Raw genomic sequence first — 111732 nt, forward strand, 5'->3', positions numbered from 1 at the left:
ACGAAGCCGACCTCGGCCTCGATGTCGAGGCGGCGGCACGGCCCGACGACGCCGGGGGAGAGCAGGCCGGACGGCCGGATGATCTCAGTACCCGACACCACTACGGTGCCGGCTCGTCCGTGGTAACCGATCGGCAGGTGACGCCAGTTCGGCAACACCGGCGGTTGGCCCGGCCGGAAGATTCGGCCGACGTTCGACGCGTGGTGTTCGGAGGAGTAGAAGTCGACGTAGTCGGCCACCTCGAACGGCAACACCAGCTCGACCTCGCTCAACGGGACCAGGAGTTCTGCGAGCGCAGGGCTGCTGACCAGATCCAGCAGCTCTCGGCGTACCCGTTGCCAGACGTCTGGGCCCGCGGCCAGGAACTTCTGGAGGGTGGGCGCGAGCAGTGCGCCGCCGGCGGAGATCGACCCGCGCGTCTCCGCCGCGTGAAGGTCGATCAGGTGATCGCCCCAGCGGGCCGCGCACCGGGTCTCCCCGATACGTCGAAAGACGCCATACGGCAGGTGATCGAGCACTGACCCTCCCGGGTTACAAGCCGAGCAGACCGAGCTGGATCAGGTCTTCCAGCGGCTCGGCGATCGAACAGGTGCCGTAGCCGACCCAGAGCGGGCGCTCGGCATGACGGCGAGTACGCGCCGCCTCCATCAAGGTCAGCGGCTGGGTCGTCCCGATCACGGCCGCGACGTCGGCGACCTCGGCGCCTTCCGCGGCGGCGCAGGCGCCCGCGAGCACGTTGAGGAAACCGTGGTGGACGAAGCCGGTCTCCGGATCGGTGTGGCGCACGGCGTGGTGCAACCCGGCGGTGAGCTTGAACGGCAGCGCGCGGTCGCGGCAGGCGCAGATCACCGCGGCGAGTTCCATCGGAGTGGGGAACAGCTCTGCGGCCAGGCCCCCGGTGCGGAACTTCGCCGCGACCGGCTGGCCGGCGGCGCGTGCTTCGGCGACGGTGTCCAGAGCGCCCAGCAATCCCCAGGTCAGCGGAATCTCGGCGTATCCCATGAGGTCGTGCTCGGCGAGCATCGAGAGCAGCGCTCGCAAGCCCGGCTGGGGATCCTCGCCGCGTTTGGCGACGGCCGTCTCCACCTGTTGCACCGATATCCGGGGATCGCCCCCCGAGAGCGCGGTGGACAACTGGGATAAGGGGAGGTCGCCGATGACGCCGACCTCGATCCGCTCGTCCGCGCGTACCTGCGCGGCGGCTTCCTTCAAACCGGACGCCGGCAGCAGGAGCACTCCGACGAGAGCGGCGTACCAGGCGGAGCGGTGCTCTCTATGCCCGGTGACGGCCTGCGGCAGCGTCGCGTTGCCCGGCGGGAACACGGCGGCATCGTCGAGCAACCGCTTCAGGAGCGGTGGGACTGATGCGCTCGCCGCCGTTGACATGATCAGGCAATCTAGCGGATGCATTGCGGAGCGGACAAGTCTGTCCGATAATCGGACGATCGAGTATGCACAGCGGGCAATCTTGGGAGGTCACGATGCCGTACTACCGGAGCGTCGGGGAGATCCCGCGGAAGCGACATACCCAGTTCCGCCAGCCGGACGGCACGCTGTACGCCGAGGAGCTGATGGGCCAGGAGGGGTTCTCCTCCGACTCCTCGCTGCTCTACCACCGGTACCTCCCGACGGCGATCGTGGCGGCCGAGGCGTACGACCCGCCGGCCTGGAGCCGCGTGCCCAACCGCCCGCTGAAGCCCCGCCACCTGCAGACGCACAAGCTGGAAGTCGGCGGCGCCGACGCGGTCACCGGCCGGCAGCACCTGCTCGCCAACGACGACGTACGCATCTCCTACGTGGTCGCCGATACCCCGTCTCCGCTCTACCGGAACGCCGTCGGCGACGAGTGCCTCTACCTGGAATCCGGCCGAGCCGTCTTCGAGACCTCGTTCGGGCTGCTCGAAGCGGGCGAAGGCGACTACGTGATCATCCCGACTTCGGTGATCTACCGCGTGGTGCCGATCGGCGCGCCGGTCCGGATCCTGGCGATCGAAGCGACCGGGCACATCGGCCCGCCCAAGCGCTACCTCTCCGTCCGCGGCCAGTTCCTGGAGCACTCGCCGTACTGCGAACGAGATGTCCGAGGCCCGTCCGCGCCGCTGCTCGTCGACGAGACCGAGGTCGACGTCCTGGTCCAGCATCGGCGCGGATGGACGAAGTTCACCTACGCGCACCATCCGTTCGACGTGGTGGGCTGGGACGGGCACCTCTACCCGTGGGCGTTCTCCATCCACGACTTCGAGCCCATCACCGGCCGGATCCACCAGCCGCCGCCCGTACACCAGACCTTCCAAGGCCCGAACTTCGTGATCTGCTCGTTCGTCCCGCGCAAGGTCGACTACCACCCGCTGGCGATCCCGGTGCCGTACAACCACCACAACGTCGACTCCGACGAGATGCTCTTCTACACCGGCGGGAACTACGAGGCTCGGCGCGGCTCCGGCATCGAACAGGGTTCCATCTCGCTGCACCCGTCCGGCTTCACCCACGGGCCCCAGCCCGGTGCGGCCGAACGCGCGATCGGCGCGGACTACTTCGACGAACTGGCCGTCATGGTCGACACGTTCCGGCCCCTCGACCTGTGCGACGCCGGACTCGCTTGCGAAGACGACGCGTACGCGTGGACGTGGGCTCGGCCGGGGGCTGCTCGGCCGGACGGCGCCGGCTGACGCTCGTCGCTCTTGCCGGATCGCTGTGCCCGCTGCGGATCGCTGTGCCCGCTGCGGATCACAGTTATGCATGCTTCCCGAGCGGTTCTTAGCCTGCGTAACCGTGATCCGCAGGTAACTCCGCGCGGCTCGCGGGAGCGGGAGTCAGGAGGGCGACCGCAACCGCCGCCAGCCCTTCGGCCCGGCCGGTGAAACCGAGCCCGTCCGTGGTCGCGCCGGACAGGGTGATCGGTGCGCCCGCCGCTTCGGAGAGCACTTTCTCCGCTTCCGCCCGGCGCTTGCCGATCCGCGGGGCCACTCCGATGACCTGCACGGAGACGTTGCCGATCTCGAATCCGGCGGCTCGGACCAGCCGGGCTGCCTCGGCCAGGAGTGTCACGCCGGCCGCGCCCCGGAACTCGGGCCGGTCGACGCCGAAGTTCGCGCCGAGATCGCCCAGCCCGGCCGCGGTGAACAGCGCGTTGCAGGCCGCGTGGGCGGCGACGTCGCCGTCGGAGTGCCCGTCGAGGCCACGCTCGCCGGGCCAGTGCAACCCGGCGACCCAGCACTCGCGGTCTTCGCCGAACGCGTGGATGTCAGTGCCGATGCCGACCCTCACGGGGCCACCTCCGCCGTCAGTAGTGCTTCGGCGATGATCAGATCGACCGGCCGGGTGATCTTGAGGGCCAGCTCCGACCCCGGTACGCAGTGCACCGGCAGGCCGAGCCGCTCCACCATCCCGGCGTCGTCGGTATGCTCACCGCCCGCTTCCGCGTGTGCCTTGACCAGCACCTCACGCCGGAAGCCCTGCGGAGTCTGCACGGCTCGCAGCTCGCTGCGGTCGACGGTCGCGGCGACGTCTCCGTTCGAGTCGACGCGCTTGATCGTGTCGACCACCGGAAGCACCGGGATGACAGCGCCGTGCCCTGCGCGTACCGCTGAGGCGACGGCGTCGACCAGCTCCGGCGGGGTGAGCGCCCGAGCGGCGTCGTGGACGAGCACGATGTCGATCCCCTCAGGGACCACGGCCAGGGCCCGGGCGACGGAGTCCTGACGGCTGGCTCCCCCGGCCACCACGACCAGGTCCGCGTCGACCCCCGTCAGCAGTTCTCGGACCTCGCTGACGAGGTGCGGGGGAGCGGCGACGACGATCAACCGAACCGACGCCGCGGCGGCCGCCCGCTTGACCGCGTGTACGAGCAATGATTCGCCGCGCAGTTCACGTAGCGCCTTGGGAACGTCGCCACCGAGCCGTACACCGGCCCCCGCGGCGGGAACGAGAACCGCGGCATCACCACTTGATGTGGTGATGCCGCGGTCTGCGAGTTTTTCGATCACGGGGGTGTTATGCCTCGTGCAGCACCTTGTCGAGCAGAACCTCAGCCTCGTCCTTGGTGCTCCGCTCGGCGAGAGCCACCTCGCCGACGAGGATGTCGCGAGCCTTCGCGAGCATGCGCTTCTCTCCGGCCGAGAGGCCACGCTCGCGCTCGCGCCGCCAGAGGTCTCGCACGACCTCGGCGACCTTGAGCGGATTGCCGGAGGCCAGCTTCTCCAGGTTCGCCTTGTAACGCCGCGACCAGTTGGTCGGCTCCTCGGTGTGCGGAGCTCGCAGGACATCGAAGACCTTGGTCAGGCCCTCTTCTCCAACGACCTCGCGCACGCCGACGATCTCGGCGTTCTCAGCGGGGACGCGCACCGTCAGATCGCCTTGAGCGACACGAAGGACGAGGTACTGCTTTTCCTCACCCTTGATGATGCGAGTCTCGATAGCCTCGATGAGTGCGGCCCCGTGGTGGGGGTAGACAACGGTCTCGCCGACACTGAAAACCATAGGTACGAAACCCCTTTCGCTGTGTCTAGGGTAACACGGCTCCGCACTGATGTCCCACCCTGCGTCTCACCGTTAGCGCAGCTCACAGTGCCTGTAATAGTGAGCACTCCGGCTTGCGGGATCCGCGAAGAAGAGGCATGACGACCGGTTTAGGTGGGTATCCCAAGGATGCCAGAGGAGCCGTTGGTGACGGAGAGTGCCCGGTAGTTGACTGAAAGTCCCGAACGTCGAGGCGAAGAACGTCTGGCGCTCGGCCGCCCGCAGCGGCACACTGAAAGCCACCATGCAGGAGGAGTCCGGGGCGATGGGCACGCTGGGGAACGGGCTTCCCGACCTTCCACCCGAATGGGGCGAGGTCGTGATCCCGGACGATCCGGCAGAGCTCGATGAAGAGGCCGAGATCGTCCGTCGCGAACTGCGCCGGGCCGCCCGCCGGGCCCGCCGGGCCGAGCGGATGCGAGTCTGGCGCCGCCGCCTGCACCTGCCTGAGCAGATCGACGATCCGGACGAGCCGTCCGCGCTTCTCCCGCTGCTGATCCTGGCCATCGCCGTGCTGATCACCCTGGTCGGTCTCATCGCGGTCACCTGGAGCGGGGTGATGTCGCCCCGGGACAACCCGACCCCGATGCCGGCCAAGAGCGTGCCGCCGACCGGTAACACCGTCGTCACAGCCTCCGCCACGGCCTCGACGTCCACGGGCGCCAGTCCGTCGGTCGCCGACGTTTCGGCCACGGCGAGCGCCTCGGTGATCGCCACCTCGGCGAGCGCCGCCTCGGTCAGCCCCCCACCGAGCACTTCATGAGCGCGGGGAGCACCGGGAGCGCGCTATGGCCCGTCTCGGCGTTGCTGCGCTGCTGCCATCCCGCTCCCGTCGCTGCCGTCACCATCCTGAGCGGCCTCATCGCGTACGCGGTGGGGCACCGCACGGCCGGGGTGCTTCTCGTCGCCGGGGTGGTCGGGACGAGTCAACTGGCCGTGGGCTGGGCCAACGACGCGATCGACGCCGACCGGGACCGGGCCGTACGCCGTGCCGACAAGCCGCTGGCCCTCGAATGGCCCCAGGGCCGGCCGTGGGTCGCCACCGCCGCCCTGATCGCCTCACTCGCCATGATCGCCTTGGCCGTCTCGTCCACACGTCCCCTGGCGGCCGGCGCGGCCGTCGTCGGGCTGGTCAGCGCCCAGCTCTACAACTGGCCGCTCAAGGGCACCGTCTTCTCGATCGTCCCGTACCTGGTGTCGTTCGCCGCGATCCCGATGTTCATCATCGCCGCCGTCCCAGCCACCCCGCCGGGACAGCTGGTGGTAGCCGCGGCCTGCTTCGGCGGGGCGGCTCATCTGCTCAACGCCGTCCCCGATCTGGAGATGGATGACGCGACCGGCGTACGCGGGCTGCCGCAGCGCCTCGGCGAGTCCCGCTCCCGTGCCGTCGGCGCCATCCTTACTGGCCTGGCCGTATTTGCACTCCTCTAACTCCGCCTGAGCGGATGGGCGGGTCGGCGAAGGCAGCGGATCTCCGCCAACTAGTCTGTCGAAGGAATTGCGCCCGTAGACCGGCCGTCGCCGGCCCCCCTGAGCGCACAGCCTTCATGGGTCTGAGGAGGACCGACGTGACGCGCGTGACTGAGCTCCCCGCCCGGTTCGCCCGGAAGAGCACGGGCCGGGCCATCGCGCTCGCCGCCCTGGCCGCGGCGACCACCGCCCTGGGCGCGTGCAGCGCCGGACAGGTCACGCAGACGGCGTACATGGCGCCCGCGGTGCCTGGCGTGAACCAGACGTTCTACGTGAACAGCAGCAACCCCGCGACGCAGGGCGGCAGCATCGCGCTCCGCGATCTCGCGGTCGTCTACGACACCAACAAGGGGTACGCCAAGGGCGGCTCGGCCCAGCTGCAGGTCGGCATCTTCAACGACACCCCGCAGCCGCTGAAGGTCGCCGTCACCGCGCCCGGTGCAGCCGCCTCGGTGACCGTGGGCAAGGGCGGCGCGTCCGCTCAGCCCACCGAGTCCCCGTCCCCCACGGCCACCGCAAGCCCGACGGCCACCGGCACGGCCAGCCCGACCGCGACCGGGTCGGCCAGCCCGAAGGCGAGCCCGTCGGCGACCAGTGCCGCACCCAGCGGCCCGGCCACCTTCACGATCCCGTCGGGCGGCTTCGTCTCCTTCGGCCAGGGCGAGGGCCAGTCGCTCGTCCTGCAGGGCCTGACCGAGGCACTCAAGCCCGGCGACCTGGTCCGCAGCGTCGCCTTCCAGTTCACGGTGGGCACCGACCTGCAGCTCAACCAGACGCCCGCCTCGCCGGCGGCCGACGCGGCCCCGACGGCGCGCCCGAACGACTCCTGCGTCTTCGCCAATGGCCAGGCCATCTGCCGGGTGCCGCTGTCGAACCCGCTCTCGCCGCAGCCCCGCGGGTCGATCGAGGTCAAGCACGAGTAGCACCTTTCGCTGAAACGAGGGCGGGCCCGGTCGGGTCCGCCCTCGTTTGTCGTAAGGGGACGCTACGGTTCTCGACGTGACCCGACCGACCAAGGCGCCGGCGAAGGCTCCCCGGCCCGCGTTCCTCTGCGACGCCTGCGGCTACCAGCCGCCGAAATGGGTGGGCCGCTGCCCGGAGTGCGGCGAGTGGGGCTCGGTCGTGGAGTCGGCCCCGGCCGCGGCCGCCCCGATGGCGTTGCGCCAGATCTCGCCGCGCATGCCCGGCGAGCCCGCCCGGCCGATCGCTGAGATCAGCCCTGTTCCGGCCCGAGCCGTCCCGACCCATGTCAGCGAGCTGGATCGCGTACTGGGTGGAGGTCTGGTGCCGGGCGGCGTCGTGCTGCTCGCCGGCGAGCCTGGGGTCGGCAAGTCCACGCTGCTCCTCGACGTGGCCCAGCAATGGGCCGTCCACTCCGGGAGCAATTCGCTGGTCGTCAGCGGCGAAGAGTCGGTCAGCCAGGTCCGGCTGCGGGCCGAACGGATGCAGACCCTCCACGAGCGCCTCTACCTGGCGGCCGAGACCGATCTCGCGGCGCTGCTCGGCCACGTCGACGCGGTCCGGCCCGGCCTGCTCATCGTCGACAGTGTCCAGACCTTCTCCTCGCCCACCTCCGACGGCGTACCGGGCGGCGTCACCCAGGTCCGGGCGGTGACCGCAGCGCTGATCGCGACGGCGAAGGAGCGCGGCATCGCGACGATCCTCGTGGGCCACGTCACCAAGGACGGCAACGTCGCCGGACCGCGCGTCCTGGAGCACCTGGTCGACGTCGTGCTGCAGTTCGAGGGGGACAAGCACTCCTCGCTCCGGCTCATCCGGGGGCTCAAGAACCGGTTCGGCAGCGTGGACGAGGTCGGCTGCTTCGAGATGCACGAGACCGGCATCGCCTCGCTGCCCGATCCCTCAGGGCTGTTCATGACCAGGCATGCCGAGCCCGTGCCCGGCACTTGCTGCACCGTGGTGATGGAGGGCCGCCGCGCGCTGGTCACCGAGGTCCAGGCGCTGATCGGCGCGAGCCCGGCCAACGGCTCACCCCGGCGGACCGTCTCCGGCCTCGACTCGGCCCGGCTGGCCATGCTGCTTGCCGTGCTGGAACGCCGAGGCCCGGGCAAGGGTCTGCACGAACGCGAGGTGTTCGCCTCGACCGTGGGCGGCATCAAAGTCACCGAGCCTTCGGTCGACCTCGCCATGGCGCTGGCCATCGCGTCGGCCAAGGTGAACCTCGCCACCGTCCCCAACCTCGTGGCCGTCGGCGAGGTCGGCCTGACCGGGGAGATCCGGCGGATCGGCAACGTCTCGCAGCGCCTCGCCGAGGCCGCCCGCCTGGGTTTCACCGTGGCTTTGGTGCCGGCCGGCTGCGCGCCCGCCAAGGGAACGGGCCCGGCCGGTCTGAAGGTGCACGAGGTCGCGGATCTACCGGAAGCCCTCAAGATGTCGGCGCTGCTCGCCGCCGAGCGAACCCCGTAGACTGTGGCCGTGCCGAGCGAACGCGAACCGAGCTGGAACGCCATGGGTGGCGATCCGATCCGGGCCACCCTCGCCCGGATGGCCCCGGGCACCCCGCTGCGCGACAGCCTCGAACGCATCCTCCGGGGGCGGACCGGTGCGCTGATCGTGCTCGGTCACGACAAGACGGTCGAGTCCATCTGCACCGGCGGTTTCCCGCTCGACGTGGAGTTCTCCGCGACGCGGCTCCGCGAGCTGTGCAAGATGGACGGTGCCGTCGTCCTGTCGACGGACGGCACCCGCATCCTGCGCGCCGCGGTCCACCTGATGCCCGACCCCTCCATCCCGTCCGAGGAGTCCGGCACCCGGCACCGCACCGCCGAGCGGGTGGCCAAGCAGACCGGCTTCCCGGTCATCTCGGTCAGCCAGTCCATGCGCATCATCGGGCTCTACATCAACAGCACCCGACACGTCCTCGACGACTCGGCCGCCATCCTCTCCCGGGCCAACCAGGCCCTGGCCACGCTGGAGCGCTACAAGCTCCGGCTCGACGAGGTCAGCGGCACGCTGTCCGCGCTCGAGATCGAGGATCTCGTGACGGTACGCGACGCGTTGGCCGTCGTGCAGCGCCTGGAGATGGTCCGCCGGATCTCCGACGAGATCGCGGGTTACGTGGTGGAACTGGGCACCGACGGCCGGCTGCTGTCGCTCCAGCTCGACGAGCTGATGGCGGGCGTCGACGCCGACCGCACCCTCGTGATCCGCGACTACCTGCCGACCGGCCGCAAGGCGCGTACGGCGGATGAGGCGCTGGTGGAGTTGGACATGCTCAGCGCCACCGAGCTGATCGACCTCGTGGCGGTCGCCCGCGCGATGGGCTACCCGGCTTCCACCGAGGCGCTCGACGCCGCCGTCAGCCCGCGCGGCTTCCGGCTGCTCGCCAAGGTCCCCCGGCTGCCCGGGGCGGTCGTCGACCGGCTCGTCGACCATTTCGGCAGCCTGCAGCGGCTGCTCGGGGCGACGGTCGAGGATCTCCAGGCGGTCGACGGGGTGGGCGACGCCCGCGCCCGAGGCGTACGCGAAGGGCTGTCCCGCCTCGCGGAGGCGTCCATCCTGGAGCGTTACGTCTGACGCCTCACTTGATGGTGAGGGTGACCCCGTCGCTCAGCTTCGTGCCGACCCGGCCGACGACCTGATACTTACCCGGATCGGGCGCCGGCCCGGTCGGCGTACGCTTCGCCGTCGTGCTGCACGAGGTGCTGAGCTTGCCGTTCCACTCGACGTTGAACGACACCTCCAGCCCCTGCTGGAAGGTGTGCACGTTCGTGCCCCGGGGCGGGTCGCAGTCGTCCGAGGACCAGATCTTCTCCGCGCCCTGAACCACCCGCAGCTCCTGCAGGTCCGGGCCGATGTCACGGGTGCAGGTCCGGTTGGACACGTTCTTGATGTACAGGTAGATCAAGACGCTGGCGCCCCGGTTGACGCTGGTCTGAACCGGCTTCGCGGTCACCTTCAGCTCGGCGTCCGTGCACGCGCGCGGGTCCACGGGTTCGTCGCTGGCCAGCGCGGTCTGGGTCGGCGCGGCCGAGGCGGACGGGCTCGCCGTCGGGGAGACCTCGTTGGCGGGGACGTTGTTCCCCGTCGCCGCGGCGCTGGGGCTCCTCGTCGAACTGGGATTGCCCGACGCCGAGGTTTTAGGGCCCGACGTGCACGCGTATGAGACGAGGAGTGCGACGATCAGCACGCCTCCGAGCACTACCGCGCGCCGACGCCAATAGACAGCGGCCGGCAACGGACCCACCGTGAGTCTCATAATGCCCACACGCTAATGCCAGGGCGCTCCTGCGCAAAGCGCCGACACACCACCGGACGGCCGACAGTCACAAGTAGACCTTGCGCTGATAGAGGGCGTGCGCGCCGCTGACCCGGTCCAGGAACAGCAGGCCGGCACAGTGGTCGATCTCGTGCTGGAGCGCGCGAGCCTCGAAGGCGTCGGTCGTGAGCGTGATCTTCGCGCCGGTACCGGGCGCCTCCCCCACCACGACGACGCGGCTGGCTCGTTTGACGTCCCCGGTCAGATCGGGCACCGACATGCAGCCCTCGCGGCCGGGCCGCCAGCGGGTGGACTCGACGATCTCGGCGTTGGCCAGGGCGTACGCCCCGTGCACCGTGTTGCTCTTCGGATGCCCGGTCACGTCCACGACGAACAGCCGGGCCGAGACGCCTACCTGCGGCGCGGCCAGCCCGACACACCCGGGGGAGACCCGCATCGTCGCGAACAGGTCGGCGGCGAGGCGTACCACCTCGGGATCGGTCGGGTCGACCAGCTCACCCGGTCGCGCCAGCGCCGGATGAGGTGCGGTCAGCACCGGCCGGACGGCGCCCTCGACGCCCAGCGACTCGTAGCGGGCCAGTTCGTTGTCGGAGGTCACAGCAGGTCCGCCTCGGTCCGCCGGAGCGTCACCTCGACGCCCAGTTCCTCGCTGACCTCGGCCAGCCGGGCGGCGACCGCCTCGGTGCTGTCCTTCGGTAGCTCGACCTCGGCCACCAGCACGTAGAGCGGCCCGACCAGCCGGGTCGACAGATCGGTGATGTTGCCGCCGGCCTCGGCCAGCGCCCGGGTCACCGCCGCCACGATGCCGAGCCGGTCGGCGCCGTGCACGCTCACCAGGTGGGGAACGCCGGCACTCGGGCTGTCCTCGTCCGCGCCGACCTCGCGTACGCCGACGAGCAGGCGACCGTCGGCGGTCAGCGGGCGCAGCGCCTCCTCGACCTGCCCGACGGACAGTTCTCCGGCGCAGATCAGAGTCATCGCGAAGTGCCCACGCAACCGGGTCATGGTCGAGTCGGTGAGGTTCGCCCCGAGCGTCGAGAGGACTCCGGCGACGTCGGCGACGATGCCCGGACGGTCGTGTCCGAGCACGGTGACGGCGAGTTCGGTCATCGGTGCATTGTGCTCCGTCCACCCTCCGGGACGGCACGTAGGGTGGGGGACATGCCGATCGCCGAGGTCGCTCTGGACTGGTTCGAGCGCAACGCCCGTGACCTGCCGTGGCGCGTACCCGGTGTGGGGGCGTGGCCGATCCTCGTCAGCGAGGTGATGCTCCAGCAGACGCCGGTCAGCCGCGTCCTGCCGGTCTGGACCGACTGGGTACGCCGCTGGCCCACCCCGGCTCATCTCGCCGCGGACACCGCCGCCGACGCCATCCGCGCCTGGGGCCGGCTCGGCTACCCGCGCCGGGCGATGCGGTTGCACGCCTGTGCGGCGGCGATCGTCGAACGCCACGACGGCGAGGTGCCCTCCCGGCTGGAGCAGTTGTTGGCGCTGCCCGGCATCGGGGACTACACCGCTCGGGCGGTCGCCGCGTTCGCGTACGGGCAGCGGCACCCGGTGGTCGACGTGAACGTGCGACGACTGGCCGCCCGCGCGGTCAGCGGGGCCGCCGAGCCCGGTCCCGCGACCACACCGGCCGATCTCGCCTTGGTCGAGGGGTTGCTGCCGGCCGAACCAGCGGTCGCCGCCCGCGTCAGTGCGGCGTACATGGAGCTGGGGGCAGTGATCTGCACGGCCCGTAACCAGAACTGCGCGGACTGCCCACTGACCAGCTCGTGTGCCTGGCTGGCCGCGGGGCGGCCGGCGAGCACCGGACCCTCGCGCCGACCCCAGGGGTACGCGGGCACCGACCGGCAGGTTCGGGGGTTGATCATGGCCGAGCTGCGGGGGAGCAGTGAACCGGTGCCGGGCGACCGCATCGCGGTGCTCTGGCATCTGCCGGAGCAACGCGACCGAGCCTTGGCCAGCCTGCTCGCCGACGGCCTGGTGACCAGGTCGGGCCGGGACCGCTTCGCACTTGCGGGCGAGACGCGGCAAGATTCGGTGATGAACACGGCGCGACTCGGTGATTAAAGTCGTCGCCTGATTGGTGGCGCTCAGCGCGCTACCAGCTTACGCTTCGCCCGTGAGCCCCCGCCGCAACCGTCCTATGTCGCACACCGGCCTCCGGCTGAGCATCGCCGCGTCCTTGGCGCTGCTCACCGCCGTCGTGGCCGCCTGCGGCAGCGGACCGTCGAAGCAGCCCACCTTCGTCCCGCCGCCGACCTCGGCGCCCGCCGGCGACGAGCCGACGCTCGATCCGACGCTGGAGGCTTCACCGTCGCCGTCGGACAGCCCGTCGGGCAAGCCGTCGTCCTCGCCGACCAAGCGGCCCAGCCCGTCGGCGAGCACGGTGAAGGATCTGGCCTGGTACACGAGCCGACTCCCGCAGTTCGGCCCACTGCCGCCGCCGGCGTCGGTCAACGTGGACGCCGGGACCAGTTCGCCGCTGTGGTTCAAGGTGCCGACGACGCAGAAGGTGGCCTTCCTGACCATCGACGACGGCGCGACGCGGCACCCGATGGCGTTGCAGCTGCTCAAGGCGTCCGGCGTACGCATCACCCTGTTCCTGACCCTGCAGTACGTCGAGGGGCACACCGACTACTTCAAGGCGCTCCAGGCGTCCGGGGCGGTGATCGAGAACCACACGATCACGCACACCTCCCTGAAGGGCAAGACGTACGCCTTCCAGCACCACGAGATCTGCGATGCGGCCGACCGGCTCGGCAAGCTCTTCGGCCGGCGCCCGACGCTGTTCCGCCCGCCGTACGGCAACTACGACGACACCACCCTCCAGGTCGCCCGGGAATGCGGGCAGAAGGTGGTCTTCTACTGGACCGAGACGGTCGACAAGGGCAAGGTCCGGTACCAGACCAGCAACCACACCATCCAGCCCGGGCACATCGTGCTGATGCATTTCCGGCCGGCGTACCCGGACGACTTCCTGGCGGTGCTGACCAAGATGAAGCAGTCCGGCGTTCAGCCCGCCCTGCTCGAGCAGTACGTCCAGGGATCGTGCGCCGGAGCGTGCGACGGCTGATCGAATCATGCAGAAAGGGCGGGCCCGCGGGCCCGCCCTTTCTTGTTTCGCGATCTATCAGGCAGCCGACTCGGTCGGCGCCGCGGCGACCGGAGTCGCCTCGGCATCCGCCTCGTGCTCGGTCTCCCGCGTCGATCCGAGGAAGACGAGCTTGGAGTTCTCGATGTCGGACGGGTCGCCTTCGCAGTCGACGACGACCTTCTGCCCGGACTTGAGCTCGTTGAACAGGATCCGCTCCGACAGCGAGTCCTCGATCTCCCGCTGAATGGTCCGGCGCAGCGGACGGGCACCCATCACCGGGTCCCAACCCTTCTTGGCCAGCCACCGCTTCGCGTTCCCGGTCAACTCCAGCGTCATGTCCTTGTTACGCAGCTGAGCCTCGATCCGCTTGATCATGATGTCCACGATCTCAAGGATGTTGTCCTCACTGAGCTGGTGGAACACGATCGTGTCATCAATACGGTTCAAGAACTCCGGCCGGAAATGGTTCTTCAGCTCGTCGTTGACCTTCTGCTTCATCCGCTCATAGTTCGAGTCCAGATCATTACTGGCCGCGAACCCCAACGACACCGCCTTGGCCACATCCCGCGTACCCAAGTTCGTCGTCAAGATGATCACCGTGTTCTTGAAGTCCACGATGCGCCCCTGACCATCGGTCAGCCGACCGTCCTCCAGAATCTGCAGCAACGTGTTGAACACATCCGGATGAGCCTTCTCGATCTCATCGAACAACACCACCGAGAACGGCCGCCGGCGCACCTTCTCCGTCAGCTGACCACCCTCGTCATAGCCCACATATCCGGGCGGGGCGCCAACCAGACGCGACACCGTGTACCGGTCATGGAACTCCGACATGTCCAGCTGGATCAGCGCATCCTCAGACCCGAACAGGAACTCCGCCAGAGCCTTCGACAGCTCCGTCTTACCGATACCCGACGGACCGGCGAAAATGAACGAGCCGCTGGGCCGCTTGGGGTCCTTCAAACCCGCCCGCGTACGCCGGATCGCCTTGGACACCGCCTTGACCGCGTCGATCTGACCGACGACCCGCTTATGCAGCTCGTCTTCCATCCGCAGCAGCCGAGCGGTCTCCTCCTCGGTCAGCTTGTACACCGGAATACCGGTCCAGTTCGCCAACACCTCAGCGATCTGCTCGTCGTCGACCTCACTCACCACATCGAGGTCGCCGGCCTTCCACTCCTTCTCCCGCTGAGCCTTCTGCTGCAGCAGCGTCTTCTCCTTGTCCCGCAGCTGCGCGGCCCGCTCGAAGTCCTGCGCGTCGATCGCCGACTCCTTGTCCCGACGCACCTGAGCGATCTTCTCATCGAAGTCCCGCAGGTCCGGCGGAGCAGTCATCCGACGGATACGCATCCGCGCCCCCGCCTCATCGATCAAATCGATCGCCTTGTCCGGCAGATACCGGTCAGAGATATACCGATCGGCCAGATTCGCCGCCGCCACCAACGCCGCATCGGTGATCGTCACCCGATGATGCGCCTCATACCGATCCCGCAACCCCTTCAGCATCTCGATGGTGTGGGCCACCGAGGGCTCGCCGACCTGGATCGGCTGGAAGCGCCGCTCCAGCGCCGCGTCCTTCTCCAGGTGCTTGCGGTACTCGTCCAGCGTGGTCGCGCCGATGGTCTGCAGCTCACCCCGGGCCAGCATCGGCTTGAGGATGCTCGCCGCGTCGATCGCGCCCTCGGCGGCGCCCGCGCCGACCAAGGTGTGGATCTCGTCGATGAACAGGATGATGTCGCCGCGCGTGCGGATCTCCTTGAGGACCTTCTTCAGGCGCTCCTCGAAGTCACCGCGATACCGGGAACCGGCCACCAGAGCGCCCAGGTCCAGCGTGTACAGCTGCTTGTCCTTGAGCGTCTCCGGCACCTCGCCCTTGACGATCTTCTGCGCCAGACCCTCGACCACCGTCGTCTTACCGACGCCCGGCTCACCGATCAGCACAGGATTGTTCTTCGTCCGGCGGGACAACACCTGCATGACCCGCTCGATCTCCTTCTCCCGACCGATCACGGGGTCGAGCTTGCCCTCCCGCGCCGACTGGGTCAGGTTACGACCGAACTGGTCCAGCACCAGGCTCGTCGACGGCGCGGTCTCGCCCGTCGCGCTGGTTCCGGCGGCCGCCGGCTCCTTGCCCTGGTAGCCCGAGAGCAGCTGAATGACCTGCTGCCGGACCCGGTTGAGGTCGGCACCGAGCTTCACGAGCACCTGGGCGGCGACGCCCTCGCCCTCGCGGATCAGCCCGAGCAGGATGTGCTCCGTGCCGATGTAGTTGTGGCCGAGCTGCAGCGCCTCCCGCAGGCTCAGCTCCAGCACCTTCTTGGCGCGGGGGGTGAAGGGGATGTGGCCGCTCGGGGCCTGCTGGCCCTGACCGATGATCTCCTCCACCTGCTGGCGGACACCCTCCAGCGAGATGCCGAGACTCTCCAGCGCCTTCGCCGCGACGCCCTCGCCCTCGTGGATCAGGCCGAGCAGGATGTGCTCGGTTCCGATGTAGTTGTGGTTGAGCATCCTGGCCTCTTCCTGGGCCAGAACCACCACCCGACGCGCTCGGTCGGTGAACCGCTCAAACATCTCCGAGCTCCTCACGTTTACCGCGCTTCGCGGCTTTCTCATCACTCTATCGCTGACCGCCGACACCGCTGGGGTCCGCTGACCGTCGGTCTGGTCACCGTTGTGTATCCGGTTGGTCACTTTCCGTCTATGACAAAGCGGCCTGGACAGGGGTATTACCCCCGCCGGCCGCCGTTGCCACCGACGTATGAGCCAACCTCACTCAACACTGCGGTGTTCCATGCCCGCACCCTTGTACGCGGACAGCGAAATTCGCAGCTGAGTTCCGCGCGTCGCCCGCCCCGCCAGGCGGTCTGCCTGGGTTACTTGCCGCCCGCCTCGTGGTAGGCGTCGATGACCTTCTCCGGAACCCGGCCACGCGGCTTGACCTTGTGACCGTTCTTCGCCGCCCAGTCGCGTACGCGAGCGTTGAACTCCTTCTGCTCGGCCGCTGCCGCCGCCCGGCGCGCCGGAGCCACCCGCCCGGTCGGGGCGCGTCCGCTGACCTTGGACCCCGCCTCGATGTACGGCTCGAGGATCTCCTTCAGCTTCGCGTAGTTGGAGGGCCCGAGGTCGATCTCGTAGTTCGCGCCGTCCAGGCCGAACTTCACCGGACGCACGCCCTCTTCGGTCCCGTCCAGATCATCCTTGTAGACGACGATCTGCTGCCTCGCCATTACTTGCCTCCATCGCCGGGATTCCCGTGTCCAATGTACGTTGGAAGCAGCATAGCGATAATGCGTCGGAAATGGCCAAGGCCCGCTGTCGTTTCGTGATTTTCGCGTACCGCGAGAAATGCGATCCGGATCAAACGATTCGGCGATCGCCGTCGCAGTTGGTATTCGGCCGCTCGCTCCTGGTTCGCTGACCTGGTCAACACGGATCAGGCTGCCGTTCCAGCGCTCACAGGCGTACGCCGCCCGCCCGAACGGGCTCCGGGCGTACTCGTGGGATAGCCGTTCGACGGCCGGTCGACACTCGCCATTCACCGAAGGCGGCGCGGTTACGCTCATTCGAATCCGACGGTGGCGTACGCCGGTCGCCGCGCCGGTCGCCCGTTCGGCCCGGCGGATTCTTGTCGACGAGAATCGGCGATGCCCTCGGGAAAAGGGAGCCAATAACGCAGTACGCCCACCGGCGAATTCCCAGGCCAACCAATTTCGGCGACTTTGGGACCGGAGCTAGAGGTTGCGGTCGAAGATCATTCGGAGGCCGATCAGGGTGATCATCGGCTCGTGGTGGGTGATCGTCCGGCATTCGCCCACGACGACTGGGGCCAGTCCGCCGGTCGCTATGACGGCCGTCACCGGCCCGAGTTCGCCGATCATCCGCTCCACGATTCCGTCGACCTGTCCGGCGAAGCCGTAGACCACCCCGGACTGGAGGCATTCCACGGTGTTCTTGCCGATGACCTTGGGCGGCTTGATCAGCTCGACCTTGCGGAGCTGGGCGGCCCGGGCGGCGAGCGCCTCGACGGAGATCTCGATCCCGGGGGCCAGTACGCCGCCCAGGAACTCCCCCCGTTCGCTCACCGCGTCGAAGTTGGTCGAGGTGCCGAAGTCGACGACGATGGCCGGCCCGCCGTAGAGGGTGTGGGCGGCCAGCGTGTTGACCACCCGGTCGCTGCCGACCTCTTTGGGGTTGTCGATGGCCAGTTGGACGCCGGTTTTCACACCGGGCTCGACGATCACGGTCGGGATGCCGCCGTAGTACCGCGTGAGCATGGTCCGCAGCGACCGCAGCGCCGCCGGGACGGTCGAGCATGCGGCCACGCCGGTGATCTCGACGTTGTCCCCGGCGAGCAGCCCGCGGAACATCAGACCGAGTTCGTCGGCGGTGTTGCGGGCGTCGGTCTTCACCCGCCAGGAGTGGACGATCTTGTCGCCCTCGAAAGTGGCGAGCACCGTATTGGTGTTACCGATGTCGATACACAGCAGCAAGGTCAGCCCCGAGGTCGCAGATCCAACGCGATGTCCACGATAGGGGACGAGTGGGTCAGGCCACCGACGCTGAGGTAGTCGACGCCGGTCTCGGCGTACTTGCGGGCCACCTCCAGCGTCAGGCCGCCGGTCGCCTCCAGCTCCACCCGCTCGCCCACCGCCACCACGACCTGCCGGAGCAGGTCGGGCGCCATGTTGTCCAGCAGCAGGAAGTCGGCCCCGGCGTCGGTCGCCTCGACCGCCTCGGCCAGCGTCGTGACCTCCACCTGCACCGGAACGTCTGGGGAGGTCTCGCGTACCCGCTGGTAGGCCGCGGTGATCGAACCCGCCGCGAGCTTGTGGTTGTCCTTGATCATCGCGACGTCGTAGAGGCCCATGCGCTTGTTCGTGCCGCCGCCCGCGCGGACCGCGTACTTCTCCAGGACGCGCAGGCCCGGCGTGGTCTTGCGGGTGTCGAGCACGGTCGCGGTGGTCCCGGTCAGCTCGTCGGCCCAGGCCCGCGTGTGGGTCGCCACCCCGGACATCCGGCACAGCAGGTTGAGCGCGGTCCGCTCGGCCATCAACAGCACGCGGGTGGGACCGCTCACCGTGGCCAGCACGTCGTCGCGGGTCACTCGCGCGCCGTCTCGCGCGATCAATTCCACACTTGTACGCACACCGCCCGAATCCTCGATCACCAGTGCTTCGACCTCTTCGAAGACGGCGGCGGCGACGTGCAGTCCGGCGACCACGCCGACTGCTCGGGCGACGACGTCCCCGGTGTCGGTCTGGTCGGCCGGGATGGTGGCGAAACTGGTGACGTCCGTCCAGGTGGGACCGAGATCCTCCAGGAGCGCGGTCTGGACGATGCGCTGGACCTCACCCGGGTCCATGCCTTCGGCGCGGAGCGCCCGCGCGGTCTGTTCCCTCATCGCATGGGCTCCCAATCGTCGGTGACGCCGCCGTCGGCCAGCCGGGCCAGCAGATGTCCGCGCCAGCTCTCCTCGGCCTGGGGGTGGTCTTCGCGCCAGTGGCAGCCGCGCGTCTCCTCCCGCAGCGAGGCCGCCCGGACCAGGGCGGACGCCACGGTGAGAAGGTTGGTCAGCTCCCAGCCGTCGGTGCCGCGCCGGGGCGTACGCGTGGCGAGTTCGGCGAGCACCGCCTGGGCCTCGGCCAACCCCGCCGCCGTACGCAGGACGCCGGCGCCCCGGGACATGGCCAGCTGCAGGTTGGCCCGCCAGGTCGCCTCGCCCTCGGACGACGGCGGTTCCCCGCCGGGCACCTCGTGCGCGTTGACCGGATCGGCGAAGTCCGGCTTCTCGGCCGCGATGTCGGCGGCGATCCGGCGGCTGAAGACGAGCCCTTCGAGCAGGGAGTTCGAGGCGAGCCGGTTGGCACCGTGCACCCCGGTGCAGGCGACCTCGCCACAGGCGTACAGGCCGGGGATGGAGGTGCGCCCGTGCAGGTCGGTCCGGACCCCGCCGCTGGCGTAGTGCGCCGCCGGGGCGACCGGGATCAGGTCCTGCGCCGGGTCGACGCCGGCCGCCCGGCAGTACGCCGTGATCGTCGGGAACCGCTCGGTCACCCGCTCGACGTGCCGGGCGTCGAGGTAGACGTGCTCGGCGCCGCTCGCCAGCAGTTGCCGATGGATGCCCTTGGCGACGATGTCGCGGGGGGCGAGTTCGGCCAGTTCGTGCTGCCCGACCATGAACCGCTTGCCGTCGCCGTCGACCAGGTACGCCCCTTCGCCGCGCAACGCCTCAGAGACCAGCGGCTGCTGGGCCGAGCCGCTGCCGCGCAGGTAGAGCGCGGTCGGGTGGAACTGGACGAACTCCAGATCGGTGACCGTCGCCCCGGCCCGCAGCGCGAGCGCGACGCCGTCACCGGTGGACACGACCGGATTCGTGGTGGCGGCGAAGATCTGGCCCATGCCGCCGGTGGCCAGCACGACCGCGCGAGCGTGGATGGCGCCGACGCCGTCGGGCCGGCCCTCGCCGAGGACGTGCAAGGTGATGCCGCAGGCCCGGCCGGTCGAGTCGCGCAGCAGGTCGAGGACGAGCGCGTGCTCGACGAGGCGGATCCAGGGATCACGGTGCACCGCCGTGTGCAGTGCTCGCTGGACCTCGGCCCCGGTGGCGTCGCCGCCCGCGTGGACGATCCGGTTCGCGTGGTGGCCGCCTTCGCGGGTCAACATCAGCGAGCCGTCCGGGTTGCGGTCGAACTGGGTACCCCAGCGGATCAGTTCGCGTACGCGATCGGGGCCCTCGGTGACCAGCACCTCGACGGCGGCCGGGTCGCACAGGCCGACCCCGGCGACCTTGGTGTCCTCCGCGTGGGCGGCCGGACTGTCGAACGGGTCGAGGACCGCCGCGATCCCGCCTTGGGCCCAGCGCGTCGACCCGTCGTCGATGTTGACCTTGGTCACGACGGTGACGTGCAGGCCCGCCTCACGCAGGTGCAGGGCGGTGGTGAGCCCGGCGACGCCCGATCCGATCACGACGACGTCGGTCGACTCGGCCCAACCGGGCTCGGGAGCGGGCAACCTCGCGGGGAGCCCGACAGTGTCTGGCATAAGGACAGTCAACCGTTCCCCGGACGTTTCCACCACGGAAACGTAAGCGCGGTCACTGACCGCACTTCTGGCCGCTCGCCCGAGAGCTCCCGGGCGTGTCCGTTGACATGCTGCGGCCTAGGCGTAGTGGATGGGCAGGGCCTTCGCGCCCGCACCCTTGATCGACTTCGTCTTGGTGTCCGGGGAGAACCAGGCGTAGCAGCGGACCTTGTGGTCGCCGTCGGCGAATTCGGCCGCCGTCATCGGGTCCCAGAACACGCCGGTGCGGTACTTCATGTCGCTGGAGTACTTCATCCCCACGTACGCGGCGATCCGCTGGTGGCACGCCTTGATCATCTTCGTCCGATCGTTGGCGGCGGCGAAGCCGGCCACCACGATCGAACCGACGTACTCCGCGTTGTGCTTCGCGGTGCAGGCCACCGGGGTGACGCTCTTGCCGCTGGCGTAGCTGAAGCAGCCGAGACGGATCGGCGACCCCGGCTTGGTCAGCTCGCCCTTCAACGACCCGGTGTGGGTGGTCTCCTCACCGAAGACCTGCTCCAGGGTGATCAACTCGCAGCGGTACCAGTGCGCGCCGCCGGTCCAGGCGGCGGCGGTCGGCAGGGTCAGCCCGAACCAGAGCTTGCCGTCGTGCCAGTCGCCGCCGACGAACTCGTTGACCTTGGTCTCGCAGGTCCGCGCCAGCTTGAGGTACTCGGCGGTCCCGCTCTTCGGCGGCGAGGTCAGGGCGTCGTCGGTGCCGACGTAGACCGTCTCGGTCATGTGCGACTGCGCGCAGTCGACCGGCTGGTAGCTGCTGCGATAGCCGGTGGCGGCGTACGCCGAGTGGCAGGTGTCCGCACTGGGAGTGAAGCCGTCCGGGGCGGGGAGCGCCGCCCACTGGTCGGTCAGGTTCCCGTCGACCCCGTCCGGCAGACCGCAGCCGGTCAGCCCCAGGACAGCGGCGCCCGCCAGCGCCACGGTCGCGATCCAGCGCCGCATCGTCATCTCCCCAAGTCCCCGTTCCGATGTCTCGGAGTGCGGAGCTTACGACATGACAGCGCTTCACGTTGCCCTTGACAGGAGCGAGCTTTTGAGAGTTACTCTCAAAACATGGCTACTCTCACTTCGGTGCGCCGATCGCGCTGGTGGATTCTGGCGGTCCTGGCGTTGTCCGTCCTGGTCATCGGCCTGGACGGCACGGTGCTCAACGTGGCGCTGCCGACGCTGGCCGACGATCTCGACGCCGGCACCGACGATCTGCAGTGGATCGTGGACTCCTACATCGTGGTTTTCGCCGTAGCGCTGCTCCCGGCCGGGCTGCTCGGCGATCGGCACGGCCGCAAACGGTGGCTCATCGCCGGGCTGCTGCTGTTCGGCGCGGCCTCCGCCGTCGCCGCGTACGCCGAGAACGTGCCGCAACTGGTCGCGGCGCGGGCGGTCATGGGCCTCGGCGCCGCCCTGATCATGCCGCTGACCATGTCGGTGCTGCCCGTCGTCTTCGACCGGGCGGAACAGCCCCGGGCCATCGCCACCTGGTCGATCGCGGTCGCCCTCGGTGTACCGATCGGTCCGGTCCTCGGCGGCTATCTCCTCGATCATTTCCACTGGGGGTCGATCTTCCTGATCAACATCCCGGTCGTGGTGGTCGCCGTGCTCGCGGCCGCGGTCCTGCTCCCGGAGTCGCGGGATCCCCACGCACAACGGGTGGATCTCCCCGGAGCGGTGCTCTCGGTGGCCGGCCTCGGCGCCTTCGTCTACGGCGTCATCCTCGCGCCGGTCGACGGCTGGGCCACCGCCTTCCCGTGGGTCGCCGCCGGGGTGGTGGTCCTGGGGATCTTCTGGATCCGGCTCGGGCGGTCGGCGTACCCGTTGATCGACCGCAGGCTGTTCGCGGACCGGAACTTCCTGTGGGGTTCGCTGGCCGCCACGGCGGCGAGCTTCGCGATGATGGGCGTGCTGTTCGTGGTGCCGCAGTACCTCGCGGCGAGGATGCGATACGACGCGCTGGGCGTGGGTGTGCGGCTGCTGCCGATGATCGGGGGCCTGATCGTGGCCGCGCGCCTCGGGACCCGAGTGGCGGCTCGACTCGGCGCGCGAGTGGTGGTGTCGGCGGGCCTCGCGGTGGCGGCGGCCGGGCTCGGCCTGGGCGCGCTGACCGGGCGCGCCGACGGGTACGCCTGGACCGCGCTGTGGTTGACGGTGCTGGGCTTCGGCCTGGGGCTGTGCATGCCGTCGGCGATGGACGCGGTGCTGGCCAGCCTGCCCGAGGGCAAGAGCGGGGTCGGCTCGGGCGCGGTACAGGCGATGCGGCAGGTCGGCGGTGCGCTGGGGGTAGCGGCGCTCGGCAGTCTGCTCGCGGCGGTCTACACCGCGCGGCTGGACACCTCGGGACTGCCCCCGGCGGTCGCCTCCGCCGCCAAGGAATCGGTCCTGGCCGCGATCCGTGTGCCGAACCTCGACGCCGTGCCGGCCTTCCTGGCCGGGATGTCCGCGGTCCTCGCCGTCAGCGGTGCGGTCGCCCTGCTCGGAGCAGTGCTCTCCGCGCTGTTCCTGCCCGGCCGCCCCGTCACGACGGCCGTCCCTGGCGCAGAATCAGCACATGCCCGACTCGAGGTCTGACGTCCAACCGGGATTGCGCGAGCGGAAGAAGGCCAAGACGCGCAAGGCGATCCAGGAAGCGGCCATGCGACTGATCCGCGAACAGGGCTACGACGCCACCACCGTGGATCAGATCGCGGCCGCCGCCGAGGTCTCGCCGGCGACCTTCTTCCGATACTTCCCGACCAAGGAAGACGTGATCATCCAGGACGAGTACGACCCGATGTTCGTCGAGCGCTGGCACGAGCTGACCCCGGCCGGCTCGCCGATCGGTCGCATCCGGGAAGTCATCCGCAGCACGTTCACCGGCCTGCCCCGGCGCGACGTCGACGCCATCCGCGAGCGTACGGTGCTCATGTTCACGACGCCGCAGGTCAAGGCCCGGGTCTGGGACAACTGGCTCAACACCCAGCACGTGTTCGACGAACTCATCGGCGAGCACCTGGGGCTGCCGGTCTCGCATCCCCGCGTACGCGCGACGACCGGCGCGATGATGGGAGCCATCCTCGCGGTCTTCGAGACGTGGATCGCCGATCCGGAGAAGGACCTCGCCGAACTCGTCGACGAGGCCCTGTCCTATCTCGAAACCGGTCTCTGACCGTCGCTGATCACCGCGTCAGGCGCGGCCGCTCACGAGGTCGCCGACCATTCCGGGGACGGCCTCGGCCGGGTCGGCGCCCAGCTCGATGATCTTGTTGTCGGCGTCCACGTGGACCACCCGAGGCCGATACGTCCGCGCCTCGGCGTCGTCGAACTGGGCGTACGCGATCATGATCACCAGGTCGCCGGGGTGGACGAGATGCGCCGCTGCGCCATTGATGCCGATCACGCCCGAGCCCGGCGCGCCCTCGATCACGTACGTCTCGAGCCGGGCGCCGTTGGTGACGTCGACGATCGCGACCTTCTCGCCGGGCAGCAGGTCGGCCGCGGCCATCAGCTCGGAGTCGACCGTGACGGAGCCGACGTAGTGCAGGTCGGCCTGGGTCACCGTGGCCCGGTGGATCTTGGACTTGAGCATCGTGCGGATCATCGGTCACTCCCCAGGTGGATGTGCGTGTTGTCGATCAGGCGAGTGGTCCCGACGCGGGCCGCCACCAGCAGCCGCGCCTCGCCGGTCTCCGGGGCCGGGCCGAGGTCGGGGGCTCTCAGTTCCAGGTAGTCCGGCTGGACGCCGGTCAGCTCCGCACCCGCCGTGGCGAGCACGTCGCCGCCGGCGAGCGCCGCCTCCGCCCCGGCACGCAGTGCGCGGGACAGGGCCCGGGCCAGCGTCCGCTCGTCGGCGGAGAGGTAGCGATTGCGGCTGGACATCGCCAGGCCGTCCGCCTCGCGTACGGTCGGCACGCCGACGATCTCGACATCCAGATCCAGCGTCCGTGCCATCGCCTTGATCAGGGTGAGCTGCTGGTAGTCCTTCTCCCCGAAGAACGCCGCGTCCGCGCCGGTCAGGTGGAGGAGCTTGCAGACGACGGTCAGCACACCGGCGAAGTGGCCGGGGCGTACCGCGCCTTCCAGCTCGACGCCGAGCGGACCCGGGTCGATCAGGATCGACGGCTCGCCGTCTGGGTACATCACGTCGGGCGTGGGGGCGAAGACCAGGTCGACGCCCTCGGCGCGGCAGATCTCCAGGTCGGCGTCCAACGTCCGGGGGTAGCGCTGGAAGTCCTCGTTCGGCCCGAACTGCAGCGGGTTCACGAAGATCGTCGCGATGAGGAAGTCCGCGTGCTTGCGGGCCTCCCGCATCAGGGTGGCGTGCCCGTCGTGGAGCGCGCCCATGGTCATCACGACCGCGACCCGGCCGTCAGCGCGGCCGCGCGCGACCTCGAGGTCCGCGCGACTCGTCACGAGATTCATGAATGCACCGTCTCCGGCTTGCCGGCCAGCACGTCGAGCAGTGGCTCCGCGTCGGTGGGGCGCAGCCGTCCGACCGCGATCGCCCGGTCGGCGGTACGCCGAGCCAGCGCCAGGTACGCGGGGACCGAATCGGGGGCGACGGCGCCCATCGCGGCGACGTGCTTGGCGACCGTCCCCGCGTCACCCCGCGAGACCGGGCCGGTCAACGCGGCATCGCCGCTGGCCAGGGCGTTCTCCAAGGCCGCGCGCAGCAACGGTGCGAGCACCTTCTCGGGATGCGTGACGCCCGCGTCGCGGAGCCGATCGGCTGCCTCGTTGACCAGCGTCACCAGGTGGTTGGCCCCGTGCGCGAGGGCGGCGTGATAGAGCGGGCGATCCTGCTCGTCGATCCATTCGAGCTGCCCCTGCAGGTCGTCGACGAGATCGTGGGCGATGACGGCCAGCTCCGGCGGAGCGGTCACGCCGAAGGAGACGCCGTCGTCGAGCCGGGCCAGGTCGGCCGGCGTACCGGTGAAGGTCATCGCGGGGTGCAGCGCCAGCGGACGGGCGCCGACAGCGCGCGCCGGCTCCAGTACGCCCAGCCCGTGCGCGCCGGAGGTGTGCGCCACGACCTGACCGGGGTGCAAGGCGCCGATCCCGGCGAGCCCGGCCACCACGGCGGCCAGCGCGTCATCCGGTACGGCGATGATGAGCAGGTCATGAGCCTCGCGCGCGACCTGATCGGCCGGGAGGTTGCGAGCCTGCGGGAGAAGGGTGGCGATCCGGTGCTTGGCAGCGGCGGATACGCCCGAGGCAGCCACCACGTGGTGACCCGCGGCGGCCAGCGCCGCGCCCAGGATGGCGCCGACCCGTCCGGCGCCGATGACGCCGACGGTCAAACTGCGCGACTGTGCGCTCATAGACGATCCAGTCCTCGAAGGTGGGTACCGGTCGCCACCAGTATCACTGCTTGTCCCGGATGCTGGACAAGAGCTTGTGAACACTTTCACGGCCGGGCGGTACACCGGGTAAAACGCCCGATATGCCACTCCCGCATCCCGGATGAGACCGACACCACCCGGCCGCCCATCGGCGCTGGATCAGGGATCCGAGTCGAATCTTGCCCCAGGATTCGACCGAGATCCGTGATCCAGCGCCAAAGGACGACGCGAGGCCGCGCCGCGAAGGACGCGAGGCCGCGTCACCAGAGGGTCAGGCGTCGTAGTCGACGACGAGCTCCGCGGAGGTCGGGTGGGACTGGCAGGTCAGCACGTATCCGGCGGCCGTCTCGGCCGGGTCCAGGGCCCAGTTGGCCGCCATCTCGACCGTCCCGGAGACGACCCGAGCCCGGCAGGTCGAACAGACTCCGCCGCGGCAGGCGTACGGGAGTTCCGAGCGGTGCCGCAGGGCGGCGTCCAGCACCCGTTCGCCGCTGCCCATGGTGAACGACGTGGCGCGCCCGTCCAGCCGGATCTCCACCTGGACGTCTCCCGCGCCGGAGGGCGCTTCCGGCGGGGTGGGCACCGGGCCGACGTGGAACAGCTCCACATGCACCTGCGCCCCGGTCGCGGCGACCGTCGACCGCGCGCTCTCGACCAGGCCGAGTGGACCACACAGGAACCATTCGTCGACCGGCCCGACCACGGGCAACAGCTCGGTCACGAGGTCGGCGGTGATCCGGCCGTGCAGCGGCGCGCCCGGCTCCCGGGACAGCACGTGCAGCACTTGCAGCCGATCCGGGTAGCGGTCCTTGAGGTCGGCCAGCTCGTCGACGGCGAACGCGCTGCCCGACGTCCGGTTGGCGCAGATCACCGCGAAGGTGCTGCGCGGTTCGAGGTCGAGCGCGGCCCCGGCCAGGGAGAGCACGGGCGTGATCCCGGAACCGCCGACGATCGCACCGTACCGCCGCTTCCGGGCGGCCTCGAACGGGCTGGTGAACCGGCCCAACGGGGCGGAGACCGCCACTTGCATACCCGGTGCCAGGGACGCCGCGATCGCGGAGAACTCGCCGTCCGGCAGCAGGCGTACGCCGACCGACAACGAGCCCCGGGCGGCCAGGTCAGCCGGGGTCGAGCAGATCGAGTACGACCGCCGCAGCTTCTCGTCCAGCGTCACGTGCTGGCCGGCTTGGAACGCGAAGGCCGCACGCAGTTCAGCCGGGACGGCGAAGGTGATGACCACCCCGTCCGCGCAGGCCGGTTCGACGGCGCCGACGGTCAGCGTCTCGAATCTCACCTAAAACCGCCTTACATGGTCGAACGGCTCCAGACAGGACGTGCACCGCCAGATCGACTGGCATGCGGTCGGCCCGAACCGGCTGATCTCCTCGGTCCGCCCGGAACCGCAGCGCGGGCACACCGGCGCCAGGGTAAGCGCGACCGGTCCGGCCGTCGGCGGTGCGATGCCCGCTCGTTCGAGCGCCGCCCGCCCCGACGCCGTGATCATGTCGGTGCTCCACGGCGGGCTCAGCACCGTCACGACCTCCACCTCCGGGTGGCCGACCCCGGCCAGGGCGCTGCGGATGTCGTCCCGGATCGCGTCCATCGCCGGGCAGCCCGCGTACGTCGGGGTGATCTCCACGCGTACCGTCTGGTCCGGCTCGACCCGCACGGACCGCAGGATGCCCAGCTCGGCGATGGTGACCACGCGCAGCTCGGGGTCCAGCACCGCGCCCGCGACGGCCCGCAGGTCTACCATTTCGCGCCGGGATGTGCGCGATGCAGGACCTGCATCTCGGCCAGCAGGTAGCTCAGGTGCTCGGTGTGCTGCCCGGCGCGGCCGCCGAGCTTGGGCTCGGGCTCCGCGGGCCGCTCGAGCCCGGCCTCCGCGAGCACCGGCTCGATCACGGCCAGCCAGGCCGCGCGATCCTGGGCCAGGTCGAACGTGTACGCCCAAAGGCGCTGGACGGCGCCGGTCATCCGATGGTGGGACTCCGGCGTTCCGTCACCGAGCCGCCGCGTCCACAGGCTCGCGTGGTCGAAGTGGTAGGCGGATTCTTTGACCGTCTTCGCCGCGATCTCCCCCAGCGGCCCGCCTTCGGCCGCGAGCACCTCGTAGGTCTGGCGTTGCGCCGCCGACAGGAACAGCAGCTTGGCGATAGTCCAGCCGAAGTCGAGGTCGCCGCGGGCAGGTCCGTTGGGCAGTTCGACGAGCAGACAGTTGCGGAACTCGCGATCGTCCCGCCGGTAGGCCAGTTCGTCCTCGTCACCGGCCAGCGACAGGAACAGCCGGGCCGCCCCGAGTTGGTCGAGCGCGATGTTGGCGAGCGCGACGTCTTCCTCCATCGTCGGCGCGCGCGAGGCCCACTCGGCGAGCCGCTGCGCCGCGAGCAGCGCGTCGTCGCCGAGCATGATCGGATCGTGCGCCAGCTCGGTCACAGGTGCGGCGCTCCTTCGGGGACCTCGTAGAACGTGGGGTAGCGGTAGATCTTGTCGGCGGCCGGGGCGAAGAACGGGTCCTTCTCCTCCGGGCTGCTCGCCGTGATGTCGGCGGCCCGGACGACCCAGATCGACACGCCCTCCTGCCGGCGGGTGTAGACGTCGCGCGCGTTGCGCAGCGCGGTTTCCGCGTCGTCGGCGTGCACGCTGCCGGCGTGGGTGTGCGACAGCCCGCGCCGAGGCCGGATGAACACCTCCCAAAGGGTCATCGATCTCCCGCTTTCTTCCTTGAGGCCGCCTTCTCGGCATACTCTGCTGCGGCCTCCCGCACCCAGGCCCCTTCATCGTGGGCCCGGCGACGGTGCGCCATCCGTTCGGCGTTGCACGGGCCGTCCCCGGCGACCACCCGCATCAGCTCGGCGTAGTCCGGCTCGGTGAAGTCGTGGTGCCCGCGTTCGTCGTTCCAGCGCAGGTCCGGGTCCGGGATCGTCAGCCCGAGCACCTTGGCCTGCGGTACGCACATGTCGACGAACCGCTGCCGCAACTCGTCGTTGGAATGCCGCTTGATCTTCCAGCCCATCGACTTCGCGCTGTGCGTCGACTGGGTGTCCGGCGGGCCGAACATCGCGAGGGACGGATACCACCAGCGGTCCAGCGAGTCCTGCGCCATCGCCCGCTGTTCCGGGGTGCCGTGACTGAGAGTGTGCAGGATCTCATAGCCCTGCCGCTGGTGGAAGGATTCCTCCTTGCAGATGCGGATCATCGCGCGGGCGTACGGCCCGTAGGAGCAGCGGCACAGCGGCACCTGGTTGACGATCGCCGCGCCGTCCACGAGCCAGCCGATCGCGCCGACGTCGGCCCAGGTCAACGTCGGATAGTTGAAGATCGAGCTGTACTTCTGACGGCCTTCGATGAGGGCGTCGACGAGTTCCTCCCGGGTGACGCCGAGCGTCTCCGCCGCGGCGTAGAGGTAGAGCCCGTGCCCGGCCTCGTCCTGCACCTTCGCGAGCAGGATCGCCTTACGTTTCAGGGTCGGCGCGCGGCTGATCCAGTTGCCCTCGGGTTGCATGCCGATGATCTCGGAGTGCGCGTGCTGGGCGATCTGCCGGACGAGTCCCTTGCGGTAGTCGTCGGGCATCCAGTCGCGGGGCTCGACCTTCTGGTCGGCCTCGATCACGGCATCGAACCATGCCTGCACGTCGTCGCCTCGCGCGAGCCGCTGATGGCCCGCCGCGAGCAGCTCGGCCTCGGCCTCCGCGACCTGGTCCAGCAGTCCCTCACCCATCCGTCCAGTGTTACAGCTCGCGCCGGTTTCGGGCAAGCTCTGTCACACCTTCCCGGCCGCCGCCCAGCACCGGCGTAGCCGCTTCCGATGCTGATGGCCTAGGGTGGGGTGCTCCAGAAGGACCCCCGACCACCCCTGATTCACCACCCCCGGAGTAGCCCCCTCATGCCCACCCGCCGAGCCCTGCTCGTCGTGGCCTGCCTGAGCGTCGTCGCAGGTCTCGGCCTGTTGCTGGGCACCACCCTGTATCCGTCGCACGCGGCCGGCCTACCGTTCGTGCCCACGTCGCCGTCGGCCTCGAAGTCGCCGGAGCCGCCTCCGCCACCGACCCTGCGCGAGACCACTCCGGTGCAGGTGAAGCCGGCCACCGGCGCGGCGTACGCCTGGTCGCTGCTGGACCGGACGACCGGGACCACCACCGGCTCGGCGAACTCGACGAGCTACCACAACACCACCGAGTCGATGGTGAAGGCGTGGTTGGTCGCCGACTTCCTCAAGCGCCTGGGCGACCGGGATCCGACCGCCGCCGAGAAGCAGAAGATGTCGACGGCGATCCGGGACAGCAACGACGACTCGGCGCAGTGGCTGTATCTCAAGGACGGCGGCAACTCCTCGATCAAGCGGCTGTTCAGCACCTGCGACCTCACCGACCAGCCCGTGCTCAAGAGCGGCTGGTGGAGCATGACGCAGCTGACCGCCCGCGACGCGGCCCGGATGGGCGACTGCATCGCCGACGGCACGGCGGCCGGCGACAAGTGGACGTCCTACCTGCTGAACGAGATGGAGCACGTACGCGGCACCGTCGCCACCGCCGACCAGCACGCCACCTGGGGCGGCGGTCACTGGGGCATCGTCGACGGCCTGCCCGCCCAGCTTCAATCCGACACCGCGATCAAGAACGGCTGGACGTTGATCAATGCGGACGGCAAGTGGCACGTGAACTGCCTCGCCGTCCACAGTGACTGGACGCTCGCCGTGCAGGTGAAGTACCCGGGCAAACTCGGTCTGGCGTACGGGGCGAACGTCTGCAAGTCCGTGGCAGAGCAACTCGTCTACCAACCGGCCTCCGCGGAGGGTTGATGTCCAAGGCATCCTGCTGGCTCCTGGCCTTCGCAGTCGCCGCCATCCTGCTCGGCGGCGCCGCCGTGTACGCGGCGTTCCCCCACTCGACACCGAGCCCCACCTCGCACGAGCCGACCGGGAGTCCGTCGGCGGAGGCGACCGGGGAGCCGTCGGCCGACCCGGCCCCGACCGGGGCGACGGTGCCGGCGAACATGTCGGATCTGCTCGTCGGCCCGCACACCGTGAAGGTCAAGATGACCGGGAAGTACTCCTGGGCGCTGATGGACCTGCGGACGGGCAAGATCTACGGCTCGGACAACATGCACGACACGCAGAAGACGGCGTCGATGATCAAGGCTTGGATCGCCGCGGACTATCTGCGCCGCCAGGCCGAGAACGGCAAGACGCCGAGTTCCACCTATCTGGACCTCGCGGCGAAAGCCGTCCAGCGCAGTGACAACAACGCGGCCAGCACGCTGTTCAGCGCGGTCGGCAACTCGGCCTCGACCAAGCGCATGATCTCGATGTGCAAACTCGAGGACTCGAAGTCTGACGACAACTGGAGCAACACCCTGCTCTCGGCGTACGACACGGCGAAGCTCGGCGCGTGCATCTCGTCCGGCACGGCGGCCGGCGAGAAGTGGACGCCTTGGTTGCTGACGAAGATGCGGACAACCATCCTCGGCACTTGGGGCATCAAGAAAGCGTTCACCGACGACATCGCGAAGAACATCGCGATCAAGAACGGCTGGGTCGACCGGCAGGCCACGCAGACCTACACCGTGAACTGTCTGGCCATCGGCGACAAATGGTCGATGGGTGTGATGACCTCATACCCGTTGAGTTTCTCCAATGGCGAGGCCTACGGTGCGGGCATCTGCAAACAGGTCGCCGCGGCACTGAAGAACTGAACACCCCTCTACCCCTCCACCCTCGGAGTCTCCCTTGGCGCGCAGGAACTTCCCCCTGGTCCTCGCCACGTGCGCGGTGATCGTCGGCGTCGGCCTGGTCGGCACTGCCGTGTACGCCAAGCTCTCCCCGACCGCCAAGCACACCGGCGGCTCGGGTGGTGGGGTGTCCGCGTCGGCTTCCCCGACCAAGTCGCCCGAGCCGCCCCCACCTCCGACCCTCAACGGGGACCTGCCGGTCACCGTCACGACGCCGCCTGGCGGCTTCTTCGCCTGGGCGTTCTACGACCGGCGGACGAACAAGATGACGGGGTCGGCCAACAGCGCCACCAAGACGAACTCCACCGAGTCGATGATCAAGACGTGGCTGGTCTCGGACTACCTGCGCCGCCTGGGCGCGAAGGAGCCGACCACGACCGCCCTCAACTACGTCAAGACGGCGATCATCAACAGCAACGACAACTCCGCGACTTGGCTGTACAAACAGGACGGCGGGTCGGCGGCGATCGGCCGCATGGTCAAGACCTGCGGCCTCAAGGGCACCAAGGCGAACAGCCAGGGCTGGGCGTACACGACGATGACGGCCCAGGACGCCGTGCGGCTGGGCCTGTGCGTCGGCGACGGCCGGGCCGCCGGGGAGAAATGGACCGACCACGTCCTGTCGCTGATGAAACAGGTGCAGGGCACCACCGCCGCCAAGGACCAGCAGAAGACCACCGGCGGCGGCCACTGGGGCATCATCGACGGCCTGCCGAAGAACCTCGTCCCCGAGACGAGCATCAAGAACGGCTGGACGATGCTGTACAAGGACGTGCTCTGGCACGTCAACTGCCTGGCCGTTCACGACGACTGGGTGCTGGCCGTACAGGTCCGGATCAAACCGGTGAAGTCCGCCTCCGGGCAGAAGGACTCGGCCGGTCTCGCGGCGGCGGCGAAGGTCTGCGCGACGGTGGCGAAACAGTTGACCTACCAGGCTCCCGCGGCCTGACCGGTCGGCTCTTGCACAGCTCCCAGTGAATCGTCAGGATCTCCTCGACCAACGGGGAGGTTTAGATGTACGCACGTGAGGCAGCGGCCGGCGTACTGGCCGTAACCCTGCTCGTCACGGGGTCCACCACCCCGGCGCAGACGCCAGTACGGGTGCCGACGAAGGTCACCACCACCCCCACCAAGCCACGGCCGATCCTTCCCGGCGCGCGTACGCCGGACCCGAAGCTGGCGTCGGCGACCGCGCTGCCACGGCGCGACTATTCGCGGCTCGACGAGATCTACAAGCTCAACGACTACGACCTCACCGCGCGGCGGACGCCGTCCGGCCTGGTACGCCCGGCGCCGGCAACCGATCCGACCGGCCCGACGAAGGCCGATTTCGACGGGGACGGCCTCGACGACCTGGTCGTGACGATGCTCGTCCGGGGCGTCGTCGTGGACTACTCGAAGTCGCACACCGCCGACGTGCTGCTGGCACCGCCTAAAGCGACCTTCCAGGCGAACGTCGCCGCCGGGGACTTCGACGGCGACGGTTACGACGATCTCGTCGTCGCCAACGCCTACGACTACGTCACCCTGCCGGTGTTGCACCGGAAGACCGGTCGGACGAACCGAAGCGGGGCCGTCCTGCCCGGACAGTTGCGGATCTTCCGCGGCGGCCCGGACGGGCTGCGAACCGACACCGTCACCCGAATCCGCGCCACCGATCTCGGCCTGTCGCCCCGCGACTACGACGCATGGTTCGGCACCGCCCTGGCGACCGGGGACCTCAACGGCGACGGCCGCGACGACCTGGCCGTCGGCGCGCCGCTGAAGACCGTGGGCACGGCCGAGAACGCCGGCGAGGTGATCACCCTGCTCGGCGGCCCCACCGGCCTCACGACCGCAGGGGCCAAGACGGTGCGCCGGGGGATGCCCGGCGTTCCCGAGGCGGTGGCCGCTGGGGACGAGTTCGGCTACTCGCTGGCGATCGGCAAGATCACCGGCGACCAGTACGCCGACCTCGTGGTGGGCGTACCCGGCGACTGGTGGCCCGGCGGCTATTCGCCGGGGTGGCCGGCTGCCAACGGAAGCGTGACGCTGTTCCGCGGTTCGGCGAACGGCGTCGCGCTGAGCGGGGTCACCGAGGCGTTGGGCTGGGACACCCGGTACATCGACTGGGCCGACGTCGGCGGGGTCAACGCCTTCGGCTTCGACGTCAAGGTGGCCGATCTCAACAACGACGGCCGGGCCGAGGTCTTCATCCTGTGGATCGGCGGCGTCGTGATCGTCGCCGGTTCGGCGTCCGGGCTGACCCCGACCGGCCGCAAGAACCTGCTTCAGCACACCGCCGGGATGCCGGCGTACGTCCAGAAGGTCGACTGCACCCGGATCTCCGTCGGGGACATGAGCGGCGATGGGCATCCAGATCTGCTGTGGACCTGCCCGTCGGGTTCGGAGTGGAACGGCACGGAGTGGGTCCGGATCCCGGGGGCAGCGGTCTACCTTCCCGGCACGGCGTCCGGTTTCTTCACCTTGACCGGGGTGAAGCAGTTCACCCGGGAGTCGCTCAATGTGACCGGCAACGTCGGGGATGAACCCGCGATGCTCAATCTGGACGGCACCGGTCCGTTGGAAGCGATCCTCGTGTGCTCGGACTTCTACAACGACCGGCACGGCTCCATCGCCGTCCTCAAGAGCGGAACATCGCCCACTCTCCTGGGCAACGTCACCGGAGAGATCTACGGGATGGAGTCCCCCTGGCAGTTCGACTGGGCCACGATCGACTGATCGTCAGCTCGCCTCCTGGCCCCTGTGGATCGGCGCACCCGGTCTGCGGGGGTCAGGCCGCGAAGAAGGCGGGCCCGTCCGGCCCCAACGCGGGCGCCGCCCCGACCTCGGCGGCCCGGCGGGCGAACTCGCGTGCCCCGGCGACCTGGCGCTCCCCGAGGGAGAAGTCGAGCGTACGGAAGTAGCCGGCGAGGGTGGCCGCGTCGAACGGCTCCCACCGCGCCGCCGCCTCGGCGACCTCGTCGATCTCGGCCAGCGACAGGTCCCGCGAGCGCAGGAACGCCTCGTGGACGTCCTTGACCAGGCCCGGATGGGCGACGGCGAACTCCCGGCGGACCGCCCAGACGGCGAAGACCATCGGCAGCCCGGTCCACTCTCGCCAGGCCGCGCCGAGGTCGGTGACGGTCAGCCCGCGCTGGGGCGCTTCGTAGAGCGCGCGCAGGGCCACATCGCCGATCAGCACCCCGGCCGGGGCCTCCAGCATCATCTCGGTGAGGTCGGGCGGGCAGCGGAAGTAGGTCGGCTTGACCTCGTGCCGCTGCTCCAGCAGCAGCTGGGCCAGCAGCACCCCGGTACGCGACGTCGACCCGAGCGCGACCCGGGCGCCGTCCAGCTGATCGAGCGGCAGGGTCGAGACGAGATTGACGCTGAGCACCGGCCCGTCCGAGCCGACCGCGATGTCCGGCAGGACGAGCAGCTCGTCGGCGTGCCGCAGGTACTCGACCAGCGAGATCGGGCCGATGTCCAGATCACCGGCGACCAGGGCGGAGTTCAGCCGATCGGGGGAGTCCTTGACGAGGTCGACATCGATCAGCGAGCCGGTACGCATCAAGCCCCAGTACAGGGGCAGGCAGTTCAGGAACTGGATGTGCCCCACCCGGGGCCGGCGTACCGCTGCTGAGCTCACGGAACCGAAGGCTACTCCTGCGGCTGGGGCACCCGATCGCCGAGGACGGGCGAGGTGACCAGTTCCGACGACCGCGCCGCCGCGCGTACCCAAGGAGAAATGAACGCGACGGTGACCACGGCGATGACTCCGCAGCCCAGGATGATCATGCGCGGCGTGAGGTTCGCGGTGAGCGCCAGACCCGCGAAGAGGTAGCCGGCCAGCAGCGAGGCCTGGACCGCGGCCTGCATGATCGCGGCGACGTGGCCGCGGTTCGCGACCGGCGACCGGCGTGCGACCAGGGTCGTGACGAGCACATTGGCCGCACCGTTGAGCAGGCCGCCGGCGAGCCAGATCGGCACCATCCACGGCGCGGAGCCGACCGCCGCGAGCAGCACCACGCCGGTCGCGGTGATCGCGAGCGAGCCGAACAGCCAGCCGCTGAGCCGCGCGTCGGGTGCCTTCTCCGCGAGTTTCGCCTGGCCCCACGCCCCTGCGACCATGCCGATCGGCCAGGTCGCCATGATCAGACCGTAGGTCTGGGCCGACGACTCCAGCGTCTCGCGCACGAAGAACACGGCCACGACGTCGACCGCGCTGATCGCGCCGACAACCGCCGCGAGTCCGATGAAGACCACCTTGAGCAGCCGGTCCATGGGCGGTCGCGCCGCGCCGGCCGCCGCCGGATGCTCCTCGCCCATTCTCGTGCCCCGACGGGTACGCACAAGGAGCCCGCCGACGACGGTCGCGAGGAATCCCACCGCCGCCCAGCGCAGCGTGCCCGGGGCCGACCCGACCGCGTGGTACGCGAAGCCGGCGATCGGCGGGCCGAACATCGAGCCGATGACGGTGGCGGACTGGTTGATCGCGCCCGCCCGGGGCAGGTCCTCTTCGGTCACCATGACCGGGAGGAGCGCCGCGCGCACGGGCAGGCCGAGCGCGGTTCCTGAGTAGATCAGCAGGACGCAGGCGATCCGCAGCACGGTGGACCCGGCGAACGACAGCAGCAGACAGCCGGCGATCTGCACGACACCGGCGACCACCATCAGCAGCCGCGAGTCGAACCGGTCGGCGAGCCGTCCCGTGACCGGCGCGAGCGCCACGACCGGCAGCGACGCCGCCACCGTGACGCCGGCCACCGCGAGTCCGGTCGCGCCCGTGTCCTGCAAGGTCAGGATGAGCGTGGTGAGCGCGAGGTACGCTCCCGAACCCGAGATGATCTGCGAAACGGCGATGATCCAGACGTCGAGCCAGGCGGACTTTCGCATCCGGTGACCCTAACTTTCCTGGCCGCACGCCCGCTGTCCGCTATTTGGCTGAGGCCCCCCGCGCCCTGGCAACGGCGGTCGCTCCGTCAAGCGCTGGTTCAGGGTCCTCCGTCGAATCTTGGGCCGAGATCCCACTCGGATCCGTGATCCGGTGCGTCTCCTGGCGTTCCCGGCGGACGGCGGTACGGATCCAGGGCGCGACCGCCAGCACGGCCAGCACCCCGAGTACGCCGCCGACGGCCAGCACGGTCCGGGGCTGCCACCATTCGAGGACGAGCCCGCCCATCGCGTACCCGAACAGGGCGGCGCCTTGGACGGCGGCGTTGAGCCGGGCGGACAACCGGCCGCGGGCGTGGTCCGGGGCGCGGCGACCGAAGACGGTGAACACCTGTACGTTCTCCGCTCCGTTGAGGCCGCCGCCGAGCAGCCACAGCGGCACGATCCAGGCGACCGCCGGGGCCAGCGACGACACCGCCAGGACCGCGCAGGTCAACGCGAGGGCGGCGAATGCTCCGGCGACGACCGAGGTGTCGCCCGCTCGCCGGATCAGCCGGGCGGTGATCCACGTCCCGGCGATCATCCCGACCGTCCACATGCTATTGATCACCCCGTACGCGCTGCTCGAAGCGCCCAGCGTCTCCTTGACGTAGAAGACCTCGACGACGTTCGCGGCCGCGATGCAGCCGACCACCACGGCGAACCCGATGGTGACCACCCGCAGCAGGCCGTCCATGCGTACTGGGGCGGTCTCCGCGCGTGCGTCGGCTGGGCGCTGATCGCCCCCCCGTCGCGTCTGGAGCGACAGCCCCGCGATGATCGTCGCGGAGAAGGCGAGTGCCGCCACTCGCAGCGTGGCCGACGTACCCAGGCCGTCCTGGGCGAACCCGGCGACGGCGGGCCCGGCGATCGCGCCGATCGAGCCGGCGGTCTGGGCGATGCCGCTCACCTTGGGCAGGTCCTCCCGGCTCGCCATGGTCATCATCAGCGCCTGCCGCACCGGCTGCGCGATCGCCGTGCCGACGAAGATCAGGGTGAGCAGCGCGACCCGGGGCGCCATGCCGTCCACAGCCGACAGGGCGAGACACGCCCCGACCTGTACGCCACCGGCCACGAGCAGCAGCAGCCGTGAGTCGACCCGGTCGGCGAGCCGGCCCGTGATCGCCGCCAGCAGCACGATCGGCAGCGCCTCGGCGATGATCACGGCCGCGACGGCGGGTCCGCCCTGGCCCTCCTCCTGGAGCGTCAGCATCAGCGTGGTGAGCACCAGGAACGAGCCCATGTTCGTCACGGCGTTGGAGCCCGCCGCGATCCAGACGTCGCGCCACCGCGTTGATGTGAAAGACATATTGCGAAAATACATTTTCACATCCGGGTGCACAAGTCCCCCGGCACGAGCACGGTGTCGGCTTACTGGGGGAGCGCGCGGACGAGCATCGAGACGATCCGGGCGTCCGTCGGCGCGTCGTCCTGCCGCACACTGCGGCGGTACCGCCCGACGAGCTGGGCGATCTGCTCAGTCAGCTCGGTCAGCTCATCGGCGGTGACCATGATCATGGTCTCGTTGATCACGGTCGCCTCGCGCCAGTTGTCCGGTTCGGCCTCGTACTGATGCCGCCACCGGGTCAGCCGCTCCTGGCTTCGGGCGAGCAGAAGATCCAGCAGCTGCTCCTTGAGCGCCTTCATCTCCAGGTCGTCACCGGCGTCGGTGTCGACCTCGATGTGCGTCTCGCCAGGCCCTCGATAGACCCGTTCCCGGCCGTCGCCCCGGCTGGGCGCGTCGTGGATGATCCCGGCCTTCGCCAGGGCGCGCAGGTGATAGCTCGTGGCGCTCGGACTGAGCCCGGCGACCTCGGCCGCCTCGGTCGCGGTGATCTCTCGCGACGTGGACCCGAGGTACTCCAGAATCGCCAGCCGGGCCGGATGCGCCAGCGCCCGGATCACCGACGGATCGGTGATCTTGTGAGAGGTGTCCCCGGGCACGCTCGAATAATAGGTTGCCGAGCGGCGAATATGCGCGAGTAGCATGGTCGGCTCATCCCGATGAATGGCACAGCCGACACCGCCCGGCGGGTCCCACGCGGCCCGCGGCGGAGCGCCGGGCGGCCCGAACTGCCTTCAGGGAGTAGCAGTGACGCCCGAGCTCGACCACGAACTAGCCGCCGAGCGTACGCACCTCACCGTCAGCCGAGCCGCCTTGCAGGCGATGCGCGAGCACGTCGAGGTCCTGTTCGCCACCGGAGACAAAGTCGCCGGCGACCCCTTCTCCGCCGAGACCCTCGGCCGCGCCCTGGCCAAGCGGATCAAGGAGCTGGCCGACGACCCGAACACGCCCCTGTTCTTCGGCAAACTCACCTTCGGGGCGGACGCCGCCGACGCCGAGAGCGCCGGTCACGCCTTCCACATCGGCCGCCGGCACGTCACCGACGCCGCCGGGGAGCCGATGGTCCTGGACTGGCGCGCACCCGTCTCCCGCTCGTTCTACCGGGCGAGCGCGTCCGACCCGCAGGACATCGCGGTCCGCCGCCGGTTCGGCTTCAACGCCGGCGAGCTGACCAGCTTCGAAGACGAGCACCTGACCCTCGGCGAGGAACTCGGCACGAAGAGCGCGATCCTCACCGCCGAAATCGAACGGCCCCGCGTCGGCCCGATGCGCGACATCGTCGCCACCATCCAGCCGGAGCAGGACGAACTCGTCCGGGCAGCACTGGAGGAGTCGATCTGCGTACAGGGGGCACCGGGCACCGGGAAGACGGCCGTCGGCCTGCACCGCGCGGCGTACCTGCTCTATCTGCACCGCGAACGGCTGCGGCGGGCGGGCGTACTGATCCTGGGACCCAACCGGGCCTTCCTGCGCTACATCGCCGCCGTCCTCCCGGCGCTCGGCGAGATCGAGGTCAGCCAGTCCACGGTCGACGATCTGATCGCGACCGTCGAGGTCCGGGCGGCGGACACGCCCGAGGCCGAGGCGCTCAAGCACGACCCGCGGCTCGCCCAGGTGCTCCACGATCTGCTGTGGCGACGCGTACGCCGGCCGCAGGAGCCGTTGACGGTGCCGGACGATTCCTATCGCTGGCGGGTCGACGCCGGGGTACTGGCCCGGATCGTCGACGACGTACGCCGCGGCGAACCCCCGTACGCCCTGGGCCGGGAACACGTCCGGGCCCGGGTCGTCGACCTGTTGCTGCGACAGTCGGAGGCTCGGCGGGGCGACTCGCCCGGTGAGGCGTGGCGCCGCCGGATGACCAAGGCGAAACCCGTCGTGGCGCTCCTCGACCAGGTGTGGCCCGCGGTCACCCCGGCCGAGCTGGTCTTCGAGTTCCTCACCGCCCCCGAACACGAACTGCTCACCGAGTCCGAGGCCGAGGAACTGCGCTGGACGAAGCCGTCGAAGACCGCGAAGTCGGCGAAGTGGACCGCCGCCGACCTGGTCCTCCTCGACGAGGCGGCCGGGCTGATCGAGCGACCGGGCGGCTTCGGCCACATCATCGTCGACGAGGCCCAGGACCTGTCCCCCATGCAGGCCCGCGCCATCGCCCGACGCAGTACGCACGGCTCCGTGACGCTGCTCGGGGACCTCGCGCAGGGCACCGCGCCCTGGGCGGCGAAGCAGTGGCAGGACACCCTGGGCCACCTCGGCAAGCCCGATGCCGTGGTGACGCCGCTGACCACCGGTTTCCGCGTACCGGAGCAGGTCGTCGAGCTGGCGAACCGGCTGCTCCCGGCGCTGGGCGTGGACGTCCCGCCGGCCCAGTCGCTGCGCCCGGACGGGTGGCTCGCCATCCGCCCGACCGCCGCCCCAGAAGCGCTGGCCGAGGCGGTCGAGGCAGCGCTGGCCCAACCCGGCTCAGTCGGCGTGATCAGCGCACAGGACGCGGTCGACTCCGTGGCACGCTCGCTCGCGAAGTACTCGCCCACCTCGTTGGACGACGACGATCCCGACTCCCGCCTGACCGTGGTCCCAGCCACGCTGGCCAAGGGTCTGGAGTACGACCACGTCATCGTGGTGGAACCGGCCGCCATCGTCGAAGCCGAGGCCCGTGGGCTGCACCGGCTCTACGTCGTCCTGACCCGGGCGGTCACGACGCTGACCGTCCTGCACGACCGCCCCCTCCCCACCCCCCTCGCCTGACAGCCCCTGTTGATCATGCGCGGCTCGCCAGTCGATCATGCCCGCGCGGAGTTGATCAGGATGTCCGGGACACGCCACGCCGCGCGATCACGACCGTTAGTTCATGATCGCGCGGGTGGGGGTGGGGGTGGGGGTGGGGTAGCGGCGCGGGTGGGGACTACTAAGGGGCCGTGGTCGCCGGGGATGATCCGGACTCGCGCGCGATAGTGCTTCGCGAGCAGGTCCTCGGTCAGCACCAGCTCCGGCCGGCCGTCGGCGACGATCCGGCCGCCGTCCATGAGGACGAGACGGTCGGCGTACTCCCCGGCGACGGACAGGTCGTGCATCGTCGCGAGCACGGTCAGCCCGGCCTCCCGCCGCAGCGCGTCGATCAGTTCGAGGACCTCCTGCTGGTGCCCGATGTCCAGGGCACTAGTCGGCTCGTCGAGCAACAACAGCGGGGCCTGCTGCGCCAGGGCACGGGCGAGGAACACCCGCTGCCGCTCACCGCCGGACAGCGTCGGCAACTCCCGGCCCGCGAACCGGTCCAGGTCCAGCCGGGTCAGCACGTCCCGCACCACGGCCAGGTCCGCGCCGGACTCCCGGCCCAAGGTCGGGATATGCGGCGTACGCCCAAGGAGGACGTAGTCGAGGACGGTCATCCCGGCGGGGACGACGGGGTACTGCGCGACGGCCGCCATCCGCCGAGCCCGTTCCCGCCGGTTCAACTCCGTGAGCGGGGTCTCGCCGAGGACCGCTTCGCCCGCGTAGGCGTACTCGCCGAGGACCGCCCGGAGCAGGGTGGACTTCCCGGCGCCGTTCGGCCCGATGATCGTGACCCATTCCCCGGCGGCGACCCCGAGGTCCACATCGTCCACGATGGTCGCCTTGTCGAGGACGACGCCGAAGCCGCGCAGCCGAAGCATCTACAGCCTCGCCGACCGCGTCGTACGCAGGACGAGGATGAAGAAGGGCGCCCCCACGAAGGCGGTGACCACGCCGATCGGCAGCTCGGTCGGGGCCGCCACGGTCCGGGCGATCAGATCGGCTCCCACCAGGAAGGCTCCGCCGTAGATCATCGACAGCGGCAGAATCGCCCGGTACGACGCTCCGGTGAGCAGCCGCACGATGTGCGGGACCACGATGCCGACGAAACCGATGAGCCCTGAGACGGCCACCGCGGCGGCGGTCGCCAGGCTGGCCGCCGCGACCAGGATCAGCCGGGATCGCGCGGGATGCAGCCCCAGACTCGCCGCCTCCGCGTCGCCCACGCTCAACACGTCCAGCTCCCGGCGCAGGGCCAGGACGACCAGTGCGCTGACCACGGCGTACGGAATGATGACCAGGACGTCGTGCCAGCCGCCGGTCGCGAGACGGCCGAGCAACCACGAGTAGACCTCGCGGATGCTGTCGGCGTAGCGCTGGAGCACGTAGGTCTGGATGGCGGCGAGGAAGGCCGAGATCGCGACCCCGGCGAGAATGAGCGTGCTGCCGGAGCGATCGCGGCCGCCCGCGATCCCGAGCAGATAGGTGAGCCCGACCGCGAGCAGCGCGCCGGCGAAGGCGAAGAGCGGGACGCTGGTCCACATGCCGCCGCGCAGCGCGATGGCGAGCGTGGCGCCGAGACCCGCGCCGGCCGCGACGCCGAGCAGATAGGGGTCGGCGAGCGGATTCCGGAAGACGCCCTGGTAGCTCGCCCCGGCGAGGGCGAGCATCGAGCCGACCAGCATGCCGAGCACCACACGCGGCAGCCGCAGGTCGGTGACGATGGCGATCTCGCGCTCGTTCAGCCCCGAATTCAGGTGTACGCCTGGAATCAGGTTCAGCAGCTCGATCGCGACCGAACCGGGCGGCAGCCCGACCGGCCCGAAGGCGATGCCGGCGAGGACCGCGACGACGAGGACGGCGACCGCGGCGAGCAGCCACGACAGCCGCAACCCAGCCGGCCTGACCTCCATCATCACCACCCCCTTCCGCTCGCTCACCGCATGCTCGCCCGCTCGCCGCGTTGATCATGGAGTTAACGATGGTCTCGACGGCGTGTCGAGGCGGTCAACCCCATGATCAACGAAGCGAAGCGCGTCAGGAGATCTGGTTCACCGAGGTCGCGACGGTCTGCGCGAGATCGACGATCCGCGGCCCCCAGCGGGAGGCGATGTCGTCGTCGAGCGCGACGATCTGGCCCTTGCTGACGGCGGTGATGCCGGACCAGCCCGCCCGCGCCTTGACGGTGTCGGCGGTCTGCTGGCAGCACTTGGCGTCGGCCAGGAAGATCAGGTCGGGGTTCGCCTTGACCAGGGCCTCGGCGGACAGCTGCGGGTACCCGAAGGCTTTGCCGTCGGCGTCCGCGGCGTCGGCGACGTTCTGCAGGCCGAGCAGCGTGAAGATCGACCCGATGAAGGTCTTCGAGGTGGCCGAGTAGAGGTCGGGCGAGACCTCGTAGAAGTAGGTCAGCGGCTTGGTACGCGCCTTGACCGACTTCACGATCGTGTCGAGCTTCGACTTCATGTCGCCCACGACCTTGGCGGCATCGTCGGCGTGGCCGGTCAGCTTGCCCAGGTCGGTGATCTCGGCGTACGCCTCGTCGAGGGTCGCCGCCGCCGGAACCAGGAAGGTCGGGATCTTCAACGCCTTGAGCTGGTCGACGATCTTGTCGCTGTCGTTGGTGAGGACCACCAGGTCCGGGTTCTTAGCGGCGATCGCCTCAGCGCTCGGCTTGTACGCGGACAGGTCCGACTTCGGTACGCCGGCCGGGTAGTTGGACTGGTCGTCGACCGCGACGACCTGCGTACCGGCGTTGACGGCGTAGAGCATCTCGGTGGCCGTCGGCCCGAGCGAGACGATCTTGGCGGGCTGCTTGTCGAGCGTCACACTGCCGACGGTGACCGGGTACGCCGCACTGGTCGGCGTGGCAGTGGGGGTGGCCGTGCCGCCGTTGCCGGTGGAGCAGGCGGCCAGGCCGAAGGCGAGACCGGCGAGCAGTCCGAGCGCACGTCTTCTCAACATCGAATTCCTCCTATCGGTCGAGGGGTTAGTCCGCCGACAGGAGTGAAGGGTGCCTGCCCGCGAGACGCCCTTCCTCGAGAGCGTTACTTCGCGACCGCGGCGAGGCGACCTGGCTCGACCAGCCCGTACGCGACCAGAGTCACGCCCGGGGAGGGATCACAGTTGCGGGACAGCGCCGGATTCGCACCGGCTTCGCTGACCGCGGTCAGCCAGAGGCTAACCCACGGCCGATCCCGGACGGAAATTCAGCGCTGTTCGCTGTTGGTGGGCGACTGCTCGGCGTCGGTCGGGTGATCGGGCTCATCCTGGGTGGCCGGCTTCGTCCCGGCGGGCTCGTCCTCACCGGCGAGCGCGGATCGGAGCTTCGACTTCTCCGTCTTGCGGCGCTCGACCGCGTTCTGCAGCTGGAGGGAGTACTGCTCACGCCAGCCACGCAGGACGAACCAGCTCAGCACCGCCGATACCAGGATGGCGAGGACGAGCTTGAGGAAGATGCTCAGCGGGAACGGCAGCAGCACGAGGAACGCGGCGACGAACAGGCCGATGCGCCCGAGCGTGTACTTGACAGCAGGACTCACGCCCAGCAGCCTACGCGCTGCTGGGCGGGTTCCACGAAGTGGCCGGGCCGAGTCCCTATGCCCAGACCTGCTGGGGTTCGCGCCGCCGATCGGCCAGCGACACCGGCGCGTCGAACTCGCGTACCACCTCGTAGCGGGTGTTGCGCTCGACCGGCCGGAAGCCGGCGTCCTGGATCAGGGTGAGCAGGTCCTCACGGTGCATGGTGTCCGGCGTGCCGTAGGAGTCGGCGTCGTGGGTGATCTTGTACTCGACCACCGAGCCGTCCAGGTCGTCCACGCCGAAGTTGAGCGAGAGCTGGGCGACCGAGAGGCCGTGCATGACCCAGAAGCACTTCACGTGATCGAAGTTGTCGAGCATCAGCCGGGAGACCGCGAAGGTCTTCAGCGACTCGGCCGGCGACGCCATCGTCGTCTTGGCCTGGATGCGGTTGCGGACGATGCCGTCGGCGCTGTCGTGGAAGTCGTGCTGGTAGCGCAGCGGGATGAAGACCATGAAGCCGCCGGTCTCGTCTTGCAGCTCCCGCAGCCGCATCACGTGATCGACCCGGTGCCGGGGTTCCTCGATGTGCCCGTAGAGCATGGTCGCCGGGGTACGCAGCCCCTTCTCATGGGCCAGCCGGTGAATCCGCGACCAGTCCTCCCAGTGGCACTCGTGGTCGACGATCTGCTGACGGATCTCCCAGTCGAAGATCTCGGCGCCGCCACCGGTCAGCGAGGCCAGGCCGGCGTCGATCAGCTCGTCGAGGATCTCGTCGGCGGGCAGGCCGGAGATCTTCTCGAACCACTGCACCTCGGTCGCGGTGAAGCACTTCAGCGAGACGTCGGGCAGCGCCTCCTTCAGTGCGCGCAGCACGCGGGGGTAATACTTCCACGGGAGTGTCGGGTGCAGACCGTTGACGATGTGCAGCTCGGTGAGCTGCTCGTCCTTCATCTCCAGCGCCTTCTCCACGGCCTGCTCGACGCGCATGGTGTACGCGGCCTTCTCCCCCGGCTTGCGCTGGAAGGAACAGTACGCACAACTGGCGGTGCAGACATTGGTGAGGTTCAGGTGCCGGTTGACGTTGAACATCACCCGGTCGCCGTTCTTCTCGGTGCGCCGGTGGTGCGCCAATCGGCCCAGCCAGGCCAGATCGTCGCTGGCGTACAGGGCCTCACCGTCGGCCCGGGTGAGCCTTTCGCCGGCGTAGACCTTCTCTTCCAGCTCCCGCTTCAGCCCCGCGTCCATCCGCTGCGCCTCCCAACCGTCGACTCCGTTCTGCACATTACCCGGGGGTTCTTCGGTCCTTACGGTCGCGGGTGTCGACTTTCGCTTCCGGGTGCGCTATGAACGAAGGCGGCACACCGGACGGATCCGGCGGGACCTCGGGGAGAAGACACATGACGCGACGACGCGTTGGCGCGGCTCGGTTGTCTGCGCTGCTCACGGCAGCGATCGTCACGGGAGTGGCGGCTCCGGCCGCTGCGGCGCCGTCGACGACCACCGCGACTGCGCAGAAGGTGCCCGATGGCGGCGTCCTACCTGTCCCGAATGGTCCGTTGCAGTTGCCCTATGGCGTACCCACGAGCGGCGGCACCGTCGGCAACGACCTGGCCGCGCTCGCCGCGCAGCTGAACGCGATCCAGACCGAGGTCTCCGTCCTCGCCGAGCAGCTCAACGAACTGAAGCAGGCGGTCACCGACACCACGAACGCGTTCATCTACGCCCAATACGAGTACGCCGAAGCCCAGAACCGGTTGGAGAAGGCGAAGAAGGCCCTCGCCTCGGCCGCGTCGGACGCGTACGTGCAGTCCGGCGGTCTGCCGAACCTGGGGCTGGGCGGACTCGCCCCGCGCGCCGACGACCCCGTGCACGGCAGTTCCGGCGCGGCGCACGAACTCGCCCTGGCCAAGGCGGAGTACGAGCGGACCAAGACGGCGTACGAGACGACGCAGAAGAACCAGACGGAGACGAAGCAGCGCTTCGCCACCACGGAGGTCAGCTACAACCAGCGCAGCACCGCGATGTTGGAGCTGAAGACCCGTAATGCCGCGAAGGTCGCGCAGATCCTGCGTCAGCAGGAGGCGGCCGAACAGGCCCTCGGCCAGCAGTACCTCAACACCGACGCCCTGTCCGGCTACAAGGCGAACCCGAAGGCGCTCGCCGCCGTCAACTTCGCCCTCAAGCAGCTCGGCAAGTCCTATGTGTGGGGCGCCGAGGGCCCCGACCACTACGACTGCTCAGGTCTGATGTGGGCGGCGTACCGGTCGACCGGGCACACCCTGCCGCGCGTCTCGCGGGACCAGTACCAGGGCACCAAGGACACCTCCGTGTCCCGATACGCCTTGCTCCCCGGCGATCTGCTGTTCTTCGGCGAAGACCCGAACAACCCGGCCTCGATCCACCACGTCGGCATGTACCTCGGCAACGGCAAGATGATCCACTCGCCGACCACCGGCGACGTCGTGAAGATCTCGAACGTCTGGTGGTCGCACTTCTTCGGCGCGACCCGGGTCTACTCGGCCATCAAGGTCGCCACCCCGACGCCGACGCCGACGCGGACGACGACGCCCACCGCGACCGCCACGGCCACGGCCACGGCGACGGCGAAGCCGACGCAGACGACGACATCGCCGAGCCCGAGCCCGACGACCAGCTCGCCGAGCCCGACGCCGACGACGCAGTCGCCCACGCCGGCCGAGACGACCGACACCCCGGCGCCGCAGGACACCACCAACTCGGCGGCCGCCACCCAGCCCGCGGTCGAGCCGACGCCGACGCCCGCTCCGTAACGCTCAGGCGCGGAGCGCGGTCACCATCCGGGCGACACCGTCCGCAATGGACTCCGCCGACGCCGCGATCGTGCCGCGGACGTGGCCCACGCCGCCGGTGCCGAACTTGCGCCCGGGAGCGAACGCGACGCGGCCACGTTCCAGGAAGAAGTCGGCGGGCTCGCCCTCGATGATCAGCTCGCGACAGTCCAACCAGCTCAGATAGGTGCCTTCCGGCGCGCGGTACCCGACCTGCGGCAGCTGCTGGGCCAGCAGGTCGCCGAGCAGGCGGCGGTTGGCGTCCAGGGCCGCCAGCAGATCGTCCAGCCACGGCTCGCCGTGCCGCAGCGCGGCCGTGTGCGCGATGGTGCCGAAGTGGCTCGTCCCGTGCGCGACGTGCTCGGGCAGCCGCCGGACGTCGTCGACGGCCTGCGCGCCCCCGATCATCAGCGCCGCCTTCAGCCCGGCGAGATTCCACGCCTTCGACGCCGACATCAGCGAGAACCCGCGATCGTCCACGCTCAGATACGGCACGAACGACGCGCCCGCCGGAACCAGCGGCGCGTGGATCTCGTCGGCCACCACCCGCACCCCATAACCGTGGGCGAGCTGCGCGACTTGCTCCAGCTCCGCGCGCGTGTGCACGGCACCCGTGGGATTGTGCGGATTACACAACAGGTACGCAGCCCGACTACCCGCCGACGCGGCGTGCCGGAACGCCGCCTCCAGGACGGCGAAGTCGATCCGGCCGTCCGCTCCCAGTGGCGCCTCCACGATCCGGCGGCCCGCATGCTCCACGAAGCCGAAGAACGGGAAGTACACGGGCGGGTTGACCACGACGGCATCGCCCCGGCCGGTGACGAGCCGAAGTGCCTCGACGACCCCGGTCATGACGTCGGCCACCGGCGACGTCTGAGCCGTCTCGAAACTCCAGCCCCAGCGACGGCCGCCGAACGCGCTCAGCGCTTCCGCGTACCCGTCGCCGGCGGGGTAGCCGGTGTCGCTGAGGCGCACCGCTTCCTCCAGCGCCTCGCGTACCGGGTCGGCGAGGTCGACGTCCATCTCGGCCACGAACGCCGGCAACACGTCCTCAGGGTATGTGCGCCATTTCACACTGGTCCGCCGGCGCAACATCTCCGGCGTGACCGTGCTGAACGGGTCGGCCATGGTTCCGATCTTCCCACGTTCGGGGGCTCGTCAGGCGGGCCGATTCGTGAGCCCAGCCACTCCGGGCCCTTATTCGGACAAGCGGGGCAGCCGAGCACGTACACTTATCCCTGTTGCGTGCCCATCGGCACGCGTTTTCTATGCGTGTTCCTGCGAGAAGAATGCTGGCGGCAGGCCTTCCGGGCCGCCGCGCGGACGCGGGGATACCTCCATGGAATGCCCCACGTTCGAGTACCGAGGAGCACCTTGAGTTTCGCTGATCCCTCCACCTTCCCGTCCGTCTTCGACCTCGAGTCTGACACCAGCGGCTCCGAGTCGGCTGGGAAGGCCACCTTCGCTGAGCTGGGCCTGCCGCGCAAGCTGGTCCGGGCGCTGGCCCGCGAAGGCATCACCCATCCCTTCGAGATCCAGGCCGCGACCGTGCCGGACGCCCTCGCCGGGCGCGACGTGCTGGGCCGGGGCCAGACCGGCTCGGGCAAGACCCTGGCCTTCGGCCTGCCGGCGCTCGCCCGCATCGCCGAGAGCGGCCGGGCCCGCCCGCGTCACCCCAAGGGCCTGATCCTGGTCCCCACCCGGGAACTGGCGATGCAGGTCGCCGACGCGCTCCGGCCGCTGGGCCGCGAACTGGGCCTGTTCCTGGCCACCGCCGTCGGCGGGGTGCCCTACGACCGGCAGATCTCCGGTCTGGAGCGGGGCCTCGACATCCTGATCGCGACGCCGGGCCGGCTGGGCGACCTCATCAACCGGGGCGCCTGCTCGCTCGACGAGGTGCAGATCTCGGTGCTCGACGAGGCCGACCAGATGGCGGACATGGGCTTCCTGCCCGAGGTCACCGAACTGCTCGACAAGACCCCGGCGGGCGGTCAGCGGCTGCTGTTCTCCGCGACCCTCGACGGCGACGTCGACACGCTGGTCCAGCGGTTCATGACCGACCCGGTGACGCACTCGACCGCGCCGCCGGCCGCCTCGGTCACCACCATGGATCACCTGATGCTGCTTATCCCGCCGACCGACAAGTTCCGGGTCGTCGCCTCGATCGCGAACCGGTCGGGCCGCACGATGCTCTTCGCGCGTACACAGGCGGCCGTCGACCGGCTCGTCGACCAGCTCCGCGAGGTCGGCGTACGCGCCGGCGGCCTGCACGGCGGCAAGAGCCAGGCGGTCCGCACGCGTACCCTCGCCGAGTTCAAGGAAGGCCGCACGAGCGTCCTCGTGGCGACGGACGTGGCCGCCCGAGGCATCCACGTCGACGGCGTCTCCCTCGTCGTGCACGTCGACCCGCCGCGCGACCCGAAGGACTACCTGCACCGGGCGGGCCGCACCGCCCGGGCCGGCGAGTCCGGCGCGGTCGCCACGCTGGTCCTGCCGAAGCAGCGGCGCAGCACGCAGATGATGCTCCAGAAGGCCGGTGTCGACGACGCCGCCGAGCACCGCGTACGCGCCGGCGACGCCCGCCTGGCCGAGCTGACCGGCGCCCGCGAACCGAGCGGCGTACCGGTCAAGGACGAGCCGCGCCCGGCCCCGGCCGCCGCGCACCGTCCGCGCCGTCACTTCTCGGACCGGCCGCGCCGGTTCCCCGATGGCGGTGGCCGCGAGGGTGGTGGCCGTCCCCGCTTCCGTGAGGACCGCCCCAAGCGGTACGCCGACCGCTGACCCTCTTAGTACATCTCCTTGATCGGGTCGCCGATCTGTGTCGAGAACACCCCGTTCACGACACGGATCGGTGACCCGATCATCGTTTCGCCCGCAGGATCGCCAAGATCTGGTCCCGGACTTGGGCCAGTTCGGCGCGTAGTCGTTCGTCCACCTGGGAATGCTGAAACGAAAGCGGCCGCACCGCCGAAGCGATGCAGCCGCGTTCTGTGGATTACCAGGCGGTGTGGATAACGCCGCTCAGTCGTCGAGCCAGTCGAGACGGCGGTCGGCGCGCCGGGCCTGGTCGTCGTAGCCGTTGGTCTGCTGGCCGTACGAGTCCGGGTTGTAGCGCTGCGTCGCCTCGCCGTACGCGCCCTGGTCGTAACCGCTGCCGCGCTGCTCGGGGACGTAGCCGCCGCCGGAACCGTAGTTGTTGCTCTGCGAACCGTAGTTGCCGGCCGAGTCGCCATAGCCGCCCGGCTGCTGCTGACCGTAGCTTCCCTGCGAGCCGTAGCCCTGGTCGTAGCCGCCGCTCGCCTGGCCACCGGCGCCGTAGGTGCCGGCCGAGTCGCCGTAGCCACCACCGGACTGCTGTTGCTGCTGACCGTAGCCGCCCTGCGAACCGTAACCCTGGTCGTAGCCGCCGCTTTGGCCGTAGCCGCCGCTCGCCGCGCCGTAGTTGCCGCCGCCCTGGTCGTAGCTGCCGCCCTGCTGACCACTGCCGTACGCCGAGCCGTTGGCGCCGTAGCCGCCGCCCGCGCTGCCGGAGCCGTACTCCGAACCGGGGGTGGCCGGCGAACCGTAGCCGCCACCGGCCTGGGGTCCGGCACCGTAGCCACCGGCGCCGCCCTGGGCGCCCGAGCCGTAGCCGGAGGTCGGTGCCGCGGGTGAACCGTAGCCGGAGGTCGGTGCCGCGGGTGAACCGTACGCCCCCGCGACGGGCGAGCCGTAGGCTCCACCACCGGCCGGGGAGCCGTACGCACCGCCACCGGCCGAAGGCCCAGCGGCCGGAGAGCCGTACGCCCCACTGGAAGGCGCGCCGTAGGTCGAACCACCTGCGGAAGGACTGCCGTACGCCCCACCGCCGGCCGGGGAACCGTACGCGCCACCGCCGGCACCGGCAGCACCACCGGCGGACGGCGAGTAACCGCCGCTGCCGTAGGTCTGCGTCGGCTGCGCGTCCTGGCCGTAGCCCGTCCAACCGCTCTGTTGCGGGCGAGCGCCGTATTCCCCGGGGCGCTGCACCGTCGTCGGGGCGTCGCCCATCGGCGACCGGGCGACCATGGTCGGGTCGGCCGACGGCCGGGCTCCGTAGTAGCCGCCGCCGCTGGATCGAGGCGGCGTCGCCCGGCGTACCGGAGCGTCGTCCTCGTCCTCGTCGTCCTCGTCTTCGTCGTCCTTGTTGCGGCGCATCAGGATCAGCGCGATCGCGCCGATGCCGAGCAGCACGAGCAGGCCGCCGACGATGATCATCATCCAGGACAGCCCGCTACCGGAGTCGTCGCTGGAGTTGGTCGTGTCGACCGCGCCCGCTCCTGCGGACTCGGTCGCGTTGGGGTCCCCGGAAGCCGTCGCGTTCGGGTCCACGGTCGCCTCTTCGGTCGGCGACTCCTCGACGGACGGGGACGCGGTCGCGCCCTTGGGCGACATGCCGATGCTGATGCCGGACTTGGACTGCCCGGCCGACACCGTGTACGACTTCGTCAACGTGGTGTAGCCGTCGGCGCTGACGCCGACGTAGATCGTGCCCGCCTGGATCGGGTCGCCGGCGCTGCTGGTGAACGACCACGCCCCACTGCTGTCGGTGGTGTCGTTGTGCGTCTTGCCGGACGGGTCCTTGATGATGACGAGCGCGCCGTCGATCTTGGATCCGGTGCTGACGTCCTTGACGCTCCCCGAGATCGTGTTGATCGTCGTGGACGACTTCTTCAGCGTGACCGTCCCGGCGTCCTGCTTCTGGTTGCCGGCGGTGAGCTTGATCGTCGCCTGCTCGTCGTTCGTCGACGCCGAGGAGTACTTGAAGGTCGCCGAGTACTGCTTGTCCTCGCCGGCGGTGAACGTCTGGCCGCCCCACGAACAGGTACCCGAGCAGGTGAGCTTGCCGTTGCTGGACTCGGCCTTCACGTCGAACGTGTCGTCGCCCAGTCCGACGTTCTTGACCGAGAACGAGACCTTGACCGTCTCGTTGTAGTCGACTGAGGATTCGCTCAACGAGTAATTGGAGATCGCCGCGATCGCGGTCGCGGGACCGCCGATCGCCAGGACGGAACCTAGCGCCAAGCTTGCGACCACACCCGCACGCAGCAAGAAGGCCCGTCGTCGGTGTGTTGCCACGGTCACCCGCCCTTTCCTTCCACTCCCCCCGCGGACGCGCAACGGTCCGTTAGATGCGCACCGCTCGCCACTATGCCTTGTCCGACCAAGGTTCCGCGACCCAGGGGAGGGGCCAATCATGATGGGTGAGAGTCGTATCGTCCACTCATGTCCGTACCGCGCGATAAATCCCAGGCGCTGCTCACGGCGCTTTCATGCATCGATGCAGATCAGGAGCCGGAGCGGACGACCTTGCGCGACGCCGTTCGGTTCGTTCTGGGCGTACTTTCAGATCGGGAGCCTGGACGTTCGGTGGAGGTACGCGTTCCTCCGTTCGGCGCAGTGCAGTGCATCGCTGGACCTCGGCATACCCGGGGCACGCCGCCGAACGTTGTGGAGATGGACGCAATTACCTTCCTCAAGGTGACGTCGGGACGGCTCGCGTGGGCGGACGGCGTCGCGGACGGGCGCATCACCGCCAGTGGCAATCGCGCTGATTTATCGCCGTTCATACCGATTGTCTGAATCATTCGCTCTTTTCCGAATCCGCAAACTCTGCCAGAATCAATAGAGCCGCGCTTCACGTCGGACTATCACGGAAAGCACCCGGAAGGTGGCTTTCCGTGAAGGCCACCGAGTCGCGTACACTGTCACGCGACGGCAGACTGAGCTTCACCAGAGCTTCAGGCCCTGGCGGACCACTCACGAGACCACCGATCAGCGACATCGAGCACTAGGTTGGGAGCAGCAGGGTGCCCCGAGGCGACGGCCGGTTGAGCCACGAACTCGACCCCTACCGGCCAGGCCCGCAGGACGCGTGTGGCGTCTTCGGAGTCTGGGCGCCGGGCGAGGAAGTGGCCAAGCTCACCTACTTCGGGCTCTACGCCCTGCAGCACCGCGGCCAGGAGGCGGCGGGCATCGCCGTCAGCGACGGCACCGGCGTGGTGGTCTACAAGGATCTCGGCCTGGTCGCCCAGGTCTTCGACGAGCCGACTTTGGCGAGCCTGCGCGGCCATCTGGCCATCGGGCACGCCCGGTACTCGACGACCGGCGGCTCCACCTGGGAGAACGCGCAGCCGACGATCAAGGCGACCAACCTCGGCACCACGCTCGCCTTGGCGCACAACGGCAATCTCGTCAACTCGGCCGATCTCGCGACGCGTATCCGTGAGCTTGGTCTCGACGTCGACGGCTCGACCAGCGACACCGCGCTGGTCACCACGCTGCTCGCCGCCACGCCCGACCTCAGCGTCGAGGCGGCCGCGTTGCAGGTGCTGCCCACGGTCAAGGGCGCCTTCAGCTTCGTCTTCATGGACGAGAACACGTTGTACGCGGCTCGTGACCGCAACGGCGTACGCCCGCTGGTGCTGGGTCGTCTGGAGCGGGGCTGGGTGGTCGCGAGCGAGGCCGCCGCGCTCGACATCGTCGGCGCCAGCGTCGTGCGCGAGGTCGAACCCGGCGAGCTGATCGCGATCGACGAGAACGGCCTGCGCTCGTCGCGGTTCGCCAACCCGGACCCCAAGGGCTGCCTGTTCGAATACGTCTATCTCGCCCGGCCCGACGCCACCATCTCCGGCCGCAACGTCTACGCGGCGCGTACCGAGATCGGCCGTCAGCTGGCCCGGGAGCACCCGGTCGAGGCGGATCTCGTCATCCCCAGCCCCGAATCGGGCACGCCCGCTGCGATCGGCTACGCCGAAGAGTCCGGCATCCCTTACGGCATGGGCCTCGTGAAGAACGCGTACGTCGGCCGGACCTTCATCCAGCCGTCGCAGACCATTCGTCAGCTGGGCATCCGGCTGAAGCTCAACCCGTTGCGCGACGTCATCCGCGGCAAGCGGATCGTCGTCGTGGACGACTCGATCGTGCGGGGCAACACCCAGCGCGCCATCGTGCGGATGCTGCGTGAGGCCGGCGCCATCGAGGTGCACGTGCGTATCTCCTCCCCGCCGGTGAAGTGGCCTTGCTTCTACGGCATCGATTTCGCGGACCGCGCCGAACTGCTGGCCAACGGTCTGGACAACGAGGGCATCCGTCGCGCCATCGGTGCCGACTCCCTCGGCTACGTATCGCTGAACGGTCTCATCGCCGCCACCGAGCAGCCGGCCAACCGCTTGTGCCGGGCCTGCTTCGACGGCCAGTACCCGATTGATCTGCCCGCCGGTGATCTGATCGGAAAGCATGTGCTCGAGTCGGTCGGCCGTCGTGTGGACGAGGCGGGCCAGGCCGAGCAGCGGGACCGGTCCGGTGACGAACCGGCCCTGAACGAGGACCCGGCGACCCTGGAACGCGCCGGAGCCTGAGCACGCGGCCGTCGTCGCTGCCGCGAGAGAACAAAGGGGAGTACCACCGTGACGCACGTAGCCGAGCGCCCAGCCACCGACGGCGCGGGCGGCCGTCAACTCTGGAACGCCGAGAACGGCAACGGTCGTAGGCGCCAGGCGACTTACGCGGACGCCGGAGTCTCGATCCACGCCGGCGATCAGGCGGTGGAACTGCTCAAGGCGAAGGTGCAGCGCACCCACCGGCCGGAGGTGCTGGGCGGGCTGGGCGGCTTCTCCGGCCTGTTCAAGCTCGATGTCACGAAGTACAAGAAGCCGGTGCTCGCGTCCTCGACGGACGGCGTCGGCACCAAGCTGGTGATCGCGCAGGCGATGGACATCCACGACACGGTCGGCATCGACCTCGTCGCGATGGTCGTGGACGACCTCGTGGCGTGTGGGGCGGAGCCGCTGTTCCTGCTCGACTACATCGCCTGCGGCGAGGTCGTTCCGGATCGGGTCGCCGAGATCGGCGCGGGCATCGCGGACGGTTGCCGCACCGCGGGCTGCGCGCTGCTCGGTGGTGAGACGGCCGAGCACCCGGGCGTGATGAAGTCGCACGAGTACGACCTTTCCGCCAACGGCGTGGGCGTCGTGGAGGAGGACGAGATCCTCAGCCGCGAGCGCGTCCAGCTGGGCGACGTGGTCATCGCGATGCGCTCGTCGGGTCTGCACTCCAACGGCTACTCGCTGGTCCGCCACGTCCTCATGGGGCAGGGCCGACTGCGGCTGAGCAGCGTCATCGAGGATCTCGGCGTGAACCACACGCTGGGCGAGGAGCTGCTCACCCCCACCAAGATCTACGCGCAGGACTGCCTCACGCTGATCGCCGAGTGCGAGGTGCACGCGCTCGCACACGTCACCGGTGGCGGCATCCCGGGGAACCTCAACCGGGTCCTGCCGGACACGATGGACGCGATCGTGGACCGCTCGACGTGGCGGCCGCAGCCCATCTTCGATCTGGTGCAGAGCCGGGGCCGGATCGAGGCGCCCGAGATGGAGTCGACCTTCAACATGGGCGTCGGCATGTTCGCCGTGGTCGCGCCCAACGACGCCGACCGGGCGATGGCGCTGCTCACGGCGCGTGGGGTCGAGTCCTGGTCGGTCGGCGAGGTCGTCGAGGGCGAGGGGAACGTACGCATGCTCGGGTCGCACACGCGCGGCTGAACGAACTGCGGGGCTCCCTAGTCTGGCCGGAATGCGCCAGACTAGGGCAGCGGCGACCGCGAGGAGGTGGGCGATGGCCTCCGTACACCGGTTCACCGGCATGCGGGGCATCGCCTCGGTGCCCTCTTACGTGATCATGCAGCCCACGACGCTGTGCAATTTGGACTGTGCGTACTGCTATCTGCCGTTGCGCAAGGAGGATCGGCGGATGGCTCCGGCCGTCGCCGAGGCCGTCGCGCAGACCGTGAACCAGTGGGCCACCGAGGCGCCCCGATTCTCCGTGGTCTGGCACGGTGGCGAGCCCACCGCAGCCGGCCGGGAGCGCCTTCTCCAGCTCATGACGCCGTTCCAGGGCGTCGAGCACCACCTGCAGACCAACGCCACCCTCGTCGACGACGCCTGGTGCGAGTTCTTCCGGGCGTACGACATCCACATCGGATTGAGCGTGGACGGCCCCGAGCGGCTCACCGCACAGCGCGTCGACCGGTCCGGGCGGGCGGCGTACCAGCAGATCATGCGCGGAGCGGAAGCTTTGCGACGGCATGGCGTGCCGTTCGCGGCTCTCTGCGTGGTCTCCGACCCGAGCCCGGCGCTGGCCCGCGAGCTGTACCCGTTCTTCCGCGAGCTGGGCTGTTACGCCCTCGGCATCAACATCGAGGAGCGCGAGGGCGTCAACACCCGCAGCAACGCCCACGAGGAGAGCGAGGTCCGCGGTTTCTGGGCGGAGCTGACCGCGGCCTGGCGCGCCGATCCCGCGATCGAGTTGCGCGACATCGAATTCGCCATCCGGTACGCCGGAGCGCTGCGCCGGAACGAGGCGGACGGCGTCCTGCCGCGCCAGGTGGATCCGATCCCGACGATCGCGTACGACGGCTCGGTCGTGCTGGTCTCCCCGGAGCTGGCCGGGTTCAGCAGTCCGCAGTACGGCGATTTCAGCAGCGGCAACGTGACGAGTACAGCGTTGGCCGACATCGTCGCCGACGCCACGGATTCCCCCTGGATCAGCGAGTACCTGCGCGGCGTGGAAGCCTGCCGGGACAGCTGTGCCTATTTCGGGTTCTGTGGCGGTGGCCATGCCGCCAACCGATACTTCGAGCACGGCCGATTCGACACGACGGTCACCGAGCACTGCCGCAACAGCAAGATCCGCCTGATGGAGGGAGTCCTGGACCATGCCGCACCTCATTGAGGCGCCTGATCTGGCCGACCGAGTACGCGCCGACGGCGTCGCCGCGCTGGTCGAGGCGGCTGAGGAGATCTGGTCGACCCGGGCCGCCGATCCGCGGGGCCCAGTCGCGGGACCGCGCCCGTTCGAGGACGCGTTCCCGACCTTCTACCAGTTCTCCAACAGCCCGCAGAAGTAGCGGGGGCATAGTTGAAGGGAGCCCATACCGTCTACGTCGGACGGCTCGGGCTCCCTCCAGCAGGGGTGTTCGCCGGGGGACGGGCGATTAGTCGCCCTGGCGCTGCTGCGGGATCTGACCCTGCAGAAGCGCGCGCACCTCCGACTCGCGGTAACGGCGGTGTCCACCCAGGGTGCGGATGGCGCTGAGCTTGCCCGCCTTCGCCCACCGGGTCACCGTCTTGGGGTCGACACGGAACATCGACGCCACCTCGGCGGGGGTCAGCAGCGGCTCGGGTTCGTGCGTACGCGACGCCATGGGTCACTCCTCCACAAGTACCTGTTAACGAGGGCCGGGGTCCCGCCGGCCGACGCGCCTCCCATAGTCCGGCTCGTCCACGATGTCCGACATGGGCCGAACGGGTGAAGGTCCGTAGATGGACGGATGATGAATCAATGATATTTCCGAAAAAAACCGGACAAAATGCCCTCAAGGGATGACGGCATAGGCCGGAATTGTGCTTACTTCTAGGCGTTTTTCAATGCGCCCAGAGAGCTTCAATACCGGACAAATTCCCTCTGTCGGGTAGCCCTCGAAGTACCGGCGAGTAACGCGTACTGATGATCAGTTGTAGCGCTCCATGAGCTGAATCTCGCGCCAGCGGTCGACCAGTCGCTCGTAATGATCCGTCGCCGCCTCGCCGTCGCCCGTATTCAGCGCGGCGAGACCCGCGGCGACCAGGCCCGGCGAATCGTCGTCGTACAGCGCCTGATCGTTGAACAGATGCACGAGGCCGCCGTAGTCGAGTTCGACGATCGAGCCGGGATGGAACTCCTCCAGCCAGCGGGTTCCCTCAGCGACCGATTCGGTGATCGGGGCGTCGCCCATGGTGCGGCGCAGAATGGCCAGCCCCTGATGGGCCCGGCGACGCGCCTTGCCGATCTCCGTCCGATAGCGCACCAGTCGGCGACCGGCGCCGACGCTGATCTCCCGCTCGGCGAAGTCCACGAACAGGAACCACCGCAGCGGTACGCCCCACGTCGCGACGTGCTCGTGCACGCGCGGCAATCCGTGGTCGAGGACGCGCGCGCCGCCCCGGAAGTCGCTGACCACCGTCTGAGCGAGCCCGGCCAGGGCGGGCGGGACGAACGCGTCGGCGAGGATGGCGGGTACGCCGGCCCGTGCCGTGAGCGCCGCCTCCGCCACGCGTACGCGCAGATTCCAGGGGCAGATGAGCGCACCGGACTCGGTCGTCAACACGTACGCCTCGTCGGGGAGATCCGGCAGCCGCGACCAGCTCGCGCCGAGCGCCTCGAGAACGGTGACACGCTGACGACCAGGCCCCTCGGCCGGGCCGACGGCCCGTCCCTCGTCGAGGTAACGGCGCCAGAAGCGCTGACGATCCCGGTCGAACGCGGCCAACGGCTCATAGACGCGTAGGTACGCGGCGAACTGTGACGGCACGTGGCGATCCTCCCACGGGCTGAGGGCTTCCCGCACGTACCCGGGACACTCGCCTGCCCCCATCCCCATTCACCCGGCGCGAATGCCGGTGCCCAGTGCGAAAGCTTCTGCCCGGCCCGATTGCCTCCGCCCGGCGCGAATCGCGTGGCGATCGCGACGGCGTCTCGCCGAGTGGTCGGGGCCACCGTCGCGACCAGCTACTCCAGTAGGCTCCGAAAGGAGACCTCGCGCCACCCCATGCGGGGTCCCGCGGCCCGCGCCACACAACGGCGCGACAGACTCGACGAGGAGTTCTCATGGGCGTCTTCAGCGCCGACACCGGTCACGAACAGGTCGTCTTCTGCCAAGACCGGACTACCGGCCTCAAAGCGATCATCGGCGTCTATTCCACCGCGCTCGGCCCCGCCCTCGGCGGCACGCGCTTCTATCCATACGCCTCCGAAGAGGAGGCTCTGCACGACGTGCTGGAGTTGTCTCGCGGGATGGCGTACAAGAACGCCCTCGCGGGGCTGGACCTCGGCGGCGGCAAGGCCGTCATCTGGGGTGACCCGGTGCTGGACAAGACCGAGGCGCTGCTTCGGGCGTACGGCCGGTTCGTGCAGTCGCTCAACGGCCGCTACTGGACCGCTTGCGACGTCGGCACCTACGTCCAGGACATGGACGTGGTGGCCCGCGAGACCCGGTTCGTGACCGGTCGCAGCGTCGAGCACGGCGGCGCGGGCGACTCGTCCATCCTCACCGCCTGGGGCGTCTTCCAGGGCATGCGCGCCGCCGCCGAGCATCGCTGGGGCTCGCCGTCGCTGCGCGGCCGCCGGGTCGGCGTCGCCGGGCTGGGCAAGGTCGGCAAGTACCTCGTCGCCCACCTGCTTGAGGACGGCGCCGAAGTCGTCGCGACCGATCCGAGCGAGGCCGCGATCGCGTGGGCTCGCCAGACCCACCCGCAGATCACCCTCGTGGGCGATGTGCAGGAACTCATCACCAGCGACATCGAGGTGTACGCGCCGTGTGCCCTCGGCGGGGCGCTCAACGACGACACCGTTCCCGTGCTGCGGGCGCAGATCGTCGCCGGAGCGGCCAACAACCAGCTGGCCCACCCGGGGGTGGAGAAGCTGCTCGCCGAGCGCGGAATCCTCTACGCGCCGGACTACGTCGTCAACGCCGGCGGCGTGATCCAGGTGGCCGACGAGATCGAGGGCTTCAACTTCGACCGCGCCAAGCTGCGGGCGACCAAGATCTACACGACCACGAAGCAGATCCTCGAACTCGCCGACGACGAGGGCGTGTCGCCCGCCACGGCGGCCGACCGCCTGGCCGAGCGGCGGATGGCGGAGGTCGGGCGGCTGCAGACCATCCGCCTGCCTCGCTGAGGCGCGCTGAAGGGCTAGTCAGGACCCGCGCGAGCGCTCCGGACGGGGTGCTCCGCGGGTCACGACCGAATCCGCAACGAACCCCTTACCGTCGCAAATCAGACAGTTTGCGCGCGGCACGGCAACATGGAGTGGAGCCCGAGGTGCCGAAGTCGGCAACACCTGTGTACCGTATGAGCCACGAGAGATGCCTGACGTCATCGGGGCCCGCCTTCGGGCTGCCCCGACATTCATGTGCGAGGGGGTCGGTCCATGGGACGCGGCCGAGCTAAGGCCAAGCAGACTAAGGTGGCCAGGGAGTTGAAGTACCACTCCCCGAACACCGACCTCGCGGCGTTGCAGCGAGAACTCGGTGGAGCCGCCGCCGCAAAGTCTGATGAGCAGCTCGACGACGAGTACGACGAGTACGACGCCGACGAGGACTCAGAAGACGCGGACGACGACCCCAACTGGGCGATACGGCGTTCCCGGTAGACGCTGTCGAAGATCGTTATTCACCAGCGGCGCAGGCACATTGCGCTCGCTCTGTGGGTAGCGATCTTCGCGTGCCGCCACAAAGGTGTGGGGTCGTCCAGTGGGTGCATCAGGGGGTGTGGTGCGTTTCGCACGCACCGCCTAGCCTGATGCCTCATGAGTGAGATTGAGACTCGCGGCGACGAGGAAAACACGCTGGTCACCTTTGACACCGACGGCGACGGCAAGGCCGACGTCTGGGTCAAGGACACCGACGGCGACGGCGTTTCCGACCTGGTGGAACTCGACCACAACCACGACGGTGAGGTCGACGTGACCCTGGTCGACCTCGACCAGGACGGCAAGCCCGACAACGTCTGAACGTTGCCGGTCAGCCGCCGCCCAGGGCGCGGAACGCCGACATCAGCAGCAGGACCACCAGCACCGCCGCGAGCACCCACCAGAGCCAGCGGCGGTGTTTGTGCGTACCGGGCAAGGCTTCGTCGACGCCGAGCTGGGTGAGGCGCTGGCGGGCCGCCAGCACGCTCTCCCGTGCCCGGGTCACGACGGGGTCGGCGCCCGGTGCGCCATGGGCCGCGCGGGCTCGGGCCAGTTCGACGGCGTACCGGCATTGCGCACGCTGCAATGTGCGGACCGCACGCTCGCCCTTGCCCCCGGCGACCTTCTTGGCGTGGTGGCGGGCCCGGGCCCGCAGATGGGCCTCGGCCAGCGTGCCCACCTCGCCCGGCGTCGCGACGTGCGGATCGCCGAGCTCGCCGAGCTCGGCCAGGTAGAAGCGCGCCTCGCGGGACCGGGCCAGCCAGGCCAGGCTGAGCACCAGGGCGAGGGCCGGGAGGCCCTTGATCAGCAGGCCGAGCAGGATGCCGCCGGCTCCGCCGCCCACCCCGTCCGCGAGCAGCGGCGAGTTCCACAGGAAGTGCAGGAACCAGGCCCCGCCGAAGCCCACCGCCACGCCCGCGAGCCGGTTCAGCATCGACCGCCGGGTGTGCACCAGGAAGTACGCGATCCCGCCGCCGACCAGCGCCGAGAAGATCGTGTGGCTCCACAGGCCGGACAGGAACCCGCGGAGGAAGACGGTGGAGATCACCGGGCCGATCTCGTCACCCTGACCGGCGACGGCGACCGCGTTGACCGCGTAGATGATGTCCTCGACGATCTGGAAGCCCAGCCCGACGAGGGCGCCGTAGACCATGCCGTCCAGCACGCTGTTGATCTGCGCCCGGGCGATCAGCACGAGGACGATGACGCCCAGGCCCTTGAGCAGCTCCTCGACGCTCGGCCCGGCGATCGCCGACCCCCAGGCGGCGGCGAACTCGGGGGAGACCAGTTTGGCGAGCAGATCGTGCACGGCCCGGTTGCCGGGGATGGCGACGATCGGCGCCACTGCGGCGCCCCACGCGAACGCGGTCGCCAGCAGCAGCCACGGCTCCCGTTCCAGGAAGTCCAGCGACGCGATGAAGAGCCAGAACGGCACGGCGTAGAGGCCGAACAGGACGATCGCAGTCAGCGTCGCCGTCGGCCACTTCCCGTACGCCGTCGCGAAGATCCCCAGCAGTTGGATTCCACAGATCAGCAGCAGTCCGGTGAGCAGCCAGAAGGCCGGCATCTGCAGCGAGCGTACGGCGCGGGCGGTCCGGGGCGTGGGCCGGACGGAGTCGGTGGACATCGGCGGCCTACCTCTGCTCGATCGACGCGATGCTCGCCTCGATCCCCGTCATCAGATTGGCCAGATCGGGTTCGGCGCCGCTGACCGTCACCTCGATCGCGCGCCCGGCGCTGAGGAAGACGGCGTACCGGCCGAGACGTCCGGGCGCGGTGTAGGACCCCTGTACGCCGGTCAACCCGCTGTCGGTGGTCGTCGAATCCTCGGCTCCGGTGACCTGGTAGCCCCGCGTACCGGTGATCTTCGCGCGCAACTTCGCCGCCGCGGCCGTCAGATCGCCGGTGAACGGCGCGACCACGATGACGTACCGGACCGGGCCGATCAGGAACAACGCCGTGCCCCGGTCGGCGCCCGGCCGGGTGTTCGTGAGGTCCAGCTCGGCCTGCCCCGGCGGGATCACCACGACGCCCCCGCCGACCGCGTACGCCCGCCCGCCGACCGTCGAAGCACCGGCCGGAACCCGGCGGTTGATCGCCGGCAGACCCCAGGCCACGAAGAGGATCACGACCAGCACCGCCACGCTGCTGGCCAGATTGCGCAGCAGCCGGGTCCCCGCGGTCGACATGATCCGAAAGTAACGTGGGTGGCACCTGCGTGTCCGACTTATGCGTTCTTTCGGGCGACGTTCCGTGCCCCTAGCGCTGCGTCCCCAGCGCCCCGGGTGACCGTCCCCAGCGCCCCTAGCGCCCCGTCCCCACTGCCCCCGGGGGACCGTCCCGCAGCACGGAGCCGGAGGCGAGCCGCGTACCCGCGAACTCGACCATTCCGTCGGCCAGGTCGGCCCGGCGGAGGTCGATCCGCCCACCCGCGATGAGCGCCCCGATGAACAGCACATACGCGCCGACGAGCCGGGCAGCGGTGAACGTGACGCCTCCGCCGAGGCACCGCATGCCGTAGAAGACCAGTTTGCCGTGTGCGAGGCTGGCGCGGGTGAAGTCGAGCGCGCCGGCGCTGACCACGGTCAGCGAGAAGTCGACCGTCGCACCCGTGAAGGTCGCGCCGGTGAAGTCGAGCCGGCCGCCGTCGAAGACCGCTCCCGTGAAGTCGACGAGGCCGCCTTCGAACGCGGTCCCGGTGAAGTCCACCTGCCCGCCGGCGAAGACCGCGTCCGCGAAACCGACGTGCTGCTGGGTGAAGGTCGCCCCGCGCAGGACGAACCGCCCACCGGTGAAATGAGCGCCGCGGAACGTGCGCGCCGGAATCAACGCCCCGGTCAGGTCCATGTCGAAGCCGCCCCAGCCGTCGTCGCGACGCAGCCGGTCGCCGAGCACCGCCAGCGCCTCGCCCGCTTGCGGGCCGCCTTCGCGTACGTGGGCGCACAGCGCGTCGACGCACCGCTGCCGTCCGATCGGCCACGCGTCGGCCAGCTCCGCGATGCTCAGGGCCGCGCCCGGCTCATCCTCCGCGAGACGTTGCCGCAGCCGCGCCAGCTCCGGTCGGCGGGTCAATCTCCACCACCAAGGGGTACGCCCAACGGGGCGGTCGACGCCGATCATCAGCATCCCACCGCCTCGAGCCGGTAGGTTCCGGCCGGGAGGGCGCCGTAGTAGCGGGCGCACTGGATCTCGTCGACCTGGCCGGTGAGCGTACGCAGCCGGGCGTGCAGCGCCGAGTCGCTGTCCACGATGTAGTGGTAGGCCCCGTCGCGGATCTCCCAGCGCCGGGTCAGGGTCAGTTCGATCGTCAGGCTCATCCGCGGGGTTCCCTTCTCTGTTGCCGTCGCTGGGGTGGGGCCGGTCGGCCCCACCCCGGTTTCCTCAGGCCGTTCGCCGCCGGTGCCAGAACCAGCCGACCGTGGGCGTCCCGAGCACCGCGGCGGTGACCGCGGCGACGGTGGCTCCGGGGCCGGCCGAGTAGCCCCGGCACAGCACCACCGCCAGGATCACCATCACCGCGGTGGCGGTGACGACGACCGCGAACTCTCCGGTGCGGCCCATGCGGTCGTGGGTCTGGAGAGTGAACCGTTTGTTGATGAAATCCAGCTGGATCGCGTCCAGCGGCCGCCAGGCGTACGGCGCCCGGTATGCCTCCGCGGACGGTTCCTCCTCCCAGACCTGCTCTTCCTCGGCCTCTCCCATGCCGCGTCTCTCCTGTCCAGGTCCTCGACGTCGACTCCACCGCATTCGTAACCGTGCGTAGCGTACATCAGTTGTTCTCACGTATCACGCCTCAATATATGCCTGATTGCTGCATGCGAAGATCACAACGACTCATGCCACACCGGACATGCTAGGACACGGATACCGCACTTCCCGGACGCCAATGACCGTCGTTTCCGGACTGTTATCAGCGGAAACCACGAAGAGTAAGGACCGAAGTAATCCGGGGGCCGACCTGGTGTATCGCCAGCGTCGGACGATCACGATGTGCTCGACAGTCGCACACCGTGTGCGCTATCGTGGTCGTGACATACAGCAGAACGTAGCGGTACGATTACCCGGCTGCACGCGCCGCCGATGAGAAACAAAGGGTGGCACCCGTCGCAGCGGGTACCACCCAGTCCAAACCCCCTGCGCAAACAAGGAGTTGGACCCCATGAGTGTGCAACACACGATGTCCGAGGACACCCAGGGAGATGACGACAGTCGCGTACCCGACAAGGGTGTCGGCGGCTCGTTGACGAGGGTCACCGCCAACTTCACGCCGCGTGCGATGAAGGCGATCGACCGGATCTCCACGAAGACCGGCGACTCGAAGACCGACATCCTGAATAAATCGGTGATGATGTATGAGGCATTCCTCGAACTCCTGGAACGCAGCGACAGCGAGACGCTGACCGTGAAGCTCAAGGACCGCGAGGTCGACCTCTGGCTCTTCTGAGCCGATCCCGGCTCTTCCGAGCCGGCGCGTCCGCTCAGCCGGCGGTACGCGGGTCCACGCCGGCCGCGGCCAGTTCCAGGATGGCGTAGGTCGACTCGGTGAGGCCGATGATGAGTACGCCCTCCGGGCCGAACTCCTTCACCTGCGCGGCCTGGTCCGGGATCTTGAGATCCTCGGGCTTGCCGCTGGCCGGGACGTCGTAGCCGACGACCTGGATGTCGATCTCGTCGACGCCCGCCTTGATCAGCTCGGCCTTGACGCCCTGCTGCAGACCCTCGCCGTACGCGTCCTTCCGGTACACGATGCTGATCTTGCGCAGGCCGTCGCGCATGATGACGTCGGCCAGCGCCCGGGACTGGAGTTCGTCCGACGGCGCCGCCCGGAAGAAGAAGCCGCCGTCGTCGATCGCGCTGAGCGCGGCCGAGGTCGCCGACGGCGCGAACAGGATGACCTTGCGGGACGCAGCCTCGGGGATGAGCTTGGTCGCCACGCCGGAGCTGCTCGGTCCGAAGAACATCTGAGCGCCCTGCGCGATCTGCGCGTCCATGGCGGCCTTGCCCTTGTCGGCGTTGGTGCCGTCGTCACCGTCGAGGAACTGCACCGGCTTGCCCAGTACGCCGCCCGCCGCGTTGATCTCCTGGATCGCCAGCTTGGCACCGGCCCGCTTGGGCGGGTTGCTGCCGGAGTTGGTGCCGGTGATCGCGGTCAGCCCGCCGATGATCAGCGGAGCACCGCTCTCCTTGACCGAGGTCTTCACCGGCGCCGGACCCGGGTCGGTGGACGCGGCCGCCTCGCTGCCCGCCCCGACATACTCCGTGAGCTGCTTGTTGATCTGGCTGTCCGCGCTGAAGTGCAGCGTCCCGTACGACGTGGTGGACGGCTCGCCCTTGTCCTTGAACCCGGTCTTCACCGTGATGCCGACGTAGCGGATGTCGGTGCCCTTGCGGGCCAGCGCCAGACAATCCTCCGGAGTGGAGCAGTCCTTGCCGCCGATCGTCACCCCGTTGACGTAGTTCTTGACGACGGTCGCGTCGGTCGTCCGGGCCAGCTGCGTCGCCAACGCCATGATGACCATCACGTCGTACGACTCACCGGCGTACGAGTAGTCCTTGAGATTGGGGTCGATGGCCCGCAGACGGGCCTTGAACTCCTCGCTGATCGCGGTGAGCGGGGTGGTGCCCTTCATGCCGTCGATGAGGCCGGGCTGCGCCTTGCCCACCGGCTCGCCGATGGTGTTCTTCATGTTGCCGTCGGCGCCGTAGAACCTGATCGACTGATGGCTGTTCGTCGGCTCGTCCTTCTCGCCGCAGGCGGCGACGCTCAGCGCCAGCGCGGCACACAGAAACAGTCGGATCCCGGGCGTTGGGCGCATGAGGGGTCGCCTTCCTGAACGATCAACTCGCCCCGGAGACTAGCGCGCTCCGGGTTCTGTCGGGAAGTGGTCATCAAAGTTGTGCCTGACCGGTTGCGTTGACATCGCGTCGTACGCTCCCAATCGTGACCGCCGATCCCCACCGCGTCTTCGAGGACGCGGCGCTGCTGCTCGACCAAGCTCTGGCGGGCGACCGGGCGGCGGCGGTCGAAACCGTCGGCACCGTAGTCGGTGGCCAGGGCATTTCCGGCGCGCTCGGGGTGGCCTGGTGTCTCGCCGGCACGATCACCGGCGACGGGAACCCGTCGGGCCTGTGGTCCCTCGACTTCCCCGAGATCGACGAGGCTCAGTATGACGCACGCTGGGTCGCCCGGTTCATCAGCGCGTACCTGAACGAGGACGAGCCGACGGCCCAGGCGCTGGTCGGCGCGGCCCAGGAAGACGGGCGGCTGGAGGACTGCCTGCTCACCCTCGCCGGATCGACGGTGGCCACGCTGCATCATCGCGAGCACTGAAGCGGCCGACGTGTCATCATTTCGGGCATGTCGCAGGTGAACCTGATGACCTCACTGCCCGAACACGCGCTGGACGTCCTGCGCGACCGAGCCCGCCACGACGGCGTACCGCTCGGAGAGTGGCTCGCCCGCGCGATCTACGACAAGGCGACCCGCGACAGCGGCGCCGACCCGGCCCGCAAGGACGCCGCCCGACGCCGACGCTTCATCGCCGACACCGAAGCCGACCGACTCCGCCACTTCCGCCAGGTCGAATCCGCGTGAACCGGGGCGTGGTGTGGGACTACTCGCCCGCCTCCGGACCATCCGTACGCGTCGTGGTGCTCTCCAACGAGATCCACAACTCGGTCTCCTGGCCGGTGTGCGCGTACCTGACGAGACGGGCGACGCCGCTGGTGCCCACGATGGTCCCGCTCGCCGATCCCGATCCTGTGGGCGGCGCGGTCGACCTCGCGACTCTCGGCACGATCAACCCGGATCGCCTCTCCGGACCGGTCGGGATGCTCACCGGGGCGAGTCTGGCTCGAATCGGCGAGGCGGTTCGAGCGCTCTTCGGCCTCTAGCCGGCTCGGCGATCTGCCCTATAGAAACGCGAAATGACCAGGCCCGAAGCCTGGTCATTGAGGGGAAGTGGCCAGGGGCGGGGTCGAACCGCCGACCTTCCGATTTTCAGTCGGACGCTCGTACCAACTGAGCTACCTGGCCGTTCAACACGAACGCCGCGCACACTACGCGCGGCGTCAGCGCTGGCGGTCCTGACGGGACTTGAACCCGCGACCTCCGCCTTGACAGGGCGGCGAGCACTCCAACTGCTCCACAGGACCTTGCTTCGGGAGACTGTACCAGTCTCCCTTCCGTGCCCCCAACGGGATTCGAACCCGTGCTACCGCCTTGAAAGGGCGGCGTCCTAGGCCGCTAGACGATGAGGGCGGCCGAACCATCATCGCACATTGCGACTCAGGCTGTTTTGCTCCCATCCGGCCCCGCCGGAGGCTTGCAAAGCATATGCGATGCCCTCCCGGCCCGCCAAATCGACCTACCACTAAGCGTCGACCGGGCGGACCGTGGCGTACGCACAGGTCAAGCCGTGCCTGGTGGAAGCGCTTGGAGAACGAACTTTGCTTTCAGCGCGGGCAGGATCTGATGAAGGGCCGAGTTGGTCTGGCTCCGATCGCCGCCGCCGTCGTGCATGAGCACGATCGAGCCCGGCGAAGTGTGACCGACGACACGGCTGACGATCTGGGCCACGCCGGGACTCTTCCAGTCCCAGGGGTCGACGCCCCAGCCGAGCGGGACCTTGCCCATCTCCTTGAGCAGCTTCACCTCGCCGGCCGTCCACTCGCCGCCCGGTTGACGGAAGTAGCGAATGGGCACGCCGGGGACGACGGCGTGGATCGCCGCGTCCGTACGCGCGATGTCCGCCTTGATCTGAACATCCGTGCGGTGGCCGAGGCGCAGGTCGTGCGACCAGCTGTGGTTGCACAGGGTGTGGCCCTCCGCCACCATCCGGCGTACGAGCGCGGCGTTGGCCTTCACCTGGCGTCCGATCAGGCAGAACGTCGCTTTGATCCCGGCCGCCTTCAGTTGGTCGAGCACCTTCGGCGTCCACGTCGGCTGTGGGCCGTCGTCGAAGGTCAGCGCGACCGTGAGATTCCCCGTCCGGCTCATCACGGAACCCTTCGGCGGCTTCGACTCGTCCACTTTCCGCGCCGGCACCGTGGTCGGCGACGGAGACGGCTTCGGCGACGCGGACGGGCTGGCCGAGGCCGACGGCGCGGCGGTCGCCGACACGTTCGCGTCCGGCTTCGACGGACCCGACAGGCAACTGCCCAAGGCCGCGACCCCGAGGATCGCGACGAACCCGGCGCTGGCCACCGACCGGCGGGCCCGCGACGAAAGCACGCTCGACCCGCGAGACCACGCTCGCAGTCGGCGCAATTGATTCACCAGCCACGGTCCGAACGCCGCCGACGCTCGAATCAGCAGCCGGCCGACCGCTTTGAGCAGGCGCGATAGGCCCGCACCGGTTCGACCCGCCAGTTCACGGGCACGGGGCACCGGCATGCTTCCCTCCCCAGGACGGCTGCCGGCGTACCGGGGGCGGTATCCCTCACGCGGTTCCCCGCAGACCACCGAGAGGGCCGCCAGCAGTCACAAGCGCCCAGCCTTCCATGGCCGGGCCGAGTTCGCGAGTCCGACTCGCGAGATCGATCACGATACCGGGGGATTGATCAGGGCGGCCCGGACACGACACACCGGTCGAGCACGACCACTAGTTCATGATCACGCGGAAAGCGAGCGAGCGCGCGGAAAGCGAGCGAGCGGGGAGCGAGCGAGCGTCAGCGCAGGGCGAGCGAGGTGACGCCGGCCAGCCAGGGCGAGTAGTGCGATGGATTCGCGGCCATCGCCGTACGCAGGTCACTTGGGTCGACCCAGCGGACGGCGGCGACTTCGGCCGGATCAGGCCGCAGGGTGAGCAGATCCGCGTCGACGATGCCGAGGAGCACGTGGTCGTACTCGTGCTCGACGAGGCCGCTGTCCGGGTCGTCGGCCCGGTAGAGGTGGACGCCGACTTCGGTCAGGCTGAGGTCGTCGAGCACGCCGAGTTCTTCGGCCAGCCGGGTCAGCGCCGCCTCGACCACGGTGGTGCCGGGCGACGGGTGCCCACAGCAGGCGTTCGCCCAGCGCAGGGGGAAGCGGGTCTTCACGGCGGCCCGCTGTTGCAGGAGGAGGCGGCCGGAGGTGTCGAGCAGGTGCACGGAGAACGCCCGGTGCAGCCGCCCGGGGGCGGTGTGGGCGTCGGCGACGGTCGCCGAGCCGGTCGGCTCACCGGTCGGGGAGACCAGCTCCACCAGCAGTGATTCTCGAACGGAAGAGGTCATGCCAGGTCTCCTGTGATCCGGCGGGCGGCGAGCTTGCCCGAGATGAGAACCATCGGTACGCCCACGCCCGGCTGGGTCCCACTGCCCGTGAACACCACGTTGGACAGGCCGGGATGCAGGTTGCCGGGCCGGAACGGACCGGTCTGCGCGAACGTGTGGGCGTACGAGAACGGACTGCCGGCGACGTGGCCCTCCCGGGCCCAGTCCGCCGGGGTCACCACGTGCGAGACCTCGAGGTCCAGGCCGAGGTCGTAGTAGCCGCGCTCCTCCAGCGTCGCCATCAGCTCACCGGCGTACCGGCGGCTCATCGCGGTCGTCCAGGTGACGGGGGCCACCGTGAGGTTGGGCACAGGGGCCAGCACGTAGTAGGTCTGCCGGCCCGGTGGCGCGGCGGTGTCGTCGGTCTTCGTCGGGTTCGTGACGAGCAACGAGGGGTCGGTCATCAGTTCCCCGCGGTCGATGACCTCCTCGAACGTACGCTCCCAGGCCCGCCCGAAATGCAGGTTGTGGTGGGCGATTCCGGCGTACCGGGCGCGCGCGCCGAGGTGCAGGACGACGCAGCTGGGACTCGGCCGCAGCCGCTCCAGCCGGGCCGGGGCCGGCGTGGGGAGCAGTGAGAACGCGGCGGCCAGGTCCGGGTTCAGCACGACGACGTCGGCCGGTATGCGTTCCCCGTCGACGGTGTGCACCGCGACCGCCCGGTCGCCGCGCGTCTCCACTCCGGACACGATGGTGTCGTAGCGGAAGGTGACGCCGTGCTTGACCGCGACGTCGGCCAGCGCCTGCGGCACGGCCTGCATACCACCGCGCGGGTGGTAGACCCCCGCCACGGTGTCCAGGTAGGAGATCACCGCGTACAGGGCGAGGGCGTGATCGGGGGCCAGCCCGGCGTAGAGCGCCTGGAACGAGAAGATCCGCCGGGTTCGGGGGTCGCTGAAGAACTGGGAGATCTTCGGCCCGAGCCGGCGGAACCCTCCGGTCAGCGCGAGCTTGATCAGATTGGCCGTGAGCAGGTCGCGTGGCCCGTCCAGGTTCTTGTCGATGAAGTCCTGGCGTTCGAGCCGCCACAGCCGCTCGGCCCAGGCCACGAACCGGCGGTAGCCCGCGGCCTCCCGGGCGCCGCACAGCTCGGCGACGGCCTGCTCCATCCGATCGGAGTCGGCCGTGACGTCCAGGGTGCTGCCGTCCGGATAGTGCGCCCGGTACGCCGGGTCCAGCCGGATCAGGTCGAGCCAGTCGTCCAGGTCCTCCCCGACCGCCGCCATCGGCTCGGCGAGCAGGTCGGGCGCGGTCAGGACGGTCGGCCCGAGGTCGAAGCGATAGCCGTCCAGCTCCAGCCGACCGGCCCGGCCGCCGGGGATGCCGGCCCGCTCGATCACGGTGACGTCCCGGCCGGCGCCGGCCAGGTGCAAGGCGCAGGCCAGCCCGCCGAGGCCCGCCCCGACGACTATGACCCGATTTGTCTGACCGGAGATGGTTCGCACGTTTCGAATAGTCGCACGCGGCTCCCGGCGAACCCGCACCGGCAGGCCCCGTACCCTTGCGTTCTGGTGATTATCCGACAGAGCTGGGAGACGGGTGAACGAGCAGGTCGCGGCGGCGTACCAGCGATGCCGGGAACTCCATCGCCGCCATGGTCGCAGCTACTACCTGGCGACCCGTCTGCTGCCCGCCGCGTCCAGGCGGCACGTGCACGCGCTCTACGGCTTCACGCGTACCGCTGACGACATGGTCGACACTCCCGGCCGGGAGCATCCCGCGGAGGCCCTGGCCCACCTGCGTGATCGCCTGCACGCGGGGCTCGCGGACCCGGCGGCGGTGGCCGGCGACCCGATCCTGCCGGCCGTCGTGCGGACCGTGCGCGAGCTGGATCTTGACGTCGCGGACCTGGACCGGTTCGTCGCGAGTATGGCGATGGATCTCACGATCACCCGCTACGAGACCTACGACGACCTGCTCGTCTACATGGATGGATCGGCGGCGGTGATCGGCACGATGCTGCTGCCGATCCTCGCCCCCGCCGATCGGGCCGCCGCCCGCGAACCCGCGCGCCAGCTCGGCCTGGCCTTCCAGCTCACCAACTTCATCCGCGACATCGCGGAGGACCTCGGTCGCGGTCGCGTCTATCTTCCGCAGGCGGACCTGCGGGAACACGGCGTCCGCGTCGAAGATCTCCAGGCGGCCACCGCCGGGCGCGCGCTGCGTGCGGCCGGTCCCGCCACGGAGTCCATTCGCTCCCTCATCGGGTACGCCATGAGCCGTGCCCGGATCCACTACGCGGCAGCGCAGCCGGGCATCGACCTGCTGCCACCGGCGTCGGCCCGCTGCGTGCGAGTGGCGCACCGGGTCTACGGCGCGATCCTCGACGAGGTGGAAGCGCGCGGCCGGGACGTGTTCGGCGAGCGCGTCGTCGTCCCCCCGGTACGCCGCATCCGCCTGGCGCTCAGCGCCCTACGACGATGACTTCACGCCGGTGACATCACGCCGGTGACTTCACGCCGGTGACTTCACGCCGGTGACTTCACGGCGCTGACGAGTGCCACGAAGTCGGTGATCGACTGCCGCATCCGCTTGGCCTGCTTCGGATCGACGAGGAGACCGCCCGCAGTGAACGCGGTGTCGGCCTGCGCGACCGAGATCATCTCGGGAAACATCCGCGCGCCGAGATGCTCCAGCGGTACGCGCAACGCCCATAGCCCGCGATTGCCGCCGGTCAACCGGGGCGAGGCGCTCATGAGCAGACCGTGATGCCCCCAGAACGGCTGTGGCTTCAAGCGCGACACCCAGTCGACGAGGTTCTTGACCGTTCCGGGAACGCTGGCGTTGTACTCCGGGCTGACCAGCACAAACGCGTCCACCGACCGCAACCGCTCGGCGAATCGCCGTGCCCCGTCCGGTACGCCCTGGCCGTCCTCGGCACCGGCGTCGTACCCGGGCACCTGGAATTCGGCGTACGCCGCGAGGTCGACGTCGACGCCACCCTCCCGGAGCACCGAGGCGGCCAACTCGGCCAGCGTCACGTTGAACGACCCCGGGCGCAGCGAGGCGCCCATCACCAAGAAGCGCACCGCCTGATCCTGTCATCTCGCTCCAGGCGACCGGCGAAACCGGGGGGTGGGGCGTTCGACCGATGATTCAGGTGGGACCGAATCAATACCGGCAGCCTTACGGCCCGTCGAAACTTGGCTCATGACTCACGCCGAACTGTTCCGTTCCCTCCACGTTCCCGGCCGCCCGCTCGTCCTCGCCAATGCCTGGGACGCCGCCAGCGCCGCCCTGGTGGCCGCCGCCGGTGCGCCGGCCGTCGCCACCACGAGCGCCGGGGTCGCCTGGAGTCTCGGCGTGCCCGACGGCGACGTGCTCGCCCGCGAGCAGGCGGTCGAGCTGATCGCGCGGATCGTCCGGGCGGTGGGCGTACCGGTGACCGCCGACATCGAGTCCGGCTTCGGCGCCACCCCGGACGAGGTCGCCGAAACGGTCCGCGCGGTCGTCGCGGCGGGCGCGGCCGGCATCAACATCGAGGACAATTCCCACGGCGGCCCGGCCGTGCTCCGCCCCGTCGCCGAGCAGGCCGAACGACTGGCGGCAGTACGCGACGCCGCCGCGGACTCGGGGCTCTTCGTCAACGCCCGGATCGACACATACCTGGCCGGTGCCGGTGGGCTGGACGAGACGGTGGAACGTGCGATCGCGTACCTGGCGGCCGGGGCCGATGGCGTCTTCGTGCCGGGTGTCGCCGACCCCGCGACGTGAAGGAACTCGTGGCCGCCATTCCGGCGCCGGTGAACATCCTCGTCGGCCCCGGTTCCCCGACCGTCGCCGAACTGGCCGACCTGGGCGTGGCCCGCGCCAGCCTCGGATCGTCTATCGCGCAGGCCGCGTACGCCCTGGTGCGCCGGGCCGCCGAGGAGGCGTACGCCCACGGCACCTACGAGTCCGTTGTGGACGCCGTCGACTACGGGACCCTGAACGGGCTTCTGCGGCGCTGAATGGCGGCTCACCTGGGAGAAGCTCGACTAGGGCCTGTCGGGCCACAGTGGAGGCCCCGCTGTGGTATGACAAACCGGACATCCGCACTGGATCGACATCTCACCCAGGGAGCCCGAATTGCTCACCGAGCAGTGGCACACCAGCACGCGTAGCAACGACACCAACTGCGTCGAGGTCCGCGCCCGTCGCGGGCAGGTCGAAGTCCGCGACTCCAAGGACCGCGACCACGACATGCTGGTGTTCTCCGCCAACGCGTGGGAGTCGTTCGTCGACGGCGTGAAGGCCGGCGAGTTCGACTCCTGAGTACGCAGACGGCCCCCACCCTCGCCGGGGTGGGGGCCGCCGCACGTGTGGGGCATGTAGGACTCGAACCTACAACCTACGGATTAAAAGTCCGCAGCTCTGCCATTGAGCTAATGCCCCGCCGCCAGAAGGGTACCGGAAACAGCCGGGTCAGCGCGTCACGGAGGGGCAAGATCGCTTTATCCGGTGGCGTCCGGTGACCGCATCCATGACAGACATGTCCGTTATGCTGTCCGGCGTGCATTTGACCTTCATCCGCAAGACCGCACTTTCGAACGAGAACAACTGTCCTTCCCTGTACAAGACCGACCGCGACACGTACATCGTCCAGGGCTGGCGGGTCACCGACCCGGAGACCCTGGAGCAGTTGGACATCCCCGGGCACGAGACGGTCGTCGAGGTGCCCAGCGACGTTCTCGCCGAGATAGCCCGTTCCATCTGATCGCTGTCGACGACGCGCCGCCCTCGCCGGGGCGGCGCGTTTCGCGTCTGTGCCGCCCGGTCACACCGGCAGACGATCATGATGCGCGAAGTGGCGGGGTCAGGTGGAGAGCGGCGCCAGCGACCGCACGGCGCTGACGAACTGTGCCCCGGTGAGCGCGCTGTCCGGGTCGACGAGCCATTGGGTGGCTACCCCGCCGAGTATCGCCTGGTAGAAGGTGCCGAGCGCGAGAGCTTCCGTCTCGGTGGGCGTACCGCCGGCGAAGTCGCCGAAAAGCTCGGCCAGGGCTAGGCGAGCGCCGCGGTTGGCCGCCGCGAAGGTCTCCTGCATCTCCGGGTCGAGCCGGCCCAGCACCTCGAACTGGACGCTCCAGAGCGGACGGTGGGCGGCGAAGGACTGCAGGACTTGGGCCCAGACCGATTCCAGGCGCTGCGCCGGGGTAGCTGCGGGGTCGGCTTCGACCGCCATCGTGCGGCCCAGGTCCTCACCCCATTCTTCCAGCGCCTGGAGCAGCGCCGTGTTCATCAGGGCTTCCTTGGTGCCGTAGTGATAGCCGATCGCCGCGAGGCTCACGCCGGCGGCGGTGGCGACGTCCCGCGCGGTCGTGCGCGCGTACCCCTTTTCGTAGAGGCAGCGCTTCGCGCCCTCCAGCAGATCCTCTCGATTTCCCATGCCAAAGAAGGTAGCACAACCGTCTTGCACATTTGTCTAAGACGGTTGTACAGTCATCCCAGCCGCCGCACGGCAGGCGAAATCCCCTCGCGGAAGGAAAACCGAAATGATCGAGACCGTCGCCGCCACCGCCGCCGCCGTCATCGCGCTCCCCGTCGTGGGCGCTCTGGGTTATCGGGCGGTACGCCGCTCGGCGACCGCGAAGCACCTGGCGATCACCACCCCGAACGGCATCGCCGAGGAGCACTACCTGCGGATCGGCGGAGTCGAGCAGTGGGTGCAGATCCGGGGCGAGGATCGGGCCAACCCCGTCTTGTTCGTCCTGCACGGCGGCCCCGGCTCGCCGTACGCGGTCTTCACGCCGCTGATCCGATCGTGGGAGAAGCACTTCACGGTGGTGCAGTGGGACCGCCGGGGCGTCGGCAAGACCCGAGCTCGCAGCGGCGCCGCCGATCCGGCCGTCAACACGTTCGCCCAGTCGGCCGACGACGCCGTCGAGGTGATCGACTTCGTCCGGGGGCACCTGGACCAGGACAAGGTCGTGCTGCTCGCGGGCTCGATGGGGACGCTGCTCGGCCTGCCACTGGCCCGCCGCCGGCCGGACCTGTTCTCGGCGCTCGTCTGCACCGACATGTACACCGACATGTATCGCAACGAGCAGGACGGCTACCGCCTGGCGATGGAGCGCGTACGCGCGGCCGGCAACACCAAGGCGATCGCGGCACTGGAGAAGATCGGCGACGACCCGAACCGGTGGGACCTGCGGGCCTGGCAGGTGAAGATGGACGTGACGATGAAGACCGACCCGGTCACCCCGAACGCCGTCGCCAAGCTGCTGTTCCCGCTCGCCATGACGTCGCCGCTGTATTCCCTGTCCGGGGTGAAGCACCTGCTGGCCGGGTTCATGGACACGCAGAAGCAGATGCACGACGAGGTGATGCGCTACAACGCGTACGCCGACGGCACGCGCTTCGAGGTCCCGTTCGTCCTGCTGCAGGGCGCCTCGGACGTGCTGACCCTGACCGGGCCGGCGGTCGAGTTCTTCGAGCAGGTGGACGCCCCGGCCAAGGCGATGGCGCTGATCGACGACGCCAGCCACTTCGCCGCCTTCACCCAGCCCGGCCGGTTCCTGACCCAGCTCCTCGCGCACGTCCGTCCGATGGTGACGGCCAGCTGATCGGACATCGGCCGTTCGGCCATCTTGCGCCCGGACTCCGCGTGTCGCGTACGCGGAGACGGGCGCGAGGCCGTAGGGTGCGCACCGCTCTGCCACACCCCTCTTAGCTGGGAGCGCAAACCGAAATGAGTGACGGATACGTCCCTCGCGTCAACGTGATCAGCCGGCTCGGCGCCGGCGTCATCGGTGGCGTGCTCGGCGGCGTGGTGCTCGCCGCCGTCCTCTACTTCCTGGACGAAATCCAGGCGTACGGCCGCCTTGTCGGGCAGGAGTCGACCCAGAACGACATCGTGGTCGCCCTGTTCGTGTGCGGCTTCGCCGGCGCGGTCTTCGGCATCTTCGTCGGCCGGTTCGTCACCGGGCAGCTCATCCCGGCCGCCGGCGTCGGGCTCGTCTTCGGCACCGTCTGGTACCTCGTCCTGCAGCTGATCGTGCTCCAGATCCGCGGCGGATCACTGCTGGACATGGGCAAGAACGGGCTGATCGTGCTGGGGGCGTACGTCATCTTCGGCGCGGCTACCGCCATCATGTACTCGGAGTTCGGCCCGCGGCGGCAGTATCGCCGGTACCGTCGCCGGAGCGGCGACTACGAGCTGGAGTACGTGCCCCGGTTCCGGCGCAGCGGCTCCCGCAGCAGCTCGCGCCGTCGCCGTCGCCGCCGGGACGACGACGACTGAGCGCACAGAACCAACCGGATCAGGGATATGGGTCGAATCTTGGGTCAAGATTCGACCCATATCCCTGATCTGCTGCTAACGAGAGCCGACGAGGGTGAGGATCCAGGCGACCATGAACGCCTCTTCCTTCCAGGCGTCGTACCGCCCGGACGGGCCGCCGTGCCCGGCCCCCATCTCGGTCTTGAGCAGGTAGTCCCCGTCTGGTGCGATCGCCCGCAGCCGCGCGATCCACTTCGCCGGCTCGTGGTAGAGGACCCGGGTGTCGTTGAGCCCGCCCATCGCGAGGATCGCCGGGTAGTGCTGCGGCCGGACGTTCTCGTAGGGCGAGTAGCTCTTCATGTAGGCGTACACCTCTGGGGATTCCAGCGGGTTGCCCCACTCCTCCCACTCGGTAACGGTCAACGGCAGGTCCGGCCGCAGGATCGTGTTCAGCGCGTCGACGAACGGCACCTGCGCCACGATGCCCGCGAACAGCTCGGGCGCGAGGTTGGCGACCGCGCCGACGAGCAGACCACCGGCCGACCCGCCCCGGGCCACCGTCCGATCCGGACTCGTCCAGCCGCTCTTCTGCAGGTGCCGGGCCGCCGCCGCGAAGTCGGTGAAGGTGTTCTTCTTCGCGGTGAGCTTGCCCTCCTCGTACCACCGGCGGCCGAGTTCCCCGCCGCCCCGGATGTGCGCGACGGCGAAGACGACACCGCGGTCCACGAGGGACAGCCGCGGGATGGAGAACCAGGGGTCCATGCTCGTCTCGTACGACCCGTAGCCGTAGAGGACACAGGGCGCCGACCCGTCGCGGGGCGTACCGGCTAGGCACATGAGCGAGATCGGGACCCGGGTGCCGTCGTCGGCCACCGCCCACTCCCGATGCTGCTCGTAGCGATCCGGGTCGAAGCCGCCGAGCACCGGCTTGCGCTTGCGCAGCACCAGTTGCTCCCCGGCCGGGGCGTCCAGCACGTAGTCGTAGACCGAGTCGGGCGTGACCAGCGAGGTGTAGCCCAGCCGGATCACCCGCGTCAGGTAGTCCGGGTTGTCGCCGAGGCCCACCGTGTAGATCGGCTCCGGGAACGCGATGTCGAACGGCTCGCCCGCCTTCGGCAGTACCCGCAGCCCGGTCAGACCGTTGCGGCGCAGGGACACCACGACGTGCGTCGCGAACGCGTCCACGCCCTCCAGGCGTACCCCTCGCTGATGCGCGATGAGCGGGGCCCACTCGGCGGGAGCGTCGATCGGAGCCGTGGCCAGCTCGAAGTCTTCCGCGCCGTCGTTGTGGAGCACGAGCAGGCGGTCGCCGTCGGGCTCTACTGTGTACTCGACGCCCTGGCGCCGCGCGCGGACCGTGCGTGGCGCGGCGGTCGGCTCGGTGGCCGGGATGAGCCAGGCCTCGCTCGTAACCTTGCTGTGCGCCTCGATGACCAGGTACTCCTCGGAGCGCGACAGCTCCGCCCCGAGCCAGAACCGTTCGTCGGCCTCCTCCAGGACCAGCGCGTCGGCCGCGCGATCGGTCCCCAGCTGGTGCCGCCACACGCGGTTCGGCCGCCACGCCTCGTCGACCGTGAGGTAGAGGAGCGTCCCGGCGTCCGCGGACCAGGCCGCGCCGTAGAAGACGTCGTCGATGACGTCCGGCAGGTCCGCGCCGGTCACCAGGTCCTTGACGCGCAGGGTGAAGCGCTCGTCACCGGTGAAATCCGTCGAGTACGCGAGCAGCCGCCCGCCGGGCGCGACGTCGAACGCGCCGAGCTGGAAGAACTCGTGCCCCTCGGCGAGCTGATTCCCGTCGAGCAGGATCTCCTCGCCGGGCAGCGCGCCCCCGTCGCTCTGCGGCGGCGTCGAATCGTCGGAGGCGGCGAGTACGCGGCACTGGATGCCGTACTGCTTGCCCTCCTCCTGACGCGTGTAGTACCAGTGGCCGCCCTTTCGGACCGGCACCGACAGGTCGGTCTCCTGGGTCCGGCGTTTGATCTCCGCGAACACCGTCTCCTGGAGCGCCTTCTGACCGGCGGTCCGCTGCTCGGTGTACGCGTTCTCCGCCGTCAGGTAGGCGACCGTGTCCGGGTCTTCCTTGTCCAGCAGCCAGGCGTACTCGTCGATCACCTCGTCGCCGTGATGCCGGCGGATGTGCGCGGCCCGCTTCGCCACCGGCGCCTTGATCGAGAGAGTAGAGATCTGAGTAGGAGCGTTGGTCACACGGTGAGGTTACCGACCCACTGCCTGTATTGCGCCCGGTCGAGTGAAGGACTAAAATATCGAACGGTTGTTCTAATGCGGTACGAAATGCGGTAACGAGGGGAAACCCTTGCCGGCACCGCCGTTTCGCGTCCATCGGCTCCCAGTGAGGCGGGCAGATGATACCCATTCCGCGTACGCTCGCGGCAGCTCGCGCTCTGGAGGGCACTGTGCCCATCCGGGCTCCGATCGGCACCGGCCGGTGGACTGCCCGCCCGCAGCGTCTCGACGAGGTCGCGACCGTTCTCCGATTCGCCGCCGAGAAGGGCCGCGAGGTGCGCCCGCGCGGCGCCGCCACCAAGGCTTCCTGGTTCGCCGAGCCATCTGATGTGGACATCACGCTGAGCACCGGTGACCTGAGCGCCTGGCACTACGAGCCGGGCAGTCCGGTCGTCACCGTCGGGGCGGGCGTACCGCTGCAGGTCGCCCAGGTCCGGCTCGCGGCCTACGGCTTGCGCCTGGCGCTCGACCCGAGGTCGCCCGGCGCGACGGTCGGCGGCATCCTCGCCACCGACGAGGCGGGCCCGATCTCGATGCGCTTCGGTCGCCCGAGCGAGCAACTGCGCGGAGCCTGGGGCGTCCGCGCCGGTGGCACCCTGGTCGCCCTCGGCGAGCCCGACCCGGCCAGCGGTCCGGTGCGACCGGAGTCCGCCGAGCACCACCCGGATCCGGGCGACCGCCGCTGGCTGCCGACCGGCGTCCTGGTGAGCGCGACGCTGCCGGTCCAATCGATGCCTCCGGCCAGCCGATACGTCTCCCACGACGTCGCCTCCCCGCTGGAGGTCGGCGACCTCATGGCGCGGATGGAGGCGTGCTGTTCCGTGCCGACCGCGATCGAACTCGACCTGCCGGCCCTGTCGGAGTCCCGGATCGGCTACGTCGGCACGCTGACCGTGCTCGTCGAGGGCTCGGTCGCGAGCGCCACCGACCGAGCCGGCGAACTCGCCGACGCGTTCGGGCCGAAGACGGGCTTCCACGACGTCGCGCCCGAAGGCTGGGCGCGTTACCCGTGGCGGCGCGGCACCGACGTCGCCGTCAGGCTGGACGCGCCGTCCGACGCGCTCGCCTCCGTGGCGTACGCCATGCGCGACGCGGCCAACGCGCCCGTCGCGTTCCGGGCCAGCCTCGGCGCCGGAGTCGGCTACGCCGCGATCCCCGCCAACCTGCCGGCCGAGGTCATCCGAGCCGTCCTCGAAACGTGCCGCGACGTGCTCATGGGTCGCGGCGGCGAGGTCACCGTGCTCGCCGCGCCGGCCGGACTCCGCCGGATCATCGGCCTGGAGCTCCTGTACGCCTGACCGAGCCCGCCGCGCCGCCCGCCAACCCCCTCGGCTGGGCGGCGCGGCTCTTTGCTGCCCCGCGGTCGTCGCCACTGCCCTGGGGGTCGTCGCCACCGCCCCGGAGTCGTCGCCGCGCAGGGGATCCCTGCGGATCCCGCGCGCGGGATCCCTGCGGATCAGGGTTATGCATGCGATCTTGGGGCCGGGAAGCATGCGTATCCGTGATCCGCAGGGAACCGGGCCGGGCCGGCGCAGGGAACCGGGTCGGGCCGGCGGAGGGATCCGGCCGGGCGCGCGCAGGGAACCGTCGGAGGGAACCGGCCGACAGCCGGAACCGGGCGTATCCGTGATCTGCGGCTCAACGCGGGGCGGATGTCGGCAGCGCGCGACGGCAGTGCGAGAATAGGCGCGCTGTGATCGACGTACCCGCTTCCCAGGCCCTTTTCGACCGCGCCTCGGCCATCGTGCCCGGCGGGGTCAACTCCCCCGTTCGCGCCTTCCGGGCGGTCGGTGGGACTCCGCGCTTCATGGTCGAGGGCCGGGGGCCGTGGCTCACCGACGCCGACGGCAACCGTTATGTCGACCTCGTCTGCTCGTGGGGTCCGCTGATCCACGGGCACGCCCAGCCCGACGTGATCGCCGCGGTGCAGGCCGCCGCCGCGAGGGGGACGAGCTTCGGCACCCCGACCCCGGGTGAGGTCGAGCTGGCCGAGGAGCTGGTCGGGCGTACGGCGGTCGAGCAGATCCGGCTGGTCAACTCGGGCACCGAGGCGACGATGTCGGCGATCCGGCTGGCTCGTGGGTTCACCGGGCGTACGAAGATCGTGAAGTTCGCCGGGTGCTATCACGGGCACGTCGACGCGCTGCTGGCCGCGGCCGGCTCCGGCGTCGCGACCCTGGCGCACACCGGGAAGACCGGCGACGCCGCGGTTCCGGACTCGCCCGGCGTGACCGGCGCGTCGGCCGCCGAGACGATCGTGCTGCCCTACAACGACCTCCCCGCCGTCGAGGCCGCCTTCGCGGCGCACGGCGACGAGATCGCCGCGATCATCACCGAGGCCGCCGCCGGGAACATGGGCGTGGTCGCGCCGCTGCCCGGGTTCAATCAGGGGCTGGCCGACGTCGCCCACCGGTACGGCGCGCTGCTCATCGTCGACGAGGTGATGACCGGCTTCCGGGTGTCCCGGAGCGGCTGGCAGGGCCTCGATCCGGTGGACGCCGACCTCTGGACCTTCGGCAAGGTGATGGGCGGCGGGCTGCCCGCGGCCGCGTTCGGCGGGCGTACCGAGATCATGGGCCGGCTCGCCCCGGCCGGTCCGGTCTACCAGGCCGGCACCCTCTCGGGTAACCCGCTGGCCTGCGCGGCCGGGCTCACCAGCCTGCGGCTGGCGACCGACGAGGCGTACGCGAAACTCGACGCCACGGCGGCGAGGATCAGCACGCTGGCGACCGAGGCGCTGAGCCAGGCCGGCGTACCGCACACGCTGGCGACGGCTGGCAGCATGTTCTCAGTCTTCTTCACCGACACTCCAGTGGTGAACTACGACCAGGCGAAGACGCAGGACGTCGCGGCCTTCCGCGCGTTCTTCCACGCCATGCTCGACAACGGCGTCTACCTGCCGCCGAGCGCGTTCGAGGCGTGGTTCGTCTCGACGGCGATCGACGACGAGGCGTTCGAGGTGATCGGAAAAGCGCTGCCGGTCGCGGCAGCCGCGGCCGAGAGCGCCCGATGACCGAGAAAACGGTCGTTCACTTCCTCCGCCATGGGGAGGTGCACAACCCCACGGGCGTCCTCTACGGACGGCTGCCGGGCTTCAAGCTCAGCACGCTCGGCGAGCAGATGGCCGAGGCGGTCGCGAAGTCCCTGGCCGAACGCGACATCACGCATATCGTCAGCAGCCCGCTCGACCGCGCCGTGCAGACCGCGCAGCCGAGCGCCGCCGCCATGGGCCTGCCGGTCGAGACCGACCTGCGCCTGATCGAGAGCGAGAACTGGTTCGAAGGCCGGTCGGTCGGCTTCAGCCCACGCGTGTGGCCCAAGCTGATCAATCCGTTCCGGCCCAGCTGGGGCGAACCGTACAAGCACATCGCCCAGCGCATGCGCGACGCGCTGCACGACATCCGCGACGCGGCCCGCGGGCACGAGGCCCTGGCCGTCTCGCATCAACTGCCGATCTGGGAGCTGCGGCTCTTCCTGACCGGGCGGCGGCTCTGGCACGATCCGCGCAACCGCCAGTGCGCCCTGGCCAGCCTCACCTCCTTCCGTTACGAGGGCACCAGCCTGGTCGGCATCGACTATTCCGAGCCCGCGGCGCATCTCGGGCCCGGCAAGGGATTGGGGGCCTGATGGGTCTCACGCGCAGGTCCGCGGTGCTCGGCGTGCTCGCCGCGGTCACCCTCGCCGCCTGCTCCGACAATCAAGATCAGAAGGGTACGCAGAGCGGCCTGATCGAGGCCGCCAAGCGGAAGAAGGCCCCTGCCGTCACGGGCGACCTCCTCGAGGGCGGCAGTTTCGACCTGTCCGCGTACCAGGGGAAAGTCGTCGTGGTGAACTTCTGGGCGAGCTGGTGCGCGCCCTGCCGAGCCGAGGCGACCGATCTCGAAGAGGTCTGGCAATCCTCCAAGGCCTCCGGCGTGCAGTTCGTCGGGATCAACATCCGCGACGAGAAGGACAAGGCGATCGCGTTCCACTCCGGGCGCGCCACCTATCCGAGCATCTTCGACCCGGCCGGCAAGATCGCGCTGGGCTTCTCCGACGTCCCCCCGTCGGCGATCCCGTCCACCCTGGTCATCGACCAGCAGGGCCGGATCGCTTCGATCACGCGCCGAGACATTCGCGCGGCCGACCTGCGGGAGGTTGTCGAGGCGGTGGTGGCCGAGAAGGACTCCCCCAATGGGTAGGACCTTCGAGGACATGGCCACCGGAGGCCCGCTCGTCGTCGCGCTGCTCTTCGCGGCGGTCGCCGGGCTGGTCAGCTTCTTGTCACCCTGCGTACTGCCGCTCGTGCCGGGCTACCTCTCCTACGTGACCGGCCTGGTCGGGGCGGACCTCTCGGCCGCGCTCGGTGAGCGGGAGGGTCCGCGGCGGCGTGGTCGCGTACTGGCCGGGACGGCGCTTTTCACCGCCGGATTCGGCGTCGTGTTCATCACGACGACCGTGCTCGCCGCCCGCTTCGGCGGAAAGCTGATCAGCAACGCCCGCACGCTGGAGATCGTCGCCGGGGTGCTCATCATCCTCTTCGGTGTCGCGATGCTCGGCTGGATCCCCGGCCTGCAACGAGAGGTACGCATCCACCGGCTGCCGCAGGCGGGCCTGTGGGGCGCACCCGTCTTCGGCGCGGTCTTCGCCTTGAGCTGGATTCCCTGCATCGGACCGACGCTCGGCGCGGTCATGTTGCTCGGCACCACGAGCGGGCAACCCGTCCGCGCGGCCGCCCTGGCCACGGCGTACTGCCTCGGGATCGGGGCGCCGTTCCTCGCGCTCGGCCTCGGCATGCGACGGCTGGCCGGGGTGGTCAAGGCGATCCGGCGCAACTCTCACTGGGTCACCCGGATCGGCGGCGCCCTGCTCGTGCTCGTCGGCATCGCCCTGGTCACCGGGGCCTGGGGCGAGTTCATCATCTGGCTGCGTGCCACCGTCGGACCAGGATCGGTGAGCCTGTGAAAGCGATCCTCGGCTTCGTCGTCGCCAAGCTCCGAGGCGCGTGGCGGCAGCTCACCTCCATGCGTACGGCGCTGGTGCTGCTCTTCCTGCTGGCGGTCGCCTCGATCCCGGGCTCGATCCTGCCGCAGCAGGGCGTCAACCCGGAGAAGATCAACGAGTACTTCGTCAAGCATCCGGACCTCGCCCCGGTCATCGACAAGCTCGGCGGCTTCGACGTCTTCCGGTCCCCGTGGTTCGCCGCGATCTACCTGCTGCTGTTCACCTCGCTCATCGGCTGCATCCTGCCGCGTACGCGTGACCACGCGCGGGCGCTGCTTCGTCGCGTACCAGATGCTCCGAAGCGGCTGACCCGCCTGCCGGAACATCACCGCGGCCGGACCGAGCGCGGGGCCAAGGAGCTGGCCGCGGCCCTGCGCGGGTGGCGGACGGTGACCCGCGAGCACCCCGACGGGACAGTGACCATCGCGGCGGAGAAGGGCTTCCTCAAGGAGACCGGCAACCTCGTCTTCCACACCGCGCTGATCGGGGTCTTGATCGGCGTGGCGCTCGGCTCGATGCAGGGCTGGCACGCCAACCGGCTCCTGGTGCAGGGCCCGGAGCAGGCCTTCTGCACCACCCCGCAGCAGTTCGACGAGTACGTGCCGGGCACCGGGGTGAACCCGTCCGACCTGCCGAAGTACTGCCTGGAGCTGACCGGCTTCCAGGCGTCCTACCTGGACAGCGGGCAGGCCGAGTCGTTCGGTGCGACCGTCGCGGTGACCGGCGAGAGGACCGAGACCGCCGAGTTCTCGGTCAACCACCCGCTGCGCCTCGGCGACGCCAACGTCTACCTGCTCGGCCACGGGTACGCCGTGGTCCTGCGCTACACCGACACCAACGGCCGCAGCCAGACCGCGGTCGTGCCGTTCCTCCCGACCGACCAGCAGACGCTGACCAGCGAGGGCGTGGCGACCTTCCCGGACGCCAACGCCGACCCGACGACGGGCAAGCCCGACCGGACCAAGCAGGTCGCGTTCTCCGGGCTCTACGTGCCGACCGCACCGGAATCCGGCATGGTCACCCGGTCGATCTTCCCGGAGGAGCGCAACCAGCGCCTGGTGTTGACCTTCTACCAGGGCGATCTCGGCATCGACCAGGGCGTACCGAGTTCGGTCTACCGGCTCAACCAGAAACAGGTCGCCAACGGCAAGCTGAAGCAGATCGGCGACGGCAAGTCGTTGGAGGTCAACGGGAGCTGGACCCTGGACGACGGCTCGAAGCTGGAGTTCCTCGGTACGCGCCCGTTCGTGACCGTGTCGTTGCGGCACGACCCGGGCGAGCCGGTGGTGCTGGTCAGCATCCTGCTCGTGCTCGCCGGACTGATGCTCTCGCTGGGCGGCAAGCGCCGGCGGGTCTGGGTCCGGCTCACCCCGTCCGACGACGGGACCAACCTGCTGGAGATCGGCGGCCTGCCGCGCTCCGAGTACCCAGGCTTCGCCGCCGAGTTCGCCGCGGTCGTCGCCAAGCTGGACCTCAAAGAGATGGGAGACGACACCCGTGAGCCTGTCGACGCTCTCCGATAACCTGCTCGTCTTCGCGATCCTGGGCTACCTGGTCGCGATGATCCTCCACGCCTCCGAGTACTCCCTGGCGGGCAAGCGGCGAGCCGCCGCTGCCGTGCCGGCGGAGGAGCGGGTGCTGGTCGGCGCGGGCGGCCCGCCGGTTTCCGCGGAGTCGCCGGTCGCCCCGGCGTCGCCGTCGGCATCGGCCGAACCCGCCGAGCCCGCTGACCCGGCCGGACCCGACCTCGGTACGCGACTCGGCGGCTGGGCGGTCTACGCGACCGGGCTCGCCGTCCTGTTGCACCTGGGCGCGGCCGCGACCCGGGGCCTGGCCGCCGGCCGGATGCCCTGGGGCAACATGTACGAGTTCGTGCTCGCGGTGACCCTGGTCGGCGGGGTCGCCTGGCTGGCCGTCATGGTGCGGTTGCCGAAGCTGCGCCTGCTGGGCCTGCCCCTGACCGTCGTCCAGATCCTGCTGCTCGGCTTCGCCGGACTCGTCCTCTACACGCAGATCAGCCCGCTGGTCCCGGCGCTTCAGTCGTACTGGTTCGTCATCCACGTGACCTCGGTCGTCACCGCGTCGGGTCTGCTGCTCGTCGGCTTCGTCCCGGCCGCGATGTTCCTGGTCCGCGACGGATACGACAAGGGCCGCGTCCGGTTCCCGTACACCCTGGGCGCTCGGCTGCCCCGGGCGGAGGCGCTCGAACGACTCACCTTCGGGCTGCACGCGTTCGCGTTCCCGCTGTTCACCTTCGGGGTGGCCGCCGGCGCGGTCTGGGCCGAAGCCGCCTGGGGCCGCTATTGGGGCTGGGACCCGAAGGAGACCTGGGCCTTCATCTCGTGGGTGGTCTACGCGGGCTACCTGCACGCCCGCAGTACGCCCAGCGTCAACCGCCGGGTCGTGATGTGGATCGCCGTCCTCGGCTTCCTCACCATGCTGATGAACCTGTTCGGCGTGAACTTCTTCTTCACCGGTCTGCACAGCTACGCCGGCGTGGAGTAGCCGCCCTCGGGGCTTCGCGGCTTGGCACTGGATCAGGGTTCCCGGTCGAATCTTGGCTCAAGATTCGACACAGAACCCTGATCCAGCGGCGTCTTCGGGGGCGATTATGCGGGACTGAACAGGGCGCCGAGGCGCTCGGCGATCTCGGGGACCTCCATCCCGCCCTTGGCGACGTCCATGACCAGCTCGAAGGCCGGATCGTCGCGGCCGGTGAAGACCATCCCGTTGAGCCGGAGGAAGGCTTCGGCGGCGGCCCAGCCCATGCGCTTGTTGCCGTCGACGTACGGGTGGTTGCTGACCAGCGAGTGCAGCAGCGCGGCCGCCTTGCCCAGCAGCGTCGGGTACGCCTCGACGCCGAAGACCTCCGTTCGAGGCCGGAAGACGGCCGACGCCAGGAGCCCGGGGTCGCGGAGGACTGCGTGCGCGCCGATGATGTGCCGGGCGCCCCCGGCCACCTGCTCGACGGTCAGGTAGACGACCACCATCAGGCGGTGCCCAGCCGGTGCAGCAGGTCGGCGCGTTCGGCGGCGATGGTCCGGAAGACGTCGTCGGCGCGCTCGTCCGCCCGGCGGGCCAGCCATTCGTCGATCGCGGTGACGACGGCCTGGTTGACCGAGATCCCGACGGACTCGGCCTCGTCGCGCAGGGTCGCGCCCAGCTCGTCGGGTACGCGTACTGTCATGGTGGCCATGCACAGAATGATAGCAAGATCTGCCGTCACTCGATGCTGTCAGTGTGGGTGACCGTCACCGGGGCTGTCACGGCCGAGTTGCTCGGGTTGTGACGTTGCGCTGGCTGCCTCGAATCGCCCTGGTCGCTGTCCTGATCGCCACCTCGGGCTGGGCCGCGTTCGACGACGACCCGGCGGCCCGCCTGCCGCTCTGCCGGCCGGGGCAACCGGCGCCGGACAGCCCACCGGCCGAGCCGCCCAGCCTGACGCGCGACGCCTGCCGAGCTCGGCCCACCAGCGTCCAGCACGTACGCGCGACGCCGCTGCCGGCCGGTCTCCGGAGCCCGGGTTCGTACAGCCATCTCGGGGCGACCAGCGCCGGCTCCTGGTCCGGCGTGCTGGGCCGCATCGGCGTACGCGACGCGGCGGTTCGCAAAGACACGCTGGACTTCACCGCCGCCCGGTTCATGGCTCGCCGGGACGCCGGGGACGGACATACGACCTGGCTGGAGGCGGGTTGGGCGGAGACCGGCTGGAGCGGAGGCGGCCGTCAGCGGATCTACACCTACGACACGAACCGCAACTCGTGGACGTTCTTCGAGGACTACAAGATCCACAGCGGTGACCAGATCTGGATCTACCTGGAGTCGGGACCGGACTCCGGCCAGCTCGCCAACGAGTGGCGGGCCTGGCTGTGGTGGGGCGACAAGTGGCACCTGCTCGCCTCGCAGCGCCTGCCGTTGACCTCGTCGGCGCAGGTCGAGCAGTACGTGGAGGTCTACTCCGACGCCCAGAACCCGGCGAGCTACTCGGTGCCGCCGATCGCCTTCGACAACGTGCAGGTCAAGTCGACTCCCGGTGGGCAGGCCCAGTTCTGGCGGGCCGACCGCGTGCCGTCCACCACGGGCGACGGGTCGGCGGGGTACTGCGTCGACTGGACGACACGGTTCGACACGTGGTCGGCGGGCGACTGCGGCTAGCCGTGGCGGTGGTGGCAGGATTGCGCCATGGCCGCACCGCGCTTCCCCTTCACCGACCTGCGCGAGTTCCTCGCCGCTCTGGAGAAGGCCGGGGAGTTGCACCGGGTGACCGTCCCGGTGGACCCCACCCTGGAGATCAGCGAAATCGTCACCCGCACCGTCCGGGCCAAGGGTCCAGCGCTCCTCTTCGAACGCCCGACGCGCGGTGACATGCCGGTCGCGATCAACCTCTTCGGCAGCGACCGCCGGATGGCGATGGCCCTCGGCGTCACCGACTTCGACGAGATCGGCGCCCGGATCGGCGAGCTGGCCAAACCCGAGCTGCCGCAGGGCTTCTCCGGGATCATGGACGGTCTCGGCAAGGTGATGCAGCTCAAGAGCGTACCGCCGAAGAAGGTCAAGTCGGCGCCGTGCCAAGAGGTCGTCCTCAAGGGACCGGACGTGGACCTGAACCTGCTGCCGGGCCTGGTCACCTGGCCCGACGACGGCGGGATCTTCCACAACTACGGGCTCACCCACACCAAGCACCCGGAGACCGGCAAGCGCAACCTCGGCCTTTATCGGCTGCAGCAGCACTCCCGCAACACGCTGGGCATGCATTGGCAGATCCACAAGGACTCGACCGCACACCACGCCGTCGCCGAGCGGCTCGGCCAGCGGCTGCCGGTGGCCATCGCGATCGGCTCCGACCCGATCGTCTCCTACGCCGCCACCGCCCCGCTTCCGTCCGACATCGACGAATACCTGTTCGCCGGTTTCCTCCGAGGTGAACGGGTCGAGCTGGTCGACTGCCTGACCGTGCCGTTGCAGGTTCCCGCGCAGGCACAGATCGTCCTGGAGGGCTACGTCGAGCCGGGCGAGCGCCACGCCGAAGGGCCGTTCGGCGACCACACCGGTTTCTACACCCCGGTCGAGCAGTTCCCGGTGCTGCACGTCGAAGCCATGACGATGCGCCGCGATCCGGTCTACCACTCGATCATCACGAGCAAGCCGCCGCAGGAGGACGGGCCGATCGGCCGCGCCACCGAGCGCATCTTCCTGCCGCTCATCAAGATCCTGGTACCGGACATCGTGGACTACCACATGCCGGAGCCGGGCGTCTTCCACAACTGCCTGGTCGTGGCCATCAACAAGCGCTTTCCCAAGCATGCGCAGAAGGTGATGAACGCGATCTGGGGGGCGCACCTGCTGTCGCTGACGAAGCTGATCGTGGTGGTCGACGACGACTGCGATCCCCGGGACCTCAATGAGGTGGCGTTCCGCGCCTTCGGCAACGTCGACTACGCGCACGACCTCGTCGTCACCCAAGGCCCGGTGGATCACCTCGATCACGCCTCGTACCAGCAGTTCTGGGGCGGCAAGGCCGGCGTCGACGCCACCCGCAAACTGCCGAGCGAGGGCTACCACCGCGGCTGGCCGGCCGAGGCGGTCATGTCGCCGGACGTCGTCGACAAGGTCACCAAGCGCTGGAAGGAGTACGGCCTGTGAAGGCGTTCCTGCGGCTCGTCGCGATCGAGCACTCCGTCTTCGCCCTGCCCTTCGCGTACCTGTCGGCGCTCACCGCGATGAGCCGGTTCGACCAGTTCAGCTGGTTGACCCTGGTACTCATCACGATCGCGATGGTCGGCGCGCGTACCTTCGCCATGGCGGCCAACCGGATCATCGACCGGCACATCGACGCGCGCAATCCGCGTACCGCTCAGCGCGAGCTGGTGACCGGCGCGGTGAGCGTCCGCAACGCCTGGACCGGCGCGATCGTCGCCCTGATCGTCTTCCTGGGCGCGGCCGCCGCGCTCAACCCCCTGTGCCTGGTCCTGTCGCCGCTCGCGGTGATCCCGCTCGTCCTCTACCCGTACGCCAAGCGCTTCACCGACTGGCCGCACGCCGTGCTGGCGATCGCCCAGGCGGTCGGACCGGTCGGCGGCTGGCTCGCCGTGACGGGCACCTTCGCGGGCAGCGGCCCGGCCTGGCTGCTCGGCGCGGCGGTGGGTCTTTGGATCGGCGGCTTCGACCTCATCTACGCCTGCCAGGACGCGGAGGTCGACCGGCAGATCGGCGTACGCAGTGTGCCGGCCCGCTATGGGGTGGCCGCCGCGCTCCGGATCTCCACGGTGACCCACCTGGTGACGTTCGCGCTCTTCGTGATCTTCGGCTTCTGGGTCGGCTTCGGCTGGCCCTGGTGGGTCGGGCTCGCCCTGACCGCGATCGCGTTCGCGTACCAGCACGTCATCGTGACGCCGACGGATCTGTCCAAGGTGAACCGGGCGTTCTTCACGTCGAACGGCTTCGTCGGGATCGCACTCTTCGCCTTCGCCGTCGTCGCCCTGCTCTGACCTCGCAGTACCAGGTCAGCGGGCGCCCAGCTCGCCGGTCCACCGGGTGAGCAGCGTGTGCTTGACGCCCGCGGCGTCGAGCACCTTGCCCGCGACGAAGTCGATGAGCTGCTGAGCCGTGGCGTCCGCGCCGGAACCGTAGAACCCCGGGCTGGCCGGGAGGACGACGGCCCCGGCGTCGATCAGCTCGACCAGATGCAGCAGATGCGAACGGGTCACCGGGGTCTCCCGCGGCACGATCACCACGCGGCGGCGCTCCTTGAGGTTCACCTCGGCCGCGCGTTGGAGCAGGTCCTTCGACAGGCCCAGGGCGATCCCCGCGCAGGCCGCCGTCGAGGCGGGGACGACGATCATGCCGCGGGCCGGATAGGAGCCGCTGCTCGGGCCGGCCGCGAGATCACCGGCCGGCCAGTACCGGACGTCTACATCGTCGAGCCCGACACCCAGCCAGTCACCGAGATCGGCCGCCCAGTGCGCGTCGCGAAAGGACCGGCCGGTCTCGTCGAGCAGGGTCAGCCGAGCGGCCCGGGAGACCACGAGATCCACCGGTTCCCCGGCGTCGATGAGACCGCGCAGAACGGCGGCGGCGTAGGGCGTACCCGACGCGCCGGACACCCCCACGATCCACGGTTCTCGCCGCACGATTCCAGCCTAACGACCGTTGACCTGGTTCTGCGCCCGGCCTAGCGTCAAGGTCATGTTCGTGGTGGAGACCAGCGTCGATGTCGGCCGCCCGATCGAGGAGGTCTTCGCGCTCGTCTCCGATCCCCGCAACGATATCCGCTGGTGGCGGGGCGTACGCGAGGTGAAGCTGCTCGGCGGGGACGGCGGCGTCGGCACCGAGTACGAGCAACGCGGCCGCTTGCTGGGACTGCCTTTCTACAACCGCTTCACCGTCGACGAGCACCAGCCGCCGCGCCGGATCGTGCTGCGAACCACCAAATCGCTGACCCCGTTCACCGCGGTGTACGAGTTCACGCCGTCCGGGTCGGGCGGGACGCGGTTCGCGATGCGGGCCGAGGTCGCCGGGGCGGGCCACTTCAAGTTCTTCGGGCCGCTCTTCCGGCCGCTGCTGAAGGCGGTCGCGAGGTACTACTTCGGCCAGCTGCCGAAGGTCTTCTAGATCGCGTACTCGCCGTATTTCTCGGTGTAGCGGTGGGCGTACATCCGCTCGTGGAACTTCACGAATCGCTCGATGACCGTGCTCACCCGGCGGTCGCCGAGCCGCTCGTCCAGCGTCGACAGCCCGGCGGTCAGCCGCCCGTAATGCTGCGTGTACAGATCGGTGAGATATCCCAGGCTTTCCCCGAAGGCCCTGAGCGCGCCGTCGGCGTCGACCGCCCGGCGCGCGTGCCAGAGCGCCACGTTGACCTCTTCGTTGACGATGTCCTTGTGCAGCCGGGTCAGCGCCGCCTCCGTCTGCGCCTCCTCGACCAGCAACGCGAGCGCGTCGCCGGCCATCGTCTTACGCCGCTCGACTGCGCGCCGGGTCAGCCGGTGGACCAACGCCGCCTGTTGCACGCCGGCCATCCGGAGCAGGCGCGAGCCGACGTCGTTCTGCAGGCGTACCAACAGGGCCGCGTCGAACAGGACGTCCGTCAGCAGACCGTCGGAGACCACCGCGGGCAACGCGCCGTCCACCTGCACGGCCTCCGCGAGGGCTCCGATGCCGTACGCAAGGGTCGGCGCGACCAGGATCGAGTGAGCGCCGAGCGCCGCCAGCTCCATCCGGGCCAGATTCGGGGCGCGCAGCGTCCGATCGACCGCCCGGTACCGGTTCATGAGCCCGTCGCGGACCAGTTCGCCGACCGGGCTGGCGTCCATCATGTCGGCGACGTCCCGGCAGGTCTCCAGGTCGGCCACGAGTGCGCCCCAGAGCCCGAACTCGACCTCGTCCGGCACGTTCAGCACCTCGCCCACGCCGTCTCCGGCTCCTTCGGGCACCGGCTCGCCGGACGGCGCTTCGGCCCGAGTGGCACCGCCCGACCGGTGGCGGGCGTATTCCTCGGCGATCCCCGCGTGCTTCACCGCGGCCAGGCTGAGGTCGAAGGCGGAGGCTCGGCGCGCGATGCGTTGCGGGTGCCCGCTGAGCAGCAGTACGCCGGGCGTACTGCGGCCCGAGGAGAGCACTTGGATCATGGCGCGGTTGACGGCGGTGACCAGCTCGAGCCGTTCTCGCCCGGAATCGGAGAGCGCGGGCGCACCGAGCCCCATCGCGACGTTGTCGGCGATCGTCTCGAAATACTGGTACGCGTTCATCAGCGCGAGCTTGCGCTCGACGACCGGCCAGCCGTCGGCGTCGACAAGGCCGCCGACCAGGGTCACGTTCATCGTGACGAGCTGCGTCAGACCGGTGACCTGAAGATACTCATGCCGACGCGGATTGCTCGGGGAGAAGGCCCAGAGCGTGAACTCGCGGTACGCGCTCTTCGGCAGATGCCGGCGGACCGCGTCGATGATCGCGTCGCAGGTGGCCTCTTGAAGTTGGGCGGCTCGACGGTTCGCGGGCATGGCGCGACCTTCACCACCCGTTCTCGTCTGATTGGGTTTCGTCCGCGACAGCCTACGACTCCGTAAGCCGCCACAGGGACCCGGGCCGACGAGGGTGCCCGCTCGCGGTGTCAGCCTCGATCGACTGTGCACCAAGCGACCAGGCACCCTCGCCACAGTGGACTTTCCACTATGGAAACCCTGGGCCACACCCCGATCAGTAGGACGGACGCCGTTCGTAGGTGTCCGCTGGGTGGCCGCCGGCACCCGCCGTCCCGGCGGCCTCGGCGAACTCGCCCTCGCCTTCGAGGAGGGCGCGCACCTCAGACTCCCGGAACCTGCGGTGACCACCCGGAGTCCGGATGCTGCCGATCCGCCCGGCGGCGGCCCAGCGCGTCACCGTCTTCGGGTCCACCCGGAACAATGCCGCCACCTCACCCGGTGTCAGCAGGCGATCTCCCGTGTCCAACACCCACCTCCTAGCGTCAACGGAGCCTCCATGGATCCAGCCCGATGGACTCGGCCCCGTGTGGACGTAAGTCCATTAGAGCACCGTCAGAGATAGTTATCCCTGAAACTGCGGATTCGTCAGGTTCGCCGCAATTGTCTTGTACTATTTGCGAACCTCATTCGTATATTGCCGCATGCCAGGCTAGTTCGGTGGGAGTTACGCAGGAATCGTCACCATGGTCACAAGGTGGATAGGGTGGCGAGATGGAGCAGCTAGACCGTTGTTGTGACAGCGACCGCGCGTGGGTGACAGACGCGATCGGCAAGGTCGCGGCCGACGCGAACAGGTCCGCCGACACGCATCTGCTGCCCTTCCCGCTCCCGCCGACATGGGGCGTCGACCTCTACTTGAAAGACGAATCGGTGCACCCGACGGGGTCGCTCAAACACCGGCTGGCCCGATCGCTTTTCCTCTACGCCCTCTGCAACGGCTGGATCCGCCCGGACACCACCATCGTCGAAGCCTCCTCCGGCTCGACGGCGGTGAGCGAGGCGTACTTCGCGCGGATGCTCGGTCTGCCGTTCGTCGCGGTGATGCCCGCCTCGACCAGCAAGGAGAAGATCTCGCTGATCGAGTTCCAGGGCGGCCAGTGCCACCTCGTGGACGACCCGGCGCAGGTGGTGACGGAAGCGCGCCGGCTGGCCGAGGCCCGCGACGGTCACTACATGGACCAGTTCACCTACGCCGAGCGCGCTACCGACTGGCGCGGCAACAACAACATCGCCGAGTCGATCTACCAGCAGATGGAGCGGGAAGCCCACCCCGTACCGGCCTGGGTCGTCGTCGGGGCTGGCACCGGCGGCACCTCCGCCACGATCGGCCGGTACGTCCGCTATCAGCAGCACTGCACCAAGGTCTGCGTCGTCGATCCGGAGAACTCGGCGTTCTACCCCGCCTGGAAACAGTCCGACTGGACGACCACGACCGGGCGAGGCTCCCGCATCGAAGGCATCGGCCGCCCCCGAGTCGAGCCGTCGTTCCAACCGTCGGTCGTCGACCGGATGATCGCCGTACCGGACGCCGCGTCGCTCGCGGCCATGCGGGTCGGCGCCGAGCTGCTCGGCCGTCGCGTCGGCGGTTCCACCGGGACCAACCTGTGGGGTGCGTTCGGCCTGATCGCCGGCATGATGGCGGCAGGCGAACGCGGCTCGGTCGTCACGTTGCTCTGCGACGGCGGCGAACGCTACGTCAACACCTACTACTCCGACCCATGGGTACGCGAAGCCGGCCTCGACCTGGCCCCCCATGAGGCGGCGATCCGGGAGTTCCTGCGTACCGGGGTATGGGTCAGCGCCTCTGCAGCCGCGGCTCCGCAGTCAGCTTGATCAGCGAGAATTCCGCCTCGTTCCCTACCGTGTACCGGTAGAACGGGTCGACGAGCGCGTAACTCGCCCAGGTCGACGCCTCCGACGTCGCGACGACGCTCCCCGCGATCGTCACCGTCGCCGTCCAGGCGGTCGCCACATCGGGACGGCAGTCGGGGACCGTGATGGTCTGGAACGAGCCGCTGGCTGACCTGGAGCTCGAAAGCTGGACCTCGGTGCCGCCGGTGATGTGCACCGTAGTCGTGGCGCCACAGGTGACGGTGCCGCCGAGCCGCACGATCGACATCCCGTTCTTGCCCCGCCCGAGCTGGGCCGAGGTGTACCTCACGGTCGCCGTCGCCATCGCCGGAGCAGCTGAGACGCCGATCAGAACGCGACCCTGGGCAGTGGACGTGTCGCACTGCCCGGCATAGAACGCGTCCAGCACGTCGATCGAACCGTCCGCCGCGAACGTGAGCCGGCTGACGGTGAACTCGTAGGTCTGCACCGTGTTGCAGGCCGAAGTTCTCCCGGACCAGGCGAAGGCGGAACCGTCGCCCGACTTGTAGGTGCCGACGCCGAGCGTCTTGCCGGTCGCCGGGGTGAATTTGACTCCACCGCCGTCGAGACCGTCGGTCCCGCCGGCGTAGACGCCGTCCGGTGAGACGAACGCGAACACCGAGTTCCCGATCGCGGTACGCCAGAGGCCGCTCCCGGCGGCACGCCCGGTCACGTCCAAGCTGACCGCCCCCACGGCCCGAACCTGCGCCGGAACCGGGTCGTAATTGACGACGAGGCGGCCGTAGTCGGCCAGGCCGCCCGCGGAGTAGTTCACGAAGGTCACATCGATCGCCTGGACGGTGTGGTCGGCCGCGATGTCGATCCGGTTGACCGTGAACCAACTCGGCAGGCGGGAAAGCGAGTCCCCGCCATCCGGCCCGAGGATCCCCAATCCGGGATTCACCGGAGCGGACGGGAAATAGCCGTCGTTCTGATACGTGCCCACAGTGAGGTCGCCGCCACCGTTCGGCCCGCGCAGCCAAACCGTCCACGCACCAGCGGCCGGACTGGACACGTAGATGGTCACGTTGTGCTCGGAGGCCGAGTACGCCCTGGTGTCGATCGCGACCTGAGTACCTGCCGCGGTGGTCAGGTACGCCCCGTGCCGTCCGGCCGCGGTGTTACCGGCGATCTGGAAGCTTCCCGGGGTCTCCGGCACCGCATCGGCCGGTGATGGTGACGCGGCGAGCAGGGCGCTGCCCAGGACCACACTGAGAGCGAGGCCTGCCCCTGATGTTAGGCGCGACCGGAAAATACGCATGCTTCCTCGAAAGGTCAGAGGGAATCTTGCAGCATGCTAGAGGATCGGCCCACACCCCTGGACTCCTACTTTCGGGGCAGTGCGGCGACCGCCCGGACGGTGACCGTCTTGTCCTTGGTCAGCACGTCACCGGCGTACTGGTAGTAGCTGTCGAAGACCGACCCGGACACCCAGTAACCGGCGGTCCCCGACTTGATCTGCCGCACCGAAATCGGGTTGACCGACCACAGGACGGTCTTTCCGGGGGCGCAGACGACGGTCGCGGTGAACGCCACCGGTGGGCTGGTGAGCAGGCGCCCGGTCAGGGTGACCCTAGCCGCACCGCCGCATTCCACCCGGCCCGAGACGGCCAACTTCGTGCCGGCTCTCTGGGGCAGCCCCAATTTCGTATACCGCACCGAGGTCACCGTGACGGTGGCCGTCGCCGGAGCAGGAGGGCTCGCCACGTTGATCAGGACCCGGCCTTTGGCCGACGTGCCGCAGGAACCAGCGAACGTCGCGTCGAGGCCGGTCAGCGTCGTGCCGTCGGCGGCCCAGATCAGCGACGTGATCGTGAAGGTATGCGTCTCGGACGAACACGTGCCTTTGTCCGACCAGCCCAGCGCCGACCCGTCGCCGGTGGCGAAAGTGCCGGGCTCCAGCACCCGCCCGGACGGCGCCGTGAACGTGACCTGACCCGAAGACGTCGAATCAGCCGCGGACACGGTCAGCGCTTCCGGCGTACCAGTGAAGGAGAAAGAGGCGTCGGCGCTGCGCCAGAGCCGGGACGTCGAGCCTTTGCCCCCCGCGGTCTGCCAGCCGAAGGCGTGCCCGGCACCGGCCGCCGCCTCGATGACGGTGCCCACCGGCGCGGCGGCGGCGAGGCCTTGACCCGCGCCGACCTGACCGGCCGCCGCTGTGTAGCCGGAGGCGGTCTGCGCGCCGCTCAGCCAGACGGACTCGGTCGACGAATGATCGACACCGGTCGCGACCAGCGTCACCACAAGGGCGCCCGCGAGCGCGGACGTACGCAGGATCGGGAACGGGAGTCGCACGCGGTCACGGTACGGAAATCGAGGACGCCGACGAATCGGCCAAGCAGCCAGCGTTCCCGCTAAAAGCCGATAGCAGGACACCCGGCGGGCGCCCTGCTGTCGTCGTCGATCCGGGTCAGTCCTCCTGGACCACGTTCGTGGCGATGGTCGAGCCGAACAGCTTCGGCAACGTCGCCGACCACGCCTCGCGCAGCTCGTCGAGCGGCAGCGTGAACTGGTCGGCCACCTCCAGGGCCGCACCCTCGCCGGTCACCGTGCCCAGCCGGGTCAGCGGGATCTGCCGCTCCTCGCAGAGCGCGACGAACGCCATCTCGTGGCCCGGCGGCACCGCGACGAGCGCCCGGCCGGTGGACTCGGAGAAGAGGAAGACGAACGGCTGCGAGCCGGTCGACCACTCGCCGGGCAGCTCGACCGTCGCGCCGAAGCCCTTGCGCAGGCACGACTCCGCCAGCGCCTGGGCGAGCCCGCCGTCGGAGAGATCGTGCGCGGTGCGGATCAGCCCGTTCTCGGCCGCCTGCCCGATCGCGTCGCCCAGGCGGCGCTCACCGGCCAGGTCCACCTGCGGCGGCGTACCGCCGAGGTGCTGGTGCTCGACCCAGGCCCATTCGGAACCGGACAGCTCGTTGCGCGTCTCACCCAGCACGAACAGCACGTCACCGGCGTTGCTGAAGCCCATCGGCACCCGCTGCGTCACGTCCTGATGCACCCCGAGTACGCCCACGATCGGCGTCGGGTGGATCGCGGCCGCCCCGGTCTGGTTGTAGAAGCTGACGTTGCCGCCGGTGACCGGGATGCCGAGCTCGAGGCAGCCGTCGGCGAGGCCGCGTACCGCCTCGGCGAACTGCCACATGACCGCCGGATCCTCGGGCGAGCCGAAGTTCAGGCAGTTCGTCACCGCGACCGGGTCGGCCCCGGTGACCGCCACGTTCCGGTACGCCTCCGCCAGCGCCAGCTGCGCGCCCGCGTACGGGTCGAGCCGGGCGTAACGGGAGTTGCCGTCGAGCGAGATCGCCACACCGAGACCGGTGCTCTCGTCGAGCCGGATCAGGCCGGCGTCCTCCGGCTGGGCGAGCACGGTGTTGCCGAGCACGTAGCGGTCGTACTGCTCGGTCACCCAGCTCTTGTCGCAGAGGTTCGGCGACCCGACCATCCGCAGCACGGTGGCGCGCAGGTCGTCGCCGGTGGCCGGCTTCGGCAGCGTCTCGGCCCGGTCGGCCTGCAGCAACGGCAGGTCGTTCGGCTCCTTCAGCGGCCGGGCGTAAACCGGTCCGTCGTCCACGAGGCTGCCCGGTGGGACGTCCACGACGGTCTCGCCGCGCCAGGTGATGCGCAGCCGGCCGGCGGCCTCACCCGGCTCCGGCGCGGTGACCACGCCGATCGGGGTGGCCAGGACGCCCCACAGCTGGGCGATGCCGAGGACGGCGTTGAGCTTGGCCGGCTCGACGACCAGCAGCATGCGCTCCTGCGACTCGCTGGCGAGGATCTCGTGCGGGGTCATCGACGGCTCCCGCAGCGGCACCGTCTCCAGCTGGATGTCCATGCCGGTGCCGGCCGAGGCGCTGGTCTCGGTGAGGGCACAGGTGAGGCCGGCGCCGCCGAGGTCCTGCACGCCGACGATGAGGTCGGAGTTGTACAGCTCCAGGCAGCTCTCGATGAGCAGCTTCTCCGTGAACGGGTCGCCCACCTGGACGGACGGCCGCCGCTGCTCGGAGCCCTCGTCGAAGGTGGCGCTCGCCAGCACGGAGACGCCGCCGATGCCGTCGCGGCCGGTCTTCGCGCCCATCAGGACGACGATGTTGCCGGGGCCGTCGGCCTCCTTGCGCTGGAGCCGGTCGGCCGGCAGCACACCCACGCAGAGCGCGTTGACCAGCGGGTTGCCCTGGTAGGACGGGTCGAACACGACCTCGCCGCCGATGTTCGGCAGGCCCAGGCAGTTGCCGTAGCCGCCGACGCCCGCGACGACGCCGGGCAGCACCCGGGCGGTGTCGGGGTGGTCGGCCGCACCGAACCGCAGCGGGTCCATGACCGCGAGCGGCCGGGCGCCCATCGCGAGGATGTCCCGGACGATGCCGCCGACACCGGTCGCCGCGCCCTGATAGGGCTCGACGTAGGACGGGTGGTTGTGCGACTCGACCTTGAAGGTGACGGCGAGCTTGTCGGTGATCGCGATGACGCCCGCGTTCTCCCCGATGCCCGCCAGCATCCGATCGCTGGCCGGCTTCTTCTCGACGAACTGCTTCAGGTGGATCTTGCTCGACTTGTAGGAGCAGTGCTCACTCCACATGATCGAGTACATCGCCAGCTCCGACTGCGTCGGGCGCCGCCCGAGGATCTGCCGGATCCGCTGGTACTCGTCCTGCTGGAGGCCCAGCTCGGCGTACGGCTGCTCCTCGTCCGGGGTCTGGACGGCGTGGCCGACGGTGTCGAAGTCCAACTCGACGGAGGTCACGCCTCCACCTCCTCATCGGTCTCCGGCGCGTGGCCCACGCCGGGAACGGCGGCCGGGGCGTACGCCGCGGGCACAGTCGCCGCCGCGTACGCCTTGAGCACCGAGGTGAAGAAGCCGAGTCCGTCGGTGGAGGGACCGGTCAGCAGGTCGATCGCGTGCTCAGGGTGCGGCATGATGCCGACGACGTTGCCCGCTTCGTTGCGGACGGCCGCGATGTCGCGCATCGACCCGTTCGGGTTCTCGCCGACGTAGCGGGCGACGATCTGGCCGTTGGCCTCGAGCGAGTCCAGCAGTTCCGGGGAGCCCACGTAGCAGCCCTCGCCGTTCTTGACCGGGATGACGATCTCCTGGCTCTCGGCGAAGTCCCGGGTCCAGGCGGTCTGCGTGTTCTCGATCTTGAGCCGCTGGTCGCGGTTACGGAAGTGCAGGTGCTGATTGCGGGTCAGCGCGCCGGGCAGCAGGTGCGCCTCGCACAGGATCTGGAAGCCGTTGCAGATGCCGAGCACGGGCAGACCGTCGCCGGCCGCCTTCGTGATGGCCTCCATCACCGGGGCGAACCGGGCGATCGCGCCGCAGCGCAGGTAGTCGCCGTAAGAGAAGCCACCCGGGAGCACCACGGCGTCGACGCCGTGCAGATCCGGGTCGGCGTGCCAGAGGCGGACGGCCTCGGCGCCGCCGAATCGCGCGGCGCGCGCCGCGTCCCCGTCATCGAGTGACCCGGGGAAGGTCACGACACCGATCTTCACTGCTCGACCCGGACCGTGTAGTCCTCGATCACCGGGTTCGCCAGCAGCTTGTCGGCGATCTCCTTGGCCCGGTCGAGGTCGGCCTCACCAGAGAAGTCGATCTCCACGCGCCGGCCGATGCGTACCGAGGCGACGTCGCTGACGCCTAGGCGGGGCAGCGCGTTGGCGACCGCCTGCCCCTGCGGGTCCAGAATTTCGGGCTTGAGCATGACGTCTACCACGACGCGAGCCACGGGGTTCTCCTTGACGTTGCCAGTCTCGTGCGGGCTGGGCCCAGCCTACCTGCCCGGATGCCGCGACTTGACGGCGACCCGTTCGTTAACGACGGGGTTCGACCCCGCTCCCACCTCGGCGGGTGTACTTTCCGAGGGCTCAGACGAGAGAGACGACCGTGAGTGTGGCCAAGATCGCACAGATGCTCGCGCCGACGTAACGGATGACACTCAGGCGTACGCGCTTGAGGAGCCAGCGGCCGAGCAGGACGGCGGCTCCGGCGACCGTCGCGAGGGCGACGAACGCGCCGAGCCCGACGGCGACGGCGTGCCCGCCGCGGGCCACCAGCGCGGCCGTGGCCAGCTGCGACAGGTCACCCCATTCGGCGGCGAACAACACCGCGAAGCTCGCGAGCGCCGCCCGCCAGCCCGTCCGGGGCGCGGTGATCTTCTCCGAGTACTCCGCCTCGGCCTCGGCCTCCTCGGAGTCCGCCTTCCGCGCGCCTCGGAACAGGATCACCGCTCCGATCGCGAACATCAGCGCCGCGAACAGCGTCACCGGAGTCTTGGGCAACCGCGCGAGCAGTGCTCCGGCCCCGGCCGCGACGGCGCACTGCACCGCGAAGGCGGCGCTCACGCCGAGCCAGACCGGGAGCGGGCGATAGCGCGTACTGAGGACGAGGGTCGCGACGAACGTCTTGTCCGGCAGCTCGACCGGGACGATCAAGATGAACGCGGTCAGGAAGGCGGTGATCCACTCCACAGCGGGCCGCTCAGAGGATCGCGCCGGGGGCGTACGCCGCCGCCTGCGGGTAGCGCCGCGTGATCTCCTGCACCTGGGCGGCGATCTCCGCCACCTGGGCGCTCGCCGCCCCGACGAAGGCGGCCCGGTCCTTGACGAGGTCGTCGATCTCCGCCCGGGTCAGGCCCAGCCGCGGATCGGCCGCCAGCCGGTCGAACAGGTCGTTCACCGCCTGACCCCGTTCCCGCATCGCCAGGGCGACCCCGACGGCGTGCTCCTTGATCGCCTCGTGGGCCACCTCGCGGCCGACGCCCTTGCGTACCGCCGCGACCAGGATCTTGGTGGTGGCGAGGAACGGCAGGAAGCGCTCCAGCTCGCGATCGATGACGGCCGGGTACGCCCCGAACTCGTCGAGCACGGTCAGGAAGGTCTCGAACAGCCCGTCCAGCGCGAAGTACGCGTCCGGCAGCGCCACCCGGCGGACGACCGAGCAGGAGACGTCGCCCTCGTTCCACTGGTCCCCGGCCAGCTCGCCGACCATGGACAGGTAGCCCCGGACGATCACGGCGAGCCCGTTGATCCGCTCGCTGGACCGGGTGTTCATCTTGTGTGGCATCGCCGACGAGCCGACCTGGCCGGGCTTGAAGCCCTCGGTCGCCAGCTCCTGCCCGACCATGAGCCGGATCGTGGTGGCCAGGCTGGACGGTGCGGCCGCCGCCTGCGCCAGCGCCGACAGCACGTCGAAGTCGAGCGAGCGCGGGTAGACCTGGCCGACGCTCGTCAGCACCCGTTCGAAGCCGAGGTGCCGGGCGACGGCCTGCTCCAGCTCGGCCAGTTTGACGGCGTCGCCGTCCAGCAGATCCAGCTGGTCGGCGGCGGTGCCGACCGGGCCCTTGATGCCGCGCAACGGGTAGCGGCGCAGCAGATCCTCGACCCGGTCGAACGCGATGAGCAGTTCCTGGGCCGCGCTGGCGAAGCGCTTGCCCAGCGTGGTGGCCTGCGCGGCGACGTTGTGCGACCGGCCGGTCAGGACCAGCTCGTCGTAGCGGACCGCGAGCGCGCCGAGCCGGGCCAGCGCGGCCACCATCCGATCCCGGATCAGCCGCAGGGAGTCCCGGATCTGCAGCTGCTCGACGTTCTCGGTCAGGTCACGCGAGGTCATGCCCTTGTGGATGTGCTCATGCCCGGCGAGCGCGCTGAACTCCTCGATGCGGGCCTTCACGTCGTGCCGGGTCACCCGCTCCCGCTCGGCGATCGAGGCCAGGTCCACCTGGTCGAGGACCCCCTCGTACGCCTCGACGACGCCGTCGGGCACCGGGATGCCGAGATCCCGTTGGGCGCGCAGGACGGCCAGCCAGAGGCGGCGTTCCGCCCGGATCTTCTCCTCGGCCGCCCAGATCGCCGTCATCTCGGCGGAGGCGTACCGGGAGGCCAGCACGTTGGGAATCTTCGGAGCGCTCACGCGACCATCCTACGAACCCGGGATCTCGCCCCGACCGGCGATCAGCTGAGTTCCGCCCAGACGCTCTGACCGAGTCCGTCCTTCTCGACTCCCCATCGATCGGACAGCGCCTCGACGATGGTCAGCCCGCGCCCGTCGACCTCCTCCGGACCGGCGATCCGGGGAGCGGGGAGCGCGATGGTCGACCCGCCGTCGGTGACCCGCACCTCGACGGCATTGCCCCCGCCGAACTCGCGCACGCGCCAGGCGACCCGGACGACCCCGCCGGGCAGCGGTCCGGCGTGCCGGACGGCATTGCCGACCAGCTCGGCGACGACGGCCACGACGTCGGAGAGCAGCGCCGGGGGAAGTACGCCCGCCAGCTCGGCGGCGAGCCGATGACGTGCCTGCTGAGCACCCTGCGCGTGATGCGGCACCACCACGCACCAAGCCCGTTCAGCGACGGCCATCGTCACGCTCATGCCTCCCTGGACCCTCACCGGTCCCCTCGCGGCAGTCGTACCTCTGCGACCGTACCTCCCCCGTCCCGTGGACGTAAGGACACCCAACCGTTTTGTCGTTCAATAGTCTTTCGGACGAGGTAGAGACCCAACCCGACACCCGGGCGGCGCGCGGAGCCATGATCTCCACCCTGCCAGTAGCGTTCGAAGGCCATTTCGACCTCCTCCGGGCGAACCCCGATGCCCCGATCGGAGACCCGGAAGTAGACGGTCCGGCCGTCTTGACCGGCGGTCAGCGTGATCGGCTCAGCCGAACCGGAGTACTTGTCGGCGTTCGTCACCAGTTCCGTCAGCACTGTGACGATGTCCGACCGGTTGCCCAGCGCGGCGGACAGCGTCGGCGGCAACGCGACCGAGAGCCGCCGGCGCAGGTGAGCCGGCAGGTCGGCGGCGGCCCCGCGCAGCGCCTCGGTGAGGTCGAACGCCGCCGGATGCACCTCGAAGACCCCGCCCACGCTGCTCGTCAGGAGGCGGTCGATCAACCGGGCCAGCTCGCCCGAACGCTGCCCGATGACCCGGATCGCCTCCATCCGCGAACGGGTGTCGAGGGCGTCCCAGTGATCGGTCAGCGTGTCGGCGTACCCCTTGATGACCGTGACCGGCGTCCGCAGCTCGTGGCTCGCCATCGCGACGAACAGGCCGCGCTCGGAGACCTCGCGCCCGCCCGGAGCCGCGGCCACCTCGCCGTCGCCGAGAACCGGCAGGCCGACACGGTCGGTATAGAGGTGCGCGGCGACCGAGCCCGCGAGCCGCATGATCAGCGCCTCGTCCTCGGGATCGAGATACGGCTGGCCCGCGCCGAAGACCGCCACCAGGTTGCCGACCACCCGGCCGTCGGCCTCGGCCGAGGCGACCAGCAGCCGGCGGACGCCGAACCCGGCCAGGTGCTGACGGGCGAGCGCCTGGATGTCGTCCACGTCGTACTCATGGACGCCCGGACCGGAGCGGACCGCCTTGGCGTGATCGGTCATGCCGTCGAAGCGGATCCCGACGAACGGCGCGAGCAGCCCCTGGGCCGCGATGACCCGGCCGTCCGCGACGGTGTACTCCGACGCCGCCAGGCCCTGCGCACCCAGTCCCGCCTGCACCGCCGTGATCAGCTCGCCGATCGCGGGCAACCCCGGACCACCGGAGTTGACCTTCTCCAGCATCGCGGTCAGGCCGGCGATCAGCGTTCGGGAGCGGGAGTCCACTTCGTAGATCCTGCCGCTCAGGCAGTGGGAGCGCTATACCCCTAGATAGGAGCGCACCTCACCCGGCCGGTCGGTGATGACGGCGTCGACCCCGAGGCTCACCACGAGATCCACGTCCCGTAGCTCGTTCACCGTCCAGACGTAGATGTCGTTGCCCTGCGCCTTCAGGCGGCGTACCAGGTCGGGGCGGCGGCGGACCAGTTCCAGCCCCGGACCGGCGATCCGCGCCCCGAACGGCAGCCGGCTCGGCTTCAGGCCCGGCGGGATCAGGTCCATCAACTGCACGCGCGGGAGCGCGGGAGCGAGGGCCCGCACTCGGCGTACCGCCAGGGGAGAGAAGGACATCACGGTGACCTGCACCGGCGCGTCCTCCCGGGGGCGGTCGAGACCGTGCTTGCGCAGCAGCGCGAGCAGGCGCAGCTCGACGGCCTTGCCGTAGCGGTTGGGGTGTTTGGTCTCGACCAGCAGCCGGACCGGGCGGTCCGCGCCCCGCGCCAGCTCGATCAGGTCGTCGAGGGTGAGGATCGGCTCGCCGCCGAAGTCGACGTCGCGCAACTGCGCGAGCGACCGCTGCGAGACCGGCCCGCGCTGGTCGCTCGTGCGGTCCAGCGTCCGGTCGTGGATCAAGACCAGATGCCCGTCGCGGCTGAGCCGCACGTCGCACTCCAGTCCGTCGGCCCCGTCCGTCAAGGCCTTCTCGTACGCCGACCGGCTGTGTTCCGGGTACGCGGCCGAAGCCCCACGATGCGCGATGACCAAGGGGATCTGTCGCACTAGAGGACCCGGGCCGGCTGACCGTCTTCGCTGACCATCGGGCGGCCGCCGGCGGCCCAGTCGAGCATCCCGCCGTCGAGGTTGACGACGTTGTCGTAGCCCTGCTGCTGGAGGTACGCGACGACCTGGCCGGACCGGCCGCCGGAGCGGCAGACCACCACGACGTCGCCGTCGCGGGGGATCTCCGCCAGCCGGACCGGGACCTCCATCATCGGCAGGTGCACAGCGTCCGGGGCGTGCCCGGCCGACCACTCGTCAGGCTCCCGGACGTCGAGCAGGTACGCACCGGCCGGCAGCTGGCCGGCGTCGATCACTGGAATCCGCACGGTTCCAGGCTAGCCGCCTAGAGCGGGTTGACCCACTTCGGATGGGCGGCCGCCCAGGTCTGCAGGTCGGCGGCCCGCAGCGCGACGAACAGGCTCGGCGCCTCGCCGCTGAGGAAGACGTAGGACACGTCGCCGACCATGTCGGGATAGCTCGGCACCTTGATCCCGGTCAGGTCGGCGGGGCCGAGCCTGTGCAGGCCGAACAGCAGGTCGGTCAGCGATCGGCCGCCGGTGTCGACGGTCAGCGTGCTGCCCACCGCCCGGAGGAGCTGGTCGAGCTTCAGCGGGTTGTACGCCAGCCCGCTGTCGCCGGCCCGCTGGAGGATCGCCTTGAGCAGCTGCTGCTGGTGGCGCTGGCGGTCGTAGTCGCCGTCAGGCAGCCCGTACCGCTGCCGCGAGTAGTCGAGGGCGTCCGCGCCGTTCATGCGTACGCACCCGACCTTGAACACCTTGTCGGTGTGGATCGACTGGACCTGGTGGTCGACGCAGAGGTCCACCCCGCCGAGCAGGTCGATCACCCGCTGGAAGCCGGAGAACTCGATGATCGCGGCGCCGTCGAACTTCACGCCGGTCAGCTTGGTCAGCGTCGCCGAGAGCAGCTGGACGCCGCCGTTGCCGCCGCCCCCGTAGGAGAAGGCCGCATTGATCTTGTCGCTGCCGCCCTCGAACCCCGCCTTCCGGTCCGCCGGGATCTCCACCTGCAGATCGCGCGGGATCGAGAGGAGACTGACCTTCGTCAGGTCCGCGTTCACCTGGGCGATGATGATCGTGTCGGAGCGCTGACCGGCGTCCGGCGACCAGGATCGCTTGTCCGACCCGATGAGCAGGAAGTTGAGCGGCCCGTGCAGCGGAGCCTGCCGGAACCGCACCCGGGGATCGGCTCCCGTCTCGTCCGGCCGCGACGCGCTCGACAGCAGGTCGCCTCGGGTGACGCTGGAGTCGTAGCGATGGATCATGAGCCGCACCGCGGCGGCCCCGCCGACACCGAGCAGGAACGTCAGGACGGCAGCGGCGGCGATGATGATCGGCCATCGGCGCAGCAGACGATCGGAGCGGTGCGATGGCACGGTCGGACGTCCAATCTGGGCCCAGACCGCGGGTGCTCCCCGCCTCCGACCTGGGCTCTCGCAGTCAGATTAAGGCGAGAGCCCGCCACCCAGCGGGGGAATTGCGTAACTTTTTCGGCTAGATGCCGCTATTGCCCGGTTTTATCGGGGATGAGGTATTCGGGGTTGTCGGTGATGAAGTCCCCGAGCCGGTCGTCCGACGCCGCCTTGAACATGTCCTTCGTGCCCTGGGTGATGCCCTCGCCGCTGCCGAAGTCGGACTTGGCGTAGGTGCCGGCGTTCGTCTTGAGCGCGATGAGGTCGGACCCGGCGAGCGACTTGAGCGTGAAGATGAAGTCGTCGAGCGGTACGCCGTTGGTGTCCATCTTCAGCGAGGCGCCCGCCGCCTTGATCAGCTCACTCAGCTTGAGCGGGTTGGTGATGACACCGGCGCTGGTGGCCTTCTTCGCCATCGACTTCAGCAGCTGCTGCTGGTGCTTCTGGCGGTCGTAGTCGCTGTTCGCCAGGCCGTAGCGCTGCCGGGAGAAGTCCAGCGCCTCCCAGGCGGCCATGTTGCGGCACCCCGCCTTGTGGATCCAGCTGTTCGAGAGCTTGTGGTCGCCGTTGTAGCTGTAGTACTGCGGCTCGCCCTTCTTGTTCTTGATGTAGTGACTGGACCAGGTGTCCTTCTCCACGCACATGTAGACGCCGCCCATCGCCTGGATGACGTTCTTGAAGCCGTTGAAGTCGATCACCACGACGCCGTCGAACTTCAGGCCGGTGAGCTGCTCGACGGTCTTCTTCATCAGACCGGCGCCGCCCTGCCAGCCCTGGCCGCGCTGCGAGCCGAAGTAGTACGCGGCGTTGATCTTGTCGTGTGCGGTGCCGTTGTAGTTGGCCTTCTTCCAGCTCGGAATGGCCACTTCGGCGTCACGCGGGATCGAGATCAGGTACGCCTGGTCGTGCGTCGCCGGGATGTGCAGGATGATGATCGTGTCGGCGCGGGACGTGTTCGCGGCCCAGCCGTCGCGGGTGTCGAGACCGAGCATCAGGATGTCGATCGGGCCCTTCAGCGCCGTCCGCGCGTCCTGCTTCTCGACCTTCGCCCCGTCCTCGGACACCGTGCCGGTCTCGATCGAGCTGGTCAGGTCGCCCATCAGGGACTTCGCCACGGCTACGCCGCCGAAGCCGACCAGGGTGACGACCGCGCCCAGCACCAGGATCAGCTTGGTCCAGAGCGGGCTGCGGACCTTTTTCTTCTTCTTCGGCTTCAGGTTGTGACCGCCGGACCGGCCGCCGCGCGAGTCCTGGTCGGGGGAGCCGTAACCATAGGGGTCGTCGTCGGGATAACCACTCCCCGCCGACGAGCGCCGGCTGCTGGTCTTCGACGGCATGCGACTCCCCTAGCTTCGGTTGTTCTCGTGGCCGGGCCCCGAGGCCACTGGCCGATCACCATAGACAAGCTGTATTACGGTTCGCCACCCCATGAGGATCGATATGGGGCGGCTTACGGCAGTTGCCCAAAAAGTCGCGCCGTTCGGCCGAGTCCGCCTTGATGCCCGCTGAACACTTTCAGGAAGCAGACGGGGAGCTTGTCGCATTCGCCTTCACGTACGCATCGAGCTTGTCCTTGGCCATCGCGTCGTAGAGGGCGAGCGCCTTCGTCTTGTCGGAGACCACGACGCTTTCGCCGTCACGCATCGCGCTGCCCAGGTTGGGGCTGGTGAGGAAGGTCAGCTTGTCGCTGCTCATGCTGCGGAACTGCAACACCATGTCGGTCAACGCGAAGTCCTTGTCCACCGTCACGGCCTTGGTCAGCGTCTGGAGGAAGGCGTTCAGCTTCCCGGGGTTGGCCATCACGCCGGCACTGGTCGCCTTGTCCAGCATCGCCTTCAGCAGCGCCTGCTGGTGGCGCATGCGGGCGAAGTCGCCGTCCGGGAACTGCTTGCGCTGCCGCACGTAGTCCAGCGCCTCGGCCCCGTTGAAGTGCCGGTTGCCCTTCTCGAACGTCCGGAACGGCTTGTGGATCGACTTGATCGTCCGGTCGACCTTCATGTCGACGCCGCCGAGCGCGTCCACGACCTCCTTGAGGCCGCCGAAGTCGATCGAGACCACGTGGTCGATGCGCACTCCGGAGTAGTTCTCCACCGTCTGAACGGCCATCGGCAGTCCACCCCACGCGAACGAGGCGTTGATCTTCGCGTACGTGTCGCCGTATTGCGCGCCGGGCGTCTTCGGGATGTAGACGTAGAGGTCACGCGGGATGGACACCAGGTACGCGTGCTGGTGGTCGGCCGAGACGTGGACGATCACGATCGTGTCGGCGCGCCAAGAACTGGCCTGCGACATGTCGGTGTCCGGGTCCCGGGAGTCGCTGCCCACGAGCAGGATGTTCATCGCGCCGTCGACCGTCTTCAGCGGACGGTCGCCGACGATCGAGGAGAACGGGTCGGTCTTCTGCAGCTTGCTGTTGAGGTTGACCCCGTAGAGCCACACGCCGCCGCCGATCAGCAGGGCGAGGACGAGCCCGAGACCGCCCAGGACCAGGGCGATCCGACCCCAGCGCGGCTGGACCTTGCGCTTCGGCTGGCCGTAGGTCCCGCCGCCGCCCCCGGCCGGGGGACGGGCGGACCCGCCGGCGCCGCTGCCGCGACCCTCGCCCGGCCGGCTCGACCCGGACCGGTAGGAGCCGCGCGAGGAGCCCGACCGACCTCCGGACACGCTCGCCCGGCCGCTCGTGCGGCCACCGTCGCGGGAACCCTCGGGCGGGGTGGCCCCGTCACCGTCGTCGCCGTTCGGCTTGCGAGGGCGGCCGTAGACACCGCCGGAAGAGTTCGCCATGCCCCCAGGGTACGTACGCGTGCGACACCCAGGCCGGTAGCGACGCGACCTCGGCACACCTTCTCACCTCGCCGACCAGCGAAAAGCCGGGCGGCGGAGAAGATCTCCACCACCCGGCTTGACAGCTATCCGACGGTGCCCAGCCTGCGGCGGCTCCGGCTACGAACACTCCGGAAGGGTGCCGCCGGACGAACTGTCGGCTCTCAGTGCGCGCCCGCGCCGGTCAGCGACCGGACCTCCAGCTCGGCGTACCGGGCGTCGTCGGCCTTCTCACTGGAGAGCATCGTCGCGAGCCAGCCGAAGAAGAACCCGAGCGGGATCGAGATGATGCCGGGGTTCTGCAACGGGAACCAGGCGAAGTCGGCGTCCGGGAACCAGGACGTCGGCAGGCTGGAGACGACCGGGGAGAAGGCGACGAGCAAGACCGCCGACCCCAGGCCGCCGTAGATCGCGGCGGTCGCCCCGACGGTGTTGAACCTCTTCCAGAACAGGCTGAAGAGGATCGCCGGGAGGTTGCCCGACGCCGCCACCGCGAAGGCCAACGCGACGAGGAACGCCACGTTGAGCTTCTGCGCGAAGATCGCCAGGACGATCGAGATCGCCCCGATCACGAACGCGGAACTCCGGGCGACGTTGATCTCCTGGCGCTCCGTCGCCTCACCGCGGCGCAGCACGTTGGCGTAGAAGTCGTGGGCGACCGACGAGGACGAGGCGAGAGTCAGGCCCGCGACCACCGCGAGAATGGTCGCGAAGGCCACCGCGGCGATGATCGCGAGCAGCGACGCCCCGCCGACGTCCCCGCCCAGGAACCGCTTGCCCAGGGCCTGCGCGAGCTGAGGCGCGGCCGTGTTGCCGCCCGGGTCCTGCGCGACGATGTCCTTGCTGCCCACGAGCGCCGCGGCGCCGAAGCCGAGAGCCAGAGTGAGCAGGTAGAACGAGCCGATGATGCCGATCGCCCAGAGGACGCTCCGGCGCGCCGCCTTCGCGGTGGGCACGGTGTAGAAGCGGATCAAGATGTGCGGCAGACCCGCCGTGCCCAGCACCAGCGCTAGTCCGAGCGACAACAGATCCATCTTGTTGTAGAAGGTCTGTGTCGGATCACCCGCGACCTCCTTGCCGTACTTCAGGCCCGGCTCCAGGAACGCCGCGCCCTTGCCGGACTTCTCGGCCGCCGCGCCCAGCAGGTCCGAGAGATTGAACTTGTACGCCGCGAGCACGAGGATCGTCATGAGGATGGCGCCGCCCATGAGCAGAAACGCCTTGACGATCTGCACGTAGGTCGTGCCCTTCATGCCGCCGACGACCACGTAGACGATCATGAGCGCGCCGACGAGGAGGATGGTCGCGACCTTGGCGGTCTCCGCCGACATGCCGAGGAAGGTCTGCCCGGACTTGATGCCCAGCAGCAGCGCGACGAGCGAACCCGCGCCGACCATCTGGGCGATCAGGTAGAAGACGGAGACGGTCACGGTCGAGACGGCCGCCGCCGACCGCACCGGACGCTGGCGCATCCGGAAGGCGAGCACGTCGGCCATCGTGTACCGGCCCGCGTTCCGCAGGAACTCCGCGACCAGCAGCAACGCCACCAACCAGGCGACGAGGAAGCCGATGGAATAGAGGAATCCGTCGTAGCCGCTGAGGGCGATGATGCCGGCGATGCCGAGGAAGGAGGCGGCGGACATGTAGTCGCCGCCGATCGCCATGCCGTTCTGGAACGCCGAGAACGACCGGCCGCCCGCGTAGAAGTCGGTGGCGGTGCGGGTCTGCCGGCTCGCCCAGATCGTGATCGCCAGGGTCACCGCGACCAGGACCACGAACAGGACGATCGTGAGGGTACGCGCGTTGGTCACTTCGTCTCCCCCTGGATCTCGGCCTCGACCTGGGTCTTGATGGCCTCCGCGGTGCCGTCCAGCTTGCGGTCGGCGAAGCGGGCGTACAGCCAGGCGATCAGGAAGGTGGAGAGGAACTGCAGCAGACCGAAGACGAGCGCGACGTTGACGTTGCCGAACAACACCGTGCCCATGAAGTCACGCGCGTACGCCGAGAGCAGCACGTACAGCGCGTACCAGAGGAAGAAGGCCGCCGTCATCGGGAAGATGAACCGGCGCAGCGTACGCCGCAGCCCGCTGAACTCGGGCGTCTGCTGGGCGCGCTCGTAGGGACTCTCATCGAGATGAGGTGGAGCCGTGGTCATTCCGATCACCGCCTGGGGGAGTGTGTTTGGCGGACCTTAGGGCGGCCCTTCCCCACGACGGAACGACGAATCTGGCATTGACCGGCGGTTGCGCCGAGCGGTCGCCCGGCTGCGCCGAGTGACCTGCACCACACCGTTCACCGCAGCTCGCGGTACCGCCCCCGGTGATGAAGCAGCGGGTCGGCGGCGGTGCCCAACCGAATCTCGTCGATGGTCGCCGCGACGAGCAACCCCCAGCCGAACGGCCGCACCTCGCCGACGGAGCACCCGGCGCTGGTCCGATCCGCACCCGGCACCGGGCCGTGCTCGCTCTGCACCCACCAGTCGTCCCGGAACAATCCGCCGGGCGCGGGCATCAGCCCGG

General features: G+C 69.6%; 115 protein-coding genes, 4 tRNA genes, 2 pseudogenes and 1 riboswitch (2 of these 122 only partly in view). Of the genes and pseudogenes, 48 read left to right on the forward strand and 73 right to left on the reverse strand.

All coding sequences use genetic code 11. The features are described 5' to 3' along the window. Nucleotides 1-518, reverse strand: partial view of a fumarylacetoacetate hydrolase family protein gene (locus tag HDA40_RS21545; protein ID WP_253758691.1) — the 5' portion only. The gene continues 616 nt to the left of window position 1, outside the view; the window shows 518 of its 1134 coding nt (coding positions 1-518); its start codon is at nt 516-518; its stop codon lies beyond the left edge, outside the window. A 13-nt stretch (nt 519-531) separates the two neighbouring features. Further along, nucleotides 532-1386: a hypothetical protein gene (locus tag HDA40_RS21550; protein ID WP_253758693.1), complete on the reverse strand. Its 855-nt coding sequence runs from the start codon at nt 1384-1386 to the stop codon at nt 532-534. 95 nt (nt 1387-1481) lie between these two features. Here HDA40_RS21550 and HDA40_RS21555 point away from each other — a divergent pair, with 95 nt between their 5' ends. Next, on the forward strand, nt 1482-2669 hold the full coding sequence (locus HDA40_RS21555; protein WP_253758695.1) for a homogentisate 1,2-dioxygenase: 1188 nt from the start codon (nt 1482-1484) through the stop codon (nt 2667-2669). Between the two features lie 88 nt (nt 2670-2757). Here the strand turns inward: HDA40_RS21555 and ispF are convergent, their stop codons facing one another. The 3 genes from ispF to HDA40_RS21570 are packed head-to-tail and all read right to left on the reverse strand — an operon-like array spanning nt 2758 to nt 4479. Continuing rightward, nucleotides 2758-3267 carry a 2-C-methyl-D-erythritol 2,4-cyclodiphosphate synthase gene (gene ispF, locus HDA40_RS21560; protein ID WP_253758698.1) on the reverse strand — a complete coding sequence of 170 codons (510 nt, stop codon included), beginning with the start codon at nt 3265-3267 and terminating at the stop codon, nt 2758-2760. After that, the gene (ispD, locus tag HDA40_RS21565) at nt 3264-3986 is read right to left on the reverse strand and encodes a 2-C-methyl-D-erythritol 4-phosphate cytidylyltransferase (RefSeq protein WP_253758701.1); all 723 of its coding nucleotides are present in this window, start codon (nt 3984-3986) and stop codon (nt 3264-3266) included. Before ispD ends, ispF begins: the two co-directional genes overlap by 4 nt. 7 nt (nt 3987-3993) lie before the next feature. Further along, on the reverse strand, nt 3994-4479 hold the full coding sequence (locus tag HDA40_RS21570) for a CarD family transcriptional regulator (RefSeq protein WP_027346704.1): 486 nt from the start codon (nt 4477-4479) through the stop codon (nt 3994-3996). 283 nt (nt 4480-4762) lie between these two features. On the opposite strand from HDA40_RS21570, the gene HDA40_RS21575 reads away from it, so the two are divergent. The 5 genes from HDA40_RS21575 (at nt 4763) to disA (ending at nt 9525) form a co-directional block, all read left to right on the forward strand. Continuing rightward, nucleotides 4763-5281 (forward strand): hypothetical protein, encoded by a 519-nt coding sequence (locus HDA40_RS21575; protein ID WP_253763968.1) that lies wholly within the window; start codon nt 4763-4765, stop codon nt 5279-5281. After that, a complete protein-coding gene (locus HDA40_RS21580) occupies nt 5278-5949 on the forward strand; it encodes a UbiA family prenyltransferase (RefSeq protein WP_253758704.1) in 672 nt (223 codons plus the stop codon). Before HDA40_RS21575 ends, HDA40_RS21580 begins: the two co-directional genes overlap by 4 nt. Before the next feature lie 137 nt (nt 5950-6086). Further along, entirely contained in the window at nt 6087-6911 is an 825-nt protein-coding gene (locus HDA40_RS21585; protein ID WP_253758706.1) for a hypothetical protein, read from the forward strand. A gap of 76 nt (nt 6912-6987) precedes the next feature. Further along, the gene (gene radA, locus HDA40_RS21590) at nt 6988-8415 is read left to right on the forward strand and encodes a DNA repair protein RadA (protein ID WP_253758708.1); all 1428 of its coding nucleotides are present in this window, start codon (nt 6988-6990) and stop codon (nt 8413-8415) included. Between the two features lie 42 nt (nt 8416-8457). Beyond that, entirely contained in the window at nt 8458-9525 is a 1068-nt protein-coding gene (disA, locus tag HDA40_RS21595) for a DNA integrity scanning diadenylate cyclase DisA (protein WP_253763720.1), read from the forward strand. Nucleotides 9526-9529: 4 nt separating this feature from the next. On the opposite strand, the gene HDA40_RS21600 is transcribed toward disA, so the two are convergent. The 3 genes from HDA40_RS21600 to HDA40_RS21610 all read right to left on the reverse strand — a co-directional run bounded on the left by HDA40_RS21600 (nt 9530) and on the right by HDA40_RS21610 (nt 11338). Next, nucleotides 9530-10207, reverse strand: a complete 678-nt coding sequence (locus tag HDA40_RS21600; protein ID WP_253758710.1) for a hypothetical protein — start codon at nt 10205-10207, stop codon at nt 9530-9532. 67 nt (nt 10208-10274) lie between these two features. Continuing rightward, nucleotides 10275-10826 carry a peptide deformylase gene (gene def, locus HDA40_RS21605; RefSeq protein WP_253758712.1) on the reverse strand — a complete coding sequence of 184 codons (552 nt, stop codon included), beginning with the start codon at nt 10824-10826 and terminating at the stop codon, nt 10275-10277. After that, complete coding sequence (locus HDA40_RS21610; protein ID WP_253758714.1) at nt 10823-11338, reverse strand: glycine cleavage system transcriptional repressor; 516 nt, start codon at nt 11336-11338, stop codon at nt 10823-10825. Before HDA40_RS21610 ends, def begins: the two co-directional genes overlap by 4 nt. 51 nt (nt 11339-11389) lie before the next feature. On the opposite strand from HDA40_RS21610, the gene HDA40_RS21615 reads away from it, so the two are divergent. Together HDA40_RS21615 and HDA40_RS21620 are read left to right on the forward strand one after the other, a co-directional pair. Further along, entirely contained in the window at nt 11390-12301 is a 912-nt protein-coding gene (locus HDA40_RS21615; RefSeq protein ID WP_253758717.1) for an HhH-GPD family protein, read from the forward strand. Nucleotides 12302-12353: 52 nt separating this feature from the next. Further along, nucleotides 12354-13307, forward strand: coding sequence for a polysaccharide deacetylase family protein (locus HDA40_RS21620; RefSeq protein WP_253758719.1), 954 nt, complete (start codon nt 12354-12356; stop codon nt 13305-13307). 57 nt (nt 13308-13364) lie between these two features. Here the strand turns inward: HDA40_RS21620 and HDA40_RS21625 are convergent, their stop codons facing one another. The 6 genes from HDA40_RS21625 to HDA40_RS21650 all read right to left on the reverse strand — a co-directional run bounded on the left by HDA40_RS21625 (nt 13365) and on the right by HDA40_RS21650 (nt 21350). Next, on the reverse strand, nt 13365-15899 hold the full coding sequence (locus tag HDA40_RS21625; RefSeq protein WP_253758721.1) for an ATP-dependent Clp protease ATP-binding subunit: 2535 nt from the start codon (nt 15897-15899) through the stop codon (nt 13365-13367). 302 nt (nt 15900-16201) lie between these two features. Beyond that, complete coding sequence (locus HDA40_RS21630) at nt 16202-16555, reverse strand: histone-like nucleoid-structuring protein Lsr2 (protein WP_253758724.1); 354 nt, start codon at nt 16553-16555, stop codon at nt 16202-16204. Between the two features lie 504 nt (nt 16556-17059). Beyond that, a complete protein-coding gene (locus HDA40_RS21635) occupies nt 17060-17818 on the reverse strand; it encodes a type III pantothenate kinase (RefSeq protein ID WP_253758726.1) in 759 nt (252 codons plus the stop codon). 2 nt (nt 17819-17820) lie between these two features. Continuing rightward, complete coding sequence (gene nadC, locus HDA40_RS21640; RefSeq protein WP_253758728.1) at nt 17821-18729, reverse strand: carboxylating nicotinate-nucleotide diphosphorylase; 909 nt, start codon at nt 18727-18729, stop codon at nt 17821-17823. Beyond that, the gene (locus HDA40_RS21645) at nt 18726-20369 is read right to left on the reverse strand and encodes an L-aspartate oxidase (protein ID WP_253758731.1); all 1644 of its coding nucleotides are present in this window, start codon (nt 20367-20369) and stop codon (nt 18726-18728) included. The genes nadC and HDA40_RS21645 overlap by 4 nt, the downstream gene beginning before the upstream one ends. 117 nt (nt 20370-20486) lie before the next feature. Beyond that, on the reverse strand, nt 20487-21350 hold the full coding sequence (locus HDA40_RS21650; protein WP_253758733.1) for a septum formation family protein: 864 nt from the start codon (nt 21348-21350) through the stop codon (nt 20487-20489). 111 nt (nt 21351-21461) lie between these two features. Between HDA40_RS21650 and HDA40_RS21655 the strand changes: the two genes are divergently transcribed. Then, on the forward strand, nt 21462-22970 hold the full coding sequence (locus HDA40_RS21655) for an MFS transporter (RefSeq protein ID WP_253758735.1): 1509 nt from the start codon (nt 21462-21464) through the stop codon (nt 22968-22970). Further along, a complete protein-coding gene (locus tag HDA40_RS21660) occupies nt 22951-23547 on the forward strand; it encodes an acyl-CoA-like ligand-binding transcription factor (RefSeq protein WP_253758737.1) in 597 nt (198 codons plus the stop codon). Before HDA40_RS21655 ends, HDA40_RS21660 begins: the two co-directional genes overlap by 20 nt. A gap of 18 nt (nt 23548-23565) precedes the next feature. Here HDA40_RS21660 and panD read toward each other — a convergent pair whose 3' ends face one another. From panD to paaA, 8 genes are all read right to left on the reverse strand, one after another. After that, nucleotides 23566-23979 (reverse strand): aspartate 1-decarboxylase, encoded by a 414-nt coding sequence (panD, locus tag HDA40_RS21665; RefSeq protein ID WP_253758750.1) that lies wholly within the window; start codon nt 23977-23979, stop codon nt 23566-23568. Beyond that, nucleotides 23976-24800: a pantoate--beta-alanine ligase gene (panC, locus tag HDA40_RS21670; protein ID WP_253758753.1), complete on the reverse strand. Its 825-nt coding sequence runs from the start codon at nt 24798-24800 to the stop codon at nt 23976-23978. The genes panD and panC overlap by 4 nt, the downstream gene beginning before the upstream one ends. Next, entirely contained in the window at nt 24797-25699 is a 903-nt protein-coding gene (locus tag HDA40_RS21675; RefSeq protein ID WP_253758754.1) for a Rossmann-like and DUF2520 domain-containing protein, read from the reverse strand. Before HDA40_RS21675 ends, panC begins: the two co-directional genes overlap by 4 nt. Before the next feature lie 292 nt (nt 25700-25991). Next, nucleotides 25992-27014 (reverse strand): 2Fe-2S iron-sulfur cluster-binding protein, encoded by a 1023-nt coding sequence (locus HDA40_RS21680; protein ID WP_253758756.1) that lies wholly within the window; start codon nt 27012-27014, stop codon nt 25992-25994. Continuing rightward, nucleotides 27015-27476, reverse strand: coding sequence for a 1,2-phenylacetyl-CoA epoxidase subunit PaaD (gene paaD / locus HDA40_RS21685; RefSeq protein WP_253758759.1), 462 nt, complete (start codon nt 27474-27476; stop codon nt 27015-27017). After that, entirely contained in the window at nt 27470-28129 is a 660-nt protein-coding gene (paaC, locus tag HDA40_RS21690; protein ID WP_253763721.1) for a 1,2-phenylacetyl-CoA epoxidase subunit PaaC, read from the reverse strand. Before paaC ends, paaD begins: the two co-directional genes overlap by 7 nt. Nucleotides 28130-28152: 23 nt before the next feature. Then, nucleotides 28153-28425: a 1,2-phenylacetyl-CoA epoxidase subunit PaaB gene (paaB, locus tag HDA40_RS21695; protein WP_253758761.1), complete on the reverse strand. Its 273-nt coding sequence runs from the start codon at nt 28423-28425 to the stop codon at nt 28153-28155. After that, nucleotides 28422-29441 carry a 1,2-phenylacetyl-CoA epoxidase subunit PaaA gene (gene paaA, locus HDA40_RS21700; RefSeq protein ID WP_253758764.1) on the reverse strand — a complete coding sequence of 340 codons (1020 nt, stop codon included), beginning with the start codon at nt 29439-29441 and terminating at the stop codon, nt 28422-28424. Before paaA ends, paaB begins: the two co-directional genes overlap by 4 nt. A gap of 165 nt (nt 29442-29606) precedes the next feature. On the opposite strand from paaA, the gene HDA40_RS21705 reads away from it, so the two are divergent. The 4 genes from HDA40_RS21705 (at nt 29607) to HDA40_RS21720 (ending at nt 34171) form a co-directional block, all read left to right on the forward strand. Beyond that, nucleotides 29607-30521 (forward strand): hypothetical protein, encoded by a 915-nt coding sequence (locus tag HDA40_RS21705; protein ID WP_253758766.1) that lies wholly within the window; start codon nt 29607-29609, stop codon nt 30519-30521. Beyond that, the gene (locus HDA40_RS21710; RefSeq protein ID WP_253758769.1) at nt 30521-31414 is read left to right on the forward strand and encodes a serine hydrolase; all 894 of its coding nucleotides are present in this window, start codon (nt 30521-30523) and stop codon (nt 31412-31414) included. Before HDA40_RS21705 ends, HDA40_RS21710 begins: the two co-directional genes overlap by 1 nt. A gap of 34 nt (nt 31415-31448) precedes the next feature. Further along, on the forward strand, nt 31449-32399 hold the full coding sequence (locus HDA40_RS21715; protein WP_253758771.1) for a hypothetical protein: 951 nt from the start codon (nt 31449-31451) through the stop codon (nt 32397-32399). A gap of 65 nt (nt 32400-32464) precedes the next feature. Beyond that, nucleotides 32465-34171, forward strand: a complete 1707-nt coding sequence (locus HDA40_RS21720; RefSeq protein ID WP_253758773.1) for an FG-GAP-like repeat-containing protein — start codon at nt 32465-32467, stop codon at nt 34169-34171. A gap of 52 nt (nt 34172-34223) precedes the next feature. On the opposite strand, the gene HDA40_RS21725 is transcribed toward HDA40_RS21720, so the two are convergent. From HDA40_RS21725 to HDA40_RS21740, 4 genes are all read right to left on the reverse strand, one after another. Next, nucleotides 34224-35078 (reverse strand): menaquinone biosynthetic enzyme MqnA/MqnD family protein, encoded by an 855-nt coding sequence (locus HDA40_RS21725; protein ID WP_253758775.1) that lies wholly within the window; start codon nt 35076-35078, stop codon nt 34224-34226. 11 nt (nt 35079-35089) lie between these two features. After that, complete coding sequence (locus tag HDA40_RS21730) at nt 35090-36325, reverse strand: MFS transporter (protein WP_253758777.1); 1236 nt, start codon at nt 36323-36325, stop codon at nt 35090-35092. A 40-nt stretch (nt 36326-36365) separates the two neighbouring features. Then, nucleotides 36366-37670 carry an MFS transporter gene (locus tag HDA40_RS21735; protein WP_253758779.1) on the reverse strand — a complete coding sequence of 435 codons (1305 nt, stop codon included), beginning with the start codon at nt 37668-37670 and terminating at the stop codon, nt 36366-36368. 62 nt (nt 37671-37732) lie between these two features. Beyond that, a complete protein-coding gene (locus HDA40_RS21740; protein ID WP_253758781.1) occupies nt 37733-38305 on the reverse strand; it encodes an ArsR/SmtB family transcription factor in 573 nt (190 codons plus the stop codon). 148 nt (nt 38306-38453) lie between these two features. Between HDA40_RS21740 and HDA40_RS21745 the strand changes: the two genes are divergently transcribed. Next, on the forward strand, nt 38454-40454 hold the full coding sequence (locus tag HDA40_RS21745; protein WP_253758783.1) for a HelD family protein: 2001 nt from the start codon (nt 38454-38456) through the stop codon (nt 40452-40454). Nucleotides 40455-40555: 101 nt separating this feature from the next. On the opposite strand, the gene HDA40_RS21750 is transcribed toward HDA40_RS21745, so the two are convergent. From HDA40_RS21750 to mqnE, 5 genes are all read right to left on the reverse strand, one after another. Then, nucleotides 40556-41359 (reverse strand): ABC transporter ATP-binding protein, encoded by an 804-nt coding sequence (locus HDA40_RS21750; RefSeq protein WP_253758785.1) that lies wholly within the window; start codon nt 41357-41359, stop codon nt 40556-40558. After that, nucleotides 41360-42394: a FecCD family ABC transporter permease gene (locus HDA40_RS21755; protein WP_253758787.1), complete on the reverse strand. Its 1035-nt coding sequence runs from the start codon at nt 42392-42394 to the stop codon at nt 41360-41362. 121 nt (nt 42395-42515) lie between these two features. Then, nucleotides 42516-43436: an ABC transporter substrate-binding protein gene (locus HDA40_RS21760; RefSeq protein WP_372503173.1), complete on the reverse strand. Its 921-nt coding sequence runs from the start codon at nt 43434-43436 to the stop codon at nt 42516-42518. A gap of 111 nt (nt 43437-43547) precedes the next feature. Continuing rightward, a riboswitch (cobalamin riboswitch) is annotated at nt 43548-43630 on the reverse strand. Between the two features lie 54 nt (nt 43631-43684). Next, nucleotides 43685-44017: a DUF4229 domain-containing protein gene (locus tag HDA40_RS21765; RefSeq protein ID WP_253758791.1), complete on the reverse strand. Its 333-nt coding sequence runs from the start codon at nt 44015-44017 to the stop codon at nt 43685-43687. Nucleotides 44018-44072: 55 nt separating this feature from the next. Further along, nucleotides 44073-45242: an aminofutalosine synthase MqnE gene (gene mqnE, locus HDA40_RS21770; protein WP_253758793.1), complete on the reverse strand. Its 1170-nt coding sequence runs from the start codon at nt 45240-45242 to the stop codon at nt 44073-44075. 152 nt (nt 45243-45394) lie between these two features. Between mqnE and HDA40_RS21775 the strand changes: the two genes are divergently transcribed. Further along, nucleotides 45395-46786 carry a C40 family peptidase gene (locus HDA40_RS21775; RefSeq protein WP_253758795.1) on the forward strand — a complete coding sequence of 464 codons (1392 nt, stop codon included), beginning with the start codon at nt 45395-45397 and terminating at the stop codon, nt 46784-46786. Between the two features lie 3 nt (nt 46787-46789). Here HDA40_RS21775 and HDA40_RS21780 read toward each other — a convergent pair whose 3' ends face one another. Continuing rightward, entirely contained in the window at nt 46790-47932 is a 1143-nt protein-coding gene (locus tag HDA40_RS21780; protein ID WP_253758805.1) for a MalY/PatB family protein, read from the reverse strand. A gap of 216 nt (nt 47933-48148) precedes the next feature. On the opposite strand from HDA40_RS21780, the pseudogene HDA40_RS21785 reads away from it, so the two are divergent. Then, a pseudogene (locus HDA40_RS21785) lies at nt 48149-49582 on the forward strand (DEAD/DEAH box helicase); the annotation flags it as partial. Between the two features lie 243 nt (nt 49583-49825). On the opposite strand, the gene HDA40_RS21790 reads toward HDA40_RS21785, so the two are convergent. After that, the gene (locus tag HDA40_RS21790; protein ID WP_253758807.1) at nt 49826-51847 is read right to left on the reverse strand and encodes a carboxypeptidase regulatory-like domain-containing protein; all 2022 of its coding nucleotides are present in this window, start codon (nt 51845-51847) and stop codon (nt 49826-49828) included. 201 nt (nt 51848-52048) lie between these two features. Here HDA40_RS21790 and HDA40_RS21795 point away from each other — a divergent pair, with 201 nt between their 5' ends. From HDA40_RS21795 to amcA, 5 genes are all read left to right on the forward strand, one after another. Beyond that, entirely contained in the window at nt 52049-52405 is a 357-nt protein-coding gene (locus HDA40_RS21795) for a sterol carrier family protein (protein ID WP_253758809.1), read from the forward strand. A 227-nt stretch (nt 52406-52632) separates the two neighbouring features. Further along, nucleotides 52633-54183, forward strand: a complete 1551-nt coding sequence (gene purF, locus HDA40_RS21800; protein ID WP_253758812.1) for an amidophosphoribosyltransferase — start codon at nt 52633-52635, stop codon at nt 54181-54183. A 48-nt stretch (nt 54184-54231) separates the two neighbouring features. Further along, nucleotides 54232-55368: a phosphoribosylformylglycinamidine cyclo-ligase gene (gene purM, locus HDA40_RS21805; RefSeq protein ID WP_253758814.1), complete on the forward strand. Its 1137-nt coding sequence runs from the start codon at nt 54232-54234 to the stop codon at nt 55366-55368. Nucleotides 55369-55468: 100 nt separating this feature from the next. Further along, the gene (gene amcB / locus HDA40_RS21810; protein WP_253763722.1) at nt 55469-56557 is read left to right on the forward strand and encodes a cyclophane-forming radical SAM peptide maturase AmcB; all 1089 of its coding nucleotides are present in this window, start codon (nt 55469-55471) and stop codon (nt 56555-56557) included. After that, the gene (gene amcA / locus HDA40_RS21815) at nt 56541-56732 is read left to right on the forward strand and encodes a multiple cyclophane-containing RiPP AmcA (RefSeq protein WP_253758816.1); all 192 of its coding nucleotides are present in this window, start codon (nt 56541-56543) and stop codon (nt 56730-56732) included. Before amcB ends, amcA begins: the two co-directional genes overlap by 17 nt. Before the next feature lie 87 nt (nt 56733-56819). Here amcA and HDA40_RS21820 read toward each other — a convergent pair whose 3' ends face one another. Together HDA40_RS21820 and HDA40_RS21825 are read right to left on the reverse strand one after the other, a co-directional pair. Further along, a complete protein-coding gene (locus HDA40_RS21820) occupies nt 56820-57029 on the reverse strand; it encodes a BldC family transcriptional regulator (protein ID WP_007073996.1) in 210 nt (69 codons plus the stop codon). A gap of 306 nt (nt 57030-57335) precedes the next feature. Beyond that, nucleotides 57336-58175, reverse strand: coding sequence for a DUF8083 family protein (locus HDA40_RS21825; protein ID WP_253758818.1), 840 nt, complete (start codon nt 58173-58175; stop codon nt 57336-57338). Between the two features lie 296 nt (nt 58176-58471). Between HDA40_RS21825 and HDA40_RS21830 the strand changes: the two genes are divergently transcribed. From HDA40_RS21830 to HDA40_RS21840, 3 genes are all read left to right on the forward strand, one after another. Next, nucleotides 58472-59542 (forward strand): Glu/Leu/Phe/Val family dehydrogenase, encoded by a 1071-nt coding sequence (locus HDA40_RS21830; protein ID WP_253758820.1) that lies wholly within the window; start codon nt 58472-58474, stop codon nt 59540-59542. Nucleotides 59543-59794: 252 nt separating this feature from the next. Further along, a complete protein-coding gene (locus HDA40_RS21835) occupies nt 59795-60016 on the forward strand; it encodes a DUF3073 domain-containing protein (RefSeq protein ID WP_253758822.1) in 222 nt (73 codons plus the stop codon). Between the two features lie 156 nt (nt 60017-60172). Continuing rightward, the gene (locus tag HDA40_RS21840) at nt 60173-60376 is read left to right on the forward strand and encodes a hypothetical protein (RefSeq protein WP_253758824.1); all 204 of its coding nucleotides are present in this window, start codon (nt 60173-60175) and stop codon (nt 60374-60376) included. Between the two features lie 10 nt (nt 60377-60386). Here the strand turns inward: HDA40_RS21840 and HDA40_RS21845 are convergent, their stop codons facing one another. The 5 genes from HDA40_RS21845 to HDA40_RS21865 all read right to left on the reverse strand — a co-directional run bounded on the left by HDA40_RS21845 (nt 60387) and on the right by HDA40_RS21865 (nt 63757). After that, nucleotides 60387-61682 (reverse strand): PrsW family intramembrane metalloprotease, encoded by a 1296-nt coding sequence (locus tag HDA40_RS21845; protein ID WP_253758826.1) that lies wholly within the window; start codon nt 61680-61682, stop codon nt 60387-60389. Nucleotides 61683-61689: 7 nt separating this feature from the next. Beyond that, nucleotides 61690-62244 carry a hypothetical protein gene (locus tag HDA40_RS21850; RefSeq protein WP_253758828.1) on the reverse strand — a complete coding sequence of 185 codons (555 nt, stop codon included), beginning with the start codon at nt 62242-62244 and terminating at the stop codon, nt 61690-61692. A gap of 115 nt (nt 62245-62359) precedes the next feature. Further along, nucleotides 62360-63181 (reverse strand): pentapeptide repeat-containing protein, encoded by an 822-nt coding sequence (locus tag HDA40_RS21855; protein ID WP_253758830.1) that lies wholly within the window; start codon nt 63179-63181, stop codon nt 62360-62362. Next, complete coding sequence (locus HDA40_RS21860; RefSeq protein ID WP_253758832.1) at nt 63175-63372, reverse strand: hypothetical protein; 198 nt, start codon at nt 63370-63372, stop codon at nt 63175-63177. The genes HDA40_RS21855 and HDA40_RS21860 overlap by 7 nt, the downstream gene beginning before the upstream one ends. 64 nt (nt 63373-63436) lie before the next feature. Next, entirely contained in the window at nt 63437-63757 is a 321-nt protein-coding gene (locus tag HDA40_RS21865; RefSeq protein WP_253758834.1) for a hypothetical protein, read from the reverse strand. A gap of 457 nt (nt 63758-64214) precedes the next feature. Between HDA40_RS21865 and HDA40_RS21870 the strand changes: the two genes are divergently transcribed. Further along, a complete protein-coding gene (locus HDA40_RS21870; protein WP_253758836.1) occupies nt 64215-64499 on the forward strand; it encodes a hypothetical protein in 285 nt (94 codons plus the stop codon). A 34-nt stretch (nt 64500-64533) separates the two neighbouring features. Here HDA40_RS21870 and HDA40_RS21875 read toward each other — a convergent pair whose 3' ends face one another. Beyond that, on the reverse strand, nt 64534-65871 hold the full coding sequence (locus HDA40_RS21875; protein WP_253758839.1) for an ABC transporter substrate-binding protein: 1338 nt from the start codon (nt 65869-65871) through the stop codon (nt 64534-64536). 125 nt (nt 65872-65996) lie between these two features. On the opposite strand from HDA40_RS21875, the gene HDA40_RS21880 reads away from it, so the two are divergent. From HDA40_RS21880 to HDA40_RS21890, 3 genes are read left to right on the forward strand one after another with little or no spacing between them, the layout of a single operon-like run. After that, nucleotides 65997-66386, forward strand: a complete 390-nt coding sequence (locus tag HDA40_RS21880; protein WP_253758841.1) for a hypothetical protein — start codon at nt 65997-65999, stop codon at nt 66384-66386. 27 nt (nt 66387-66413) lie between these two features. Beyond that, complete coding sequence (locus tag HDA40_RS21885; protein WP_253758844.1) at nt 66414-66650, forward strand: hypothetical protein; 237 nt, start codon at nt 66414-66416, stop codon at nt 66648-66650. Then, nucleotides 66647-66949, forward strand: a complete 303-nt coding sequence (locus tag HDA40_RS21890; protein ID WP_253758846.1) for a type II toxin-antitoxin system PemK/MazF family toxin — start codon at nt 66647-66649, stop codon at nt 66947-66949. Before HDA40_RS21885 ends, HDA40_RS21890 begins: the two co-directional genes overlap by 4 nt. 68 nt (nt 66950-67017) lie before the next feature. Here HDA40_RS21890 and HDA40_RS21895 read toward each other — a convergent pair. From HDA40_RS21895 to HDA40_RS21910, 4 genes are all read right to left on the reverse strand, one after another. Beyond that, nucleotides 67018-67091, reverse strand: a tRNA-Phe gene (locus HDA40_RS21895). A gap of 42 nt (nt 67092-67133) precedes the next feature. Next, a tRNA-Asp gene (locus tag HDA40_RS21900) sits at nt 67134-67210 on the reverse strand. Between the two features lie 33 nt (nt 67211-67243). Beyond that, a tRNA-Glu gene (locus tag HDA40_RS21905) sits at nt 67244-67316 on the reverse strand. A gap of 150 nt (nt 67317-67466) precedes the next feature. Continuing rightward, nucleotides 67467-68054: a polysaccharide deacetylase family protein gene (locus HDA40_RS21910; RefSeq protein WP_253758848.1), complete on the reverse strand. Its 588-nt coding sequence runs from the start codon at nt 68052-68054 to the stop codon at nt 67467-67469. Between HDA40_RS21910 and HDA40_RS21915 the strand changes: the two genes are divergently transcribed. Continuing rightward, complete coding sequence (locus HDA40_RS21915; protein WP_253758850.1) at nt 68032-68328, forward strand: hypothetical protein; 297 nt, start codon at nt 68032-68034, stop codon at nt 68326-68328. The two genes, HDA40_RS21910 and HDA40_RS21915, sit on opposite strands and share 23 nt — an antisense overlap. Nucleotides 68329-68725: 397 nt before the next feature. Here the strand turns inward: HDA40_RS21915 and idi are convergent, their stop codons facing one another. Both idi and crtI read right to left on the reverse strand, forming a co-directional pair. Continuing rightward, nucleotides 68726-69268: an isopentenyl-diphosphate Delta-isomerase gene (idi, locus tag HDA40_RS21920; RefSeq protein ID WP_253758851.1), complete on the reverse strand. Its 543-nt coding sequence runs from the start codon at nt 69266-69268 to the stop codon at nt 68726-68728. Beyond that, entirely contained in the window at nt 69265-70752 is a 1488-nt protein-coding gene (crtI, locus tag HDA40_RS21925) for a phytoene desaturase family protein (protein WP_253758853.1), read from the reverse strand. Before crtI ends, idi begins: the two co-directional genes overlap by 4 nt. A 94-nt stretch (nt 70753-70846) precedes the next feature. Here crtI and HDA40_RS21930 point away from each other — a divergent pair, with 94 nt between their 5' ends. Next, nucleotides 70847-71731 (forward strand): phytoene/squalene synthase family protein, encoded by an 885-nt coding sequence (locus HDA40_RS21930; protein WP_253758856.1) that lies wholly within the window; start codon nt 70847-70849, stop codon nt 71729-71731. 44 nt (nt 71732-71775) lie between these two features. On the opposite strand, the gene HDA40_RS21935 is transcribed toward HDA40_RS21930, so the two are convergent. Then, nucleotides 71776-72336: an NADPH-dependent FMN reductase gene (locus HDA40_RS21935; RefSeq protein ID WP_253758858.1), complete on the reverse strand. Its 561-nt coding sequence runs from the start codon at nt 72334-72336 to the stop codon at nt 71776-71778. 121 nt (nt 72337-72457) lie between these two features. Between HDA40_RS21935 and HDA40_RS21940 the strand changes: the two are divergent. Then, nucleotides 72458-73257 (forward strand): annotated as a pseudogene (locus HDA40_RS21940) (isocitrate lyase/PEP mutase family protein). A 118-nt stretch (nt 73258-73375) separates the two neighbouring features. Then, nucleotides 73376-73561: a DUF397 domain-containing protein gene (locus HDA40_RS21945; protein WP_253758860.1), complete on the forward strand. Its 186-nt coding sequence runs from the start codon at nt 73376-73378 to the stop codon at nt 73559-73561. Nucleotides 73562-73609: 48 nt separating this feature from the next. Here the strand turns inward: HDA40_RS21945 and HDA40_RS21950 are convergent. Beyond that, nucleotides 73610-73681, reverse strand: a tRNA-Lys gene (locus HDA40_RS21950). Between the two features lie 118 nt (nt 73682-73799). Between HDA40_RS21950 and HDA40_RS21955 the strand changes: the two genes are divergently transcribed. Beyond that, nucleotides 73800-74003, forward strand: coding sequence for a hypothetical protein (locus tag HDA40_RS21955; protein WP_253758863.1), 204 nt, complete (start codon nt 73800-73802; stop codon nt 74001-74003). Nucleotides 74004-74102: 99 nt separating this feature from the next. Here the strand turns inward: HDA40_RS21955 and HDA40_RS21960 are convergent, their stop codons facing one another. After that, on the reverse strand, nt 74103-74675 hold the full coding sequence (locus HDA40_RS21960; protein ID WP_253758865.1) for a TetR/AcrR family transcriptional regulator: 573 nt from the start codon (nt 74673-74675) through the stop codon (nt 74103-74105). 106 nt (nt 74676-74781) lie between these two features. On the opposite strand from HDA40_RS21960, the gene HDA40_RS21965 reads away from it, so the two are divergent. Continuing rightward, on the forward strand, nt 74782-75852 hold the full coding sequence (locus HDA40_RS21965) for an alpha/beta fold hydrolase (RefSeq protein ID WP_253758868.1): 1071 nt from the start codon (nt 74782-74784) through the stop codon (nt 75850-75852). A gap of 125 nt (nt 75853-75977) precedes the next feature. Continuing rightward, complete coding sequence (locus tag HDA40_RS21970; protein WP_253758870.1) at nt 75978-76529, forward strand: hypothetical protein; 552 nt, start codon at nt 75978-75980, stop codon at nt 76527-76529. A gap of 75 nt (nt 76530-76604) precedes the next feature. On the opposite strand, the gene HDA40_RS21975 is transcribed toward HDA40_RS21970, so the two are convergent. After that, nucleotides 76605-78713, reverse strand: coding sequence for a S9 family peptidase (locus HDA40_RS21975; RefSeq protein ID WP_372502906.1), 2109 nt, complete (start codon nt 78711-78713; stop codon nt 76605-76607). 158 nt (nt 78714-78871) lie between these two features. On the opposite strand from HDA40_RS21975, the gene HDA40_RS21980 reads away from it, so the two are divergent. The 7 genes from HDA40_RS21980 to ccsB all read left to right on the forward strand — a co-directional run bounded on the left by HDA40_RS21980 (nt 78872) and on the right by ccsB (nt 86240). Next, the gene (locus HDA40_RS21980; RefSeq protein ID WP_253758872.1) at nt 78872-80050 is read left to right on the forward strand and encodes an FAD-binding oxidoreductase; all 1179 of its coding nucleotides are present in this window, start codon (nt 78872-78874) and stop codon (nt 80048-80050) included. A gap of 395 nt (nt 80051-80445) precedes the next feature. After that, nucleotides 80446-81765, forward strand: a complete 1320-nt coding sequence (gene hemL / locus HDA40_RS21985) for a glutamate-1-semialdehyde 2,1-aminomutase (protein ID WP_253758874.1) — start codon at nt 80446-80448, stop codon at nt 81763-81765. Beyond that, nucleotides 81762-82379, forward strand: coding sequence for a histidine phosphatase family protein (locus HDA40_RS21990; RefSeq protein WP_253758876.1), 618 nt, complete (start codon nt 81762-81764; stop codon nt 82377-82379). The genes hemL and HDA40_RS21990 overlap by 4 nt, the downstream gene beginning before the upstream one ends. Then, complete coding sequence (locus HDA40_RS21995) at nt 82379-82933, forward strand: TlpA family protein disulfide reductase (protein WP_253758878.1); 555 nt, start codon at nt 82379-82381, stop codon at nt 82931-82933. Before HDA40_RS21990 ends, HDA40_RS21995 begins: the two co-directional genes overlap by 1 nt. After that, entirely contained in the window at nt 82926-83696 is a 771-nt protein-coding gene (locus HDA40_RS22000) for a cytochrome c biogenesis CcdA family protein (RefSeq protein ID WP_253758880.1), read from the forward strand. The genes HDA40_RS21995 and HDA40_RS22000 overlap by 8 nt, the downstream gene beginning before the upstream one ends. Continuing rightward, nucleotides 83693-85258, forward strand: a complete 1566-nt coding sequence (gene resB / locus HDA40_RS22005) for a cytochrome c biogenesis protein ResB (RefSeq protein WP_253758882.1) — start codon at nt 83693-83695, stop codon at nt 85256-85258. Before HDA40_RS22000 ends, resB begins: the two co-directional genes overlap by 4 nt. Continuing rightward, nucleotides 85239-86240 (forward strand): c-type cytochrome biogenesis protein CcsB, encoded by a 1002-nt coding sequence (gene ccsB / locus HDA40_RS22010; protein ID WP_253763724.1) that lies wholly within the window; start codon nt 85239-85241, stop codon nt 86238-86240. Before resB ends, ccsB begins: the two co-directional genes overlap by 20 nt. A gap of 104 nt (nt 86241-86344) precedes the next feature. Here the strand turns inward: ccsB and HDA40_RS22015 are convergent, their stop codons facing one another. Both HDA40_RS22015 and HDA40_RS22020 read right to left on the reverse strand, forming a co-directional pair. Continuing rightward, nucleotides 86345-86725, reverse strand: a complete 381-nt coding sequence (locus HDA40_RS22015) for a type II toxin-antitoxin system death-on-curing family toxin (protein ID WP_253758884.1) — start codon at nt 86723-86725, stop codon at nt 86345-86347. Further along, complete coding sequence (locus HDA40_RS22020; RefSeq protein ID WP_253758886.1) at nt 86725-86931, reverse strand: toxin-antitoxin system HicB family antitoxin; 207 nt, start codon at nt 86929-86931, stop codon at nt 86725-86727. Before HDA40_RS22020 ends, HDA40_RS22015 begins: the two co-directional genes overlap by 1 nt. 89 nt (nt 86932-87020) lie before the next feature. Here HDA40_RS22020 and HDA40_RS22025 point away from each other — a divergent pair, with 89 nt between their 5' ends. From HDA40_RS22025 to mqnP, 3 genes are read left to right on the forward strand one after another with little or no spacing between them, the layout of a single operon-like run. Beyond that, nucleotides 87021-87890, forward strand: a complete 870-nt coding sequence (locus tag HDA40_RS22025) for a hypothetical protein (RefSeq protein WP_253758888.1) — start codon at nt 87021-87023, stop codon at nt 87888-87890. Nucleotides 87891-87917: 27 nt separating this feature from the next. Continuing rightward, nucleotides 87918-89378, forward strand: a complete 1461-nt coding sequence (locus tag HDA40_RS22030) for a menaquinone biosynthesis decarboxylase (RefSeq protein WP_253758890.1) — start codon at nt 87918-87920, stop codon at nt 89376-89378. Continuing rightward, a complete protein-coding gene (gene mqnP, locus HDA40_RS22035; RefSeq protein WP_253758892.1) occupies nt 89375-90223 on the forward strand; it encodes a menaquinone biosynthesis prenyltransferase MqnP in 849 nt (282 codons plus the stop codon). Before HDA40_RS22030 ends, mqnP begins: the two co-directional genes overlap by 4 nt. A gap of 15 nt (nt 90224-90238) precedes the next feature. Here the strand turns inward: mqnP and HDA40_RS22040 are convergent, their stop codons facing one another. Beyond that, nucleotides 90239-90865, reverse strand: coding sequence for a UbiX family flavin prenyltransferase (locus HDA40_RS22040; RefSeq protein WP_253758893.1), 627 nt, complete (start codon nt 90863-90865; stop codon nt 90239-90241). A 55-nt stretch (nt 90866-90920) separates the two neighbouring features. On the opposite strand from HDA40_RS22040, the gene HDA40_RS22045 reads away from it, so the two are divergent. After that, a complete protein-coding gene (locus HDA40_RS22045; protein ID WP_253758895.1) occupies nt 90921-91346 on the forward strand; it encodes an SRPBCC family protein in 426 nt (141 codons plus the stop codon). Here the strand turns inward: HDA40_RS22045 and HDA40_RS22050 are convergent. Both HDA40_RS22050 and HDA40_RS22055 read right to left on the reverse strand, forming a co-directional pair. Continuing rightward, nucleotides 91343-92734, reverse strand: a complete 1392-nt coding sequence (locus HDA40_RS22050) for a hypothetical protein (RefSeq protein WP_253758897.1) — start codon at nt 92732-92734, stop codon at nt 91343-91345. The two genes, HDA40_RS22045 and HDA40_RS22050, sit on opposite strands and share 4 nt — an antisense overlap. A 196-nt stretch (nt 92735-92930) precedes the next feature. After that, entirely contained in the window at nt 92931-93182 is a 252-nt protein-coding gene (locus tag HDA40_RS22055; protein WP_308197736.1) for a BldC family transcriptional regulator, read from the reverse strand. A gap of 245 nt (nt 93183-93427) precedes the next feature. Between HDA40_RS22055 and cds1 the strand changes: the two genes are divergently transcribed. After that, nucleotides 93428-94549, forward strand: coding sequence for an L-cysteine desulfhydrase Cds1 (gene cds1, locus HDA40_RS22060; RefSeq protein ID WP_253758899.1), 1122 nt, complete (start codon nt 93428-93430; stop codon nt 94547-94549). Here the strand turns inward: cds1 and HDA40_RS22065 are convergent. The 17 genes from HDA40_RS22065 to HDA40_RS22145 form a co-directional block, all read right to left on the reverse strand. After that, nucleotides 94512-95798: a hypothetical protein gene (locus HDA40_RS22065; RefSeq protein ID WP_253758901.1), complete on the reverse strand. Its 1287-nt coding sequence runs from the start codon at nt 95796-95798 to the stop codon at nt 94512-94514. The genes cds1 and HDA40_RS22065 overlap by 38 nt on opposite strands. 116 nt (nt 95799-95914) lie before the next feature. Continuing rightward, nucleotides 95915-96883 carry a hypothetical protein gene (locus tag HDA40_RS22070; protein ID WP_253758903.1) on the reverse strand — a complete coding sequence of 323 codons (969 nt, stop codon included), beginning with the start codon at nt 96881-96883 and terminating at the stop codon, nt 95915-95917. A 115-nt stretch (nt 96884-96998) separates the two neighbouring features. Beyond that, nucleotides 96999-99332, reverse strand: coding sequence for a phosphoribosylformylglycinamidine synthase subunit PurL (purL, locus tag HDA40_RS22075; protein WP_253758905.1), 2334 nt, complete (start codon nt 99330-99332; stop codon nt 96999-97001). Further along, a complete protein-coding gene (gene purQ, locus HDA40_RS22080) occupies nt 99329-100078 on the reverse strand; it encodes a phosphoribosylformylglycinamidine synthase subunit PurQ (protein WP_253758907.1) in 750 nt (249 codons plus the stop codon). The genes purL and purQ overlap by 4 nt, the downstream gene beginning before the upstream one ends. Next, nucleotides 100075-100311 (reverse strand): phosphoribosylformylglycinamidine synthase subunit PurS, encoded by a 237-nt coding sequence (gene purS / locus HDA40_RS22085; RefSeq protein ID WP_253758909.1) that lies wholly within the window; start codon nt 100309-100311, stop codon nt 100075-100077. Before purS ends, purQ begins: the two co-directional genes overlap by 4 nt. Nucleotides 100312-100450: 139 nt before the next feature. Beyond that, entirely contained in the window at nt 100451-101053 is a 603-nt protein-coding gene (locus HDA40_RS22090) for a TMEM165/GDT1 family protein (RefSeq protein WP_253758911.1), read from the reverse strand. Between the two features lie 10 nt (nt 101054-101063). Continuing rightward, a complete protein-coding gene (purB, locus tag HDA40_RS22095) occupies nt 101064-102494 on the reverse strand; it encodes an adenylosuccinate lyase (protein ID WP_308197738.1) in 1431 nt (476 codons plus the stop codon). Nucleotides 102495-102535: 41 nt separating this feature from the next. Continuing rightward, nucleotides 102536-102955, reverse strand: a complete 420-nt coding sequence (locus HDA40_RS22100) for an ATP-binding protein (RefSeq protein WP_253758920.1) — start codon at nt 102953-102955, stop codon at nt 102536-102538. 14 nt (nt 102956-102969) lie between these two features. Further along, entirely contained in the window at nt 102970-104187 is a 1218-nt protein-coding gene (locus HDA40_RS22105) for a sensor histidine kinase (protein WP_372502907.1), read from the reverse strand. Between the two features lie 33 nt (nt 104188-104220). Further along, nucleotides 104221-104961, reverse strand: a complete 741-nt coding sequence (locus HDA40_RS22110; protein WP_253758923.1) for a glycerophosphodiester phosphodiesterase — start codon at nt 104959-104961, stop codon at nt 104221-104223. Further along, nucleotides 104961-105287, reverse strand: coding sequence for a rhodanese-like domain-containing protein (locus HDA40_RS22115; RefSeq protein WP_253758925.1), 327 nt, complete (start codon nt 105285-105287; stop codon nt 104961-104963). Before HDA40_RS22115 ends, HDA40_RS22110 begins: the two co-directional genes overlap by 1 nt. 17 nt (nt 105288-105304) lie before the next feature. Continuing rightward, nucleotides 105305-106354, reverse strand: coding sequence for an LCP family protein (locus HDA40_RS22120; protein WP_443671302.1), 1050 nt, complete (start codon nt 106352-106354; stop codon nt 105305-105307). A 128-nt stretch (nt 106355-106482) separates the two neighbouring features. Beyond that, entirely contained in the window at nt 106483-107727 is a 1245-nt protein-coding gene (locus HDA40_RS22125) for an LCP family protein (protein WP_253758927.1), read from the reverse strand. Nucleotides 107728-107905: 178 nt separating this feature from the next. Further along, nucleotides 107906-109174, reverse strand: coding sequence for an LCP family protein (locus HDA40_RS22130; RefSeq protein WP_253758929.1), 1269 nt, complete (start codon nt 109172-109174; stop codon nt 107906-107908). A gap of 203 nt (nt 109175-109377) precedes the next feature. Then, nucleotides 109378-111024 (reverse strand): monocarboxylic acid transporter, encoded by a 1647-nt coding sequence (locus tag HDA40_RS22135; RefSeq protein WP_253758931.1) that lies wholly within the window; start codon nt 111022-111024, stop codon nt 109378-109380. Next, nucleotides 111021-111368 carry a DUF485 domain-containing protein gene (locus tag HDA40_RS22140; protein WP_253758932.1) on the reverse strand — a complete coding sequence of 116 codons (348 nt, stop codon included), beginning with the start codon at nt 111366-111368 and terminating at the stop codon, nt 111021-111023. The genes HDA40_RS22135 and HDA40_RS22140 overlap by 4 nt, the downstream gene beginning before the upstream one ends. A 137-nt stretch (nt 111369-111505) precedes the next feature. Next, nucleotides 111506-111732 carry the 3' portion of a flavin reductase family protein gene (locus HDA40_RS22145; RefSeq protein ID WP_253758934.1) on the reverse strand. The gene runs 286 nt beyond the window's last position, so 227 of the gene's 513 nt are visible here — the last part of the coding sequence; its start codon lies beyond the right edge, outside the window — the gene reads right to left on this strand; it ends in the stop codon at nt 111506-111508.

This window comes from Hamadaea flava, from assembly GCF_024172085.1.
Taxonomy (GTDB): domain Bacteria; phylum Actinomycetota; class Actinomycetes; order Mycobacteriales; family Micromonosporaceae; genus Hamadaea; species Hamadaea flava.

Excerpts from the sequence above, each read along its gene's own strand:
- HDA40_RS21550 (WP_253758693.1), bottom strand. The coding sequence starts at position 1,386 with ATGTCAACGGCGGCGAGCGCATCAGTCCCACCGCTCCTGAAGCGGTTG.
- HDA40_RS21555 (WP_253758695.1), top strand. The coding sequence starts at position 1,482 with ATGCCGTACTACCGGAGCGTCGGGGAGATCCCGCGGAAGCGACATACC.
- HDA40_RS21570 (WP_027346704.1), bottom strand. The coding sequence starts at position 4,479 with ATGGTTTTCAGTGTCGGCGAGACCGTTGTCTACCCCCACCACGGGGCC.
- HDA40_RS21575 (WP_253763968.1), top strand. The coding sequence starts at position 4,763 with ATGCAGGAGGAGTCCGGGGCGATGGGCACGCTGGGGAACGGGCTTCCC.
- HDA40_RS21580 (WP_253758704.1), top strand. The coding sequence starts at position 5,278 with ATGAGCGCGGGGAGCACCGGGAGCGCGCTATGGCCCGTCTCGGCGTTG.
- disA (WP_253763720.1), top strand. The coding sequence starts at position 8,458 with ATGGGTGGCGATCCGATCCGGGCCACCCTCGCCCGGATGGCCCCGGGC.
- HDA40_RS21600 (WP_253758710.1), bottom strand. The coding sequence starts at position 10,207 with ATGAGACTCACGGTGGGTCCGTTGCCGGCCGCTGTCTATTGGCGTCGG.
- HDA40_RS21610 (WP_253758714.1), bottom strand. The coding sequence starts at position 11,338 with ATGACCGAACTCGCCGTCACCGTGCTCGGACACGACCGTCCGGGCATC.
- HDA40_RS21615 (WP_253758717.1), top strand. The coding sequence starts at position 11,390 with ATGCCGATCGCCGAGGTCGCTCTGGACTGGTTCGAGCGCAACGCCCGT.
- HDA40_RS21625 (WP_253758721.1), bottom strand. The coding sequence starts at position 15,899 with ATGTTTGAGCGGTTCACCGACCGAGCGCGTCGGGTGGTGGTTCTGGCC.
- HDA40_RS21630 (WP_253758724.1), bottom strand. The coding sequence starts at position 16,555 with ATGGCGAGGCAGCAGATCGTCGTCTACAAGGATGATCTGGACGGGACC.
- nadC (WP_253758728.1), bottom strand. The coding sequence starts at position 18,729 with ATGAGGGAACAGACCGCGCGGGCGCTCCGCGCCGAAGGCATGGACCCG.
- HDA40_RS21645 (WP_253758731.1), bottom strand. The coding sequence starts at position 20,369 with ATGCCAGACACTGTCGGGCTCCCCGCGAGGTTGCCCGCTCCCGAGCCC.
- HDA40_RS21650 (WP_253758733.1), bottom strand. The coding sequence starts at position 21,350 with ATGCGGCGCTGGATCGCGACCGTGGCGCTGGCGGGCGCCGCTGTCCTG.
- HDA40_RS21655 (WP_253758735.1), top strand. The coding sequence starts at position 21,462 with ATGGCTACTCTCACTTCGGTGCGCCGATCGCGCTGGTGGATTCTGGCG.
- HDA40_RS21660 (WP_253758737.1), top strand. The coding sequence starts at position 22,951 with ATGCCCGACTCGAGGTCTGACGTCCAACCGGGATTGCGCGAGCGGAAG.
- panD (WP_253758750.1), bottom strand. The coding sequence starts at position 23,979 with ATGATCCGCACGATGCTCAAGTCCAAGATCCACCGGGCCACGGTGACC.
- panC (WP_253758753.1), bottom strand. The coding sequence starts at position 24,800 with ATGAATCTCGTGACGAGTCGCGCGGACCTCGAGGTCGCGCGCGGCCGC.
- HDA40_RS21675 (WP_253758754.1), bottom strand. The coding sequence starts at position 25,699 with ATGAGCGCACAGTCGCGCAGTTTGACCGTCGGCGTCATCGGCGCCGGA.
- paaD (WP_253758759.1), bottom strand. The coding sequence starts at position 27,476 with ATGGTAGACCTGCGGGCCGTCGCGGGCGCGGTGCTGGACCCCGAGCTG.
- paaC (WP_253763721.1), bottom strand. The coding sequence starts at position 28,129 with ATGCTCGGCGACGACGCGCTGCTCGCGGCGCAGCGGCTCGCCGAGTGG.
- paaB (WP_253758761.1), bottom strand. The coding sequence starts at position 28,425 with ATGACCCTTTGGGAGGTGTTCATCCGGCCTCGGCGCGGGCTGTCGCAC.
- paaA (WP_253758764.1), bottom strand. The coding sequence starts at position 29,441 with ATGGGTGAGGGACTGCTGGACCAGGTCGCGGAGGCCGAGGCCGAGCTG.
- HDA40_RS21705 (WP_253758766.1), top strand. The coding sequence starts at position 29,607 with ATGCCCACCCGCCGAGCCCTGCTCGTCGTGGCCTGCCTGAGCGTCGTC.
- HDA40_RS21710 (WP_253758769.1), top strand. The coding sequence starts at position 30,521 with ATGTCCAAGGCATCCTGCTGGCTCCTGGCCTTCGCAGTCGCCGCCATC.
- HDA40_RS21720 (WP_253758773.1), top strand. The coding sequence starts at position 32,465 with ATGTACGCACGTGAGGCAGCGGCCGGCGTACTGGCCGTAACCCTGCTC.
- HDA40_RS21730 (WP_253758777.1), bottom strand. The coding sequence starts at position 36,325 with ATGCGAAAGTCCGCCTGGCTCGACGTCTGGATCATCGCCGTTTCGCAG.
- HDA40_RS21735 (WP_253758779.1), bottom strand. The coding sequence starts at position 37,670 with ATGTCTTTCACATCAACGCGGTGGCGCGACGTCTGGATCGCGGCGGGC.
- HDA40_RS21750 (WP_253758785.1), bottom strand. The coding sequence starts at position 41,359 with ATGCTTCGGCTGCGCGGCTTCGGCGTCGTCCTCGACAAGGCGACCATC.
- HDA40_RS21755 (WP_253758787.1), bottom strand. The coding sequence starts at position 42,394 with ATGATGGAGGTCAGGCCGGCTGGGTTGCGGCTGTCGTGGCTGCTCGCC.
- mqnE (WP_253758793.1), bottom strand. The coding sequence starts at position 45,242 with ATGGACGCGGGGCTGAAGCGGGAGCTGGAAGAGAAGGTCTACGCCGGC.
- HDA40_RS21775 (WP_253758795.1), top strand. The coding sequence starts at position 45,395 with ATGACGCGACGACGCGTTGGCGCGGCTCGGTTGTCTGCGCTGCTCACG.
- HDA40_RS21780 (WP_253758805.1), bottom strand. The coding sequence starts at position 47,932 with ATGGCCGACCCGTTCAGCACGGTCACGCCGGAGATGTTGCGCCGGCGG.
- HDA40_RS21795 (WP_253758809.1), top strand. The coding sequence starts at position 52,049 with ATGTCCGTACCGCGCGATAAATCCCAGGCGCTGCTCACGGCGCTTTCA.
- amcB (WP_253763722.1), top strand. The coding sequence starts at position 55,469 with ATGCGGGGCATCGCCTCGGTGCCCTCTTACGTGATCATGCAGCCCACG.
- amcA (WP_253758816.1), top strand. The coding sequence starts at position 56,541 with ATGCCGCACCTCATTGAGGCGCCTGATCTGGCCGACCGAGTACGCGCC.
- HDA40_RS21820 (WP_007073996.1), bottom strand. The coding sequence starts at position 57,029 with ATGGCGTCGCGTACGCACGAACCCGAGCCGCTGCTGACCCCCGCCGAG.
- HDA40_RS21830 (WP_253758820.1), top strand. The coding sequence starts at position 58,472 with ATGGGCGTCTTCAGCGCCGACACCGGTCACGAACAGGTCGTCTTCTGC.
- HDA40_RS21835 (WP_253758822.1), top strand. The coding sequence starts at position 59,795 with ATGGGACGCGGCCGAGCTAAGGCCAAGCAGACTAAGGTGGCCAGGGAG.
- HDA40_RS21840 (WP_253758824.1), top strand. The coding sequence starts at position 60,173 with ATGAGTGAGATTGAGACTCGCGGCGACGAGGAAAACACGCTGGTCACC.
- HDA40_RS21845 (WP_253758826.1), bottom strand. The coding sequence starts at position 61,682 with ATGTCCACCGACTCCGTCCGGCCCACGCCCCGGACCGCCCGCGCCGTA.
- HDA40_RS21850 (WP_253758828.1), bottom strand. The coding sequence starts at position 62,244 with ATGTCGACCGCGGGGACCCGGCTGCTGCGCAATCTGGCCAGCAGCGTG.
- HDA40_RS21855 (WP_253758830.1), bottom strand. The coding sequence starts at position 63,181 with ATGCTGATGATCGGCGTCGACCGCCCCGTTGGGCGTACCCCTTGGTGG.
- HDA40_RS21860 (WP_253758832.1), bottom strand. The coding sequence starts at position 63,372 with ATGAGCCTGACGATCGAACTGACCCTGACCCGGCGCTGGGAGATCCGC.
- HDA40_RS21865 (WP_253758834.1), bottom strand. The coding sequence starts at position 63,757 with ATGGGAGAGGCCGAGGAAGAGCAGGTCTGGGAGGAGGAACCGTCCGCG.
- HDA40_RS21870 (WP_253758836.1), top strand. The coding sequence starts at position 64,215 with ATGAGTGTGCAACACACGATGTCCGAGGACACCCAGGGAGATGACGAC.
- HDA40_RS21875 (WP_253758839.1), bottom strand. The coding sequence starts at position 65,871 with ATGCGCCCAACGCCCGGGATCCGACTGTTTCTGTGTGCCGCGCTGGCG.
- HDA40_RS21885 (WP_253758844.1), top strand. The coding sequence starts at position 66,414 with ATGTCGCAGGTGAACCTGATGACCTCACTGCCCGAACACGCGCTGGAC.
- HDA40_RS21910 (WP_253758848.1), bottom strand. The coding sequence starts at position 68,054 with ATGAGCCGGACGGGGAATCTCACGGTCGCGCTGACCTTCGACGACGGC.
- idi (WP_253758851.1), bottom strand. The coding sequence starts at position 69,268 with ATGACCTCTTCCGTTCGAGAATCACTGCTGGTGGAGCTGGTCTCCCCG.
- HDA40_RS21960 (WP_253758865.1), bottom strand. The coding sequence starts at position 74,675 with ATGGGAAATCGAGAGGATCTGCTGGAGGGCGCGAAGCGCTGCCTCTAC.
- HDA40_RS21965 (WP_253758868.1), top strand. The coding sequence starts at position 74,782 with ATGATCGAGACCGTCGCCGCCACCGCCGCCGCCGTCATCGCGCTCCCC.
- HDA40_RS21970 (WP_253758870.1), top strand. The coding sequence starts at position 75,978 with ATGAGTGACGGATACGTCCCTCGCGTCAACGTGATCAGCCGGCTCGGC.
- HDA40_RS21980 (WP_253758872.1), top strand. The coding sequence starts at position 78,872 with ATGATACCCATTCCGCGTACGCTCGCGGCAGCTCGCGCTCTGGAGGGC.
- HDA40_RS21990 (WP_253758876.1), top strand. The coding sequence starts at position 81,762 with ATGACCGAGAAAACGGTCGTTCACTTCCTCCGCCATGGGGAGGTGCAC.
- HDA40_RS21995 (WP_253758878.1), top strand. The coding sequence starts at position 82,379 with ATGGGTCTCACGCGCAGGTCCGCGGTGCTCGGCGTGCTCGCCGCGGTC.
- HDA40_RS22000 (WP_253758880.1), top strand. The coding sequence starts at position 82,926 with ATGGGTAGGACCTTCGAGGACATGGCCACCGGAGGCCCGCTCGTCGTC.
- HDA40_RS22015 (WP_253758884.1), bottom strand. The coding sequence starts at position 86,725 with ATGGTGGTCGTCTACCTGACCGTCGAGCAGGTGGCCGGGGGCGCCCGG.
- HDA40_RS22020 (WP_253758886.1), bottom strand. The coding sequence starts at position 86,931 with ATGGCCACCATGACAGTACGCGTACCCGACGAGCTGGGCGCGACCCTG.
- HDA40_RS22030 (WP_253758890.1), top strand. The coding sequence starts at position 87,918 with ATGGCCGCACCGCGCTTCCCCTTCACCGACCTGCGCGAGTTCCTCGCC.
- HDA40_RS22045 (WP_253758895.1), top strand. The coding sequence starts at position 90,921 with ATGTTCGTGGTGGAGACCAGCGTCGATGTCGGCCGCCCGATCGAGGAG.
- HDA40_RS22050 (WP_253758897.1), bottom strand. The coding sequence starts at position 92,734 with ATGCCCGCGAACCGTCGAGCCGCCCAACTTCAAGAGGCCACCTGCGAC.
- cds1 (WP_253758899.1), top strand. The coding sequence starts at position 93,428 with ATGGAGCAGCTAGACCGTTGTTGTGACAGCGACCGCGCGTGGGTGACA.
- HDA40_RS22100 (WP_253758920.1), bottom strand. The coding sequence starts at position 102,955 with ATGAGCGTGACGATGGCCGTCGCTGAACGGGCTTGGTGCGTGGTGGTG.
- HDA40_RS22125 (WP_253758927.1), bottom strand. The coding sequence starts at position 107,727 with ATGCCGTCGAAGACCAGCAGCCGGCGCTCGTCGGCGGGGAGTGGTTAT.
- HDA40_RS22130 (WP_253758929.1), bottom strand. The coding sequence starts at position 109,174 with ATGGCGAACTCTTCCGGCGGTGTCTACGGCCGCCCTCGCAAGCCGAAC.
- HDA40_RS22140 (WP_253758932.1), bottom strand. The coding sequence starts at position 111,368 with ATGACCACGGCTCCACCTCATCTCGATGAGAGTCCCTACGAGCGCGCC.